Annotated in this window: 122 protein-coding genes, 1 pseudogene and 2 riboswitches (2 of these 125 running past the window's edge); of the genes and pseudogenes, 96 read left to right on the top strand and 27 right to left on the bottom strand. The window is 42.1% G+C overall.

The genetic code is table 11. The features are described from left to right. The 6 genes from lpdA to NSS87_RS17240 all read left to right on the top strand — a co-directional run. Nucleotides 1–1,294 carry the 3' portion of a dihydrolipoyl dehydrogenase gene (lpdA, locus tag NSS87_RS17265; RefSeq protein WP_042188806.1) on the top strand. The gene continues 119 nt to the left of window position 1, outside the view, so the window shows 1,294 of its 1,413 coding nt (coding positions 120–1,413); its start codon lies off the left edge, out of view; it ends in the stop codon at nt 1,292–1,294. A gap of 177 nt (nt 1,295–1,471) precedes the next feature. Further along, nucleotides 1,472–2,446, top strand: coding sequence for a S66 peptidase family protein (locus NSS87_RS17260; RefSeq protein ID WP_042188804.1), 975 nt, complete (start codon nt 1,472–1,474; stop codon nt 2,444–2,446). Nucleotides 2,447–2,553: 107 nt separating this feature from the next. After that, nucleotides 2,554–3,534, top strand: coding sequence for a thymidylate synthase (locus NSS87_RS17255; RefSeq protein WP_339241585.1), 981 nt, complete (start codon nt 2,554–2,556; stop codon nt 3,532–3,534). Between the two features lie 53 nt (nt 3,535–3,587). Continuing rightward, on the top strand, nt 3,588–4,079 hold the full coding sequence (locus tag NSS87_RS17250) for a dihydrofolate reductase (protein WP_339241583.1): 492 nt from the start codon (nt 3,588–3,590) through the stop codon (nt 4,077–4,079). A 230-nt stretch (nt 4,080–4,309) separates the two neighbouring features. Beyond that, nucleotides 4,310–5,797: a glutamate synthase subunit beta gene (locus NSS87_RS17245; protein ID WP_042188798.1), complete on the top strand. Its 1,488-nt coding sequence runs from the start codon at nt 4,310–4,312 to the stop codon at nt 5,795–5,797. Between the two features lie 423 nt (nt 5,798–6,220). Next, entirely contained in the window at nt 6,221–7,933 is a 1,713-nt protein-coding gene (locus NSS87_RS17240) for a proline--tRNA ligase (RefSeq protein WP_339241580.1), read from the top strand. An 11-nt stretch (nt 7,934–7,944) separates the two neighbouring features. Here the strand turns inward: NSS87_RS17240 and NSS87_RS17235 are convergent, their stop codons facing one another. Further along, nucleotides 7,945–8,808: a pentapeptide repeat-containing protein gene (locus NSS87_RS17235; RefSeq protein ID WP_339241578.1), complete on the bottom strand. Its 864-nt coding sequence runs from the start codon at nt 8,806–8,808 to the stop codon at nt 7,945–7,947. Nucleotides 8,809–8,994: 186 nt separating this feature from the next. Here NSS87_RS17235 and NSS87_RS17230 point away from each other — a divergent pair, with 186 nt between their 5' ends. Continuing rightward, nucleotides 8,995–11,250, top strand: coding sequence for a DNA topoisomerase 3 (locus NSS87_RS17230; RefSeq protein WP_339241577.1), 2,256 nt, complete (start codon nt 8,995–8,997; stop codon nt 11,248–11,250). Nucleotides 11,251–11,339: 89 nt separating this feature from the next. On the opposite strand, the gene NSS87_RS17225 is transcribed toward NSS87_RS17230, so the two are convergent. The 3 genes from NSS87_RS17225 to NSS87_RS17215 all read right to left on the bottom strand — a co-directional run bounded on the left by NSS87_RS17225 (nt 11,340) and on the right by NSS87_RS17215 (nt 13,869). Beyond that, nucleotides 11,340–12,065, bottom strand: a complete 726-nt coding sequence (locus NSS87_RS17225) for a DsbA family protein (RefSeq protein ID WP_339241575.1) — start codon at nt 12,063–12,065, stop codon at nt 11,340–11,342. A gap of 103 nt (nt 12,066–12,168) precedes the next feature. Beyond that, nucleotides 12,169–12,915: an HAD family hydrolase gene (locus tag NSS87_RS17220; protein WP_339241573.1), complete on the bottom strand. Its 747-nt coding sequence runs from the start codon at nt 12,913–12,915 to the stop codon at nt 12,169–12,171. 36 nt (nt 12,916–12,951) lie between these two features. After that, nucleotides 12,952–13,869 carry a helix-turn-helix domain-containing protein gene (locus tag NSS87_RS17215; RefSeq protein WP_076283561.1) on the bottom strand — a complete coding sequence of 306 codons (918 nt, stop codon included), beginning with the start codon at nt 13,867–13,869 and terminating at the stop codon, nt 12,952–12,954. Between the two features lie 162 nt (nt 13,870–14,031). Here NSS87_RS17215 and NSS87_RS17210 point away from each other — a divergent pair, with 162 nt between their 5' ends. The 6 genes from NSS87_RS17210 (at nt 14,032) to NSS87_RS17185 (ending at nt 20,535) form a co-directional block, all read left to right on the top strand. Further along, entirely contained in the window at nt 14,032–15,186 is a 1,155-nt protein-coding gene (locus tag NSS87_RS17210) for an MFS transporter (protein WP_339248605.1), read from the top strand. A gap of 90 nt (nt 15,187–15,276) precedes the next feature. Further along, nucleotides 15,277–16,002 (top strand): ATP-binding cassette domain-containing protein, encoded by a 726-nt coding sequence (locus NSS87_RS17205; RefSeq protein ID WP_076283562.1) that lies wholly within the window; start codon nt 15,277–15,279, stop codon nt 16,000–16,002. Nucleotides 16,003–16,030: 28 nt separating this feature from the next. Continuing rightward, nucleotides 16,031–17,320: a hypothetical protein gene (locus NSS87_RS17200; protein WP_231573283.1), complete on the top strand. Its 1,290-nt coding sequence runs from the start codon at nt 16,031–16,033 to the stop codon at nt 17,318–17,320. Next, the gene (locus NSS87_RS17195) at nt 17,313–18,011 is read left to right on the top strand and encodes a response regulator transcription factor (RefSeq protein ID WP_042128265.1); all 699 of its coding nucleotides are present in this window, start codon (nt 17,313–17,315) and stop codon (nt 18,009–18,011) included. The genes NSS87_RS17200 and NSS87_RS17195 overlap by 8 nt, the downstream gene beginning before the upstream one ends. Next, nucleotides 18,008–19,465: a HAMP domain-containing sensor histidine kinase gene (locus tag NSS87_RS17190; RefSeq protein ID WP_042188776.1), complete on the top strand. Its 1,458-nt coding sequence runs from the start codon at nt 18,008–18,010 to the stop codon at nt 19,463–19,465. The genes NSS87_RS17195 and NSS87_RS17190 overlap by 4 nt, the downstream gene beginning before the upstream one ends. 11 nt (nt 19,466–19,476) lie before the next feature. After that, nucleotides 19,477–20,535 carry a GNAT family N-acetyltransferase gene (locus NSS87_RS17185; RefSeq protein WP_339241568.1) on the top strand — a complete coding sequence of 353 codons (1,059 nt, stop codon included), beginning with the start codon at nt 19,477–19,479 and terminating at the stop codon, nt 20,533–20,535. Nucleotides 20,536–20,730: 195 nt separating this feature from the next. Here the strand turns inward: NSS87_RS17185 and NSS87_RS17180 are convergent, their stop codons facing one another. Further along, complete coding sequence (locus NSS87_RS17180; protein WP_339241566.1) at nt 20,731–21,954, bottom strand: glucose-1-phosphate adenylyltransferase; 1,224 nt, start codon at nt 21,952–21,954, stop codon at nt 20,731–20,733. Nucleotides 21,955–22,170: 216 nt separating this feature from the next. Between NSS87_RS17180 and glgB the strand changes: the two genes are divergently transcribed. From glgB to NSS87_RS17150, 6 genes and pseudogenes are all read left to right on the top strand, one after another. Then, nucleotides 22,171–24,108 carry a 1,4-alpha-glucan branching protein GlgB gene (gene glgB, locus NSS87_RS17175; RefSeq protein WP_081951140.1) on the top strand — a complete coding sequence of 646 codons (1,938 nt, stop codon included), beginning with the start codon at nt 22,171–22,173 and terminating at the stop codon, nt 24,106–24,108. A 48-nt stretch (nt 24,109–24,156) separates the two neighbouring features. Then, the gene (glgA, locus tag NSS87_RS17170) at nt 24,157–25,581 is read left to right on the top strand and encodes a glycogen synthase GlgA (RefSeq protein ID WP_339241563.1); all 1,425 of its coding nucleotides are present in this window, start codon (nt 24,157–24,159) and stop codon (nt 25,579–25,581) included. A gap of 328 nt (nt 25,582–25,909) precedes the next feature. Next, a complete protein-coding gene (locus NSS87_RS17165) occupies nt 25,910–26,728 on the top strand; it encodes a transporter substrate-binding domain-containing protein (RefSeq protein WP_042188769.1) in 819 nt (272 codons plus the stop codon). Between the two features lie 139 nt (nt 26,729–26,867). Next, nucleotides 26,868–27,500, top strand: a pseudogene (locus NSS87_RS17160) (amino acid ABC transporter permease); the annotation flags it as partial. Next, nucleotides 27,487–28,209 carry an amino acid ABC transporter ATP-binding protein gene (locus NSS87_RS17155; protein ID WP_042188767.1) on the top strand — a complete coding sequence of 241 codons (723 nt, stop codon included), beginning with the start codon at nt 27,487–27,489 and terminating at the stop codon, nt 28,207–28,209. The pseudogene NSS87_RS17160 and the gene NSS87_RS17155, both read left to right, overlap by 14 nt. Nucleotides 28,210–28,366: 157 nt before the next feature. Then, entirely contained in the window at nt 28,367–29,896 is a 1,530-nt protein-coding gene (locus tag NSS87_RS17150) for a Ppx/GppA phosphatase family protein (protein ID WP_339241559.1), read from the top strand. On the opposite strand, the gene ppk1 is transcribed toward NSS87_RS17150, so the two are convergent. Then, the gene (gene ppk1, locus NSS87_RS17145) at nt 29,844–31,958 is read right to left on the bottom strand and encodes a polyphosphate kinase 1 (protein WP_339241557.1); all 2,115 of its coding nucleotides are present in this window, start codon (nt 31,956–31,958) and stop codon (nt 29,844–29,846) included. The genes NSS87_RS17150 and ppk1 overlap by 53 nt on opposite strands. 400 nt (nt 31,959–32,358) lie before the next feature. Between ppk1 and NSS87_RS17140 the strand changes: the two genes are divergently transcribed. Further along, a complete protein-coding gene (locus tag NSS87_RS17140; protein WP_149647339.1) occupies nt 32,359–33,018 on the top strand; it encodes a 3D domain-containing protein in 660 nt (219 codons plus the stop codon). A 131-nt stretch (nt 33,019–33,149) separates the two neighbouring features. On the opposite strand, the gene NSS87_RS17135 is transcribed toward NSS87_RS17140, so the two are convergent. Continuing rightward, nucleotides 33,150–34,031, bottom strand: coding sequence for a polysaccharide deacetylase family protein (locus NSS87_RS17135; RefSeq protein ID WP_339241555.1), 882 nt, complete (start codon nt 34,029–34,031; stop codon nt 33,150–33,152). A 185-nt stretch (nt 34,032–34,216) separates the two neighbouring features. Between NSS87_RS17135 and NSS87_RS17130 the strand changes: the two genes are divergently transcribed. The 8 genes from NSS87_RS17130 (at nt 34,217) to glp (ending at nt 40,555) form a co-directional block, all read left to right on the top strand. Then, complete coding sequence (locus tag NSS87_RS17130; RefSeq protein WP_339241552.1) at nt 34,217–35,251, top strand: NADH:flavin oxidoreductase/NADH oxidase; 1,035 nt, start codon at nt 34,217–34,219, stop codon at nt 35,249–35,251. Nucleotides 35,252–35,338: 87 nt separating this feature from the next. Further along, nucleotides 35,339–36,043 carry a dihydroorotate dehydrogenase electron transfer subunit gene (locus NSS87_RS17125; protein ID WP_339241551.1) on the top strand — a complete coding sequence of 235 codons (705 nt, stop codon included), beginning with the start codon at nt 35,339–35,341 and terminating at the stop codon, nt 36,041–36,043. Further along, nucleotides 36,036–36,968, top strand: a complete 933-nt coding sequence (locus NSS87_RS17120) for a dihydroorotate dehydrogenase (protein WP_339241549.1) — start codon at nt 36,036–36,038, stop codon at nt 36,966–36,968. Before NSS87_RS17125 ends, NSS87_RS17120 begins: the two co-directional genes overlap by 8 nt. A 23-nt stretch (nt 36,969–36,991) precedes the next feature. Continuing rightward, nucleotides 36,992–37,330, top strand: coding sequence for a hypothetical protein (locus NSS87_RS17115; RefSeq protein WP_339241546.1), 339 nt, complete (start codon nt 36,992–36,994; stop codon nt 37,328–37,330). Nucleotides 37,331–37,400: 70 nt separating this feature from the next. Continuing rightward, complete coding sequence (locus tag NSS87_RS17110; protein WP_076283572.1) at nt 37,401–38,069, top strand: PspA/IM30 family protein; 669 nt, start codon at nt 37,401–37,403, stop codon at nt 38,067–38,069. A 123-nt stretch (nt 38,070–38,192) separates the two neighbouring features. Then, the gene (locus NSS87_RS17105; RefSeq protein ID WP_094869154.1) at nt 38,193–38,597 is read left to right on the top strand and encodes a DUF350 domain-containing protein; all 405 of its coding nucleotides are present in this window, start codon (nt 38,193–38,195) and stop codon (nt 38,595–38,597) included. A gap of 14 nt (nt 38,598–38,611) precedes the next feature. Next, nucleotides 38,612–39,118, top strand: a complete 507-nt coding sequence (locus NSS87_RS17100; RefSeq protein ID WP_042188751.1) for a DUF4178 domain-containing protein — start codon at nt 38,612–38,614, stop codon at nt 39,116–39,118. A gap of 174 nt (nt 39,119–39,292) precedes the next feature. After that, a complete protein-coding gene (gene glp, locus NSS87_RS17095) occupies nt 39,293–40,555 on the top strand; it encodes a gephyrin-like molybdotransferase Glp (RefSeq protein WP_339241542.1) in 1,263 nt (420 codons plus the stop codon). 230 nt (nt 40,556–40,785) lie between these two features. Here glp and xerS read toward each other — a convergent pair whose 3' ends face one another. Beyond that, entirely contained in the window at nt 40,786–41,868 is a 1,083-nt protein-coding gene (xerS, locus tag NSS87_RS17090; protein ID WP_149647344.1) for a tyrosine recombinase XerS, read from the bottom strand. 263 nt (nt 41,869–42,131) lie between these two features. Here xerS and NSS87_RS17085 point away from each other — a divergent pair, with 263 nt between their 5' ends. The 4 genes from NSS87_RS17085 to NSS87_RS17070 all read left to right on the top strand — a co-directional run bounded on the left by NSS87_RS17085 (nt 42,132) and on the right by NSS87_RS17070 (nt 44,308). After that, a complete protein-coding gene (locus NSS87_RS17085) occupies nt 42,132–42,677 on the top strand; it encodes a GNAT family N-acetyltransferase (RefSeq protein WP_052404316.1) in 546 nt (181 codons plus the stop codon). Nucleotides 42,678–42,861: 184 nt separating this feature from the next. After that, entirely contained in the window at nt 42,862–42,963 is a 102-nt protein-coding gene (locus NSS87_RS17080) for a sporulation protein YjcZ (protein WP_197069683.1), read from the top strand. A 184-nt stretch (nt 42,964–43,147) separates the two neighbouring features. Beyond that, the gene (locus NSS87_RS17075; protein WP_339241535.1) at nt 43,148–43,798 is read left to right on the top strand and encodes a helix-turn-helix domain-containing protein; all 651 of its coding nucleotides are present in this window, start codon (nt 43,148–43,150) and stop codon (nt 43,796–43,798) included. Nucleotides 43,799–43,828: 30 nt separating this feature from the next. Beyond that, entirely contained in the window at nt 43,829–44,308 is a 480-nt protein-coding gene (locus NSS87_RS17070; protein WP_339241532.1) for a flavodoxin domain-containing protein, read from the top strand. A 289-nt stretch (nt 44,309–44,597) separates the two neighbouring features. Here NSS87_RS17070 and NSS87_RS17065 read toward each other — a convergent pair whose 3' ends face one another. After that, a complete protein-coding gene (locus NSS87_RS17065; RefSeq protein ID WP_339241529.1) occupies nt 44,598–45,533 on the bottom strand; it encodes a Gfo/Idh/MocA family oxidoreductase in 936 nt (311 codons plus the stop codon). 114 nt (nt 45,534–45,647) lie between these two features. On the opposite strand from NSS87_RS17065, the gene NSS87_RS17060 reads away from it, so the two are divergent. After that, complete coding sequence (locus tag NSS87_RS17060; RefSeq protein WP_339241528.1) at nt 45,648–46,604, top strand: WYL domain-containing protein; 957 nt, start codon at nt 45,648–45,650, stop codon at nt 46,602–46,604. A 170-nt stretch (nt 46,605–46,774) separates the two neighbouring features. Here the strand turns inward: NSS87_RS17060 and NSS87_RS17055 are convergent, their stop codons facing one another. Further along, entirely contained in the window at nt 46,775–48,010 is a 1,236-nt protein-coding gene (locus NSS87_RS17055; protein ID WP_339241526.1) for an MFS transporter, read from the bottom strand. A gap of 143 nt (nt 48,011–48,153) precedes the next feature. Here NSS87_RS17055 and NSS87_RS17050 point away from each other — a divergent pair, with 143 nt between their 5' ends. The 4 genes from NSS87_RS17050 (at nt 48,154) to NSS87_RS17035 (ending at nt 52,170) form a co-directional block, all read left to right on the top strand. After that, on the top strand, nt 48,154–49,929 hold the full coding sequence (locus NSS87_RS17050) for an ABC transporter substrate-binding protein (RefSeq protein ID WP_339241524.1): 1,776 nt from the start codon (nt 48,154–48,156) through the stop codon (nt 49,927–49,929). A gap of 287 nt (nt 49,930–50,216) precedes the next feature. After that, the gene (locus NSS87_RS17045; RefSeq protein ID WP_339241523.1) at nt 50,217–51,140 is read left to right on the top strand and encodes a ketopantoate reductase family protein; all 924 of its coding nucleotides are present in this window, start codon (nt 50,217–50,219) and stop codon (nt 51,138–51,140) included. Nucleotides 51,141–51,174: 34 nt separating this feature from the next. Next, nucleotides 51,175–51,588, top strand: a complete 414-nt coding sequence (locus tag NSS87_RS17040) for a VOC family protein (RefSeq protein ID WP_042188733.1) — start codon at nt 51,175–51,177, stop codon at nt 51,586–51,588. Nucleotides 51,589–51,648: 60 nt separating this feature from the next. Next, nucleotides 51,649–52,170: a hypothetical protein gene (locus tag NSS87_RS17035; RefSeq protein WP_339241520.1), complete on the top strand. Its 522-nt coding sequence runs from the start codon at nt 51,649–51,651 to the stop codon at nt 52,168–52,170. Nucleotides 52,171–52,291: 121 nt separating this feature from the next. Here the strand turns inward: NSS87_RS17035 and NSS87_RS17030 are convergent, their stop codons facing one another. Next, nucleotides 52,292–52,687, bottom strand: a complete 396-nt coding sequence (locus tag NSS87_RS17030; protein WP_143759354.1) for a hypothetical protein — start codon at nt 52,685–52,687, stop codon at nt 52,292–52,294. 112 nt (nt 52,688–52,799) lie between these two features. Between NSS87_RS17030 and NSS87_RS17025 the strand changes: the two genes are divergently transcribed. Continuing rightward, on the top strand, nt 52,800–53,774 hold the full coding sequence (locus NSS87_RS17025) for a GNAT family N-acetyltransferase (RefSeq protein ID WP_339241516.1): 975 nt from the start codon (nt 52,800–52,802) through the stop codon (nt 53,772–53,774). Between the two features lie 131 nt (nt 53,775–53,905). On the opposite strand, the gene NSS87_RS17020 is transcribed toward NSS87_RS17025, so the two are convergent. Together NSS87_RS17020 and NSS87_RS17015 are read right to left on the bottom strand one after the other, a co-directional pair. Further along, entirely contained in the window at nt 53,906–54,082 is a 177-nt protein-coding gene (locus tag NSS87_RS17020) for a hypothetical protein (RefSeq protein ID WP_339241515.1), read from the bottom strand. Between the two features lie 237 nt (nt 54,083–54,319). Continuing rightward, nucleotides 54,320–54,778, bottom strand: a complete 459-nt coding sequence (locus NSS87_RS17015; protein WP_339241513.1) for an Hsp20/alpha crystallin family protein — start codon at nt 54,776–54,778, stop codon at nt 54,320–54,322. Nucleotides 54,779–54,894: 116 nt separating this feature from the next. Between NSS87_RS17015 and NSS87_RS17010 the strand changes: the two genes are divergently transcribed. From NSS87_RS17010 to NSS87_RS16990, 5 genes are read left to right on the top strand one after another with little or no spacing between them, the layout of a single operon-like run. Continuing rightward, nucleotides 54,895–55,119 carry a spore germination protein gene (locus tag NSS87_RS17010; RefSeq protein WP_036687577.1) on the top strand — a complete coding sequence of 75 codons (225 nt, stop codon included), beginning with the start codon at nt 54,895–54,897 and terminating at the stop codon, nt 55,117–55,119. A gap of 12 nt (nt 55,120–55,131) precedes the next feature. Continuing rightward, on the top strand, nt 55,132–55,353 hold the full coding sequence (locus NSS87_RS17005; protein WP_081951137.1) for a spore germination protein GerPB: 222 nt from the start codon (nt 55,132–55,134) through the stop codon (nt 55,351–55,353). Between the two features lie 48 nt (nt 55,354–55,401). After that, nucleotides 55,402–56,022 carry a spore germination protein GerPC gene (gerPC, locus tag NSS87_RS17000; RefSeq protein WP_339241509.1) on the top strand — a complete coding sequence of 207 codons (621 nt, stop codon included), beginning with the start codon at nt 55,402–55,404 and terminating at the stop codon, nt 56,020–56,022. Continuing rightward, nucleotides 56,003–56,179 carry a spore gernimation protein GerPD gene (locus NSS87_RS16995; protein WP_339241506.1) on the top strand — a complete coding sequence of 59 codons (177 nt, stop codon included), beginning with the start codon at nt 56,003–56,005 and terminating at the stop codon, nt 56,177–56,179. The genes gerPC and NSS87_RS16995 overlap by 20 nt, the downstream gene beginning before the upstream one ends. 3 nt (nt 56,180–56,182) lie before the next feature. After that, complete coding sequence (locus NSS87_RS16990) at nt 56,183–56,563, top strand: hypothetical protein (protein ID WP_339241504.1); 381 nt, start codon at nt 56,183–56,185, stop codon at nt 56,561–56,563. Nucleotides 56,564–56,802: 239 nt separating this feature from the next. Here the strand turns inward: NSS87_RS16990 and NSS87_RS16985 are convergent, their stop codons facing one another. Together NSS87_RS16985 and NSS87_RS16980 are read right to left on the bottom strand one after the other, a co-directional pair. Continuing rightward, nucleotides 56,803–57,759, bottom strand: coding sequence for an alpha/beta hydrolase (locus tag NSS87_RS16985; protein ID WP_042188722.1), 957 nt, complete (start codon nt 57,757–57,759; stop codon nt 56,803–56,805). A gap of 87 nt (nt 57,760–57,846) precedes the next feature. Beyond that, on the bottom strand, nt 57,847–59,169 hold the full coding sequence (locus tag NSS87_RS16980) for an amino acid permease (protein WP_339241500.1): 1,323 nt from the start codon (nt 59,167–59,169) through the stop codon (nt 57,847–57,849). Nucleotides 59,170–59,296: 127 nt separating this feature from the next. Between NSS87_RS16980 and NSS87_RS16975 the strand changes: the two genes are divergently transcribed. Both NSS87_RS16975 and NSS87_RS16970 read left to right on the top strand, forming a co-directional pair. Next, entirely contained in the window at nt 59,297–60,193 is an 897-nt protein-coding gene (locus NSS87_RS16975) for a LysR family transcriptional regulator (RefSeq protein WP_339241497.1), read from the top strand. A 63-nt stretch (nt 60,194–60,256) separates the two neighbouring features. Next, entirely contained in the window at nt 60,257–61,162 is a 906-nt protein-coding gene (locus tag NSS87_RS16970) for a tyrosine-type recombinase/integrase (RefSeq protein WP_076283590.1), read from the top strand. A gap of 89 nt (nt 61,163–61,251) precedes the next feature. On the opposite strand, the gene NSS87_RS16965 is transcribed toward NSS87_RS16970, so the two are convergent. Then, the gene (locus tag NSS87_RS16965; RefSeq protein ID WP_042188714.1) at nt 61,252–62,175 is read right to left on the bottom strand and encodes an L-lactate dehydrogenase; all 924 of its coding nucleotides are present in this window, start codon (nt 62,173–62,175) and stop codon (nt 61,252–61,254) included. Between the two features lie 172 nt (nt 62,176–62,347). On the opposite strand from NSS87_RS16965, the gene NSS87_RS16960 reads away from it, so the two are divergent. The 6 genes from NSS87_RS16960 (at nt 62,348) to gerQ (ending at nt 67,289) form a co-directional block, all read left to right on the top strand. Further along, nucleotides 62,348–63,730, top strand: coding sequence for an amino acid permease (locus NSS87_RS16960; protein WP_339241494.1), 1,383 nt, complete (start codon nt 62,348–62,350; stop codon nt 63,728–63,730). 26 nt (nt 63,731–63,756) lie between these two features. Beyond that, the gene (locus tag NSS87_RS16955; RefSeq protein WP_339241491.1) at nt 63,757–65,046 is read left to right on the top strand and encodes a YCF48-related protein; all 1,290 of its coding nucleotides are present in this window, start codon (nt 63,757–63,759) and stop codon (nt 65,044–65,046) included. Nucleotides 65,047–65,287: 241 nt separating this feature from the next. Continuing rightward, complete coding sequence (locus NSS87_RS16950; RefSeq protein WP_179085723.1) at nt 65,288–65,464, top strand: hypothetical protein; 177 nt, start codon at nt 65,288–65,290, stop codon at nt 65,462–65,464. A 191-nt stretch (nt 65,465–65,655) separates the two neighbouring features. Then, a complete protein-coding gene (locus tag NSS87_RS16945; RefSeq protein WP_042194012.1) occupies nt 65,656–66,048 on the top strand; it encodes a DUF2500 domain-containing protein in 393 nt (130 codons plus the stop codon). A gap of 213 nt (nt 66,049–66,261) precedes the next feature. After that, complete coding sequence (locus NSS87_RS16940; protein ID WP_042188711.1) at nt 66,262–66,693, top strand: cell wall hydrolase; 432 nt, start codon at nt 66,262–66,264, stop codon at nt 66,691–66,693. Nucleotides 66,694–66,818: 125 nt separating this feature from the next. Further along, a complete protein-coding gene (gerQ, locus tag NSS87_RS16935; RefSeq protein WP_042128182.1) occupies nt 66,819–67,289 on the top strand; it encodes a spore coat protein GerQ in 471 nt (156 codons plus the stop codon). Between the two features lie 241 nt (nt 67,290–67,530). Here gerQ and NSS87_RS16930 read toward each other — a convergent pair whose 3' ends face one another. Next, complete coding sequence (locus tag NSS87_RS16930) at nt 67,531–68,133, bottom strand: site-specific integrase (RefSeq protein ID WP_339241487.1); 603 nt, start codon at nt 68,131–68,133, stop codon at nt 67,531–67,533. Nucleotides 68,134–68,171: 38 nt separating this feature from the next. Here NSS87_RS16930 and NSS87_RS16925 point away from each other — a divergent pair, with 38 nt between their 5' ends. The 5 genes from NSS87_RS16925 (at nt 68,172) to NSS87_RS16905 (ending at nt 70,102) form a co-directional block, all read left to right on the top strand. After that, entirely contained in the window at nt 68,172–68,441 is a 270-nt protein-coding gene (locus NSS87_RS16925; protein WP_339241485.1) for an XkdW family protein, read from the top strand. Beyond that, a complete protein-coding gene (locus NSS87_RS16920) occupies nt 68,442–68,573 on the top strand; it encodes an XkdX family protein (RefSeq protein ID WP_339241483.1) in 132 nt (43 codons plus the stop codon). Between the two features lie 78 nt (nt 68,574–68,651). Further along, entirely contained in the window at nt 68,652–69,050 is a 399-nt protein-coding gene (locus NSS87_RS16915) for a hypothetical protein (RefSeq protein WP_339241481.1), read from the top strand. A gap of 2 nt (nt 69,051–69,052) precedes the next feature. Next, a complete protein-coding gene (locus NSS87_RS16910; RefSeq protein WP_339241479.1) occupies nt 69,053–69,820 on the top strand; it encodes a M15 family metallopeptidase in 768 nt (255 codons plus the stop codon). A 3-nt stretch (nt 69,821–69,823) separates the two neighbouring features. Continuing rightward, nucleotides 69,824–70,102, top strand: a complete 279-nt coding sequence (locus NSS87_RS16905) for a holin (protein WP_339241476.1) — start codon at nt 69,824–69,826, stop codon at nt 70,100–70,102. Between the two features lie 259 nt (nt 70,103–70,361). On the opposite strand, the gene NSS87_RS16900 is transcribed toward NSS87_RS16905, so the two are convergent. Beyond that, nucleotides 70,362–70,706, bottom strand: coding sequence for a hypothetical protein (locus NSS87_RS16900; RefSeq protein ID WP_339241474.1), 345 nt, complete (start codon nt 70,704–70,706; stop codon nt 70,362–70,364). 306 nt (nt 70,707–71,012) lie between these two features. Here NSS87_RS16900 and NSS87_RS16895 point away from each other — a divergent pair, with 306 nt between their 5' ends. Then, nucleotides 71,013–71,228 (top strand): hypothetical protein, encoded by a 216-nt coding sequence (locus tag NSS87_RS16895; RefSeq protein WP_339241472.1) that lies wholly within the window; start codon nt 71,013–71,015, stop codon nt 71,226–71,228. A gap of 173 nt (nt 71,229–71,401) precedes the next feature. On the opposite strand, the gene NSS87_RS16890 is transcribed toward NSS87_RS16895, so the two are convergent. Together NSS87_RS16890 and NSS87_RS16885 are read right to left on the bottom strand one after the other, a co-directional pair. Continuing rightward, on the bottom strand, nt 71,402–71,746 hold the full coding sequence (locus NSS87_RS16890) for a DUF3221 domain-containing protein (RefSeq protein WP_339241470.1): 345 nt from the start codon (nt 71,744–71,746) through the stop codon (nt 71,402–71,404). A gap of 27 nt (nt 71,747–71,773) precedes the next feature. Next, nucleotides 71,774–73,048, bottom strand: a complete 1,275-nt coding sequence (locus tag NSS87_RS16885) for a S1 family peptidase (RefSeq protein WP_339241468.1) — start codon at nt 73,046–73,048, stop codon at nt 71,774–71,776. Nucleotides 73,049–73,392: 344 nt separating this feature from the next. Between NSS87_RS16885 and NSS87_RS16880 the strand changes: the two genes are divergently transcribed. After that, complete coding sequence (locus tag NSS87_RS16880; RefSeq protein WP_339241466.1) at nt 73,393–73,611, top strand: hypothetical protein; 219 nt, start codon at nt 73,393–73,395, stop codon at nt 73,609–73,611. A gap of 134 nt (nt 73,612–73,745) precedes the next feature. Here NSS87_RS16880 and NSS87_RS16875 read toward each other — a convergent pair whose 3' ends face one another. After that, a complete protein-coding gene (locus tag NSS87_RS16875) occupies nt 73,746–73,940 on the bottom strand; it encodes a hypothetical protein (RefSeq protein WP_339241463.1) in 195 nt (64 codons plus the stop codon). Between the two features lie 206 nt (nt 73,941–74,146). Between NSS87_RS16875 and NSS87_RS16870 the strand changes: the two genes are divergently transcribed. Both NSS87_RS16870 and NSS87_RS16865 read left to right on the top strand, forming a co-directional pair. Continuing rightward, a complete protein-coding gene (locus NSS87_RS16870) occupies nt 74,147–74,302 on the top strand; it encodes a hypothetical protein (RefSeq protein ID WP_197071257.1) in 156 nt (51 codons plus the stop codon). A gap of 30 nt (nt 74,303–74,332) precedes the next feature. Next, nucleotides 74,333–74,425, top strand: a complete 93-nt coding sequence (locus tag NSS87_RS16865) for a sporulation protein YjcZ (protein WP_339248603.1) — start codon at nt 74,333–74,335, stop codon at nt 74,423–74,425. Nucleotides 74,426–75,066: 641 nt separating this feature from the next. Here NSS87_RS16865 and NSS87_RS16860 read toward each other — a convergent pair. Further along, nucleotides 75,067–75,273 carry a hypothetical protein gene (locus tag NSS87_RS16860; protein WP_339241457.1) on the bottom strand — a complete coding sequence of 69 codons (207 nt, stop codon included), beginning with the start codon at nt 75,271–75,273 and terminating at the stop codon, nt 75,067–75,069. 693 nt (nt 75,274–75,966) lie between these two features. Here NSS87_RS16860 and NSS87_RS16855 point away from each other — a divergent pair. The 9 genes from NSS87_RS16855 to murB all read left to right on the top strand — a co-directional run bounded on the left by NSS87_RS16855 (nt 75,967) and on the right by murB (nt 86,411). Continuing rightward, entirely contained in the window at nt 75,967–77,283 is a 1,317-nt protein-coding gene (locus NSS87_RS16855) for a hemolysin family protein (protein WP_042188644.1), read from the top strand. Between the two features lie 159 nt (nt 77,284–77,442). Beyond that, nucleotides 77,443–78,195 carry a thioredoxin domain-containing protein gene (locus tag NSS87_RS16850; protein WP_042188642.1) on the top strand — a complete coding sequence of 251 codons (753 nt, stop codon included), beginning with the start codon at nt 77,443–77,445 and terminating at the stop codon, nt 78,193–78,195. Continuing rightward, nucleotides 78,192–78,656: a disulfide oxidoreductase gene (locus NSS87_RS16845; protein ID WP_339241454.1), complete on the top strand. Its 465-nt coding sequence runs from the start codon at nt 78,192–78,194 to the stop codon at nt 78,654–78,656. Before NSS87_RS16850 ends, NSS87_RS16845 begins: the two co-directional genes overlap by 4 nt. A 197-nt stretch (nt 78,657–78,853) precedes the next feature. Beyond that, nucleotides 78,854–79,012: riboswitch (cyclic di-AMP (ydaO/yuaA leader) on the top strand. Between the two features lie 123 nt (nt 79,013–79,135). Beyond that, nucleotides 79,136–80,953 carry an APC family permease gene (locus tag NSS87_RS16840; RefSeq protein WP_339241452.1) on the top strand — a complete coding sequence of 606 codons (1,818 nt, stop codon included), beginning with the start codon at nt 79,136–79,138 and terminating at the stop codon, nt 80,951–80,953. A gap of 202 nt (nt 80,954–81,155) precedes the next feature. Then, nucleotides 81,156–82,163: an ABC transporter substrate-binding protein gene (locus tag NSS87_RS16835; RefSeq protein WP_339241449.1), complete on the top strand. Its 1,008-nt coding sequence runs from the start codon at nt 81,156–81,158 to the stop codon at nt 82,161–82,163. Nucleotides 82,164–82,384: 221 nt separating this feature from the next. Beyond that, nucleotides 82,385–83,440, top strand: coding sequence for an iron ABC transporter permease (locus tag NSS87_RS16830; RefSeq protein ID WP_042188636.1), 1,056 nt, complete (start codon nt 82,385–82,387; stop codon nt 83,438–83,440). Then, on the top strand, nt 83,440–84,474 hold the full coding sequence (locus NSS87_RS16825; protein ID WP_339241447.1) for an iron ABC transporter permease: 1,035 nt from the start codon (nt 83,440–83,442) through the stop codon (nt 84,472–84,474). Before NSS87_RS16830 ends, NSS87_RS16825 begins: the two co-directional genes overlap by 1 nt. A 75-nt stretch (nt 84,475–84,549) precedes the next feature. Then, the gene (locus tag NSS87_RS16820) at nt 84,550–85,350 is read left to right on the top strand and encodes an ABC transporter ATP-binding protein (RefSeq protein ID WP_042188632.1); all 801 of its coding nucleotides are present in this window, start codon (nt 84,550–84,552) and stop codon (nt 85,348–85,350) included. A gap of 149 nt (nt 85,351–85,499) precedes the next feature. Further along, nucleotides 85,500–86,411 carry a UDP-N-acetylmuramate dehydrogenase gene (gene murB, locus NSS87_RS16815; protein WP_339241445.1) on the top strand — a complete coding sequence of 304 codons (912 nt, stop codon included), beginning with the start codon at nt 85,500–85,502 and terminating at the stop codon, nt 86,409–86,411. A 60-nt stretch (nt 86,412–86,471) separates the two neighbouring features. On the opposite strand, the gene NSS87_RS16810 is transcribed toward murB, so the two are convergent. Further along, entirely contained in the window at nt 86,472–86,807 is a 336-nt protein-coding gene (locus NSS87_RS16810; RefSeq protein ID WP_042188628.1) for a hypothetical protein, read from the bottom strand. 213 nt (nt 86,808–87,020) lie between these two features. On the opposite strand from NSS87_RS16810, the gene NSS87_RS16805 reads away from it, so the two are divergent. From NSS87_RS16805 to NSS87_RS16725, 17 genes are all read left to right on the top strand, one after another. Next, the gene (locus NSS87_RS16805; RefSeq protein ID WP_339241442.1) at nt 87,021–87,869 is read left to right on the top strand and encodes an ABC transporter ATP-binding protein; all 849 of its coding nucleotides are present in this window, start codon (nt 87,021–87,023) and stop codon (nt 87,867–87,869) included. Then, nucleotides 87,866–88,552: an ABC transporter permease gene (locus tag NSS87_RS16800; RefSeq protein WP_339241440.1), complete on the top strand. Its 687-nt coding sequence runs from the start codon at nt 87,866–87,868 to the stop codon at nt 88,550–88,552. Before NSS87_RS16805 ends, NSS87_RS16800 begins: the two co-directional genes overlap by 4 nt. Nucleotides 88,553–88,626: 74 nt before the next feature. After that, a riboswitch (PreQ1 riboswitch) is annotated at nt 88,627–88,670 on the top strand. 163 nt (nt 88,671–88,833) lie between these two features. Further along, entirely contained in the window at nt 88,834–89,307 is a 474-nt protein-coding gene (gene queF / locus NSS87_RS16795) for a preQ(1) synthase (RefSeq protein ID WP_042193989.1), read from the top strand. Between the two features lie 29 nt (nt 89,308–89,336). Further along, nucleotides 89,337–89,999: a 7-cyano-7-deazaguanine synthase QueC gene (gene queC, locus NSS87_RS16790; RefSeq protein ID WP_042188622.1), complete on the top strand. Its 663-nt coding sequence runs from the start codon at nt 89,337–89,339 to the stop codon at nt 89,997–89,999. Further along, entirely contained in the window at nt 89,999–90,481 is a 483-nt protein-coding gene (locus NSS87_RS16785; protein ID WP_076298716.1) for a 6-carboxytetrahydropterin synthase, read from the top strand. Before queC ends, NSS87_RS16785 begins: the two co-directional genes overlap by 1 nt. Next, nucleotides 90,474–91,196: a 7-carboxy-7-deazaguanine synthase QueE gene (gene queE, locus NSS87_RS16780; protein ID WP_339241435.1), complete on the top strand. Its 723-nt coding sequence runs from the start codon at nt 90,474–90,476 to the stop codon at nt 91,194–91,196. The genes NSS87_RS16785 and queE overlap by 8 nt, the downstream gene beginning before the upstream one ends. Nucleotides 91,197–91,324: 128 nt before the next feature. Beyond that, nucleotides 91,325–91,849, top strand: a complete 525-nt coding sequence (locus NSS87_RS16775; protein WP_042188616.1) for a cysteine hydrolase family protein — start codon at nt 91,325–91,327, stop codon at nt 91,847–91,849. Continuing rightward, on the top strand, nt 91,850–92,668 hold the full coding sequence (locus NSS87_RS16770; protein ID WP_042188614.1) for a VanW family protein: 819 nt from the start codon (nt 91,850–91,852) through the stop codon (nt 92,666–92,668). Between the two features lie 80 nt (nt 92,669–92,748). Further along, nucleotides 92,749–93,885, top strand: coding sequence for a zinc-dependent alcohol dehydrogenase (locus tag NSS87_RS16765; RefSeq protein WP_042188612.1), 1,137 nt, complete (start codon nt 92,749–92,751; stop codon nt 93,883–93,885). Between the two features lie 141 nt (nt 93,886–94,026). Further along, on the top strand, nt 94,027–94,941 hold the full coding sequence (locus tag NSS87_RS16760) for a DMT family transporter (protein WP_339241431.1): 915 nt from the start codon (nt 94,027–94,029) through the stop codon (nt 94,939–94,941). Nucleotides 94,942–94,973: 32 nt separating this feature from the next. Continuing rightward, complete coding sequence (locus NSS87_RS16755) at nt 94,974–95,819, top strand: class I SAM-dependent methyltransferase (protein ID WP_042188610.1); 846 nt, start codon at nt 94,974–94,976, stop codon at nt 95,817–95,819. A 241-nt stretch (nt 95,820–96,060) separates the two neighbouring features. Further along, nucleotides 96,061–97,560 carry a sugar ABC transporter ATP-binding protein gene (locus NSS87_RS16750; RefSeq protein WP_339241428.1) on the top strand — a complete coding sequence of 500 codons (1,500 nt, stop codon included), beginning with the start codon at nt 96,061–96,063 and terminating at the stop codon, nt 97,558–97,560. Nucleotides 97,561–97,592: 32 nt separating this feature from the next. Continuing rightward, nucleotides 97,593–98,585, top strand: coding sequence for an ABC transporter permease (locus tag NSS87_RS16745; protein ID WP_339241426.1), 993 nt, complete (start codon nt 97,593–97,595; stop codon nt 98,583–98,585). Between the two features lie 60 nt (nt 98,586–98,645). Continuing rightward, the gene (locus tag NSS87_RS16740; RefSeq protein ID WP_042188607.1) at nt 98,646–99,626 is read left to right on the top strand and encodes an ABC transporter substrate-binding protein; all 981 of its coding nucleotides are present in this window, start codon (nt 98,646–98,648) and stop codon (nt 99,624–99,626) included. Between the two features lie 113 nt (nt 99,627–99,739). Next, on the top strand, nt 99,740–101,350 hold the full coding sequence (locus NSS87_RS16735; protein WP_339241423.1) for a response regulator: 1,611 nt from the start codon (nt 99,740–99,742) through the stop codon (nt 101,348–101,350). Further along, entirely contained in the window at nt 101,347–103,131 is a 1,785-nt protein-coding gene (locus tag NSS87_RS16730; protein ID WP_042188605.1) for a sensor histidine kinase, read from the top strand. The genes NSS87_RS16735 and NSS87_RS16730 overlap by 4 nt, the downstream gene beginning before the upstream one ends. Further along, complete coding sequence (locus NSS87_RS16725) at nt 103,128–104,117, top strand: substrate-binding domain-containing protein (protein WP_339241419.1); 990 nt, start codon at nt 103,128–103,130, stop codon at nt 104,115–104,117. Before NSS87_RS16730 ends, NSS87_RS16725 begins: the two co-directional genes overlap by 4 nt. A gap of 62 nt (nt 104,118–104,179) precedes the next feature. Here the strand turns inward: NSS87_RS16725 and NSS87_RS16720 are convergent, their stop codons facing one another. Next, on the bottom strand, nt 104,180–105,064 hold the full coding sequence (locus NSS87_RS16720; protein WP_339241416.1) for a LysR family transcriptional regulator: 885 nt from the start codon (nt 105,062–105,064) through the stop codon (nt 104,180–104,182). Nucleotides 105,065–105,396: 332 nt separating this feature from the next. On the opposite strand from NSS87_RS16720, the gene NSS87_RS16715 reads away from it, so the two are divergent. The 10 genes from NSS87_RS16715 (at nt 105,397) to NSS87_RS16670 (ending at nt 112,737) form a co-directional block, all read left to right on the top strand. After that, on the top strand, nt 105,397–106,329 hold the full coding sequence (locus NSS87_RS16715) for a phosphate ABC transporter substrate-binding protein (RefSeq protein WP_042193985.1): 933 nt from the start codon (nt 105,397–105,399) through the stop codon (nt 106,327–106,329). 91 nt (nt 106,330–106,420) lie between these two features. After that, nucleotides 106,421–107,323 carry a phosphate ABC transporter permease subunit PstC gene (pstC, locus tag NSS87_RS16710; RefSeq protein WP_042128137.1) on the top strand — a complete coding sequence of 301 codons (903 nt, stop codon included), beginning with the start codon at nt 106,421–106,423 and terminating at the stop codon, nt 107,321–107,323. After that, nucleotides 107,320–108,216, top strand: coding sequence for a phosphate ABC transporter permease PstA (gene pstA, locus NSS87_RS16705; RefSeq protein WP_042128135.1), 897 nt, complete (start codon nt 107,320–107,322; stop codon nt 108,214–108,216). Before pstC ends, pstA begins: the two co-directional genes overlap by 4 nt. Nucleotides 108,217–108,255: 39 nt before the next feature. Further along, nucleotides 108,256–109,032, top strand: coding sequence for a phosphate ABC transporter ATP-binding protein PstB (gene pstB / locus NSS87_RS16700; protein ID WP_042188599.1), 777 nt, complete (start codon nt 108,256–108,258; stop codon nt 109,030–109,032). A 119-nt stretch (nt 109,033–109,151) separates the two neighbouring features. Further along, nucleotides 109,152–109,754 (top strand): nitroreductase, encoded by a 603-nt coding sequence (locus tag NSS87_RS16695; protein WP_339241410.1) that lies wholly within the window; start codon nt 109,152–109,154, stop codon nt 109,752–109,754. Nucleotides 109,755–109,994: 240 nt separating this feature from the next. Continuing rightward, nucleotides 109,995–110,174: a helix-turn-helix transcriptional regulator gene (locus tag NSS87_RS16690; RefSeq protein WP_042132222.1), complete on the top strand. Its 180-nt coding sequence runs from the start codon at nt 109,995–109,997 to the stop codon at nt 110,172–110,174. A 2-nt stretch (nt 110,175–110,176) separates the two neighbouring features. Beyond that, nucleotides 110,177–110,644, top strand: a complete 468-nt coding sequence (locus tag NSS87_RS16685; RefSeq protein ID WP_339241408.1) for a DUF6773 family protein — start codon at nt 110,177–110,179, stop codon at nt 110,642–110,644. A gap of 83 nt (nt 110,645–110,727) precedes the next feature. Continuing rightward, complete coding sequence (locus NSS87_RS16680; protein ID WP_339248601.1) at nt 110,728–111,444, top strand: MBL fold metallo-hydrolase; 717 nt, start codon at nt 110,728–110,730, stop codon at nt 111,442–111,444. A gap of 1 nt (nt 111,445) precedes the next feature. After that, entirely contained in the window at nt 111,446–112,018 is a 573-nt protein-coding gene (locus NSS87_RS16675) for a WHG domain-containing protein (protein WP_339241407.1), read from the top strand. Nucleotides 112,019–112,044: 26 nt separating this feature from the next. Next, the gene (locus tag NSS87_RS16670; RefSeq protein WP_339248599.1) at nt 112,045–112,737 is read left to right on the top strand and encodes a hypothetical protein; all 693 of its coding nucleotides are present in this window, start codon (nt 112,045–112,047) and stop codon (nt 112,735–112,737) included. Between the two features lie 71 nt (nt 112,738–112,808). Here the strand turns inward: NSS87_RS16670 and NSS87_RS16665 are convergent, their stop codons facing one another. The 3 genes from NSS87_RS16665 to NSS87_RS16655 all read right to left on the bottom strand — a co-directional run. After that, complete coding sequence (locus NSS87_RS16665; RefSeq protein ID WP_042128123.1) at nt 112,809–112,991, bottom strand: hypothetical protein; 183 nt, start codon at nt 112,989–112,991, stop codon at nt 112,809–112,811. A gap of 221 nt (nt 112,992–113,212) precedes the next feature. Continuing rightward, nucleotides 113,213–114,442, bottom strand: coding sequence for an aminopeptidase (locus NSS87_RS16660; RefSeq protein ID WP_339241403.1), 1,230 nt, complete (start codon nt 114,440–114,442; stop codon nt 113,213–113,215). Between the two features lie 51 nt (nt 114,443–114,493). Then, on the bottom strand, nt 114,494–115,343 hold the 3' portion of the coding sequence (locus NSS87_RS16655) for an aminopeptidase (protein ID WP_339241401.1). Its footprint extends 383 nt past the window's final position; only the last 850 of its 1,233 coding nucleotides appear in the window; the start codon falls outside the window, past its right edge — the gene reads right to left on this strand; its stop codon occupies nt 114,494–114,496.

Raw genomic sequence — 115,343 nt, 5'->3', positions numbered from 1 at the left:
ATCGGAACTCGGCGGTGTATGTTTGAACCGTGGATGTATTCCTTCTAAAGCACTGATTGCTGCTGCACATCAGTTCGAATCTGCTAAGCATGGTGAAGTTTTCGGTGTTACTGCTGAGAACGTTAAAGTGGATTTTGCCAAAACTCAAGAGTTCAAAAACGGCGTAGTTAAGAAAATGACTAGCGGTGTGACTAGCTTGATGAAAGGCAACAAAATTGAAGTATTTAACGGCGAATGCATGTTTATCAGCGACACAGAAGCACGTGTGTTCAATGATCATGAATCCCCACGTTACCGCTTCAAACACTGTATCATTGCAACAGGTTCCCGTCCGATTGAACTGAAACCTTTCCCATTCGGTGGACGCATTCTGTCTTCGACTGAAGCTCTTGAGCTTCCAGAAATTCCGAAGAGCATGATCGTAATCGGTGGTGGTTACATCGGCGCTGAGCTTGGCCAAATGTACTCCAAATTCGGTACTAAAGTAACAATCATCGAAGGTTTGGATACTGTACTTCCAGGCTTTGATAAAGATATGACTCGTCTTGTTGCGAAAAACATGGCTAAAACTGGCATCGAAATCGTAACTAACGCTAAAGCTGAAAGTGCTGTACAGAACGACAAGGAAGTTACCGTGAAATATTCTGTTGGTGGCGAATCCAAAGAAGTTACTGCGGATTACTTGCTTGTAACTGTAGGCCGTCGTCCTAACACTGATGGTGAACTTGGTCTAGACCTGATCGGTCTTGAGCTCGACGAGCGTGGATTGATCAAAGTCGATCACCAAGGTCGCACAAGCATTCCTAACATCTTCGCTATCGGCGACGTTGTTCCAGGTCTGGCGTTGGCTCACAAAGCTTCTTACGAAGGTAAGATTGCCGCAGAAGCGATTGCAGGACTTACATCTGTTGTTGACTACAAAGTCATCCCAGCAGTTGTGTTTACAGATCCTGAATGCTCAAGCGTTGGTTTGACTGAGAAAGAAGCGAAAGACAAAGGCTACAAAGTGAAAGCTGGTAAGTTCCCATTTGCAGGGAATGGCCGCGCCGTATCTTTGAACAGCCCAGAAGGTTTCATCAAAATTGTTGCTAACTCCGAAAACAATCTTGTGCTTGGTGCACAAATCGTTGGTATCGAAGCTTCTAACTTGATCGCTGAACTTGGTTTGGCAATTGAAATGGGCGCAACACTTGAAGATATCGCTTTGACTATTCATGCGCATCCAACCCTTGGCGAAATCGTCATGGAAGCTGCTGAACTGGTTGAAGGTCACCCTATTCACGTAATGAAATAATTTCTCTACCCAATTGCTCTAGCAGGCACTGAAAGGCGGAACGCATTTGCGTTTCGCCTTTTTGAGTTTTCCACTTTTTTGAAAAAAGATATAATGGGAGGAGATGAAACAATTTGAGCGAATACACTATAAAATCATTCATCCGTATTTTAAAAACTTATATAGGGAGGACAAATGATGAAACCCAATAAGTTAAAGCCTGGTGATGAGTTGCGAATCATTTCACCTGCCAGAAGTCTGTCGTTAATCGCTGCTGAACAAAGGAAAATTGCCAAAGAACAGCTGCAAAAATTAGGCTTTCGGATATCATTTTCCGTAAATTCTTTTGAGAAGGATGATTTTGTTTCCTCATCGATCGATTCTAGAATAGAGGATTTGCACGAAGCTTTTTTAGATCCGAATGTTAAAGGGATTCTTACGACCATTGGAGGCTTTAATAGCAATCAACTGCTACGTTATATCGACTATTCCATCATTGCAGAGCATCCTAAACGATTATGCGGGTATTCGGATATTACTGCTTTAAGTAATGCAATCTATGCTAAAACAGGATTAGTTACATATTCCGGACCACATTTTTCTAGCTTCGCAATGCTTCACGACAATGAATATACCACCGAATATTTCCGTAAGCTGATGATGGACAACAAAGAAATAGTGGTGAGGCCTTCGAAGCATTGGAGTGATGATGAGTGGTATCTGGACCAGGAGAACCGTGTATTTATCAGAAATGAAGGTCCGTTCATTATCAATGATGGAGAAGCGAAAGGGACAATTATCGGTGGGAACCTGTGTACATTAAATCTTTTGCAGGGAACGGAGTATATGCCAAGTTTAAAAAATTCGATATTATTTCTTGAGGATGATTATGAGTCATCGCCTGCAACCTTTGATCGGGATTTACAATCGCTGATTCATCAACCAGATTTTCAGCATGTTAAAGGATTGGTTATTGGCAGATTCCAACAAGGATCACGTATGACTAAAGAACTGTTGATCAAAATCATAACTTCAAAAGAAGAGCTATCAGACATTCCTGTCATTGCAGACGTGGACTTTGGACATACCTCCCCAATGATTACTTTCCCTGTAGGTGGACAAGCCTCACTTCGTGCCTATGGGGTTAGAGTAGAGTTAAGGATATCGGAGTAGTGAATTCCTCAGATTATTAAATAAATTTTAAAAATATCTTACCTTCTACAAAATTCGGATTTTTCAGATATAATATATGAGGTGAAATATTACGGAGGTGCATTAAATTGAATAATGAGTTAGAACAAACCTATTTGAATTTTTTACAATATATTTTAGATAATGGTGTAAAAAAAGAAGATCGTACCGGAACGGGTACTATTAGTGTATTTGGTTATCAAATGCGATTTGATTTATCAAAAGGCTTCCCATTATTTACAACAAAACGGACGCCGTTCCGTTTAATCGCAAGTGAATTATTATGGTTTATTAAAGGCGACACAAACATCCGTTATTTATTGAAAAATAATAATCATATTTGGGATGAATGGGCTTTCAAAAGATGGGTTGAATCAGACGAATATACAGGTCCAGATATGACTGATTTCGGGAATCGTTGTTTAATTGATGAAGACTTCAATCAAGTTTATCAAGCAGAGATGAAAGCATTTTGTGATCGTGTCTTAGAAGATGATGCGTTCGCAGCGAAGCATGGTGACCTAGGGAATGTTTATGGTAAGCAATGGCGAAATTGGACATCTTCTACGGGAGAATCCATTGACCAATTACAAGATGTAATTCATCAGATCAAATCAAATCCTGATTCTCGTCGTTTAATTGTAAGCGCATGGAACCCGGAAGATGTTATAAATGCTGGGGCAAAAGGGAGTAAAGCAGCGTTACCACCTTGCCACGTTATGTTCCAGTTCTATGTTGCAAATGGTAAATTAAGCTGTCACTTGCTGCAGCGCAGCGCTGACTCTTTTCTTGGAGCTAACTTCAATATCCCGTCATACTCCTTACTTACACATTTAATAGCACATGAGTGTGGTCTAGAAGTAGGCGAGTTTGTATATAGCATTAGTGATGCACATATCTATTCAAACCATGTTGATCAAGTAAAAGAGCAATTATCAAGAGATTTAAGACCATTGCCTACATTGGTTATTAATTCAAATAAGAAATCACTTTTTGATATCGAGCTGGAAGACCTTATCATTGAAGGGTACAATCCGCATCCTTCGATAAAAGCTCCGATCGCAGTATAAATTAATGGTTATCAAGATTTTTTGATCTATATAGGTAGGAAGGAGCGTGTATCATGAGTATTAGCTTAATATGGGCAATGGGCACCAATCATGTTATTGGAAAAGATAATAATATGCCTTGGCATTTACCGCTTGATTTCGCTTATTTCAAAGCGGAAACACTGGGGAAGAGAATGCTTATGGGCCGCAAAACGTGGGATTCGCTCGGAGGGAAGCCTCTAAAGGGCAGAACAAGCTTAATTATGACTAGAGATACTGATTATGCTCCTGAAGGTGCAGAGGTTGTACACACGCTTGAGGAAGCTCTCAGCGAGGGTAGAAAAGACGATGAGCTGATGGTGATCGGCGGTGCGGAAATTTATAAGCTGATGTTGCCGTATGCTGACAAGTTGATGTTAACGCAAATTGAACAGGATTTTGAAGGGAATACCCGGTTTCCTGATATTGACTGGAGTGTTTGGAAAGAAGTTTCCAATAAGAAGGGAATTCGTGATGAAAAGAATCCGTATGATTACCGTTTTCTTGTTTATGAACGTACGGAATAGCAATAAAACGTTTTCTCTGACATAACATGTGAAATAGTACAAAAAATCAGTAGATTAATCCATTACTGTGCAAAAGTAATGAGTGCTACTATAATTAAAATTAGAAATGATAATCTACAGGTATAGAATGTGCAGGTACTTCATTGCGCTGCTCACGACCTTACGAAGCCGCAATATGCTACAATGTACTATACTTCAACACGAAGAGAACGGATGGGGGAAACGTAAACATGTCTACACCTACAGGTTTTATGGAGTATAAACGGCAGCTCCCAGGTGATCGGGATCCTGAGCAGCGGGTAAAAGACTGGGAGGAGTTCCACCATCATTTATCCGAGGACGAGCTTCAGACACAAGGAGCGCGCTGCATGGATTGCGGAACGCCGTATTGTCATACAGGAATTGATATGGCTGGAGGAACCTCGGGTTGTCCAGTTCATAATCTAATTCCAGAGTGGAATAATTTGGTGTACCGCGGACTCTGGAAAGAAGCCCTGGAACGTCTGCATAAGACGAATAATTTCCCTGAGTTTACTGGAAGCATTTGTCCTGCTCCTTGCGAAGGCTCTTGCACAGTGGGTCTAATTGGACAGCCGGTGACCATTAAGACCATTGAGTTAGCTATTATTGATAAGGGCTTTGAAGAAGGCTGGGTTGTACCTAATCCTCCAGAGAAACGTACAGGCAAAAAGATTGCAATCGTAGGCTCTGGACCTGCTGGACTCGCAGCAGCAGCTCAACTTAATAAGGCTGGACATACAGTAACTGTATTTGAACGCAGTGACCGCATCGGCGGGCTGCTGACATATGGCATTCCCACTATGAAACTCGATAAGAGAGTTGTTCAACGTCGTGTAGATTTATTAGCTGCAGAAGGTATTAATTTTGTAGTGAATACAGAGATTGGCAAGGATATTCCTGCTCAACAGCTAGTGGATGAGTATGATGCGGTTGTTCTGTGTGGTGGAGCTACAAAGGCACGTCGTTTTAACGTTGAAGGCAGTGAGCTTAAGGGTGTTATGTACGCCATGGACTATTTAAATGGTACGATTAAGAGCTATTTGAATTCCAATCTTGAAGATGGCAACTATGTATCTGCTGAAGGTAAAGACGTGATCGTCTTGGGTGGCGGTGATACTGGATCTGACTGTGTTGCTACAGCACTTCGTCATGGCTGCAGCAGTATCACTCAATTTGGTACACATGAAAAAGCACCTCTTCAGCGTGATCCGATTGCTAACCCTTGGCCACAATTCCCGAATGTATATAGCCTAGACTACGCGCAAGAAGAAGCTAAAGCCATATTTGGGGATGACCCACGTGAGTTCTCCATTATGACTACTAAATTCGTAGGTGATGATGAAGGTAACTTGAAAGAACTGCATACTGTACAGATCCGCCGGATCGTGGATGAGACAGGTCGTAAGATCTATCAACCTGTTCCAGGCACCGAAGCTGTATATCCTGCTCAATTAGCTTTGATAGCCATCGGTTTTGATGGGCCAGAACAAGATATTATTCAAGAGCTTGATCTTGAGACAGATCGTCGTTCCAATGTGAAAGCACGTTATGGTAAATTCAATACCAACGTGGATAAAGTGTTTGCTGCTGGCGATATGAGACGTGGTCAAAGCTTGGTTGTATGGGCCATCAACGAAGGACGCGAAGCTGCGCGTGAAGTGGATAAATACCTGATGGGTTCAACCGTTCTTGTTTAAAACGTTAAGATAATAATTGTCTAATAAGCCGTTTCAAAAGCAGTTTACCTGCTGGAGAAACGGTTTTTTAAATAAAGCGATGCTTGACGTAGATATCAGTATCATATAAATTAAATACATTATTCACATGATAAAAGCATTGACCAAGGATCTACGATTCAAGTAGCGTTAGAACAGAGAGGGAACCCACCGGGTGAAAGGTTCCTCAAACACGTGTGAGTGGTATCCTGCCTTGGTAGCTGTAGCGATAGTATCTACTAACCCGCTACCGGAATCGACCGTTATCCGATTTGAGGATTGCCAAATCAGAATAGATTGTATGTTGAGCTGGCAGTTAAATAAGGGTGGTATCACGACACATTCGTCCCTGACGAATGTGTCTTTTTGCATTTAGAGAGATAATTTCTGAGGAGGGTATTTAAGATGCGACAAAGCAAATTATTATTAACAACACTGCGTGAGGTGCCTTCGGAAGCGGAGACGAACAGTCATCAGCTACTGCTGCGTGCGGGGTATATCCGTCAATTAGCTGCTGGAGTGTATACCTATTTACCACTTGGACGGCGGGTTCTGCGAAAGATAGAAGCGATTGTGAGAGAAGAGATGGATATTTCCGGTACGCAGGAGATTTTAATGCCATCCATGCAGCCTGCGGAACTTTGGAAGGAATCAGAACGTTATGATGTTTATGGTAAGGAGTTGATGACTTTTAAGGATCGTCATGAGCGGGAATTCATTCTCGGTCCAACGCATGAAGAAGTAGTAACCTCTCTTGTGCGGAATGAGATCAACTCTTATCGTAAGCTTCCTGTTACCGTGTATCAAATTCAGACTAAGTTTCGAGATGAACGGCGACCACGTTCCGGATTGCTAAGAGGAAGAGAGTTCTTGATGAAGGATGCGTACTCTTTTGACATAAGCTCAGAAGGACTTGATAAATCATACCACCAAATGTTCGATGCTTATCACCGGATATTTAAGCGATGTGGATTGAAGTTCAGAGCTGTTCATGCAGATTCTGGTGCAATTGGCGGAGAAGCGGGCAGCCATGAATTTATGGCACTGGCTGATATCGGGGAAGATACGATTGCGGTATGTTCCTCTTGCGATTACGCAGCCAATCTGGAGCAGGCAGAAGCTGTGCGTCCTGTTAAGAAGGAAATGAATTTCGAAGTACCAGCGATAGAGAAATTCCATACTCCAAATTTACGTACAATTGATCAATTAGAGCAGGAGTTGGAGATCCAGCCAGAGCAGATTATGAAAACATTGATCTACGAAGGTAGCGGACAATTCTTTGCTGTAGTGGTTCGAGGAGATCATGAAGTTAATGAGATAAAAGTGAGTAAATATATCGGAGCAATGGAGATCAGGCTTGCTGACTATGAAGCTGTGAAATCCTTAACGGGTGTAGAGAGTGGGTTTGTGGGGCCTGTGGGACTTCAATTAACTGTACTAGTTGATGCCGCAGTTGCTGAGATGACGGATGGTACGACGGGAGCAGGAGAAAAAGATTATCACTTCCGTAATGTTGTACCTGGTAGAGATTTTGGGCTTGAGCATGTGGGGGATTTTCGCAATGTAGCGGAAGGAGAAGCTTGTCCACATTGCGAGGAAGGCGTTCTTCATTTTCATCAAGGCATTGAAATCGGACATGTCTTTAAATTAGGTACCAAATACAGTGAGAAGCTTGGAGCTTCCTTTTTAGATCGTTCAGGCAAAAGTCAGCCTATGATCATGGGTTGTTACGGAATTGGAATCTCGCGTCTATTGTCCGCAATTGTAGAACAGAATCATGATGACCAAGGAATAATGTGGCCAGTTGCATTAGCACCTTATCAGGTTCATATTTTGATGATGTCCATAAAGGACTCGGAGCAACTGGCAGTTGCAGAGGAGCTTTATAATCAACTTACTAAGCTCGGTATTGAGACGCTGCTAGATGATAGGGATGAACGTGCTGGCGTTAAATTTAAGGACTCAAGCTTGATTGGTATACCCGTAACGCTAGTAGTCGGTAAGGAAGCTGCACAAGGTAGGGTGGAGTATCTAGAAAGAGCCACTGCGGGTAAAGAAGTCTTAGAAAAGTTAGAAGTAGTTTCTCGTATCCAAGAATTCTTTTCGCAGCTGAATTAAACTTCTATAACTCAAACTGAATGCCATTGTTCAGGGCGGGAAAGTGTTGGAGGTAACTTTGTGAGATCATCACCTATTGCCGCATTAATCTGACCCTGAGTTAGAAAAATGCTCTCTGATAGATCAGCGCCCCTAAGATCAGTGTCACGGAAATCTGCACCAATAAGATCTGCACCTCTAAGATTAGCGCCTTTAAGGTCAGCGGCAATCAAATAGGCTCCCCTCAGGTTGGCACCCCTGAGATCTGCATTTTTAAGATTTGCTCCGACAAGGTCAGCACCACGGCTGAAAGTTCTCGATGCTTTTTTTAGTTTACGACGAGCCTCAGTACGCACAAGTTCACTGACTTGCAGCAGTAACAGATTAATATTTGCTCGATGAGCGTCAACATTCACCTTCTGTAGAGAATCAGGGTTAAGTAAAGTGAGTTGTTCCGTCTCATCGAGTGCTGTTTGCAGCTCAACATGTATTGAATGGGTTATATCTAAGTTCAATGATTCATTTAAGTACCATAGCAATTCGTGCAAATGCCACATGGCCGTAAATACCTCGAACATTTGCTTTGCAGTTTTTGGATTCTTCCGCCAGTCCTCACCGGTATAAGTAACCTGAGAAAGCTTTTGCCCAGCCCCAAAACAGTCATATACAGTACAACCACGAAATCCAAGCGTTCTTAAATCTGTATGTACACCACAGCGAAAGTCTGATTGTAGGTTATGGCACGGCTGGCCAGCTGCTTTATCCATAGCAAAATCCACTGAAGCTGAAAAAGGTAGTGCGGAACAGCACAAACCGAAGCAGCTCTCACATTCTGCTTTTAAATAGTGACCGTTTTTGTCCTTATAAGGTTCTGTAAATTTGTGATTTTCAGACACGTTTTGATTCCTCCGATATATAAAACTCGTTTACCAAACTATTCTAATTCATAGAAAAGACAAAGGGAAGTCTGAATTTTACCTAGGCCTACTAACCAATCCATTAAAAAAAACCGAGGTTAATGGTATAATAGAATACTGGACGCATTTTGGACTTAAGAACGAAAAGGTAAGGAGCGATTGTTTTTGAAGACACTCATTATTGCGGAGAAACCGGATATGGGGCGGAATATCGCCGCCGCAATAGAACCGAAGGCCAAAAATTACCGTTCCTATCTTGAAGGGGAGCAGTACATTATTACTTGGGCAATAGGGCATCTAATCGGTTTGGCCGAGCCGGATGCTTATGATGTTAAATACAAAAAGTGGAATATTAATGATCTGCCCATTATTCCAGACCAGTTCAAACTGGTTCCTAATGCGCGGACAATCGACCAGCTCAAGGTAATTGGAGATCTTGCGAAACGTAGCGATCTTCTAGTGAATTCATGCGATGCCGGGCGAGAAGGGCAGCATATCTTTTCACTCATTCAACGACATTTGAAGCTGGAGCATCCTGTGAAGCGGTTGTGGATCTCGGATCTGACGCCAGAGACCATTCGCAAAGGATTCCAGGAGTTGAAGGATGGATCGGAGTACGAGAATCTAACGAAAGCAGCAAAAGCTCGCAGTGAAGCGGATTGGCTCATCGGCATGAACGGATCACGTGCTTTTACTACAAAGCATAATGTGCTGCTGTCCGTGGGTAGGGTTCAAACTCCCGTACTCGCGCTGATTTACGACCGACAGAAGACGATTGAGGCGTTCTCTTCCCTAAAGTTTTTTGAGGTGGAGGGACATTTTACTCAGAATGAAATGACCTATAAAGGCATGTGGCAGGGGGATCGGCTGACTGACGGGGATAAGGCGGAGGCGCTAGCTGCCAAGGTCAAAGGAAAACTGGGCCGGATTGAGTCTTACGAGGTTAAGGAAACAAAAGAGTATCCAAATAAGCTGTACGATTTAACGCTGCTGCAGCGTGAGGCGAATGGAAAGTACGCTTTTTCCGCAAAAAAGACGCTTGATATTGCTCAAGCGTTATATGAAAAGCATAAGGTGATCTCTTATCCGCGGACGAACTCCAACTATGTTACAGAACAGAATATTCCTGAGATGCATAAGACGTTATCCGCGCTGCAAGGGACGGCTTATGATGAGTGGGTGAAGGGTGCGAATCGCAATCTCGTTCATAAAGGGAATAAATTCATCTGCAACCCCTCGAAGGTTGAGGATCACCACGCGATTTTGCCTACATATCGTAAAGCATCAGGACTTAGTGCAGATGAAGGAAAGCTGTATGATTTGATTGTGCGGCGTTTTTTGTCTCAGTTCTATCCGGCAGCGGAGTATAAAGTGCATACGGTGATGACCGAGGTAGAAGAGGAAAAGTTCAAAACCACAGTCAAGGAATTATTAAGCCTCGGCTGGAAGGTCATTTACGCGGACCAGAAGAAGGATAAAGCGAAGACTTCCAAGGGTAAGAACAAGGATGACGAAGAGGACGAAGAGATCGAAGTGAACGAACCATTTTCTATTGCTCCGGCAGAAGAAGTGGTTTGTAGTGAAGCTATTGTTAAAGAGAAAGATACTCAGCCACCCAAGCATTACACAGAAGGTACGCTGCTTCGAGCGATGGAAAGTGCCGGAAAGCAGATTGAGGATGAAGAGCTTCGCGATGCTATGAAGGATTCAGGGCTTGGAACTCCGGCTACCCGTGCAGCAACGATAGAACGGCTGAAGAATGTCGGATACATCGAAATGCAGGGCAAAAAAATTGCCATCACACAAAAAGGACGAACAGCCATTGAGCTGATTCGTGGAGCGGGTATTGAGCTGTTGACTTCACCGGAAATGACCGGACAATGGGAACGTCGTTTGAACGAAATATCGAGAGGAACGGCGTCGGACGGGCAGTTTATGGAGAATGTAAAAAGATTCGCCTGCATGATCGTAGACAAAGTACGAGTACAATCCCGGGCGTCCAAAACCTCTTTTGAAGGGGAGACGCCTTCTGTCAATACAAGTGCTAAAGGGCGAAGTGCTGGAAGTACATCTCGTAAAACCACCGACAAACCTGCGGCGCCGCGAAAGCGCAAGGAAAGTAGTGAAGAGGAATCTGCCAATTCAGGACCTAAGGTCATTGGAAACTGTCCGCGTCCCGGCTGCGGTGGAATGATTTTTATGGGTAAAAAAGGCTACGGCTGCTCTCATTACAAGGAAGGCTGTAAATTCGTGATTTGGAAGGAGAATCATGGTCGTACACTCACGGATGCACAAGTGAAGGCGTTGATTGAGAAAGGTCGGACGGGCAAGCTAAAGCTTACCAGCGAAGACGGTACACCTCTGGAAGGCAAGCTAGTGCTTCAAAATATGGATACGGGCGAATTAGCAATTGAATCATAGTCGATCAAAAAGAATGTGTGTACGGTAAAAAGGTGTCTCTAGCCATGATGGATACATGGCGGAGACACCTTTTTAATCATGCCTTATAATTATTCAGCGGATTTAGCCAGCTGCGCTTCAATCGCTGCAGTTAACCCTTCATAGGAGGAGTCAGGAAGCAGGGTGCCGTTTACCATAAATTTTGGTGTACCATTTACCCCGTACGATCCCGCGATCTTGAAGTCTTCTTTGACGTCGAACATGTAGGTATGATTCTTGAGATCTGTTTCGAATTGTGCGTAATCAATACCTTCAATGTTATCTTTGACGAAATTTAGAATGAACTTCTGTGTGGCCCATATTTTGCTTTCATCGCCTTGATTGGCGTACAGCTTATGGAGATATTCCCAGAATTTCTCGTTGCTTTGCTTATAAATGGCTTCACCTGCACTTGCAGCAAGATAGGAATCTCGATCAAGGAAGGCAAAGTTCATGAAGAAAAGCTCAACTTTTCCGGTATCCACGTAGTCCTTAACAAACGTATCCAGATATTTCTCCGTCCAGTTTTTGCAGGCAGGACATTTGAAATCTGCAAATTCGATGACTTTGATTTTGGCATCAGGACTACCAAGATGAGGTTGCTTTTCATATTTCAGCCCATCAACAACAATGCTCCCCTTCACATCAGTGTAGTTAGGTAAACCCTCTGAACTGTCCGTCTTGTCATTTAGAATGAAGACAATAACAGCGACAAGGATTACAACAACTATACCTAAGAGCATGGGAAGCATTTGTTTGTTAGTTCGAGAATGGTTGGACTTCACTTTCTTGTTCATATCTCATCTCCTACCTCATTTAGGAATTATACAAAAATAGTATAATCATCCCAGAGGTAGAGTAGATATGTCATTTGTAACAATGTCTGAGGTTACTTTGCACCTAGAGTTTCAGCAGGGTAGCAGTACGAATAACAGGAGGCACCTCATGGATGGAGGAAATGGTCTTCACTGCTTGTTGCATTTCTTGCTCCAGTTCAATAAGGTTATAGCTCCATTCATTCTGTTGCTTCAGATAGATACTGTTAATGCCTGCGGTTACTGCCGGAAGTACATCTGTACGTAAAGAGTTACCAATCATCCAGGTGCGTTTGCGGTCAAAGCCTTGCGTAGTCAAAATATTTTCAAGTGCCTCAACATTTTTATGTTGACGAATATAGATCCGGTCATCAAAGTAAGCATCTAGCTTCATTTGCTCAATTTTACGTTGTTGGATCGTATCGTCTCCACCTGTATACAGGAATAAATGGTGACCATCCTGCTTCAGAGTATCCAGCGTTTCAACCATGCCAGGGTAAGCTTCGATTTCTTGATCATAGACGCTTAATCCAAGCTTGTGTAACTGTTGTTCTTGAAAACGGTCCGTCGGACGATTATATTTGGCGCAGAAATAGCGGTAGGTAGCGATTAGGGATTTAGGGAAATTATCGCTGGCAAGACCACTTGTGTTCACCGTGTGCACGTCAATTTCTATTTGTTTATCACGTAATTCACTGGTGCTTGGGCCAAATTCATTAAACCAATCAGTCATTAGCTCAAAATATTGCCCTAAAATCAGATCGAAATATTTGTTGCAGTGGACCAGTGTATCATCTAGATCGAAAATCACCTGTTGTGTCATGTATTTCATATCTCTCACTCCTTGGATCTGTATCTGTATAGTGTTCTATAGATAAATATAAGACTCTAGGAACATTTGCAGCTCTGATGCGCCGTCAGGGCGAATACTGAAACGTTCATCTTGTTCACCTCTAAGATGGATGCGGAGTAGGCCGGCTACTCGTAGAATCATAAGGTGATGCATCAGCATTTCTCTGGATTGATTAAGATCAGATTGCATCTCCCACAACGACTTGGGTTCATGTGCGACATAGCGAAGCAATCGAAGTCTGGTGGGGTCGGATAGTGCCTTGGTCATGCGCAAAAGCACCATAGGTGGTTCATTTTCGTCTTCTAAAGGTACATCTACAGGATATTGTACGATCACCATGGTTTTGTAGAAGCAGTAGGTGTTAATCGGACGATTATGAACAGTTGGTAGTAATACAATCGTCTTTAGATCCGTGATCTCCTCGAAAACTACACCGCCAGATGCGTATTCAATTAGAGAAATGGGGTCCATTTTGCTTTCAAGCATTTTTTTCTCAGAAGCATCTTCAATTAATAGCGGTAATATTTTGTGCTCCACATGGCGGAAGTATTGCTCGTACCAGAGACGCAAAAGTGGACTATAGCTGCTCCGAATCCGAAAAGCATCTTCAATCGTAAACTCCTGAATGAGCGGAGCGATCTGCTGATAACATTCTTCTATGGAGGCTGAATCCAGATCATCTAGGAAATGCTGCACTGAAGTTGCGGGTCCTCGAATGTAAACCCAGGCATATAGCACATCATAATCCGTAAAAGGCCACTCGGCGGCTTGCATTAAAGCTGTTACCTTATGAGGAGAAATGCGATCTTCCACATCACTTATCCAGTGGGGACCAATGTCCAAATTGGAGATCCATTTTCTAGTTACATATAACATAAAACTGTCCAGCAGTTCATAAACCGGCGATACGTCGATCTTTAATTCGTACTCCATGTCTCATGCACCCCCAGGAAATCCGTAACATCTTCATATTATCTCTTGTTTTGAAGAGGGTTGTCCACTATAATGTTCGGTGTTTGCCAATTGGCGTTAGAACAAATTAGCGTTATTAATTATAGGGGGATATCATCTGTGTCAGACCGGCCAAAATTATCTATTCGAAGTAACAGCAAAATGAATTTCATGATTCTTATCACCGCTACTATAGCGGCTGGACTCAGCCAAGGAATGCTGCTTCCCGTATTATCCATTCTATTGGAGCAGAAAGGAGTTTCCTCTTCGCTTAATGGACTTAATGCAGCTGCTTTATACATAGGATCATTCGGAATGACCTTGATTGCTGAAAGAGTTCTCGGAGCGATTGGATTCAAAAAATTGATTGCTGGCGGGATAAGCTTAGTCTTAGTAAGCTTGCTCTTATTCCCCTTTTTTCCTGGAATCAAAATATGGTTTGTGTTACGTCTTCTTGTAGGTGTTGGTGATGCAGCTATCAATTATGCCGCCCAGCTATGGGTGCTGCTAATGACGCCTGCCGAGCATCGCGGACGAAATCTTTCCCTGTATGGGATGTCCTATGGTCTGGGCTTTAGCTTGGGGCCACTTGGAATTAGTCTGCTGCGCTTTGGTCAGGCAACACCCTTTATTGTTCTAGCTTTTCTTTTTTTGCTGGTCCTAATACTAGCCGTTACATTACTTCCGGATTCACGTCCAGATAAAGTTGAGAGTGGAGAAAGTCAGGTACGCCGGTTTGGACGTTGTTACAGTCTAGCGTGGTTCGCTTTAATTCCTGCACTCCTATACGGTTTCATGGAAGCAAGCTTAAACAGTAATTTTCCAGTGTATGGCCTCCGGATCGGATTCAGCACGGATCAAATTGCAGCCTTATTGCCTTTTGCGGGCATTGGAGGATTGTTGTTACAATTCCCGCTAGGACTGTGGAGCGACCGTTTTGGTCGAAAGAAGGTATTGATTCTTACTGGGATTGGAGGCGGGATTGCCTTCGCATTACTGCCATTAGCAGGTGACCATTTCAAAGTGACTATGGTGCTGTTGATGATTGCTGGTGGACTTGTAGGCTCCTTTTTCTCGTTAGGGCTTAGTCTGGCTGCGGACATTTTACCACGACATTTACTGCCTGCTGCAAATGTGGTTGCTTCTTTTCATTTTAGTATAGGCAGTATTATAGGTCCAGGGATCGGCGGTTTGCTCATGCAAGTCGGCTGGGGCGGGGGGATTTTCGGCTTGATGGGCGCTTTATATATCGCCTTCGGATTGCTTGGGTTATTTTTCTCGCCACGGCAAAAAATTTGAGGTAAGATAAGAACGAGTGCTCGCATGGAAATTCATCTGGCTTTCAGAGTACACTATAGATTATAGATAAAGACAGGGAGAGGCTGAACTATGATCACAGTTGAACACTTAGCCAAGGCAGTTGGGGAAGATAAGAATCCAGTTCTACAGGATATAGGGTTTCAATTAGAACCGGGTGAGTTCGTAGCAATACTTGGAGCTAGCGGTAGCGGTAAGACCACTTTACTGCGCTGTTTAGCGCTGCGTGAGAAGTGGGATAGAGGGAATTTTAGAGTGGACGGTACAGATATAATGGCGAGTGCCTTTACAGGTAAAAGAAAAATCCGCCGCGAGTGGGCATACCTGGAGCAGAATGCAGAGCTCAATCCTAACCGTACTGCATTGAAAAATGTACTGATCGGCCAGTCTTCACAAACGCCGTTATGGCGAATGGTCACTGGGATGGTACGTTCAGATGATTATATGGGTGCAATGGATGAACTGGACGCCCTTGGCCTCCTGGATAAGGCGAAGATGAAGACAAGTCAACTTAGTGGCGGAGAAAGGCAGCGTGTAGCGATTGCTAGAGCGTTGACTCACGGTGCTAAAGTGATTTTAGCGGATGAACCGGTTACGGGATTAGATCCTAAATCCGCGGAGAGTGTCTTGGAAACATTGCGGAAGCTGTGTAAAGAAACCGGTCTTACGGTTGTAACGGTGTTACCGATTGAATTAGCGGAACGTTTTGCTACGCGTCTATGGGTACTAGAAGATGGCAGAATTAAGCATGATATAAAGGGGCGTAGATTAACGTTCCAAGAACGTGCAAATCTTTAAATATAGGACACGGATAAGGAAAAGAGTGATGAAGTTGAATATGAGAAGTCTTAGGTGCTTTGTAGCCGCAACGCTGACGTTATCCGTACTGTCGGGTTGTACTTTCATCAGTGATCCTGTTTCTAAGATGAAATCCCCACAATTGTCTGCTGACAAAGCAACACTTATGGCTGCTATTAATTCACTTAAGCCAGCAGGTTCCACGTTGATTCGTCCGACCAATGACGATGATAGTACCATCTTTACTGAGGATCTCAATAAGGATGGAGTTATGGAGACGCTAGTGTTCTATAGGACTCCAGGTGAAGCCGTACAGATTCACGGGATGATACTGGAGAAACAGGGCGACACATGGGTCAAAAAACTTGTATTCGATGGCGACGGGTCTGTGCTGGAATCGGTTGATTTGAAGGATATGACGGGTGATGGGAAGCTTGAAATTGTTACCGGCTATTCACAAGGTGAAGAAAAGGGTCTTGTCGTCTATAGCTATTCCAGCGGAACATTAGAAGAAGTGCTTTCACATCCTTATACAAAATATATGATTGATGATCTTAATGGGGATGGAATTGAAGACATAACCGTTGTTTACTTTAAAAGAAATGAATTTGCAACCATTTCGGTCTATCAGTACAATGATGGCTTTAAGGTACTCGATAAGCTTGATAATATCGATCCTTATTTTAATAATTATTACAATATTGTTGCAGGAAAAATCTCAGAGAATAAAGAAGGAATCGTATTGGATGCTGCGGTGGATTCCCAATCTGCCTATACCTCTATTGTCGTTATGGAGAATAACAAGCTGCGTGTGGTATTACCAGGCGATGCGCGGACTTATAAAGATCGTCGGATTGCAAGTGAAGATATTGATCATGATGGCATTATTGAAATTGGATTGCTTGAGGCGCCTAAAGGATGGGAGTATTTCGATCCAGCTGAAATTCCATACTTTACCTCCTATTATAAATGGGATGGGAAAGAAGGTCTGACCTTCGCAACCCAGCTATATCATGATCCATCGGATCGATTCAATATTAATTTTTCTCCGGAATGGCATGGAAAGGTGACAGTTGATACGAAATCGGTTCTGGATAAGAACCTTAAGTTTATCATGTCAGATACCGGTGAGACGGTTGCTGAGGTTTCCTTCTTTTCTCCTTCAGAATGGGATCGCGTAAAAAATGACGGTTGGGATTTGCTTGCACGTGATGCAGACAAGGTCATCGCCTACCGCGGTAAGTTAGAACAAAGTACAACAAAGGAAGGAAGCAATAAAATTGCTTCCCCTATAGAAAGGAAGGGAATAGATGAGTAAAGTACTGATACTGGAAGATGAGGAGTCCATTCGTAGTTTTATTGTCATTAACTTGAAGCGTAATGGGTTCGAAGTGATAGAGGCTGCGGATGGGCATGAAGCTCTTCACAAGTTAACCACGATCCCTGATATTGATATCGCTCTGTTGGATGTAATGGTTCCGGGTATTGATGGATTTGAAGTATGTAGACGGGTCAGAGAAACCAATGAGCGTTTGGGTATTATTTTTCTGACAGCCAAGGTTCAAGAGCAAGATAAAGTGTATGCATTGTCTGTAGGAGCGGATGACCATGTTAGCAAGCCATTCAGCCCCACAGAACTGATTGCTCGAATTCAATCTTTGCTGCGCCGAGTGAACGTTCATCGTGAACAGTCAGCGAAAGTTTCATTCGTTTCAGGGCCATTTACCTTGGATCTTATTTCCAAACATTTTAAACGTGATAATGAAGCGATTGAACTGACACCAACGGAATTTTCGTTGATTCAATTCTTCCTCGAAAAAGAAAATACACCGCTCAGCCGCGATCTTCTGCTGGATCATGTGTGGGGCAAGGAGTATATGGGTGATCCCAAAATTGTGGATGTGAATATTCGTCGTCTGCGTCAAAAAATAGAGAATAATCCGTCAGAGCCAGAATTTTTGCAAACGGTATGGGGACACGGATATAGATGGAAAGGCCAAGTACAATGATTAAGAAGGGGATGCGCAGACAAATTGTTCTACACTACATTCTTGTAGTTTTTTTGGCGCTTCTCCTCGTAGAAGTTATCTTCCTGCTTGCCATCAGAACGTATTATTATGACAGTGTATATAGCAAGATGAAAAATCACATTACCACGGCAGAGTCGTTTTTTCATAAATACGAGCTAGATGGCGATAACAACTCGAATCAGCTGCAAGTACTGCTGGATAGATTTGAGCTGCCCAATACAGAGCTAGAAGTATTGACCATGAATGGTGACATGATTACCAGTTCAACCGGTTTTCAGCCTGATCGTACGATTACAACTAGTGACGTCCCTGAAGCGGTAGGGGGCAGTATTGGCCGCTGGGTAGGACGCCAGAGTGGTACTAACGAGAGTGTTATGGCTGTGTCCAAGATGCTGCAGGTTCACGGACGTGATACGTATATTCTAAGATATCTTACTTCACTTGAGGGTATCAACAACGATTTGCTTAATCTTACGTTACTGTCAATTGGAATAGGTGCAGCTGTTATGGCTGTTGTTATCGTGTTCAGCTTCGGACTTGCCAATTCAATCGTAAAGCCGCTCAATAACATTACGGCGGTATCAGCCCAAATGGCTAAGGGTAGATTTAATGTGCGGATTAAGGGGAATTACAAATTTGAGATTGGTGACTTGGCTTCAACGCTGAATTATATGGCTCAGGAAATTGTGCGCAGTAATCAGATTAAGGATGATTTCATCTCGTCCATTTCACATGAGCTTCGGACACCCCTTACTAGTATCAAGGGCTGGAGTGAAACCTTGGTCTCTGGTGGCTATGATCCGGAGGAGACGAAGCTTGGAGTCAGCATCATTTCCAAAGAAAGTGAACGCTTGATTGGTCTAGTAGAGGAGATTCTAGACTTTTCAAAGCTGCAGCAGAACCAAATGAAGCTGTCCATTGGGATTGTTGACGTGAAAGTGTTACTTCAGGAGACTATACTTAATATTTGGGCCAAGGCGGAGAAGAAACGGATTCACCTGCTTCTTGAATGTGAAGACGGGATCTATGTTAAAGGGGATGCCAATCGTCTAAAACAAGTGTTCTTGAATCTGGTAGACAATGCCGTGAAGTTTTCACATGAGGAGTCCAGTATAGAATTGTCTGCGAAGAGAATTTCGGCTACAGAGACTGCTATCATGGTTCGTGATAGTGGGATTGGGATTAGTGAAGCACATATCTCCAGAGTGAAAGACCGTTTCTTTCAAGTGGATGCGTTGAACGGGGGAACGGGCTTAGGTCTAGCCATCTCACAACAAATCGTGGAACTTCACCATGGGAAGCTTGAAATGGAAAGTGAGCTAGGTAGTGGAACTGAAGTTACCGTAATCTTGCCACTTACTGAGAAGCTGCCTGAAGTCAATTCAGATCATGTAGCACAAATAACAGCTACCTTACCTGAATCAGATGTCTAGGAGGTATGGAAATGGAAGTATGGGGGAATTCGATTAGGATCGTTCGTGGAGAACCTGATCGGACTGGTGATATCTTGAGGCTGCTGCAGGAAGCAGCAAATTGGATGGAACGAAATGGGATTAAGCAATGGACCCCCGGCCAATTTAACGAGAATGATATCACAGGCTATTTCACGGATAGGCATGTTTATCTTGCGATTGAAGATGAAGCAGTAGTTGGAATGTTCACATTACAATTCAGTGATCCTCAATACTGGGGAAGCAAAAACGATGAGTCTTATGCATATTTGCATAGATTAGCTGTAGCGGGTTCACACCGCAGTCAGGGACTTGGTCAGCATATGCTTAAATATGCTGCGGTGCGTGCCAAAGAACTTGGCTGCAGAGGACTCAGATTTGATACCGTCGCACATAACATTAAACTCAATCGTTATTATCAGAGCATGGGTTTTCATTACATGGGTACTAACGATATGGGAAATGGTCGTTTAGTGAACCTGTATGAGCATTTTGAGGAACAACCTGATTCCGATCGTCTGATTCTTAGATTTATTTCTGAATCGGACTTTGAGCACCTGAAACGATGGAGTATCTCACCTGAGTATCTGAAGCAATGGGCTGGACCTTCACTAACTTTTCCTCTTGACGATGACCAGCTTACTAAGTATTTAGATGGGGCTAATCATCCAGCGAATTCTGATCGCCTTATTTTCTGTGCGGTGCATGAAGCTACTCAGCAGGTCGTGGGACACATCAGTTTTTCAGCCATAGACCGGGCTAATCGATCTGCACGAATTGGCAGAGTAGTAGTAGATACTGATTATCAGGGCAGAGGCTTTGGAACAAGGATGATGAATGAAATGCTCCGGATCGGATTTGAGAGCTTGGATCTGCATCGTATTTCTCTGGGAGCTTTTGCTTTCAACACCGTTGCCCTGAAAACCTATGAAGCATTGGGCTTTAAGCGGGAGGGTGTAGAGCGCGAATCAGCGCTGTTTGGGGAGCAATATGTAGATTGTGTGGAAATGAGTATTTTAGATCGAGAATGGTTAGCGCTCCATGAATCATAAAGGTTAACTTCTAACAACCGAAGGGGCTGTTGCTCTGGTCATGTTCGACCAGGACAACAGCCCCTTTTTATAAATATAAGAATATATAGGTTTCACACTATACATTATCCTTATATTTCTCGCATAAACGCTTACCGTCCATTTGGGACGCCGAAGGCGTTTTTGCTTGAAATAGTATTTATATATATAATGGTTTTATGAAGGGAGAACTTCCCGTAGACGTCCTGTCTTCTCATAAACATCCTGAAACAGACGGGAGGGTTGATTTCGAACCGCTGGCTTAGGAGCTACGGTCTCATTGGGCCCAACAACTACGATATTATTAATACTTCCCTTGACGACAGCACCATCCTTAATAATGGCACCTTCGCCAATAATGGCATTTTCGATCTGTACTCCACGTCCGATTCGAACGCCAGGCATAATAACGCTTTGTTTAATTTGGCTCATTTTTCCAATTTCCACACCATTGAAGATTACAGAACGTTGCAAGCTGCCTTCTTGCGTGCAGAATTCATTCACTAGAGAGTCCGTCGATGGAATCTGAACACGTGGTTTGTGAACAGCAAGCTTAGTCCGGCGACTCCGGCTATACATCGGCCAATGAGCTTTGTCGAGCTTCATGCCATTGTTTTTTTGCAGAAGATCCATATGTGCTTCCCAGAGACTACCCACAGTACCTACATCTCTCCAGTATCCTTTGAAGCGGTAAGCGAATAAATCATCATTCTGATCAAGCATCGTTGGTATAACGTCTTTACCAAAGTCATGACTGGAATTAGGATTAGCTGCATCCCGCAACAAGTGCTCCTTCAGATAAGCCCACTCAAACAGATATATACCCATAGAAGCTAAATTACTTTTAGGTACTTTTGGTTTTTCCGCAAACTCAGAGATTTTTAGTTCATCATTTACGTTCATCACTCCAAAACGACTAGCTTCATCCCAAGGAACCTCCATTACGGAGATGGTGGCTTTTGCAGCCTTCTCTACATGGTAATCCAACATTTTCCGGTAATTCATATGGTAAATATGATCACCGGATAGAATGAGAACATGTTCTGGATTACGGCTATCGATATACTCAATATTCTTATAAATCGCATCAGCAGTTCCTGTATAGCTGTCTCTGCCTTCAACACCGGAAGGAAGCAGGGTTACACCTTTATCCTTTTGACTATGTAAACCCCAAGGTTCACCTTCACCGATGTGTTCATGTAAGGATTCAGCTTCATATTGCGTCAGGACACCTACTGTATCAATTTTAGAATTTACACAATTACTTAGTGGGAAATCAATAATTTTATACTGTCCACCGAAAGGGACTGCAGGCTTAGCCATACTGGAAGTCAAGGGAGCCAATCTGCGGCCTTCCCCTCCTGCCAAGAGCATGGCGATACAATCTTTTTTGTTATTCATTTGTTATCCCTCCCATTTATTTTGTCAATGCTTGATATATAAACTCACGACAAGCACTTGAAACGACATAGGTGAAGTATATTGCTGTGTAAAAAGAAAAATTACAATTAATATTTCTTTATCAGAAAATCTTTTGTTTTCACATCAAATCATTTTCAAAATGGTAATATTCGGGTAATGTAATAGGTACAAGCATTCAAAAAAGGTGGTGTAGAATTGGCTGAAAAAGCAACAATCGATACCCTTCCGTCAGCATCTGATATTTATTTGTTCCATGAGGGCACCAATTATCGCAGCTATTCTATGCTGGGTGCGCACACTGCCGCTGAAGAAGGCGTTACGGGCGTGCGCTTTACCGTGTGGGCTCCTCATGCGACATATGTAGGACTAGCTGGTGATCATAATGGCTGGGATGGAACGCAGGACATGGACTCGTTATATAAGATACCCGATTCAGGATTTTGGAGTCGTTTTTTTCCGGGAATACAGCCGGGAACTTTTTACAAATACAGGATTGTTGCCAGTGATGGCTCCAGCTTCCTAAAAGCGGATCCTTTTGCCTTCAAAGCTGAGGTTCGACCGGCGACTGCATCCGTTGTTACGGATCTCAGTGGTTATCGTTGGGGAGATGCTGCATGGCGGAGAAAGAGTAAAGCTCCATATCATCAACCGATGAACATTTATGAGATGCATTTTGGAACTTGGCGTCAAAAAGAAGATGGGGAATTTTACAGCTATCAGGAAATGAGTGAATTATTAATTCCTTATTTGGTGGAAATGGGTTATACCCATGTTGAGTTTATGCCGCTTGCTGAGCATCCATACGATTTGTCATGGGGCTATCAAGGTACGGGGTATTTTGCGGCTACGAGCCGATATGGTGAACCCCATGAGTTGATGTATTTAATCGATCATTTGCATCAAGCTGGAATTGGTGTCATTCTGGATTGGGTTCCGGCCCATTTTGCAAAGGATGCACACGGTTTAAGAATGTTTGATGGCTCGCCACTTTATGAATATGCAGATCCAATGTTAGCGGAAAAACCAGGCTGGGGAACCCTATCGTTCGACTTCAGCAAGCCTGAGATTTCTTCGTTCCTCATTTCTAATGCACTCTTTTGGTTTGAGTATTATCATATTGACGGGATGCGTGTAGATGCGGTTACCAGCATGCTTCGTCTCGATTTTGAAAAGCAAGCTCATCAATATCGACGCAATGTGAATGGTGGTCTGGAGAATCTAGAGGCCATCAAATTTATTCAGAACCTGAATAAGGCGATATTTCAGTATTTTCCTAAGGCATTAATGATGGCAGAAGAATCTAGTGCTTGGCCGGGAGTTACAGCACCAGCTCATGAAGGTGGCCTCGGTTTTAACTACAAATGGAATATGGGATGGATGAATGACACATTGGGCTACATAGAACATGATTTTTGGGGGCGCCCTCATCATCATAATTTATTAACATTTCCAATATGTTATGCTTATGCCGAAAATTATGCATTACCGTTATCACATGATGAGGTTGTACATGGCAAAAAGTCGTTACTGGACAAAATGCCCGGTTCTTATGAACAAAAGTTCGCAGGACTTAGACAGCTGCTTGGTTATCAAATATCTCATCCCGGAAAGAAACTCCTGTTCATGGGTGGAGAATTTGGTCAATTTATTGAGTGGAAGGATCAGGAGCAGCTGGATTGGCTACTGCTGGACTATGACAGCCATCGCGGCATGCTAGCTTACACAGCTGCACTTAATAAACTGTATCGCTCGGAGAAAGCCCTGTGGGAGCTTGATCATTCCCAAGAGGGTTATCAATGGATTGATGCAGATGACAATGAACAAAGCGTAATTTCATATCTGCGAAAAGGCAAGAAGCCTGGAGATACGTTGCTGTTTATCATTAATTTTCAACCTGTCCAGCGTCAACAGTATCGTATAGGGGTTCCACGCCCAGGGACCTATGAAGAACTTTTTAGCTCGGAAGATGTAGCGTTCGGAGGTTCGGGTATACACAACTTGCCTCAGAAGAGCAAAAAGTTAGAATGGCATAATCAGGTGAACAGTATAGAGCTAACATTACCGCCTCTTAGCTTCCTGGTGTTTAAGAAAACGTCACGAGTGGGTAAGAGTAAAGAGGCAAATGAGTCATAGATTAAAGAACGAATAGAGAATCCGTACACTTTAAAGGGGGAAATAATCATGAAAGTTTTATTTGCCGCAGCTGAAGCTCATCCATTTATCAAAACGGGTGGTCTGGCCGATGTCATTGGGGCATTACCTAAAGCACTGAAGGGTGCCGGGGTAGATGTAAGAGTGATTTTGCCTAAATATCGTGGGATTCCAGAAAAGTTCACTTCAAAAATGGAGCATTTAACAGAAGTGTATGTGCCAATCGGTTGGCGTAATCAATACTGCGGGATCGAACATATGGTTTATGACGGTATTCCCGTTTACTTTATCGACAATGAATATTATTTTGGACGGGACGGAATCTACGGATATATGGACGATGGGGAACGCTTCGCGTTCTATAATCGTGCGGTGCTGGAGTGTCTGCCAGCTATTGATTTTCAGACGGACGTCTTGCATTGCCATGATTGGCATGCGGCTGTAATCCCAATGCTGCTTCAGGGTCATTATCGACACAATCCATTTTACAGCGAAATGCGAAGTGTATTTACCATACATAACCTGTTGTATCAGGGTGTGTTTCCATATGAGGTGCTTGGGGAGCTATTGGGTCTTGACAGCAGTTATTTTGGAGGCGTGGAGTATTACGGGAATGTGAATTTCTTAAAAGGTGGCATTGTATACAGCGACCGTGTCACCACAGTAAGTCCAACCTACTCGGAAGAAATTCGAACACCTTATTATGGTTACGGACTGGATGGATTGTTGAATGCGCGAGCGGATGTTTTGAGCGGTATTGTGAATGGAATAGATACAAAAAGTTATAATCCTGCAACAGATACAAGTCTTGTTACCCGTTATCGTTCTAATCTGGCGAAGAAAACGGAGAACAAATTAGCCTTGCAGGAGGAATTAGGACTACCTGTGGATGCTAATATTCCGATGGTGGCTATGGTTACTCGTCTTGTGGATTCCAAGGGTTTAGATTTGCTTACGCGTGTATTGGATGAGCTATTGTATAAGGATGACATTCAATTTGTTCTGCTTGGAACGGGGGATGAGTCCTATGAGCGATGGTTTAAGGAAGCGGCTTGGCGTTATCCGACAAAGCTATCTTCACAAATCCTCTTTAATGATGCACTCTCACGCAAAATATATGCTGCTAGTGATATCTTTCTTATGCCTTCCAAGTTTGAACCTTGCGGGATCAGTCAACTTCTCGCTTTACGCTATGGTAGCATACCTGTTGTGCGGGAAACTGGTGGCCTGAATGACACTGTTCAAGCTTATAATGAAGAATCCGGTGAAGGAAACGGCTTTACGTTCAGTAACTACAACGCCCACGATATGATGTTTACGCTTCGCCGGGCGATCTCATTATACAAGCAGCCTGAACACTGGAAAAAGATTACGAAAAACGCATTCGCTGGCGATTATAGCTGGAATGTATCGGCGCAACAGTACATTGATATTTATAATGAAATTACGGAATAAGGATTCATTAGATTCCGTAATAGGTTAATAAGGGAGTGCACTGAAGTATAACTCATACTTTAGTGCACTCCTTTTTTTGAAGAAAATTAGGGGTGATTTGCCGCATGATTTGGTTAAGTTAGGGAATAGTAAAAATGTATAAAATTATATAAAATTTGAATAAATGTTGAATAATATGTTTCAGAAGAATGAATTCTTTGCTTTGAAACCCAATAAAAGGAAGTTATTGTCACAATTATGCCTTTGCATATTCATGCGTTCTGATTTATAATAAGTCGGTCAAAGAGACAACGTGGATTTTTTTCATATGAATAGGGGAGATATAGAAATGAACAAATGGGGTAAACTTAGTTTAGGTATGTTATTAGCAGTAGGCCTGTTGTCAGGCTGCGGTCAAAATAAAAATGATAGTGATACCGCTGCAAGTGGAAATGCAACTAACGGTGGGGCTACTAAGAAGCTTACTATGGGCACAAGTGCAGATTTTCCTCCGTACGAATTCCATAAAGTAGTAGACGGTAAAGATACTATCGTGGGCTTCGATATCGATATCGCTAAGGAAATTGCTGCTGATATGGGTGCTGAACTTGTAATTAAGGACTTGCCATTCGACTCACTATTGAACGAATTGTCCAGCGGAAGAGTAGATATTGTAATTTCTGGACTTAGCCCGACGGAAGAACGTAAAAAAGCTGTTGATCTTTCAGACATTTATTACAAGGCTGAGCAAGCGATTGTTGTGCGCGAAGCGGACAAAGATAAATACGCCACTATGGATGCTGTAAAAGGTACCAAAATTGGTGTGCAGACTGGTTCCATTCAAGAGGAAATTGCTAAAGGGATCGAGGGAGCGAAAATCACTTCGCTTGGTAAAATCTCCGAAATCGTTCTACAATTGCAATCCAATCGTGTAGATACTGCCATCATTGAAGGGCCCGTCGCAAAATCATTCGTTAAGAATGTTCCTGGTCTTGTAATTACTGATGCTAAGCCAGAAGTTGAAGATGACGGTTACGCTATTGGTATTAAAAAAGGAAATAAAGAGCTACTGGATCAAGTAAACAGCACACTGACACGTTTAAACTCAGAAGGTAAAATTGATGAGTACGTAACGGCAGCTAGTGAGCTTGCAGATAGCACGAAGTAAAGAAACAACCGATATTTTTAAAGTCTGCTAAAGTAAATTGTATGTGTATACAGAAAATAGCGACAATAAGCTATTTTCTATTTTTTTGGAGATGGGAGGATAGGTTATGGACATTACTTTATTTAAAATGGCTTATGATTATCGTGATTTTTTCCTAACCGGTTTGCAGTATACCTTGCTGCTTGCTGTTCTAGGCGTCTTCTTTGGTTTTATTCTAGGGATTATTATTTCCTTGCTACGTATGTCCAAATGGAGTGTGCTTCGCTTCTTAGCAACAGCCTGGGTAGAATTCCTTCGTGGTACACCTATGCTTGTACAACTGTTTCTGATCCATTATGGATTGGCTACATTCGGGATTGAATTTACACCGATTCAGTCGGGGGCAATCACTTTATCCATTAACAGTTCTGCTTACCTTGCAGAGATTTTCCGTGCTGGGATACAAGGGGTAGATCGTGGACAAATGGAGGCAGCCCGTTCGCTTGGAATGAAGCAAGGGATGACTATGCGCCATATCATACTCCCGCAGGCACTCAAGAGTGTTCTTCCGGCAATCGGAAATGAATTTATTACCATTATCAAGGAATCATCGATTATTTCTTTTATCGGCGTTACGGATTTGATGTTTCAAGCACGTACGGTTACAACGATTTCTTACGATGGTATGACACCACTTGTAATTATCGCATTTATGTACTTTGTGCTGACATTTACGCTATCGAAGATCCTAGGTAGACTGGAAAGGAGGCTGAATACCGATGATCGCCGTTAAGAACTTGCAAAAAAATTACGGGAAGCTGGAAATTCTCAAGGGAATTGACTTGGAGATTCATAAAGGTGAGGTCGTCGTCGTTATCGGACCGAGTGGATCGGGTAAAAGTACCTTTCTGCGCTGTTTGAATCTCCTGGAGCAGCCAACTGGTGGCGAAATTACTTTTGAAGGTGAATCTATTACCTCCAAAAAGCACGATATTAATGTCACACGTGAGAAGATGGGAATGGTATTTCAGCAGTTTAACCTCTTTCCTCACAAAACAGTTCTGCAGAACATTACACTAGCACCGATTAAGGTGAAAAAACAGCAGCAGTCCGAAGCTGATAAATTCGCAATGGAGCTGCTCAAGACTGTAGGCCTAGAAGATAAAAAGGATGCTTATCCTGCTCAACTGTCAGGAGGACAGAAGCAGCGAATCGCGATTGCCCGGGCGCTGGCGATGCAGCCTCATGTGATGCTCTTTGACGAGCCAACCTCAGCCCTTGACCCAGAGATGGTCGGTGAGGTGCTGGAGGTTATGAAGAAGCTTGCAGAAGATGGGATGACAATGGTCATAGTTACGCATGAGATGGGCTTTGCACGCGAAGTGGGCGACCGTATTCTATTTATGGATGGCGGCGTGATTGTAGAGCAAGGTACACCTGCACAAGTATTCGGAAATCCTCAGCATGTACGTACACAGGATTTTTTAAGTAAAGTGTTATAAGTAAGTCAAATTGTAGCGGCGCTCGGGCAAGTTATCCGGGTGCCGCTTTATTTTTTTAACAGTTGCGTAATTTGAGGATATAATGGACTGAGTTCATTTATTTATGTAAACCATGTATAATAGATGGTCAAACAACTTGAAAAGGAGTACATACATAATGAGAGATGATCTGCGCCGGATAGGCATTATCGATATTGGTTCTAACTCCATACGTCTTGTAATCTATGATACAACGCCGGAGGGAGGCTATAAGATCATCAAGGAGTGTAAGTACTCTGCGCGTCTTAGTGAGAAGATTACGAAGGAAGGTCGACTGGAGCAGAAGGATATGGAGACGATCATCCCAGTCTTGCGCCAGTTTAAGGAGATCTGCAATGCTTTTGATGTAGAAACCATTCGTGCGGGCGCTACAGCGGCAATCAGAAATGCTGCTAACTCCAGTGAAATTATTGCCTTTTTATCAGAAGCTTCAACCATACCCATTGAGGTTATCAGTGGTCATCAGGAAGCTTACTTTGGCTTCTTAGGTGTCATAAATGCATTTAATGTTGAAGATGGTTATGTCATCGATATTGGTGGCGGGAGTACTGAAATCACACTTTTTCGCGGGCGGCGTTATCAACATAGTATTTCCTTTCCGTTCGGAGCGGTGAATACCAATCTTATGTTTGGTCAAGGTGGGAACTGGAATGGAGAGCAGATTCAGAAGCTCGAGACCTATGTTCTGGGGAGATTGGTAGAGCATGATTGGCTTAACTCAACAGCAGGTCTTCCACTGTTTGGTCTGGGAGGTACGGTTCGTTCTCTAGGTAAGCTGGATCAAAAGACTAGAGCATACTCATTACCTAACTCTCACGGTTACACCATGGCCAGTGAGACGATTGAGCATTTTATGAACACATTACCTTCAATGCCTTATGATAAGCGTAAAGACTTAGATGGGTTGTCTAAGAGTCGAGCAGATATCATCGTATCCGGGTTGATTATTTTCCATACGGTATATCAGTATATTGGGGCTAGCCAGGCTGTAATCAGCGGGGAGGGGCTCAGGGAAGGTATGCTACATGATCTACTGAAGCCGGAGCAACCGGTGCGAGACAGTGCGCTTGAATACAGTTTAAATACGATTATTCGGTTTGATATTCGTACTTCTAAACGGTATTTAGATCATATTAACAAGCTTGCTCTAAGTCTGTTTGACGCGTTCAAGGATGAGGTGAATAAAGCTGAACATGAGATGTTAATTTATGTATCCATCATGCTACATCGAACAGGGTCTAACATTAACTATTATCAATCTAAACGACACACCCTGTATTGGCTGATGAATTCACCGATTCGTGGACTGACACACCGCCAGCTTATCCTGTGCGCTATGATTGCCTCGTATAGCACAAAAAGCCGGAAGCAGAAATTGTCCCAGATGTATAAGGACATTTTACTGCCTTCCGACGAAGAGTGGATTCATAAGCTCGGATCGCTTGTACAGCTAAGCATTGCACTAGACAGCACCGAGATCGGAATTGTAAGCGGCCTGAAGGCTAATCTCCACGGCAATACTCTTAATCTGGATCTTGAGGGCGCTTCAGCGCTTCTGATTGGTCTAGAGGACATTGAGAACGCCTTAAAAGCATTTAAGAATGCTTGGGCGGTGAAGGTAAAACTCGATTTTCCTTCCAACGTGTAACATCCATTGCTGCGAACTGGCTCCGGAAAGGGGCCTTTTTGTCGTCTGGCTGCTCGTAATACCCATTAGGCTGTAAGAAGCTGGCCTTCACATTATCTTTAAGGGATAGTTCAAGAATCTTAACGATTTGTTTACGAATATTGCTGTCTCTTACCGGACACATCAGCTCGATCCGTCGGGTTAGGTTTCTAGTCATCCAGTCTGCACTAGATAAATACACCTCAGGCTTCCCGCCATTTTCAAAATAGTAAATTCTTGAATGCTCCAGAAAGCGGTCGACAATACTGCGAACCGTAATGTTTTCGCTCAAACCTTCAATCCCCGGACGAAGACAACAAACCCCCCGAACGATTAAATCGATAGATACACCGGCCTGTGCGGCACCATATAAATCGTCGATGACTTGTTGATTAGAGAGTGAGTTCATTTTGGCAATGATACGTGCAGGTCTTCCAGCTGCAGCATGCTCCGCTTCACGCTTCATCAGCTTTTGTAAGGAAAGGCTCATGTCCGTTGGAGCTACAATGAAGGAATTCCAGTCAAAATCAGCGGAATAGCCAGTCATTTGATTAAACAGCTCGGAAGCATCAAGTCCGATATCGCTTTGAGCAGTAAATAGACTGAGATCCGTATAGACTTTGGCTGTACTGTCATTGTAGTTTCCTGTGCCTACATGCACGTAACGACGTAATTCACGACCTTCCTGACGGACAATCAAGGTGACTTTGGCATGCGTTTTTAGACCAACAAGACCATAAACGACATGACATCCGGATTTTTCAAGTTGGCGGGCCCAAGCAATGTTACGTTCCTCATCAAATCTGGCTTTTAACTCAACAACGACTGTTACCTGTTTTCCGGATTCAGCAGCATTAGCGAGTGCAGTGATCAGAGGAGAGTTTCCGCTCACGCGGTATAAAGTCATCTTAATGGCCATCACTTGTTCGTCCTCTGAGGCTTGAATGATAAAGTCCGTCATCGCATCAAAGGATTCGTAAGGGTGATAGACCAGGACATCTCGCTCACGTAATACCTCGAAGAAATCCTCGTTCTCTTCAAATTCAGCAGGGTAGACGGGTTCAATGCTTGGATAGTTTAAGTAACTAAAGCCCTTAATACTGCCGGCGAAATTACGAAGGAAACTTAGATCTAGCGGACCTTCAATTTCGAATACGAAATCTTCAATTTCAAACTCAGCTTGCAGCTGTTCCAAGGCATATGGATGAATTCCTTTTTGTACTTCAAGTCTTGCTGGAACACCGCGGCGACGCTTGCGCAGCTCCTTTTCAATCTCTTCTAGAAGATCCTCGGCCCCTTCTTCGTCGATCGTGAGATCAGAGTTGCGGGTCAAACGAAATTCACTAACGGCAACGGGCTCATAACCACTAAATAAAGTTTGAATGTGATGACGGATCACATCCTCTATAAATACGAACTGCCGTTTCTTACTGTTAGACCGGTGTGGTAGCGGGATACATCTTGGCAGATTAGATGGAATTTGCAGAATAGCAAAAAAAGGCTCTTCTTCAAGGCCATTCTTACGAGTAAGAACTACTGCTAAATAGATAAATTGGCTATGAACGAGTGGAAACGGTCGACTCTGATCTACAGCCATTGGCGTAAGTACAGGATAAATGATATCCCGGTAATATTGTTCTATGGACTGTTCTTGTGCATGAGTGAGATCCTCATAATCAACAAAAACGATACCTTCTTTATGCAAACTCCGTGAAATATCACGGAAAATCCGGTATTGGTCGGCAACAATTTTGGTAACTCGCTTGATGAGACGTTTGTATAGCCCGGAAGGGGTGTAGCCAGTGAAATCTTTTTTAGTATAGCCTGCCCGGATTTGATCTTGAATTCCTGCCACTCGAACACTTATGAATTCATCAAGATTGCTTGAGACGATAGCCAGAAATCTAGCCCGTTCCATAAGCGGATTATCAGGGTCTTGAGCTTCTTTCAGCACGCGTCGGTTAAATTCGATCCAGCTCAAATCTCTATTGAGGTAAGCAGTGGCTGGGCTGCTTTGGTTATTTTTATTCTCTTCTGTATTCATGGGACCTCCAAATATGATTCGTTGTCTATATCTATTCTATTTATCATATTCTATCATTCTACTATTGGATAAAGCATGAAATGTTAACGCTATGTAAAATCTTCGGGAATTTTATATGATAATTTTAAAAAATGGTGCATGTATCTTTTAATGTAGTTTACATAATGAAAAATATGTTAACCACAATCCGAAAAAATGACAATATTGAAACTTGATTTTTCACAATGGTAACAATTACATAAGCACAGGTTACAAAATTGTGATATATTAAGTCCTGTCAGTTTTACAAAAGACTGCAACACATCAAGAAATCACACACGGGTTGTACATAAGTACTTAAAATGTACACGAGCGTATACGGAAGTGATACCGTTCACGCCCATCTAATGAGGAGGCAATTATGAAGAACAGATTTAGAACAATTAAAACACTTGCTGCAATTATGGGAATCAGTGCATTACTGCATGCCGTTCCAGCTCATGCAGACAGCGTTCATATCGCTAAGGATGGCAACACTTTTTATACTTTATCCAAACAATATAATGTAGGTGTGAATGAATTAATGAAAGCAAACCCAAACGTTGCAGCACTTAACATTTACGAAGGTCTTGAAATTACTATCCCTAGTAAGATGCAGGCTGAGTCCGTAACTACAACTGACAAATCACCAGTGATTACACCAAGTCTGAATGTAAACTCAGAGTCCAAAACAGTTGAAGCATGGGGTAAGTCCTTTAATTATGACAAATCGATTCAAGTCAAAGCTTCAGCTTATTCTTCTGCAAGCAGTGAGAACGGCGGATGGGGTGCAGTAGATTATTTCGGAAATCCTCTCAAGCTTGGAACTATTGCTGTTGATCCAAATGTGATTCCTCTCGGTACCAAAGTATTGGTGACAGGCCATTCACATGATGGATTGCCTAAAGATGCATTCTTAGCAACGGCAACGGATGTGGGCGGTGCTATAAAAGGCAATCGTATCGATATCTTTATCCCTGGTAGCCAAAGCTTTGTATCATCATTCGGTTATCAATATGTACAATTATACATTGTTAAATAGAAAGATAAAAATAGAGAGAATACCTATGAGATATGAAAAGTTCTAAAATAAGGTTACACAGGAAACGGAGGGAGTCCTTAGCGGCTGCCTCCGTTTTTTTGCGTATTATTAAATATATATTTTTGGAAAATTTATTTACTTTTGGACACTTGAAGTAATTGAGGAACGGTAACGAATGTATAGCCCCGCTTGCGCATAATAGTGATTACTTCAGGTAGAGCCTGAATCGTTCCTTGTAGATGACTACCTGGACCGCCTCCACCGTGCTGAAGAATAATCGCTCCTCTTCCAATATGGGCTAGAATATTATTTCTGACTTGGTTTTTGGAAAGTCCTTTCCAGTCCAATGAGTCCACATTCCAATTCACGAGCGTGTAGCCATGGCTTTTTGCCCATTTTAGCTGCTGTTCACTGATATCCCCATAGGGTGGGCGAATTAGTCGTGGTTTATATCCGGCCAAGGTTTGTATAATATCCTCGGTCTTTATGATCTGTGATCGAAAATCATTCATCGCAAGCTTCACAAACTGAGGGTGGTTATACGAGTGATTTCCAATCGCATGTCCTTCTCTAATCATTCTTTTCACCAAAGCTGGATGTTTTTTTGCTCGGCTTCCCACCACAAAGAAGGTTGCTTTGACATTGTATTTTTTCAGGATGTTAAGCAATTGGGGGGTAAATCTTGGATCAGGAACATCATCAAAAGTAAGTGCTATGACTTTATTCCGAGGTCCACTAGTCTTAAAAGTCTCTGGGTATTTGTGTAACAGCTGACTTAATGTCAGACCTTTAGTGTTTTTATTGCTGTTAAGCGTCGAACTATTTGTAGCAGCGCTACCTGCTGAAATTGCCGTATCTTCGTCTGAAGCGGGTACACTTTGTGTTTGTTCTTGCGGAGTCTTCTGACTCTGCACAGGCGCTGACGCAACCTCTGAAGAATAGGTTGGGAATAGCATAGTTATGATTGTTCCTAATACTATAAGCAGTTTCTGACCTCTCCGTTGAAAATACATCCCCATCTGCCTCCTTTACTACCTGATCACCGTCATATTCTTAATTGTTATCTCCATAGATGGGTAGATTTATGCTGATAACAATACAGTATTGGTTAAGATTTCTTGAAGGAACCAATGCGTGTATACTAATAGAACGGGGAATTCCCGAGTCAATTATAGATTACGGAAGGATGGAGACATGAATGTCTGATTTGTTTGAACCGTATGAATTGAAGGGGTTATCGCTGAAGAATCGTATTGTCATGCCACCTATGTGCCAGTATTCGGTGGATAAAGAGGATGGCATCCCTAATGATTGGCATTATGTTCATTATGTAAGCCGTGCTATTGGCGGTACAGGATTTATTATCGTGGAAATGACTGGCGTACATCCAGATGGTAGAATCACTAATCGAGATACAGGAATCTGGAGTGATTTGCAAATTGAAGCTTATCGTAGAATCACGGATGGTGTACATGCGTATGGATCAAAAATCGCTGTTCAATTAGGACATGCTGGACGAAAAGCTGTGGATGCAGAGCCGCCAGTGGCTCCATCAGCAATTCCTTTTGATGCTAATTTCAAAACGCCACAGGCCCTTTCTAAAAAAGGAATTTCAGAATTAATTGAGGCCTTCCGTGAAGGGGCGCGCAGAGCTATAGAGGCAGGATTTGATACGGTCGAAATTCATGGTGCACATGGTTATTTAATTCATCAGTTTCATTCTCCATTGACGAATACCAGAGATGATGAATATGGACAAGATCCTGCGTTGTTCGGAGAACAGGTAGTTAAAGCAGTCCGAGAAGTGGTTCCTGTAGACATGCCATTGATTATGAGAATATCTGCGAAGGAATATGTAGAGGGTGGATATGATGCTGCATACGCTCTGGATATTTGCCGACGGTATAAGAATGCTGGAGTGGATCTGTTCCATGTTTCTTCTGGAGGAGAAGGTCCTATAGGTTCAAATGGAGGGCCGGGTGCAGGCCCTGCTTATCAAGTGGATCTGGCAGAGTTTATCCGTAGTGAATTACAGGTGCCTGTAATTGCAGTGGGGCGGCTTGAATCCTTTACTGAGGCACAGTCCATCGTCGCGGAAGAACGGGCAGAGCTGATAGCCGTTGGCCGTGGGATGTTGAGCGATCCCTATTGGGCTTTACATGCGGAAGAGGCGCTTGGAAGCGTACGTAATGTCCCCAAACCTTATGAACGCGGGATCTGGAAAAAGGGATAGCGCGCTTTGAATGTGAAGTTTGTCACAGATTTTATACTCCTTCTAAGGCAATCTTAATAAAGATAAAATTTGAAGGAGCTTGATAACGTGGGGATGGTTTTAAGTAACGATCGGCTAACTGACGGAGTGTACCACCTTAAAGTTGAAACGAATAGCGGCGGTGAAATGGGTCAATTCTACATGTTACGGGCATGGGATGCTTATCCGATCCTTTCCAGACCGTTAAGTATACATGAAGTAAAAGAGGATAGTGTCGAATTTTTATATCACGTAGTGGGGGAAGGCACTGAGATATTTTCACGGTTGACTCCTGGTGACTCAGTGGAGCTTGAAGGGCCTTTTGGCACGGGATTCCCGCAGGTCGAAGGCAAGGTTGCACTTATTGGTGGTGGAATCGGAATAGCGCCGCTATATTATTGTGCAAAGCAGCTGCCTAGTTGTGATATCTTTCTAGGTTTTAGTCGGGAAGCTTACCGGACAGAAGCTTTTCGTCCATTAGCAGCCGAGCTTACAGTAGATGTAGGCGGATTTATTTTGGATCGTGTGGATTTTAGTCAATATGATCATGTTTTCGTTTGCGGCCCACATCCTATGCTTAAAGCTGCACAGCTTAAAGGAATAGCGGCCGAAGAGGCGGGTAGCAATACAAAAGTTTATCTCTCTCTAGAGAATCGAATGGCTTGCGGCATTGGTGCCTGTCTTGTTTGTAGTGTTTCTTGTCGTGATGGTCAGCGAAAAGCCTGTGCAGACGGACCCGTGTTCCTTTCTGAGGAGGTGATTTTTCATGACTAAGATGAGTACAACTATTGCAGGCGTTCATTTTAAGAATCCGATTGTAATGGCTTCAGGAACATTCGGCTTTGGCCGTGAATATGGAAAGCTGTATGATGTATCTTTGCTAGGTGGAATCTCAGGGAAAGGGCTCACCCTCCATCCAAAAGCAGGTAACCCTGGCACTCGAGTTTATGAGACAGCCTCTGGCATGCTGAATAGTGTAGGATTGGAGAATCCCGGTGTAGCTGCGTTCTTGGAAAAAGAATGCCCTTGTTGGGAAACACTCGATACAGCCCGTTTGGTGAATCTTGGGGGCGGGACGCTTGAGGATTACGTACTTGGAGCAGAAATAATCCAGCGTGATGCAGATTTTCGATTAAGCGTAGGTAAACCAGCTGTTGATATGATTGAGTTGAATATTTCCTGTCCAAATGTAAAAGAGGGTGGAATTGCATTTGGAATCAAGACTTCAGAAGCGCAAAAAGTAGTACAAGCTGTTAGACGTGCCACTAGGCTACCACTTGCGGTAAAGCTGTCTCCAGGTGCTGAGAATATCGTTGAGATGGCGCAAATGTGTGAGGCAGAGGGAGCAGATGCTGTCTCGCTGATCAACACCATTTCCGGGATGAAAATTGATGTGCGACGGAGAAGTAGTGTATTTAATAACTTGTATGCCGGACTGTCCGGACCAGCGATTAAGCCAGTTGCTTTGCGCATGGTGCATCAAGTCGCACAGAACATATCTATTCCAGTAATCGGAATGGGGGGCATCACCACAGCTACTGATATTATTGAATTTATTATGGCAGGTGCTTCGGTAATCCAAGTAGGAACCTACAATTTCATGAATTTGAGAGCAGGTAGCCAGCTTGTTGAAGAGCTTGAGCAATTCATGGTTCAAGAGAATATTCAATCCTTGGATGAAATACGTGGCATTATATAAAGTGGAGTAGTGAGGAGATACTATTGACTTCTAACAAGATTAACCCCGAGGATATTGAGCTGACGGCGATGCCTGTCGGACGTGATCTTTTACTCGTAATTAGTGGGGGCGTTCGTCATATTGGAGCGGCAAGTACTGCGTATTTAAATGGAGAGCGGGTGGAAGTGCAGACCTCTGCCGTTCCTCATCATAAAGAGCATACGATAAGCGAAGATATTGCCATTAGGGTAGCTGAGGCTTTAAACAGGACGGTCACAGTGGTTATGGGCATTCATTACGACGATCTCACGAAAGAAGGTATTAAAGAGGTCGTTGAGATCGTAAATAATAAAGTAATTCAATATTTAGCGCAACAAATGTGAAACGGGATTGGCAATTCTGCGTAAAAGATATCAAGTGAGTATTTAAATTATCTTTTGGAGGAATGAAACCATGTCTATATTTAAAAGATTGCGCGATTTAACAATGTCTAACGTGAATGCGATTATCGACAAAGCAGAAGACCCGATTAAGATGACCGATCAGTACATTCGTGATATGACCGAAGATTTGGAAGATGCAGAAAAAGCGGTAGCGGCTCAAATCGCTATTGAGAAAAAGTTCAAGCAGCTTTATGAAGAGCAGGAAGCGCTTGTTAACAAACGTACGCAACAGGCACATGCTGCAGCTCAAGCTGGTAATGTTGACCTTGCTCGCCGAGCTCTGGAAGAGAAGAAGGCTGCTGAAGCTAAACTGGTAGAATACAAAGCTAGCTTCGATCAGAACAAAGCATCTGCGGATAATCTTCGTGGGAAGCTTGACGAAATGCGTAAGCAACTTACTCAAATGAAGAACAAACGTGAAACCTTGGTTGCTCGTTATAATGCTGCTAAAGCTCAAACCGAAATTAATAAAGCGATGAGTGGTTTCAGCTCTGATTCCGCATCTGCTGGCCTGAAACGTATGGAAGAAAAAATGATGCAAGCAGAAGCTCAAGCCGAAGCTAGCAACGAGATGAGCTCGGGCAACAAATCACTTGATGATGAGTTCGAGAAGTTGAACAAAGATCAAGCAGTAGAAGATGAATTGGCTGCTCTGATGAAACAATACGAGAAGCAATAACATTTGATCTTAGCCGTTTCACGGCTGATGTTCACAGGCGAAGGGGAGACAGTAATTTCGTTTCCTCTTCGCTTTATCTATGCTTATGACAGCATGCAAAATGAATAAGCGGGGGCTATTAGAATGGATTTCCATATCCTGGTGTCCATGGTCGTGTGGACAGTGAGCGGCGCGGTGTTGCTGTTTGTGCTGATGTTCGTAGATTCACTCTTCACTCGATACAATGATTTAGAAGAGTTAAAGGCTGGAAATATGGCAGTTACTACACGTTTTGTAATGAAGCTATTGGCACAGGCATTCATTTTATCATCATCGATAGCTGCTTCTAACAGCCTGCCAGATGCTTTGCTGATCTCGATTGTATCTTTTTTTCTTTTGCTTATTTTGGAAAGAACGGTCCGTCTCCTCTTAGCTAAATGGGGGAATCTGGATCTGGATCATGGTACACAGCTTGGCAAAATCGGGTACGGCTTATTATCAGGCTCACTGCAAATTACGGGAGCTTTAATTATTTCTGCATTTATGTAGGGGGAACGATCAAGTTGAGTATATGGAAACGTATAGGTAATCTTTTCTCCAAACCAGCGGCACAGGAAGTTCAGAAAAGTATGCTTAATTTGTCTCCCGGAGACATCTGCGAAGTATCGCTCGTTACCTACGAGGTTACCGGCAGGACTCATAATCGTGGACGAAATGCGGTAGTGCTGACATTAAGAGATGGTAGTCAAATTGCCTATTTGCATATTGAGGAGCGGGAACAGCTGCAATATGGTTTATATAAACCTATTGATGGGCGCTTAGATAATCCTGCTGAGGTTCCAACAACACTTGAACTGGACGATTATACATTTTTTCTGGAGGAAGAGTATGAAGGATATGTTGCTGCCCTAGGCCAAACCCCTTTTATGAATGGTGGAGAGCAGCATGTATGGCAATATCAGTCAGATGATTCTCGGCTTCTGCGTGTAGAATGGCAACATGGACGGTTCATGCTGTATGAAGGGGAGAAAGTAATTCCTGGTGATGTGAAGGTAATTAGAGCATCCTAGACATGAATCGTAAGAGATGTGATCTTGAGATCGCATCTTTTTTTTGTAATTACGTAGATGAAATCGGTAAAGATTTAATGTCGTTTCCACCATTCATTTTACTTCAGGATAGCACATGTTAAAATAGTACCTATTGTACTGCAAAAAACGGACGATTTAGAGCGGAGGTATGGTATGAAGGATCATAAATTTCAGCGCAGAGCGCTTCAAGTAAAAGAAGCACAGGCCAAAATAATCAAATTTGCGAATCCGCTAGAGTCACAGGAGGTCTCATTGAATGAGGTCTGTGGACGTTATTTGGCTGAGGAAGTGATTGCGCCACATCCTTTTCCCGCGTTTAACCGTTCTAGCATGGATGGATATGCAATTATTGCAGCAGATACCAATCACTGTGTAAATGGACAAGTCGTATGGTTAGAAATGGTGGACAATATTCCATGTGGCGCTGTGGCTTCGGTAGATATAACTTCGGGAACAGCAGCAAGGATAATGACTGGAGCACAAGTGCCGTTAGGGGCAGATACTGTAGTTATGCTAGAAGTAACGGAGACACGTGAGGAGGAAGGAAAGACTTACGTAGGTATTCGAAAGAAGCAGGAAGCGAAGTCTAATATCACACCGATGGGGCTGGAGTTAAGCTCTGGTGAGCTAGTGCTGCCAGCGGGACGATTAATCTCTGCGGGGGATATAGCTGTTCTGGCAGCGTTTGGCATACATACAGTGAAAGTCTATCGTCGGCCCAAGGTAGCTATCTTTGCGACAGGCACAGAGCTGCTAGAGGTACATGAACCACTACAGCCTGGAAAAATTCGAAACAGCAACTCACCCATGCTCGAAGCTTTAGTCAAAGAGGCAGGTGGGGAGCCCGTGATGCTGGGATCTATTGTGGATGATCTGGAGCTGGCTCGAAGTAAAGTACAGATGGCGCTGGAAACCTATGATTTTGTAATCACTACGGGTGGAGTATCGGTAGGAGATTATGATATTATGGGCGATTTGGTTCGTGAACAGAGTGGAGATATGTTATTTAATAAAGTGACGATGCGTCCGGGGAGTGTAACCACTGCTGCTGTTAGAGGTGGTAAGCTGCTGTTAGCCCTATCAGGTAATCCAGGTGCTTGTTTCGTTGGTTTTCAATTGTTCGCACGTCCGGTTATCAGATTAATGCAGTGTGCGTCACAGCCGTTCTTACCAGAATGGAGCGCCACACTCGGTGCAGATTATAACAGAGTAAATGACTTTACCCGATTTGTTAGAGCGCGATTAGAGATCCGTGAAGGCAGCCTTTATGCCATTCCAGCAGCGATAGACGAATCTTCCGTGATGGTCACGATCAAGGATAGTGATTGTCTGATTGTTGTTCCACCAGAGGAACGAGGCTTATCTGCGGGTGCTAAAGTGACTATTATCAAGCTTCCGGGAGAAATACGCGGATAGGATAAAGGTAAAATGCTTTTTGACATTAACAATATGACGGAAATAGCTAATTATCTAATATGCCAACGATATTATTTACAACATTTCAATATATGAAAAATTCACAATAGAGAAGCTAATAATTCAACATAATGCTAATCTGATCAGTCTTTATAAACCATGTAAAAAGAGAGCCGGCCACACCTTTTCCATAAAAATCGGATAGGGTATGGCCGGCTTTTCGCAAAAAATTAACTATCCAAACGCCGTTCAATCGCCTCAGACATCGTTTTGTCCGTGAGATGAGCATAGATCTCGGTTGTTTCTGTCGAAGCATGCCCGAGCTGTTCTTTCGTTTTATAAATATCGTTTTGCAGATAATAGTCTGTTGCAAAAGAGTGACGAAGCTTATGAACCGTTAGATAGGGCTTACCAAAGCGTTTTGCATATTTAATAATCATTTCTTGAATGGCTCTTTTGGTCATACGTTTGCCTTCTTGCCGTCCATTGGGCAAAGCGATAAATAAAGCTTTTTCCCTCTTCGGCGTTTTATAACGGGATTGACGGAGGCTTAAATAAAGAGCTAAATCCTCTTTAGCTTGTTCTCGAAAATAAACAGGAGTTTTGAAGGTTTCATCATTGTTCCCTTTTCGGGTGACATAGATCAGCTTGTTATTAACATCCAGATCATCTACGTTTAGATTGACTACTTCGGATACACGAAGACCAGAATTCAGAATTAAGCTGGCAATACAGGCATCGCGTTCACGATTTAATTGAAAGGAGTAATAGGCCTGCTTGTTTCCTTCAACATCTCGTCCATATCCTTCGAAAATGTACCCCACGAATTCCAGTAGTTCCTCATCCTCCAGAATCTTGCCCTTTAATTTAGCAGCAGTATCCTTAGGCTTATGCGTTCGTTTAACTTCAACCTTAGCCATAATGTTTCGCTTAAGCAATGGATAGAAGTTCTCGTCCTCAGCGATTTGACTTAAATAATGAAATAAAGAGCGTAATGCGGACAGCTTACGGGACACGGTTACTCGTGTATTGGTTCCCTCAGCTCGGGTAGTGAGGTGTAGGCGGTATCCAACAATACTATCCATATGCAGGGTTTCTAATTCCAGCAGAGTGATCTCTGTATTGGAGCTGGCCTGTGAGAGGCCTTCTGCACGCAGCCATCCAAAAAAGGACTCATAGTCCCGAATATACTCCAGCAGGGTGGAAGGGGATAGATCAGGACGCTTATAATCAATAAACTGCTGAACGAACCAAGGCATGAGAGGTAGCTTTAGATCCAGTTTTTTACGGTCATCGTTCTTTTGAACGCTCATGTGATTCACCTTTTCCATAGTTTGCATATCATTTCTTCTTTCTATCTTATCATGTTTTGTCCAAATATAAGAAAGTATAAGTTTCACACCATACTTTATGCCTTATATTTCTCGCAGAAACGGAAACCGTCCCAATAAGGACGGTAAAGCCGGTTCTTCTTGTCCCATGGCTTTGATCAAAGCTATTTACTAGTGATGAACTTGCTCCTGAAGTAACTAAGTTATATGATGTGTAGTAAACATAAATGGCAGAGGTGCACTAAATGGAACTTGGAATGGAGCTGGTTCCCAAAGAGCGGAAACAGACGATAAGCAAACTAATGCAGTACTATTTATATGATTTCACCCGTTATCTGGAGCTTGATGTAGATCAAGATGGAGTATATCCAGCTTATCCGGGATTAGAATCATTTTGGAGTAGTGGCAACAATAAATTTGCGTATTTGTTTAAAGTAGACGGGAATATTGCCGGATTTGCTTTGGTAGAACGGTTGTTGTATGATCCCGAAGGGCAATTTTACATGACTGAGTTTTTTGTGATGCAAAAATATCGCCGGAGCGGTGTGGGGACCTGGGCCGCGCATAAATTGTTTGATATGTATCCAGGCGACTGGAAGGTGTCACAGGTACGTGCGAATACGCCTGCCCGTAGTTTCTGGCATAGAGTGATTGGAGAGTACACAAATGGAGAATTTAAAGAGCGTTTTAATCCGCCTCAAGGAAATCCGAGTCAATACTTCAACACATTAACTAATAATAAGGTTAATGATTGTAAAGGTAACAGCGATGATGTAGTCATGAAAAATTAATGGTTATCTCACGATAATTAAGATAAACGCGGAAATAGTTTACATAATAATTATTATGTAAACTAACAATGAATAACCCAACAGCCTTAACAGGATTGTTGGGTTATTTTTGTTCATTTCACCCAAGCACAGAGTGGGATTTAGCATATCTTATGGTGTACTCAATTACAAAGGAGGAGTTAAAATGGGCGAATTCGCAGGAGGATATGGTGGATTTACTTCCACAGGAGCGATTCTGGTTCTGTTTATCCTGTTGGTTATCATTACTAAAACTCTTTGTCTGTAATCCTTTAACATCATGAAGTGTGGTTCCGCCAGTCTATAAGGACTGGCGGATTTTTCATGTTTGGATATGACAATAAGGGTTGGGTGGTTTGCCTGTGACTTACTATATAGAAAAGATCGTTATAAATTATATATATTTAACAGTGTTCAATGAATAAACGATGTTCAAATTATAAGGAGACGTCATGATAACTAAAGAACAACGGCAAATGCGTGAGCGTGAGGAAATGAAGAAAAGAATTTTAGAGGCTGCGGCCTTGTTGATTGCAGAGGAGGGGATTGAAAAGCTTTCTATTCGCAAAATTGCAGAGGAAATCGAGTATTCTCCGGGTATTATTTATCATTACTTTCAGGGTAAAGATGAAATTGTGGTGAGATATTTGCAACAGAAATATACAGATATGGTTGACGGGCTTCAGTCTGTACAACGAAAGGCAGAGCATGAACTGCCACCAGAGATGCTTTTGAGACAATCGCTTGAGCAATGGATCAGGATGACCCTTACCACAAGTGTTGAGTACCGTAATGTTATGCTAAATGATACACCGGCTGTTCTTAGTTACACAGCAGTTCTATTCAAGGGAGCTGGTCAGGAGCGTAAAGCGATAGGTATGCTCTGTCAATGTCTATCTAGGTTCGAATCGAAAGAACAACATATGGAATCTTCGATAGAGCTCACTGCTCAAGTGATGTGGAGTGCTGCGTTCGGATTAATTATGCGTTTGATTGTGGAAAAGGATTTGCCAGAAGATCAGGTTGAAGCACTGATATCTTGTTATTTGGATTCTATGGTTTCAATAGCAACCAGGGAGATACGTGAGCCTTTAACACAGTAGGATGATCAGAGGGTGGAGGGAAAAATCAGAATGAAGACGATTATTATTTATACTTCTAAATATGGATGTACGGAGAAAGCTGCCTATTTATTGAAAAATCAATTGGATGATGAGACTGAAGTAGTTAATTTAATGCATGCTAAAGAGCCTAGATTAGAACGGTACGATACTGTCATCTTAGGTGGGTCTATTTATTTTGGGAAAATACAAAAACAAATGACGGAGTTTGCTTCAAAATATCAAAATGAACTAGCTAATAAGCGCGTTGGATTGTTTATTTGTGCAGGAGCGAAGGGGGAGCAAGCCATACAAGAATTGAAATCTTCATTTCCAGAGAAGCTGTATAACCAATCAATTACAAAAGAAGTGTTCGGTGATGAGATTTATGAAGAGAAGATGACTGCATTAGATCGAGTGGTTCTGCGAGTGGTAAAAGGGAAGAATAAGAGTGTAAATGGATTATCCAAAGAGACGATAGAACGTTTCGCACTTGCGCTAAAGAAGCGGTGAACGAGTGTGGAAAATCGATTTCCTATAATTAGTTAACATAATATTTATTATGTTAACTAATTATAGTTTCAGATACCAATTATCATTAGTTAGGAGATGGGGGGCTTATAAAAAGTATTGATTTTTGATTTTATCGCTATTATTTTCCGCTAATTCATCATATGAAAAATTCACAATAGAAAAGTCAAAATCCACTACTGTCTCACCCTAGACACTACACATCAATAAACAATTCACCTCACCCTACAAACAAAACCCCTGAAAAAGGATATAACATCCCTTGATCCATTTATACAAGCTTTTTTTCAATGCAAATAGCTAGTTCTAAAGCTTGTATCGCATTGTCTAACTCAATTATTGATGAACTACCCTCCACTAGACATTGGAGTGCATACTCCAAACTTTTTTCATAGGGATTAGCTGGTTCTAACAAAAGATCTTGTTTACCTACAGCGGTATATTCAATTAATGAGCTTTCAACAGCTCCATTCATGTTGTCACTCTCTTGATAGACAAGCTTGCCTTGTTCAAAATAAGCCTCATACCCTACGGTAAAAGGATACGAAGCCGGCATTTGTGAAGAAACAACGATCTCTGCGGATACAGGAGGTTGTTGAAAAATTGCACGGACTAAGGCTTGATTACTTTTACCACCATCGGATCCCCAAACCGATTGCGGCTCCATAGACCCCAGCATCCAGGTCACAAAATCCAATTCGTGAATCATCAGATTTGTAGCGATAGCGTGCAGACCGAGGTCACCCCACAAAGGAGGCGTCTCTCTTTTTAAGGTAAGAGATAAGAGTTTTCCGTATTTCTCATTATGAGTCGCTTCGTAAAGATATTTGTACGCAGGATCGAATTTAATAAACTGGTTTACGAGAATTCGCGAATCATACAGTTGTTCAGCTTCCTTCATCGCAAGAGCATCTTCTAAGTTGTAGCAAACCGGTGTCTCACATAATACATGTTTTCCATGCTTAAGCGCATCGACTGTATACTGCCTATGTAAAAAAGAGGGCAAACAGATATCAATCACATCGATGGTGGAATCAAGCATAATATCGTCAATATTGGTAGTTATCTCAACGCCAAAAGATTGTTTTAGCTCCTGCAGCTTAGCTTCGTTCCGACCAAAGATAATTACTTTGTCTACTCGATCCATTGTCGTCCATAACTGCGCATGATAAGCTCCGAATCCAGTTCCCAATACGCCTATATTCATGTGTATCAGCTCCTTTAATGTAATGAACTAATCATAACCTTCTATTGTTGACAACAGCTTGGCAAGAATTATGATGTATACTATAAAAAAAAAAGAAAGATTTGGAGGCTCCCCATGCGCTTGCATCGTTTGATTGCAATTTTATTATTAGTGGAATCAAGAGGGAAGATGAAGGCCAATGACTTAGCTGAAGCCTTGGAAACCTCCGTACGTTCTATCTATAGAGACATTGATGTATTAGCTGAAGCAGGAATACCACTGTTATCCACGCCGGGACCGAATGGTGGCATCTCCTTGATGGAGGGGTATACTGTTAACCTAAATCAGCTTCATGGGGAAGATGTAATCAATCTATTTTTAACAGGAATGGGGATTCATACTGGCGGACATACAGATTCCGGATTAAAGCTAAAGACAACCCTCTTGAAATTAGAAAAATCATTACCCGCTTCCTATCAAAATGATATCCAGAAGGCACAAAGACGTTTTTATTTTGATGATACACCTTGGTGGACAGAACGCTTAGAGATTCCATGTCTGGAATCGATTCGAACTGCTGTTTGGAGATCTCTGAAACTACAGATTGAGTACCACAAGATTAACGGAATCATCTCGAGCAGGAAATTACAGCCCTATGGTCTAGTTGTGAAAAAAGAAGAGTGGTATCTTATAGCCTACTGTGAAGAAATCGAACAAACCCGCACGTTTAAATGTGAGCGAATCGCCTCTACACAGCTTATAGATGAAGAGTATGCTATCCCTCAGGACTTTTCATTAGAAAGGCACTGGAAGCAGCAGGAGAGGGGATTCAAGCAAGCTTGTAAAGAGGAAGAGATCTACCCAGTATTGATTAGAACGGATAAGAGGAGAGAGGCCTCGCTACACGGGGTGGAGATTATGAATAGAGTAGAGGAAGGAGATCAAATAACCCTTACTGTAAATATGTATAGCTATGATAGTGCATGTACGAATATTTGGGGAATACTTGGACAAGGCGAGATTGTGGAACCTTTGGAACTGAGACAATATGTGAAAGTACAGGCGAATTTGCTACAGGAGGTTTACAATTAGCATGATTTTTTTGTGAAAAAGGGACCGTTTCGATTGCATGTTCTGCAATGAAACGGTCCCGCTCATTTGTGAATAGGCTTTATTCATTCAATAAGTTTACATAATAATTAATATGTTAACTAATTTGGGATTGCCCCATAATAACCTTTAGATTTAAAAAATTTAGCCTTTTATGTGCTAGCGTCTACGCCAAGAGATAACTTCTCTCTGGCAGTAAGCCTCTTGTGCGCTACGATTAGAAAAGGAAGACCTATAGCCGTGGTTAAAGCGAGTGGCAGGAAGATCGTAAGGCCATTCTGAGCTCCATAATGATCCAACAACACTCCGCCGAAGATAGGCGCGATTACACTCCCCAAATTGTTAAAGCCAATCGTTCCAAAGTACGTACCCTTCATTTCTGGCTTCGCGATCCGATCAATTAACATATCCATCATCGTAAAGAGCAGTACTTCTCCTATCGTAAATAGTACGACACTAAACATTAGAAGGGCTACACCTTCAGCTAAACCTACTAAGAGAAGACTAATAGCAACACAGATATTTCCGAGAATCAATGGAACAATCGGTGAGAATTTACTTGCAGTACGTACGATAGGATACTGTACCACGAGTACTGTAATGGCATTGAGTGACAACATATAGGAGAATAATTGCCCACCATTTGTGAAATGGGTGTTCATTGCTAAATATTGCGCCATAGTTGAACCAAAATGTCCGTATCCAAGTACACAAAAGATTGTACCAAGTAGAACTGGCAAGAATACACGGTCTCTACCGGTTGTTGCCAAGGCTTCAAGTAAACGTGGTGGTTCAGCTTGTGTATGACTCTGCATGGTTGAACGATGCAATTTAAATTGGACGAATAATACAAGTCCATATGCAACATATACAACACCAGCGATCATAAAAGGAAACGTTGATTCGGCAGAACCGAGCTGTACTCCAATAATCGGACCAAAAACAACACCAAGGTTAATCGCAGCGTATCTAAGATTGAATACAAGTAGCTTACTTTCAGCAGGGGTAATGTCGGATAAAAGTGCCCGTGATGTGGGCTCAAACACGGATCTGCATAAACCGTTCAGGGTGTTGACCAAGAAGAACACCCACAGATGTTGTGCAACAGAGAATCCGAAGAATACTGCCGCCCAGCCAAATACGGAGATTAACATGACAATTTTGCGGCCTACAATATCCGAGATATATCCTCCGTAGAAGCTGGCCATTACCCCCGCCAGAGAGCTGACGGCTACCGTAATCCCCGTTTGTGTGGGGGTGGCTCCAAGGACTTGGGTTAAATAGATGGATAAGAACGGAATGCTCATTGAAGTTACCAAACGTCCGAACATCGTACCGACGATGATGGTCCAAGCTAGTGGGTGAATATGCCTAAGATGCTGGTTCATAATTGAAAAGGTCTCCTAATCTGATAGCTATAATTTAGTACTGCATATTCATTAACGATATATGTATAATTATAATGATAAAAGGGGGAAGTAAAAGTGTAAGAATTACTTACAGTGTTTCACCTTTAAAGGAGTGAACGATCGTGGACCATATTAGTAATCATTTTTTATGTTTAGCAATAGCCATCCCATCCTCAATAGATATAGGGGAAGCTAATCCTGTGACGATAGATAGACTAGCTTCGATTCTGTGCTGCACTCCGCGTAATGTAAAGTTTATTCTGCGAAAACTTGAAGAGCAGGGTTTTATACACTGGCAGCCTGGAAGAGGACGTGGAAATATCTCGCAGCTAACTTTTCTTCGAACGATTGAAGAGGTGCTGGAGGACAACTTTCAGGAACTGATTAATAAGGGGAAGATTAAGGAAGCTATAGAGTTATTAAGTCGTGGTCAGGTTAGCGACACATTAAAGGAACGGTTATTAATGGTGTTAAATAAGCAGATGGGCTTCCGTAGTGAAACGGAGTCGACATCAGGATTGGATGTCTTGCGAATTACACGAAACCGGCATATGGAAGTGCTGGATCCAGCTTATGTATATACCGCGTTTGAATCCTATTTACTCGGACAAATTTATAGCACATTAGTTACCTATGATGCGGCAAGTGATACCTTTCTTCCCGGATTGGCGCATATGTGGGAAGCCAATGAAGATTGTACTAGTTATATTTTTTATCTACGGAAAGGTGTGCGATTTCATCACGGCAGGACTATGACCTCTAGAGACGTAAAAGAGACATTTCAACGACTTATAGAATTGAACAGTCCGGCGTTGAGCTTGTACAAAGATATTGAACGAGTAGAGCTTGAAGGAGATCACAGGATCAGGTTTGAGCTGTCTCGTCCGAATCTCTTTTTTCTCCATATGTTCAGTTGTATTCATATGTCGATTCTTCCTCATGATGTAGATCTTGTAAATGAAGTAAGTGGAACAGGGCCCTATCGTTTACTAGATCTTAATGAAGATGTGCTAGTCCTCGCGGCATTTGACTATTATTACGGTATACGCCCGCTACTAGATCGTGTGGAAATCTGGTATTTGCCAGAACAAGCTTCAAATGAACGATTGTATGAACTTCCTGAATCTGCTCAGGAAGGTTTATTACCTAATATCATCTGTAACCACAGTATTGACTACCCTGCCTTGGGATGCCGATATCTCTTGTTCAATTTCCATAAAGACGGAATTCATCAACACCAACTATTCCGGCAGGCTATACGAATCCTTTACAGCCGAGAAGCCTTAATTAAGGAGTTAGGAGGGAACCGTAGTACCCCTGCTGATAGCTTTTTACCTTGGGAGAGCAGTAAGAGAAGTATTATTGAGCCTACTCTGGAACATGCGAGAGAGCTTCTAGTGGCAAGTGGCTACCAGGGGGAGACCTTAAGATTAGCCACAAAAGATAAAAAAGAAGAGCGAGAAGAAGCCCTGTGGCTTCAAGCACGAGCAGCTTCAGTAGGACTGCATATTAAGCTGTATTTATTCAACGAGTTTAACTCAGCAAATATAAAGAATACCTCCGAAATCCTCCTTGCTGAAGAGGTACTTGAAGATGATTGGCAGTGGGGAATGGTTAACTACTTTAATAATAAACTTAATTATCTATTTTCTCTGCTGAGAGATGAACAGATCTTGTTATTCTCAGATGTACTTACCGATTTCACGCAATCCCCAAAGGAAGAAAGAATTAAGTTGCTGGATCAGGCAGAAGGTGTGCTTAGGGACAACTATTGGGTGTTATATGGTTGTCATATGAATAAAAAAGCGCAGCTAAATCAAAGCTTGTTTGGACTTCAAACCAGTTCCTTCGGATTTCTGGATATCTCAAAACTGTGGATCAAAACTACTAGTCTGTAAGGAGAGTTACCTAAATATGCTTGTACAGGAATGTTTTCTTTTGCTATACTTTCCAGGGAGGCTGTATCGATAAATCATCGAATGGTGCTCTAATAGGTTTTAATAAATGAATAGTAATTAACTTGTAGCCATGGAGGTGAACTCGTTGGATTTTGCTCAGATCCGTAAGGACCGAGACAAAAGAACGGTCGATACTTGACTCTTTTTTTGCCTTTCGGACCTGTTTAGCAGATAGCTAAAAGGTCTTTTTGTTTGTTTAAATTAAGGGAAAAGAAGGGGAGACTATTATGCGTTTTCTTATCGTGGGTGCAGGAGCTATAGGTGGATATTTCGGGGGGCGTCTAGTTCAAAAAGGAGAAGATGTTACTTTTCTCGTCCGAAATGCCAAACAGATTCAGTTAGAAGCGGACGGTTTGATTGTAAAAAGTGTTCATGGGGATTTTCAGACTTCTGTACGAACGATTTCTAATAGGGAAGCAGTAGAGCCCTTCGACTGCATTATTATAGCGGTCAAGGCATACCATTTGCCTCAGGTGATGAATGACATTGAACCCTACGTCGGTAAACATACACTGATCCTCCCGCTCCTCAATGGTTATGATCAATTTAGCATTTTGCAGAAGCGTTTTGGCCCAGAACATGTGCTGGGTGGTCTTTGTTATATAGAAACAACTCTAGATTCAACAGGTACTATCGTTCAAAGCAGTTCGTTTCATAGTATTGTGTTTGGTGAATGGGCAGGTGGTGAGTCAGAACGAACACAGTTGCTTCTGAGTCATTTGGATCATGCTGGATTCACAGTGACATTAAGTTCTGACATTCAGCGCGAAGTGTGGCAGAAATATATATTTGTAGCTAGTCTAAGTGGGATTACCACTTTAATGGATAGCTCTGTTGGGCCTATTTTTGCTTCCCCAAAAGCACGTGCAATCTATGAGCAGCTTCTTCAAGAGATTGTTAGCTTGGCTCAAAATGCTGGAATGCCTGTGGGACCGGAAAATATAGCTTCCACGATGCAAAAGATGCTTTCTGTGTTACCTGAATTTACTTCATCCATGCATCGGGATATGCATAAGCAACTACCTGTAGAAGCGGACCATCTGCATGGGGCACTTCTGGCTATGGCTGTTCCGGGTCAAGGTGCGTATCCGGTTCTCGAAACCGTGTATGCCCGTTTGAAAGTATACGAAAGCGTTAATGATATGAAATGATCTACTTTAAATCACAATAAGGAGCTGGACAATTATGAAGGAAACGAATCAAAAGATCATGACTTTTCTAATGTTCGAAGGTAAGGCAGAAGAAGCTATGAATTTCTATACGTCTTTGTTTGATGATTCCGAAGTTATTAGCATTAAGCGATATGGAGCGAATGAAGCAGGACCTGAAGGGAGTGTAATGCAAGCTTCCTTTTCTATGCATGGACAAGTATTTATGTGTATAGATAGTTATGTTCAGCACGGGTTTACCTTTACTCCAGCAATATCCTTATATGTAAATTGTGAGAGTGAAGCTGAAATTGATCGGGTCTACGAATCATTAGCGCAAGGTGGACAGGTCCTAATGCCTCTTGGAAGCTATCCGTTTAGTCCGAAATTTGGCTGGGTAGCGGATAGATTTGGCGTGACCTGGCAATTAAATTTTTCGGGGAATGCGTAGCAAGAAAACTTTGAAGAAGGCCCATATCAGGAATGCCCGGTATTTGAAAGTGATCAATTGATGTATAGATTGGTTCAAGAGGAAGACGCTGAGGACCTACTGGAATGTTATTCAGACGCTGCTTCTATCCCGCTCTTCAATAGCGATAACTGTAATAACGATTTTAACTTTCAAACGATAGAAGAGATGAGTGGCTGTATACGATTCTGGCTGGATGAATATGCAGGGCATGGTTACGTTCGATTTAGTATTGTAGAGAAAGATAGTGATAAAGCTGTTGGTACTGTTGAATTTTTTGCGAGAAATGAGAGCGTTGAAGGGGTAGGACTGATTGGTGTTCTAAGGCTTGATCTGATCTCGAGATTGGAGAATGAAGGAGTTCTTACAGAGATCCTCTCTATGATTGAGAAGGAGTTCTATGATTGTTTTAGGGTTGATGCGATGATTACCAAGGCCATTCCGACCGCTGAGCAAAGAATCAGCGCACTATTAAATAGTGGTTATTCAAAAATTGTGGGCAACGCACTGGTGTCTTTCAACGACTATTATATGATCTCGAGGGCTGCAGTTCAGGAGGTATAATCGCAAGCTGCATAAATGAAAAGAGGAGGTGAACCTAATAGGGTTTACCTCCTCTATTTTTATGAGAAACGGTTATCATCTTAAAAAGACGACACTATCGTTTCTTCTTAGAAGAACGGATTTAATTACATTGCTGAACAACAGTTGTGCCCTCATTAGTAATCGTGACAGTTGAATAACCAGATAGATACTCTGTATAACCGCATACAGTTTCTTGGGTGGATTGTCCTTTTGCGTTAGTATACTTAAGGTATATAGAACCTTCACCACTTAAGCTCAGTGTAGGTTTGAACCTTTTCGTTTCACCTTTCTTGATGGGACTTGTAAATAATTCCTTGGAATCCGTATGGATTAAACCTATTTCAATAGAGCTAATATCATCATCCGACTGATTATCTACAGTGAGCAAGAAACTCTTAAATGGACTCAGAATATTGGATATCGTACTGATCCCGAAAGCTATCACAATACCCATTGAAAATATAGCAATACCTATAAAAAATCGTCTCTTCATCATGCAGTCCCCCTATGTAAGTAAGACAGGGTTCACTCGATAAATGTTACGGTATATAAGAATTAATTATAACTATTCATTAACAAGTGAAATTGGAAGAGTTGTGCTACCCTTAATGTATGCCAAAATTTATATGAAAAGGGGTTTTGTTTTGACAAAATCTACGATTCTTTCATCAGAAGAAATAACGATTCGTCATTTTGAACAAGGGGACATGCCATTACTGGGTGAGTTATATAACTCGGTTACTTCGCGGGGAAATGCTGTTTTTTGGTGGGTTGGCGATGAGGAAAACTGGGAGAATGTGTACTGCGCCTTTGAAAATGGAAAAATGGTTGCCAAAGGTCAAGTAGAGATCATAAATATTGTGCCGCCTGGGCGTTCAAAGGAAAGTAGACATTCGATCTATTTGAATTTGAAAACAATACCTGATCGAGAAGAAGACTACGATTTATTAGAGAGCATGTATCAAACGCTCCTCTTGAGAGCACTTGAATTGAAGGAAACTTTATCAACAGCGTACAAAACGACGCTATGTGTCGGGAATAATGCATCAGAGATCGCAAATACGCAATTTTTTGAAAAAGAAAAGGGCTTCTGTCAATTCAATAGCTTATTTAAAATGAATCATACTCTTGATCATTCCTACACCGTACCTGAACTGAAAAAGGAATTTGAATTTGCAACTTGGATGATGGAGACGCCACAAGAAGAAGATCTTTATTTAGAATTGGAAGCAGAGGTTTGGCCAGAAACCCCACTCGGGAAAGAACGGCTATCTCAGTTTAAGCAAAATCCGCTTTGGAACTCTATGGTTGTTCGAGAAGGGGAGAGGGTTGTAGGCAGCTTGATGGTATGGCAGGAAGAGAAAAGTGGGTATATTGAAAATGTTTTTGTTCTTGAGCCGTGGAGAAGATTTGGGATTGCTACGTACATGCTTTCTCAAGCGTTAAAATATTTCAGAACACATGGACTTGAAGAAGCTTATTTAATGGTGTTAACAGATAATGATTCTGCATTGCATCTTTATGAATCTGTCGGATTCAGTTTATCGAGTGAGGAAAGACGGTATCGTATAGAACTCCTATAGTTTTTGAAGTGGAGGATTACTAAGCAAAGTGTGATTCAGTTTCATCGAGGTTCGATGACAGGATTGCACTTTTTTAGTAATCCGTTCGCCTTGTAATAAATGATGACTGGAAATCCTCTGAACAATTTTGTTCAGTTACTGTTAGTTACTTGTTTACCCTCGCATTTCTTACACACGTTAACCTTTTCGCCAGAAAGTCCTTTTCCGATGTACAACAGCTTAATACGAGTGCTGCCGCAGATCAGACATGTTCCTCTGCTTCGGGATGGCATACGCCAGAGTGCTTTGCCGCGCTTGTTTTTGGACATAAATAGCCCACCTTTGCGATTGATACCCTATCTTATGAGCGAGGGAACCTTAAAGTTCGGAGAATGAAGCTTATAAATTCCTTTGGGATTGCAGACAAAATTAAGGATAAAAAGGGCAAAAAACGCCCTAAAAAAACAGCGCATAACTTAAATTATACGCTGTTTTAGTTTTAAGGCATTTTTTTGAGGAAAGATCGCCACTTGGACGAGCAAAAAGGAGGAATTTTAAGGATTTTTTTATAAATAACGGATGTCGATATTTCTAAATTTTCCTACTGACATTTTCGGCATTCTGAATTGCAATGATCCTTGTTTATAAGTGCCTCTGCTCTGATCCGGATTGACTGGAACGGGGAGTGGGATGATCTCGCTATGATCTTTTCCGAGACCGCTTAATTTGATTTGTGTTCGGTTGATTTGTGCCCAAATACTTTCGGGGTGAATTCCACTTGGAATACGAATTTTCGTGATCAAATAATTATGTGTGTCCAGATGCTCAAATTGCAGACTTGAGGTTTCGTCCGTCAATGAGGAAGAGGTGGCCGCGGTAGCTTCTCTGATTATTTTTTCAACATAGCCATCGATCTGGCTTGGATCCAGCTTCCATTGCTCTTCAAGCGACTTTAAGGATAACTTTTTCTTAAAAAAGGGATCTTCGTTCATCCAATCTAAAGGGTTCGATTTATTGGGGCTCATGAATGCTGAACCTCCTTCATTTTTTTATCCATTGTATGGGCGTATGACTTATTCAGTGACATCTGGGCGGATATCTACATAGAATAGGTTATCATTCCGAAGGGAGGAGTGGTTTGGTGGTTTCAATCATCGGCAACATTAAAATTAACAGCGTAGGCCCCAGTTCCACAGTCTTAGTAGGAAATACGGCATCCGTTATCTTGAGCAGTAACTCCAAAATCTATGCCGGTGCCAACTCCTTCTCCATAGGTGACTCCATAGGTACAAACATTACGAATAATGCAGCCAGCAGTACGAACACGATGGATTCAGATGTGGTGGATCAAGTATCGCCTCCTTAAGGATGGGTTTACATGAATATTACGGTGTATCAGTGCATCTCGGTCAATAATCTAAAAATTGGTATAATCTCAAATTCATCGGTTCTTCAGATCGGCACTTCCGGCCGAATTAATGCCTTGTCTCATAGTTATCAGTCTATTGACGTTCCAGACTCTCCTCCTGCTTTATCATCAGCGAAAAGTGATTCACCGCTTGTTTGCTTGCCTACACCAACTGAACTATATACACGCTAGAATTAGGCTCGTATCCCTCGCATACAATAAACCATAGGAGGGGGTTGTATGCATCCGTATTATGTTCAGCAAGTCTTTAACGCATTAAGAATACAAACTGAAAAGATTCGACTTCTAGAAAAACAGCTCCAAGATTTACAGTGTGAAGTAGTCAGCATAAAGAACAATAACATTGCAAGTATAGGTCCTATAAATTATCATTTTGAACAATTGAAAATCGAGAAGCTGGAAGGCACTCTAAATATAGGCATTACACCAAATGAGGGGAATAATCTGGATGAAGCAATGATCAATGGTAAGCCTATTGGGGAGCAAGAGGGAGTGACACCAACTGCAACTGCATTATCTGATAAAATTCGTCCAGAGATTCTGAAGTATGTGCAAGAGGAAGTTCCTTCTCAATTTTCACGCTTAGAAAAAGAGCAGAACTTAAGTATTGATGAGCAGTATATCCAAATGGTAATTCAGGATCTGCTGAATCAGATGGATGGCCGGATTAACGAGTATGTAAGCCAGCTCCCTACCGCAGAGGAAGGGCGTGGATACACAGAAGAGGAAAGTGCTTCTATAGTAGAGCAAATCAAACGAGATATTGTTACTGCGGTAGAACGGCATTTGGAAATAAACATAACTGGAAGGCGGGAGCCGCATGAAAGTAACCGTGATTAACAGAGAGATAAATGTAAACGCAGTAAAAGTGGTTTCGATATCAGGTTCTTCGTTATTTTTAGTAGGGGATACGCAGACGATTAACTGTTCTTCGGCGTTTGACAGCGTGATAGAGTATGCTCCGATTGCTCCAGATCAAGTCCAAAAAGGCAGTTAATAAATGCACACCTCACGCATACTAGATGTGTATATCAATAATCTGTCTGACAGTTCGATTTTCATATGTGGATCTGTAGAGCGGATTCAGTCTAAATTTGTGGGTAATAAAGAAAATTACCTATATAACATAAAAGAGATTAATAGCAATAATAGAGAGGCTTCACCCTTAGAGATCCCACTTACGGCATGGTCGAAGCAAGTGAATGAAGATGAAGTTGAGATTTTAAATGATTCCAAGGAATCAACGATTAATATGCAATATATTAGGATTTTATCGATTGGGTCTGGGACGACCTTCCAGATTGGAAATGGTGGCTCAGTTCATCTGGAGAGTCGAACCAGTGAGTTCAAGCGAGAAATAGCTTCAGAAGATGAGGGGTAATTTGGCATATTTGTTGATACTTATTTTATAAAAATAAATTAGTTTACATAATCATTATTATGTAAACTAATTTAAGGTACTGTCCTATAAGAAAGTACTTATCACAAATAAGGGAGCTTCGAGCTACGAAAAGGAGGGCCATCAAAGGTATTCTGCTATAGAAATAGCATTAAACTTATAATTAGAGAAAGCCTGCACATTTGCAGGCTTTCTCTAATTTGGTGAACGAACATATTTATTTAGAAACCTTCGCGAAGCCATGTAGTCGCCAGCTTGATGGCGGCTTTTTTGGCATTGGTTTCAGCTAAAGGATTAAGCATCACGAAATCATGTATGATCCCTTGAAAACGAACTGCCGTGACTGTGACTCCAGCTTCACGTAATTTGGCGGCATAAGCTTCACCTTCATCACGTAGAACATCTGCTTCACCCGTTATGACTAGTGCTTCAGGTAGATCGCGTAACTGATCTACACTAGCTCGAAGCGGGGAGGCTGTGATCTGCTTCCGCTCCTCAGGGTCAGTTGTATATTGATCCCAGAACCATTTCATTCCATCACGCTGCAAGAAGTATCCTTCGGCGAATTCATGATAAGATTCGGTATCAAAGGAGGCATCCGTTACCGGATAGAACAAAAGTTGTTTCCCTATCTTCGGGCCACTGCGTTCTTTAGCCATAAGCGTAATGGCGGCTGCCATATTTCCACCGACACTATCACCGCCTATGGATAGCTTGCTAGCATCAAGTGCATGTTCACTACCCTGTGCAGCGATCCATTTCAGAACAGCATAGATTTCTTCAATTGCTGTAGGATATTTAGCTTCTGGAGAGAGGCTGTAATTTGGAAAAACAATGGCAGCCTCCGCTCCAACAGCTAGCTCACGGATCAAGCGGTCATGGGTGTGTGCATTACCAAACACCCAGCCAGCACCATGAATGTAAAGGATCACTGGCAAAGACGCGGAAGAGGAGCTAGGAGGCCGGACAATTCTTATGGAAACATTACCATTAGGTCCTCCTGGCACCATAAGATCTTCAATTTCGACTTCAGGTTTATATATCTCACTGGATTGTACAGTATCTACCGTTTCACGGCCTTTTTCTGGTCCAAGATCAGGAAGGAACGGAGGTTTGGAATTATCATCAGCAAATTTCTGCGCTGCTGGCTCAAGAATAATCTTTGGTTGATTTGGCATGATGTATCGTCTCCTTTGTCTGGTCATAGTATAGTTTACCCTCTTCATTCCATAACCATCTAAACGAATGCTGAAACGATATGAGTCTTACAATGCTTTTTGTTGATCCTCACGAATTCCACTTTTTAAATCCCTTATTCCGGCAACCGCTTGTTTATGTTTGATACGGAAGATCAAAATAAACATCAAAGTAATAAGTAACGGATAGCCTATTGCCCATCCTGTAAAAGGAAACACAGCAGCGGTAGCTAGAAAAGAGATCCAGCTAATCGTTACGCCTAATCTACTTCCCTTAAGTAGGCGTATCCCCGCAGCACAACCTCCGATATAAGTCAGGATAAAAGTCGCATTTGGAAACTGGATCAAAGTAGTGATAGATATCAATCCGCTGCTGTACAGTGACATGACCGTTACAAAACAGAGGAGCAGGAAAGCTATCCCACCTATAGGGGTATGATATGGTTTGGATAGTCTTCCCATCCATTGCGGTGCATAGCCCTGACGTGATAACGCATAAGCCACACGCGAGGCAGCACCGGCATAAGCGATAATGGTGGCGGTACAGATGAAGAGACCTGTAAGTCCTGCGATAAATCCACCCCAGCGTCCAAGGGGCTGGCTGATGATCCAGACAAGTGAAGTGCTCGATCCACCTTTAAGGTAGCTTTGTGTGCCAACCGTTGCTAAAGCGGATAAGAAATATAGAACACCTACAATAATAGCAGCGATGGTCACACCTTTAACTGCAGCACGTTGTGGATCTTTGAACTCCTCAGAGAGATGTGAGACAGCTTCCCAACCAATAAAACACCAAAATAGGATTGCTGCAGCCTGTCCAATGCTCATCCATCCGTATGGGGCAAAGGGAGTGAAGTGTTCAACCTCCATTCGAGGAAGCGCAGTAGCAAACGAGAAGACGAGAACAGCTACAATCGCAATCACTACAGCAATTTGTACCTTTCCCGCCACTTGCATACCAATCCAGTTTGTAATTAGCCCAATGGCCAACATCACCGCAGCGATAGTAATTCTCGCAGGTTCATCCCAGCCCATTGCGGCTGTCATATAACCAGCTCCGGTCAGCGCAGCAACAGGCGCACCAATCGGAACGGACATTAGGAAGAACCAGCCCACTAAAGATCCGGCTTTAGGTCCGAAAGCAAGGGTGACGAAGTGGGACACGCCTCCTGCGTTAGGAAATTTGGCAGAGAGCAGGCCCATCGATAAGGCCATTGGCAAAATCAACAGCGTCATGAATCCCCATGCCAGCAATGAAGCGGGACCTGCCATTTCTGCAGCCAGTCCGGGAACGATTAAGACTCCCGAGCCCAATACAGCGCCGATATAAAGAGCTATGGCTTGCGGCATGCCGATGTTTCTTCGTAAAGTGGTTGAACTTGAATCTTTCATGATTTTTATTCCTGCTTTCATTGTCTTTTGTTATAGAGTAGCAGATAATAGATCCATTGGAAAAACAGATTTTTTGAATAGTATCCATTCGAAATTCCGATGGGTAACTATTATTCAGGGGGCACGTATGGAATCACGTCATCTTTTTACCTTTATAGTCGTAGTGGAGACGGGTAGCTTCACACGCGCTGCACAGAAGCTTGATTATGCACAATCCAGTATTACCGCACAGATCCAAGCGTTAGAGACTGAAATAGGTCAGCCTTTATTTGATCGGATCAGTAAAAAGATCATCCTAACCGATGCAGGCCGCCGTCTGCTCCCATTCGCTCAAGAGATCTCCAGAATGCACTCTCTAGCGCAAGATGCTCTTCGCTCCGAGAGTGAGCTAACAGGGTCTTTACGCATTGGTGCACCTGAATCTCTGGCTGCTTTTCGCTTACCAGGCATTATCAAGGAGTTTCGCGTGAAATATCCAAAGGTCCAAATTCTTCTGAAGCCTGGGGCCTGCTGGGAGCTAACGGATTTAGTTCGATCCGGTGAATTGGATTTGGCCTTCCTACTGCAACCAGAGACGGAAGATAAAGATCTGAATATAGAAACACTGGTGCATGAACAAATGACCCTGATCGCTCCGCCGGATCATCCCTTATTGAGTCTTCCAGTGGTAGAACCGGTTCATCTTAAGGGAGAAACGATATTGCATACGGAAACTGGTTGTAGCTACCGTACTTTATTTGAACATCATTTAAACAGACACGGGGTATTTCCGGACCCTACGTTAGAGTTTTGGAGTATTGAGGCGATCAAGCAATGTGTTATGGCGGGTCTAGGCATTGCTTTTATTCCAATGATTACAGTGAGCAACGAATTAGCGGAAGGGAAGTTAGCTAGGCTGAGTTGGAATGATGAATCGCAGCGTGTGGCTACTCAAATTGCCTATCATCATAAGAAATGGAAATCTCCTGTTCTAACAGAGTTTTTAAAAGCTGTACAAAAGCATGCTGAAAAATGGAGCAGCTAAGTTTAATTCTTGTAGCTATTCTATGGTACAATAGATTGTCGAAATCAAGGGAGGCTCGAAGCCATGAATGAGTGGAGTGAAGACTACGAAGAGGGGCTTGAGGCTTTTTTAATCTGGATGAAGGATGCCGGTTACACTCCCTATACGCAGAAATCCTATTTAGTGGATGTAAAACAGTTTTTAGAAAGTCTGAATGGTAAAAAGCTAGAGTCCGTAAAGAAGCTACATGTTATTTCTTTTCTTACGTCAGTGCGTGAACGTGGAGTAAGTGATGCTACCCGTAACCGGAAGCATGCCTCAATTAACTGTTTTTTTAAGGCATTAATTGAGCTGGAATTGCTTCTTACCAATCCTGCAGCTGGGATTAAGAAATCTAAAACTGAGATCAATCGCGAACCGGTCTACTTAGATGAAGGTGATCTGGGGCGATTTTTGTCTTCTATAGATGGGAAATACAAAGGTCGTAATTTAGCAGTCTTTTTACTCATGTCCTATATGGGGCTTCGGGTGGGGGAAGTCCACACGCTTAATTTAAGTGATTATAATGTAGAAAGACATTCCCTTCGAGTGTTCGGTAAGGGACGTAAATGGCGTAATGTACCGATTCCAGAGGATGTGGTACCTTTTCTCGATCTGGCGATTGAAGAACGATTAAATCCTTGGCGCAGTAAAGAGGAAGCTATGTTCATTTCACAGAAAGGACGCAGGCTGTCCATACGTGGCATACAGCAAATCGCTGCGGACACCTTCGATCGTTTCCAAAGGGATGTGCCTGCTGCACAACGTCGACCCTATTCCAGCCATAAGCTACGACATTCCTTCGCTACCATGCTGCTACGAAAAGGTGCGGATCTGAGGACGGTTCAGGAGCTGCTGGGGCACTCTTCCATTCAGACAACAACGGTTTACACGCATATCACGAGCCGTGAGAAGGAAGAAGCCATGTCGAAATTGCAAGTCCAGATTTGATAGAATTCTAAGTGCAAATCTTTCATGAAAAAGGGGCTATCCCCGGCCATGTATCATGACAACAGGGAGAGCCCCATGTATTCATTTGCTTATAGTTCTAGCTTAGCTATCTCAGCTTTAAGCTTCTCGGCAGATTTTTGGAATAGAGCTCGTTCTGTCTCATTTAAAGGAAGATCTAGTACTTCTCGTACACCGGACCGATCTACGACGCAAGGGGCGCCAAGGTAGACATCCGAAACTCCGTTATAATTATTCAATAAAGTAGATACGTTCAATACAGAGCCTTCATTATGAAGAATGGATACCACAATACGATCTAGTGCTAATGCTATTGCGTAAGAGGTTGAGCCTTTGGCATCAATAATTTCATAAGCGGCATTCTTAGTATCTTGGAATATTTCATCTTGTTCTGCTTCGTCAAAACCGAGATCAATCCCGGCAACATTCGCTAGACTCCAAACAGGAAGTTCCGAGTCTCCATGTTCCCCGATAATCTGACCATGAATACTGCGTGGATCAATTTCTTTGTGGCGTCCAATCAGGTAGCGAAAACGTGCACTATCCAGCACCGTTCCGGAACCGATGACTCTTCTGCGATCAAAACCGCTTATTTTCAAAGTGGCATATGACAAAATATCTACAGGATTAGTAGCAATAAGTAGTATCGCATGTTGATTATATTTGGTGATTTTTTGAACGATATCTTTGAAAATTGAAATATTTTTGCGGAGAAGATCTATCCGGGTTTCACCCGGTTTTTGTGATGCACCGGCAGTTACAATGATGATATCCGCTTCCCGGCAATCTTCATATGTACCAGCCCATAGCTTCACACCACCAACAAAGGGCATGCCGTGATTCATATCCAATGCTTCTCCAAGGGCTTTCTTTTGATTAACGTCAATAAGTACGAGCTCAGGCATACGTCTCCGTAGCAGTAATGTATAGGCTGTTGTTGTACCAACTGCTCCAGTACCAATGACTACGACACGATTGGGTTTCGGGGGGGCCATGATTCCATCTCCTCAGTAATTAAAATTTTTAGCTTTTAATCTTGTCCATCATAATCGCTAACGATATTGTTTTCAAGCAGGTCTTATTTAATGCATTACCCCATTTTGGGCATACTTAATAGAAATTCTCTAATCAATTTGACAACAAGACTAGACAGGAGAGAATGTAAGAATGGATTTATTTCGCAAGAAACCGCTAATCGCACCTTCAAACTCAGGTGCAACCAAGTTGAACAAAACACTTGGTGCGCTGGATCTAACCATGCTAGGTGTAGGAGCGATTATTGGTACTGGTATTTTTGTAATGACAGGAGTAGCGGCAGCAGAACACGCTGGTCCTGGCCTTGTCATTTCATTCCTGTTAGCCGCGTTTGCCTGCGTGCTGTCAGCCCTTTGTTATTCAGAGTTTGCATCGACCATCCCGGTCTCCGGAAGTGCCTATGCTTATAGTTATGTAGCTTTTGGAGAATTACTCGCTTGGATTTTGGGCTGGGACCTTGTGTTAGAGTATGGCGTTGCAGCAGCTGCAGTAAGCAGTGGGTGGTCAGGTTATTTGCAGGGACTTTTAGAGGGCTTTGGTATCCATATTCCTACAGCACTATCCGGGGCGTATAATGCGGAAGCAGGTTCCATTATTAATTTACCAGCAGTAATAATCATTTTACTAATTTCCTACTTACTAACACGGGGAACTAAAGAGACTGCTCGTTTTAATGCGATTATGGTCGTTATCAAAATAGCTGTAGTGCTTTTGTTTATCGTAACTGGATTTTTCTATGTTAAACCAGAGAACTGGACTCCATTTCTACCCTTTGGCTATCAAGGTGTTGTAAACGGTGCGGCAACTGTCTTCTTTGCCTACATAGGTTTTGATGCGTTATCGACTGCTGCAGAAGAAGTAAAACAGCCACAGCGCGATTTGCCTATAGGGATTATTTCATCTCTTGCTATATGTTCTGTATTGTATATCCTAGTTTCACTTGTATTAACAGGTATTATACCTTATACGGATCTCAATGTTAGTGATCCCGTTTCTTATGCCCTTCGTGTTGTAAATCAAGATATGATAGCGGGTCTAATCTCTGTTGGAGCTATTGCGGGAATGACCACTGTACTGCTCGTAATGCTGTTCGGTCAAACCCGACTGTTATTCGCAATCTCACGTGATGGTCTTTTACCACGAGGATTGTCTAAGATCAATGCTAAAACACAGACACCTATTCGTAGTACGTGGATGGTTGGGATCATTATAGCTGTATTAACGGGCTTTATTCCTTTGGATCGATTGGCTAACTTAACAAGCATTGGAACACTGTTTGCCTTCTTTGTCGTTTCTTTGGGGGTAATTGCCCTGCGTGTTATTCATCCCAATATGAAAAGAGGGTTCAGAGTACCCTGGGTACCCTTCATTCCATTGCTAAGTGCGGCAACATGCGGATATTTGATGTATAATCTAGGAAGTGAGACATGGATTGGGTTTCTGATTTGGACGAGTCTTGGACTTCTGATCTATTTTCTATACGGCTACCGTAATAGTAAGTTAAATCATAAATAAGATTCCAATTGAGAGGAGAGAGGGCATTGACATCTAGAACCGCTGGATTGAAAACTCTAAGAATGTTTATGATGCTATTTTTTTTAGCGTGGATAGTCTCAGCATGTTCTTCACCACCACCGGAGCCTTCTCCACAGCCACAGCCTACAGAAGCACCGGAAGAAGGACAGACGATTACTCTGATTACACCACCAAATAACAATACTAACAAAGAGAGTGGCCCGAAATATCAGGTTCAAACTCGAATTACGGGTTTTCATCTGCTTAGTGAGACAGAGGGCATGGTATGGGGTGTAACAAAAAATGAACTTCGTTTGTACGTTACCCATAATAACGGGGCGACCTGGGCTAATATTTCTCCTGCACCCAATGTGCAGTTCCTGTCCACACCTGTCTATGGAAAAGGCATCTTTTTTACTGACTCTAACCATGGTTGGATTATAAGAAGTGCTTTTGGTACGACAGAGAATATAGTGCTACGAACCACTGATGGAGGGAAAAGCTGGAAAATCTCTTCATTAGGTGATGATAATAATGTATCTTCCGTTTATTTCAATTCACCAACACAGGGATGGTTAATGACCTCTGCGAACGCTACTCCTAATAAGGAAAGCAAGGCGATTTATTCAACGTCAGACGGTGGGGCCACATGGGAAGAAGTGATGCAGAATGAACAGTATAATCCGAACCTTCCCAATCATTCGATCCCGTTCACAGGTGTAAGTACTGGAATGATCTTCAAGAGTCGTGTAGAAGGATTTGTGACTTTGCAGACCGGTGCCCTTCCTAAGATCTTTATAACTAAGGACGGTGGTCAGAGTTGGAATCCAGGACAGTCTTTTCTGGTAAATGAACAACTGGAAAGCTGTGACAGAGTCATTACTGGCAAACCAGAGTTCTTCGATGCTAGTAAGACTAATGGTTGGATGTCTGTGGGCTGCCAAAATGATAAAGATAAGACGATTACTTACCACGGTTACTTTACCGCTAATGGTGGAGATAACTGGAAATTCACACCGTTTGAATTAAAGAGTCCAACCGGAGGGAATCATCAGAGCGCTCCGACGTTTCTGAATTCGCAAGTTGGTTGGGCCATTATTGGTGATACTCTTTACCATACCGCTAACCAAGGGAAAACTTGGCTCCCTCTAAAGGAGAGCAGTGTTCTGCAGTCTAAGCTTGAGGAATATCCTGAGACGATTAAGATGGAGTTTATTTCCACAGAGGTGGGATGGCTTTTACTTGAGAAAAAAGAACAAAAACGCTCGCTCCTCTTACAAACTACAAATGGTGGGATTAGTTGGCGTGTGATGTAAAGTGAAGTGAAGCTGTTTCAAAAGTAGAGGATAATACTTTTGAAACAGCTTTTTTTGAATAAGAATGAACTTCTAAATCAATATGTTTTTGATTGATTGAATATAAGGAAAAAACTTAATTAAAATTTTCTTTATAGATGTGAAAAAAATCACATGACATTTAAATGATCGTGTGATATATTTAACACATAGAACAGGTTCAAATTTTCACAAACTTAACTTTCGAATAGGAGAGATTACAATGAAAACTTTTGAAACAGATTATATGACAAGAAACCTGCTGCAACTTTGCTACAACTGTGATGACGCTCACCTGTGTGAAACGGAAGAACAATGCAGAGCATGCTGGGCAGACAATGGTATGTTAGATGTTGAGACTGACGAAACGAAGCAATTGCTAGACCTCGTTCATGCTTAATCTGATCACTCAAAATTATGATTAAAGACCACTCGATTTCTTGATTTCTAAGAAAACGAAGTGGTCTTTTTGCATGAAGTCTCACTAATTTAATGCTTTCTGGACTAGAAGAGGCATATACATGTACAGAAGTGCCTGAAGTTAAGTTAAGGGTTGAATTAATGGGTATGAAGGGGGAAAATGTCATGGGAATGGGCCCGGATCTTTCATGGATGTTTGATTTCTCTGGAACAGTGATGCCAATATTTCTCATTGTAATGGTTGGTATTCTTGCAGTATCAGCAGGCAGGGGTTTGCTTCAATGGAGCCGGAACAATAGCTCACCCATGCTAACCATCCCTGCCCGTATCGTCAGCAAGCGGAGTGAAATAAGACAGCAGCAGGTTCAAGAAGATAATGGTTCAAGTCGTACGAGTACAACCTACTACTTAACGTACGAATTGAATGGGGGCAGTCGAATTGAATTTAAAGTAGATGGCCATGAATATGGAATGAGTGCAGAAGGCGATAAAGGCATGCTTACCTATCAAGGAACCAGATATCACGGATTTGAGCGACAACCACAATACTCCACAGCGGAGTAGTCATTAGCTATACATTCATTCTTAAACCATTCTTCTGTTCCATTCAACGGAGCAGAGAGAATGGTTTTTATTTGCGGACTATTAAGAACCTAACGGAAAGCAAATGGCTTTAAAATTAGGTTGGAACTGTCACCTCTTGGGCTAATGCACATACAATACACCATGCAGTTAAGAACGAGGTTGTTTACGAAGCAACCCCAAGGAGGAGACAGCGTGGCCGTCATCAAAACGAACTCGGAAGATGTGAAGGTGCTAGCGCGGTTGATGAGAGCGGAAGCTGAGGAAGATGGAGATCTCGGTATGCTTATGGTCGGCAATGTTGGTGTCAACCGGATTCTTGGCAATTGCCTTGATTTTTTGAACATTCGTAATGTGAATGACATGGTCTATCAAAGTCCAGGAGGATTCGAAGCCCCGCAGAAAAGCTACTTCTATCAACGAGCAAGAGAAGCAGATATCCGTCTTGCAAAACGTGCAATTGCAGGTGAAAGAACATGGCCAGCGACCAATGCTTTATGGTTCTTCCGTCCTGTAGGAGATTGCCCTCCAACCTGGTATAACCAACAAAACACAGGCCGCTTTAAAGCTCATTGCTTCTTTACTCCGACTGGAGAAGATTGTCCGTCTGTATTTATTGGTAATTAACAGGGTAACTGTGTAAAAGAGAATTACTCATTATTATGAGTAATTCTCTCAGTAAGCTAGTGCAAAGGTTCTTTTGTGTCCAAAGGGAGCAACTGCTCCGATAAACATTTAGGAGGTTTCATTAAATGATCGTTCAACCATACCGTCCCGTCACTTATACTATTGGTAGTGTTTCTTCTTCAGGTATGCAAATGCCAATGTCTACAGGAATGCAAGGGATGCAAGGAATGCAAGGCATGGGTAGCATGCCGCCACAAGTTAGCAGTGGAAGTCCAATGACACCAGGAGGGGTTGTAGTTCAAAACCCACCTCAACAGTTTGAACAATCGTATATCGAAAATATTTTCAGACTGAATTTAGGCAAAGTAGGTACATTTTATTTTACTTACGAAAATAACAAAGAGTGGAATGCCAAAGTTTACAAGGGTGTGCTGGAAGCTGCGGGCCGTGACCACATAATTATTAGTGACCCAGTAACTGGTCAACGTACTGTATTACTTATGATTTATTTTGATTATGCTACATTTGATGAGCCCCTTACTTACCAGTACCCTGGAGTGATCGGTAATCCTCCAACAACAAGAAACTGTCGCTAATCAAGTCCTTATATTTCTGGATGAACCCCAACACTTAACGGTGAGGGGGTTTTCTTTATACATACTGATATTTTGGAATAATAAGGGGAATAAAGACCCGTTTTTTTTCGAAAGAACACGCATGCTTGCGGTTTGCCCCAATATATTAATATAATAAAATGTATAAGACTCAAAAAACCTTGATATATCAGTGTTTACAAGGGATTTTGAGTCTTTTTTTTATCTTGAAATCACAGAAAAATCACATTCTCGGCAGATCCTTGGGATTTAATATGTTTTGGAAGTGGATTTTTAGTTTGTCACTACTGCTCTGCATCATTCGTTCCGTCACATGGGTATAAATCTTGAGTGTGGTTTTTGCATCATCGTGACCTACGCGCTTCATAATCGTTTTGAGATCAATCTGAGAGCCAGACGCTATACTTGCTTCGATAAGCATTGTGATGTGCGTGTGTCGAAATATATGAGGGGTCGCGTGCTTCTTGATGTTTGTTAATTTCATTAGACGAGCCATACGATTAACTAACTTCCAGTTTGTAAATGGTGTTCCGTTGTTATTGGTCAAAATAAACTGAGTCTCTACAAAATCATCGTGGAGCTCCTTGTATCTTTTATGTCGAGCGTACTGTTTTACCTTTAACCGCTTAAACATCTCAACGATGAAATCATCCACATCAAAGGTGCGGACGGATCCGGTAGTCTTTGGAGGTGTTAATTGGTACGCGCCACTTCCACCCTGTGGAAAGTGAAGTGTTTTATAAATATGAACGTCATGAGTTTCGAAGTTGAAATCAGGCCACTCTAAAGCGCAAAATTCTCCGGGTCGCACACCGCTAAACAGCAAAAAATAAAACGTCTCTAGATCATCACCTAAACCGTGGTGTGGATTATGACATTGTAGATCGTGGGCAGTTTATCGCGGTGTGGAATCTGGACGTACCACAGCCGACAGAAGAAGAGTTACAGGCCGCATGGGTGGCATATCTGGAAGCTGAGGCTAATAAACCACCAGAACTGATGGAGACTGAGCAACTCCGAGCCGATAACGCTGCTTTATTACTGGAGCTTGTGCAGACTCAGGCAAGGCAAGATCAAGCGGAACAGGACCAGGCAGCCTTACTCCTGAGCCTCGTGGAAGGAGGTGTGTTGTAAATGAACTGGTACGCACTGATTAAGCGATACTTTGACGCAGGGTTGTATACGGGGGAGCAAGTACAGGTATTTGTTACCGCCAAAAAGATAACGACTGAACAAGCTAAAGAGATTACAGATAGCGCCATATAGTAGGCGTTTTTATTTTGCCCTCGTAGCAATTACGGGGGCTATTTATATTGAACAATAGATAGAGAGGGGAGTTGTTTTATGTCCATTGGGGGAGCAAACCAAGAAGGAGGGGGTGGGGATGTAGTGCCATTGCACCGATTGGAAGATGTTGAAAAGGGCTTACTCGGTCTTTCCAGTGAATTTGCACGAATATCCGCAGACCTAGCCAATACTAACGCAAAAATGAACTTACTTGAAGCAGCTGGTCTGAGACACGAAGAGAGCATTTTACAAATGGAGAAATCCACAATAAAAATGGAAGTTAAGTTTGGTGAGATTATGGGGAAATTTGATTCTCTTGAAAATAAGATATTCATGCTATTGCAACAAGCCAATAAGGATAGTGGGTCAGAACGTAAAATGTGGCTTGATTTTGTTAAGTACATCATTGGTATTACCATTGGCGTGATTGTGGCTAACCAATTTTTAGGGAGGTAAATATGCTTACACTGGATCAAGTAAGGAGTAAATCATCTACAAGATTGTTAGGATTGCACCCGGTGATTATGGCTGCTGCTACAGTATTAATTGAACGCTGTTACGCTCGGGGAGTGCCTATTTTAATAACTCAAGGGTTACGGACTATTGCTGAGCAAGACGCTCTCTACGCTCAAGGGCGTACTAAGCCGGGATCTATCGTGACTAACGCTAAAGGCGGGTATAGTTATCACAATTATGGTTTGGCTGTAGATTTTGCACTTTTGTTGCCGAATGGGTCCAGTGTCTCTTGGGATATGAACCGAGACTACAACGGAAACAACATCAAAGACTGGATTGAAGTGGTGGAAGAGGCCAAGAGGCTCGGATTTGAGTGGGGAGGCGACTGGACAACATTTAAGGAGTATCCTCATTTCCAAATGGTCTTTGGTTTAACACTCACTCAGCTGCGAGCTGGTAGCAAGCCAACTGAAACAGCAATGGCAAAAGCAACGGCTATTATAAATCGACTAAAAGAGGAGGTAAAGGAAGACATGAGTAGAATTGAGGAGTTAGAAGCAATCGTAGTTAAGCAGGATGAGCGCCTAGCAACTATTGAGAAGCGTTTAAATATCTCCGGCAAGGAAACCTATGCCATCAATTATACAGAGGCTATTACGGCTGCTAAAGCGGTTGGAGCGATAACTACATCGGCAGAAAAGTCAAAGCTAGAACTTAATGTGATTCAAATGTTGTACAACATGGGATTATTTGCGAAGGGGGATAAATAATTAATGGACAATCAAAACCTAACTAATGTACTGGCGTTCTCCTCGGTGATCGCCGTTTTTGTGATGGCGGGAGTACAGTTTGTAAAGAAGTCGGTTAACGTGCCTAATAATATATTACCTTTGATTGGCTTAGTTATCGGCTTAGTGATTGGTGTTGTGGCTTATCCTTTTACAGAGTTGGATTTGACTCTACGGTTATGGGCTGGTGGTTTAGCGGGATTATCAGCAAACTGGCTATTTGAACTGGCTTTTAGTAAGAGGGCTGGGACTACAAATGAATAAAGAAATTAGCTCACTGGTTTTGACTAGTGGGCTTTTGTCATTTACAGATATTTCTGCTCTATTAGCATTTTATCAGATAAGCCAACTATAAATTGAGGAACGGGAAAGCAACTTTTTTATTTGCTCATAAGAAAAACTAGGTAATCCTGATTATTGGAATTTATACTGAAGGGTGGGATTGCCGGACGTTTGGAGAAATAAAAATCCCCGCCAGGTTTATATGACGGGGAAATTAATATGAACGTTTAATTTAGTAGTATTAAGATGCTCTTACCACTACTGAATAATACATCCAATTTCCATTACCAAAATCAGCTCTTATAACTGTGATACCTGGTTTGAGAGCATAAATTGCATCTTCATTATAGGGTTCTAAAATAGCAGCTCCATCAGTAGAAACAATCACAAATGAATATCCCGTGACCCAAGTGCGATCTCCAACAACTAAATTAATCACAGTAGAAAAATCTTGGAATGGGGTTATTTGTGATGATTGATTAGTGTCAGGTAGACTTGTGGCAGAGGTGGTCGAAGCGAATGAGGTCGACCCTAGAGAAAAACAGGTAGCAACAGTTAAAAGTCCAAGTAAAATTTTCTTTTTCATAATTCAACCTTCTTTCCTTTATTTGGGATGCAATCCAATTATGATATAAATATATACATTTGTAAACATATTTTGTAGATTAATAGAATATTTATCATATATTTGGGATATAAAATATTGATTTAACTACTTATTCGAGTGATTCTCTTATCGTATGACATAACGACATATACATAATGTTCCAATTCTAGTATCCTATATGCAGGAGTGTGTTTTGGGGTAACATGAATATAAATGATGTGGAATACATATGAGTTCTAAAACTTATCTTTATCAAACTTAATTAAAACATATGGAGTGATCGTGTTGAGTAATGTATACAAAGTCTTGAAGACGGATGTTGAATTTCTAACAGCTGCCTTGTCACAGTCTCAGGTAGATATACTTGAACGCCGTGGTGATCTAGCTGGCTGCGTAATTGATTGTGAGGGTCCAGCCCAGAAATGGAGCCCAGTGAGCGTTAAGGTTGCTGATGCTTATTACATGAGAAATGAATTTGAGTTTAGGATGGTTTTGGCATAAGGGCAAAAAAACTCTATTAACCTTAACTGTTCGGATGGGTATCCTGATTCAGAAATCACCCTTAAGAGCGATGTTGAATTTATTTAATGTCCCATATTTCTTTAATTCTACACAAAAAAGCGGCGTCCCTTTGGGGACATCGCTTCCTCATAGTAGATTCTATTTTTCATTGTTCAATTCTTGATTTTAGTGATTTTTTTTGCGGTCACTTGGGCTGGAAATGAATCATCACTTACGTCATAGGATATTTCTATTTGATCACCTTTTTTATATTTAGAAGTTGCAACCTTACTTACCCAAATGGCCTGGGAGTACTCACCAGAGTCAAGGACTTCTTTGTAATCCTTGTTCAAGTCTTCTTCTTTTAATTCAGAAATTACTAAAATTCTTTTATTTTCTAAATCTATTGTGTGTACAATTCCTTTCAAAACTTCATCATTCTTATTACAGGCGGTGACTAATAACAAAAAAACAAAAATAAGAGTCCATTTAATAGTAGTACGTGGTTTTTGAAACATGGACCTTCTCCTCTAGTGGTTACGACATTAGTTTAAAATCGGTTGTACAGGCATAGCATTTAGTACATTACCAATATAAGAATAAACAGCATTTCCATTATGACGACCTTTATTGATTCCCATTAATACAGTACCATAATATGTTGGTGCGCCACTATCCCCGGGTGCAGAGGTGTAGCTAGCTGATCTTAAGTTACTAAAAGTTACCCCATCAATACTATATGATACAGATTTGCTCAATATTGTTCCACACGATACTGGATTAGTGGCTGATGAAGCTCCAGACATGCAAACCATACTTCCTGCGAAGTCGTTTGCCTGAACAGTATCGAAATATCCTGCTCTACTGGAAGATGTATAGAGATCATTGGAATAGGATAAGCTTGATGTACCTATTGTTGCAGCATCAACACTTCCACCATAGACTCTTGTACCTATCGCACCAACATTATTAGTACCTTGATTGAAGGAGTTACCGGCAGTCCCGCAATGGGCGGCAGTAACAATGTATCCTGAAATGCTTCCTGATGGTTTAGCCAAAAAACCTATGCTACAGTAACCACCGGTGTTATTGTTAACTATTTTTGTCCCTGCTTGAAGAGGATTGTAAGTTGAATTTCTGTCAACATCATCCGAAACGACAGCAGATTCTCTTATAGATAACATATCGGCGTTAAAAGTTTCTTCTAATATCTTTCTCTTCGTTTCATTAAAGTCCTTCACACCCACCTGTATTTTTTGCTCTGCTAAATCTACTAACGTATCGGTAATCGTAACTCCGTTAAAATCAGTATTTATCAAAGAAATTAATTTTTCATTAAGCTCGTTTAAATCGTTTTCAGAATATTTTGTAACAAAGACATTTATTAAACTGGAGTCACCATATATTTTTTTGAAATCAGATTCATATTGATCTTTATTAGTATCAGCTTTAATACCAATGTTTATAATCCCTCCAGACTTTTGGTCAATAAAAACAAGCCCATCTTTTATATTTTTATCTAGGTACTCTTTAACTAAGGGTAAATTTTCTGTTTGATGATTGATACGCTTTATGAGCTGTTCTTCCTCTAGTTTTGTCAACCTAACTCCGAACTTAGAGTCTACCATTATATTGTCATCTTTGGAGTCCATTTGTTTTACCTTGCTGATATTAGTGTCTAATCCGAATTGCTGTCTAAAAGACAATTCTTCTTTTGTGTAATCATAAGACTCAAGTTCAGACGACGCACTTACACTCCCAGAACACAAAAATAAGATAGCAGCGGTCAACATTAGTACTGTTCTTTTTTTAAATTCCATAAGTCACCTCGTAAAAGTTATTTGTAGACAAAGTTCGACTACTTGTAAAAGTTTACTTTTTCATATAGTAATTACAATACAGAAATTGAAAATTTTTCATGTTAAAATTTGAAATAGTAATAGATTTTAAGATTATGCAGTACATACTTGAGGGAATTACTGATACATACTATACATCTGAGAGATATGGATAAGAAAAAATTTCAATACATACAAAACAATAAGTATCACTTCGTCAATTTTAATTGGTAAGTGGGGGGTTGTTTCCAGGCTTATTGGTGAAATGGTGTTTTTTCAGCTAGGCTAATAGATCCCTGCCTGCAATGGGGGGATTATTGAAAGAGGTGAGTGTTACAAATGAGGTGATGGTATCAGATTCAGAGTTTCTGACGGCGGCACTGGTTCAATCCAATGTATCTGTATGGTACCGTGAAGACCCGGACCCAATTGGCAACTTGATGGATTACGGTGGAATCGTAGAGGGATATACACTAGACTCTATTAAGCTCGCTGGAGCTCATTTTGTTCGGGGACGGTTTGAGTTTAGAACATACATAAAATAACCCGCCGGGCTTATGCCTGACGGGTTTTCCTGTTTTTCTAATCTTGAATACAAATTACATGTTGTATCATGGGCTGTACTCCGTATTACGCACAAGGAAACTTTGAGATATGCTTTCTGCATCTTAATAGTCTTTTAGCCGAATAACCTTGAGAGCAGAATAATCTCCGCCAATCGTATGATACGTCTTCTTCTACGCCCTCTAATAATGGAACTTAGAATAAGAAAATCTGTGCCAACTGATGAGAGAGTTCCGGTAAAAACACTTCCAGTGGTTATCACCTGTACGCTTTTGCCCTGTAGTAATTTGGCTTGTTTGCGAAAGTTCATGGTTTATTCCCCCTTTCTCTTACTGATAAGGAACGTATAGTAGGGTATTCCTGATCAGTAATGTTTGATAGATATAAACGTGGAGAAAGTAACCCGATTTCCACTGCTTGTGTTTGGGGTGAACGCTAATTTCCATTTACCCCACGCACCGATACAAATCCCGCATATCTTAGTTTTGTATCCAATTAAAAAGGAGGAATTGACAAATGGGCGAAGTACGTGGAGAACGTTGTTGCGGCGTTGGTGAACGTGAACGTGAACGTGAACCTGAACGTTTTGTTGGTGGAGCCTTTACATCCACAGGTGCAATCTTGGTGCTCTTTATCCTGCTGGTCATCATTACAAAAGCTTGTATATTCTAAATTGTATTCATTTACAAAGGAGGAATTATGATGGGTGATTTTGCTGGAGGATTTACTTCTACCGCTGCAATTCTGGTTCTATTTATCTTGTTGGTAATCATCTCTAAGACTTTCTTTATCTAAGTTTCAAACCTCCCAATATAGCTGCACCTAATTAAATCCGCCAGTACTCATGCTGGCGGATTTTTTAAACACATAATCAAAGACGTATCCCCGTCAACCTTAACTGGTCGGCGGGGATTTTTCTGTTTATGTAACTTGATATTCAACGAATGTTCATTTCTTAATTCGCAAAGACCAATACGAAAGCTAAGGTCGGGATTCCAATAATACCAATTAATGTCCATACTAACCGAACTGGAATTGTGACCGTCAATTTAACCACCTCCCATGTATTTCTTTATTCATTCAACATTGTCTCAGTAAATCGTTCGCACTCATTGTCCTATCATTTTATATAAGGCTAGTATCATACCGGAACAAACATCCAATCACTAAGCTCTATCAACACATAATCTACATGGTATTAACAACGATGGAGGTGAATTGAATAATGCACACTAGCTCTGCTACGATTCTGGTGCTATTCATTTTATTGGTAATTATCGCTTGTAGCTGCGGCGTCTTCCCACGCGAAGAGAGACGTGAAGAAAGATGTGAAAGACGAGGAGAAAGACGAAGCGATAGACGAGAAGAAAGACGAGAAGAAATACCCTTTTTATTTCCCTTTATTATTTAATTGCGTAACCTCAGTTCGTTAATTCCTAAAATAACATTAATGAGAAGGCCCATTCTATGGGCTTTCTTTTTCCAATATCATCAGGAATATAATAATATGCATCTTCTAGCTGACTCAAAATCCAAATTTTCACTGGTTCAGAAAGTGTCCATAATTCTAGAAGTGAGGCAGCCATTTTTTCAAGATATGCTTTATGATGTTGAAGTTGTTTTTCAATAAATTTATTTTCCATCCAATACACATTCCTTGTTCTTCGACTCCCGAAGGTGGGGGATTTTTGTTTTATAAGCTATCTTCCATAATAGGTCGATGATACATATCCTCACCAGCTTTTCTTGCAGATACAGCATCCTCGAACAAATGGAATATGACAATGATTGGATTAAGATCGACGATGTTATTCAGGTGACTACATAAATAAATGCCCCGCGATTGCTGTTGCGACTGACTGATGTTCGAAAATCAGTCTAGACTGGCAAGCGTTACGAATGATCATGAGTAGCAATTGGAACTTCAACGTAAGCTGGAGATGCTCCGGTTGACGGGATGGGTTCTAAAGACTTAACATATATAATAGAAGGAACACATTTATAAGAAATTAGAACAAAAGAAAATCATCTGATAAAATCACGGAAAAATCACATAATCTCTTTTTATTAGTTTGTACCTGTTTCTACTATTAAGGGGTATGTGTCCATCAGCGGCAAAAATAGATCATATTTTTACACTGGTTTTGACCTGTTTTGATGGGCTATGTAATAATATAATAAAGTATATATTCAAAAACGTGATTCCAGACTGGAGATGAAACCATTGGGAAATTGATACTGAAAGGAACAACTGGCAAGCTTCTTGCTGATACTCTGAAAAAACGAAGGAGGTGGGCCTATCCATCCGTACGGAGAATGATGGATAGGATTATAAATTGAGCGACCCTTTACCCGGTATATTACACGTAGGTCTTATTATTCTGTTGGTATTATTAAATGGATTTTTTGTTTCAGTTGAATACGCAATGGTGAAAGTACGAAGCGGTAGAATTGATACCCTTATTGAAGAAGGTAGTAAAAAAGCTTTAAAAGCGAGAAGCATCGTACGCAACTTGGAAGGTTATCTATCCGCCTGTCAGCTTGGTATTACATTGGCTTCACTTGCGCTAGGATGGTTGGGGCAACCCGCTATAGCTAACCTTGTTGGGCCCTTATTAGGAAGTATAGGTTTTGGAGTAACCGCTGTTAATGTTGTATCTTTGATTATTGCTCTAATGTTTATCACTATCTTGCATATCGTACTAGGAGAACTTGCACCTAAGACTATTGCAGTTAACAAGGCTGAATCTGTCCTTTTGCTAACATCTGGGCCGATGAATGTGTTTTACAAGATCATGTATCCAGTGATTTGGATCGTAAATGGGCTGGCACGTGGTTTATTACGGATCTTCCGTTTATCCCCTGCTTCAGAGCTGGGAACGGCGCATACGGAAGAAGAAATCCGTATTATCATGCAAGAAAGTAATAAAAGCGGCTTTATTGATAATACCGAAATGGCGCTGGTTGACAATATTTTTGAATTTGTGGACACAATGGCCCGTGAGATCATGATTCCTCGAACAGAAATGATCTGCCTGAATAATCATCTTTCAACGGAAGAGAACCTTGAGATTGCTTTTGATGGAATGAGGACGCGTTATCCAGTCTGTGATGGTGATAAGGATCATATCCTAGGCTTCATTCATATCAAGGACTTAATTAGGGATCGTGAACAAAGCTATAATAAATTGATTCGTCCTATACTAACCGTACCAGAATCTATACAGATTAGTGCTCTGCTGAAAGTCATGCAGCGCGCAAAGACACAAATCGCCATTCTGATTGATGAGTACGGTGGAACATCAGGAATGGTTACGCTGGAAGATATCATGGAGGAAATTGTAGGAGAAATTCAGGATGAGTTCGATGAGGAACGTCCTGGTGTTGAGAAGCTGGGGGAGGATGAACACTCCATCGACGGCTTGATGCTTATTGAAGAGATCAATGATCTTTTGGGGCTCCATATGGATACTGAGGATTATGATACGATAGGCGGTTGGCTGTATTCTAAATTGGAGGTTAATCCACCTCAAAAAGGACAGTCTGTAGAATTTGATGATCATCTGTTTATTGTGGAAGAAACGGATAATAAGCGGATTTCTCGAATTAAGCTGCTGAAGTTACAGCTATTGACTGAAGAAGCTGGTGCATAACGAACTTATTAGTAATATTAGGACACAGTGCTATAGCGCTGTGTCTTTTTTACAGTGTTTTTACAGTATTGTTTGCCAAAAAGAGATTAAAAATTATATAATTTTAAATGTATATGATAAAAACTACATTAGTCCACAGAGGACAGAAAGGAACTCTCCTTGAGTAAACCTAATAAAAGTACAAGCGTTCCCCAGCTTAGCAAACAAGAGAAACGGCGGGTAGAACAGGAGCAGCAAAAGCAGAAGACGAGAATTTTAATTATTAGTTCAATAGCTTTAGTAGTCATCATTTTTGTTGGATTGTTTATGTTAGCTTCGAAAGATGCCGCAAAAAATGCCACTTCGGGAGAACCAGTAGCATTCAATTACAGTGAGCTACCTAGAGTCGGTAAAGAGGATGCACCTGTTAAAATTGTTGAATTTGGAGACTTAAAATGTCCAGCGTGTTCCCAATTTGCAACTTCAGTTAAACCGAAAATTGTTCAAGATTTTGTCAACGAGGGAAAAGCAGCGCTCTACTTTGTAAATATGGCTTTCGTTGGTCCAGACTCTGAAACTGCCTCGCTTGCAGCATTATCTGTTTACCATCAGAATCATGATGAATTCTGGAAGTTCTATGATGCTGTATATGCTCAGCAAGGTGATGAGAGCGAAGAATGGGCGACTGAAGATTTCTTAGTAAGCCTTGCGGAGAAAGAGAAGTTAGCTATCGATTACGAACTGCTGCGTAAAGATATCAAGGATCGCACGTATGCAGATGAGCTGAATAAGGGTATGCAGTTAGCTAGTGAAGCTGGGGTGACGACTACACCATCCCTTTATATTAATGGAGTAATGACTGCGGATCCATTTAACATTGAAGCGATTTCAACTGAGATTAATGACGCCGCAAAAGCTGTGGAGGCAAAGTGACAAAGTTCCTATCTTTTTGCAAGCGTAACTGCCTGTATCTGGCCTGGTTCGTCTCTTTAGTTGCTGTTGCTGGTAGCTTGTATCTGAGCGAAGTATTGAAATATGAACCTTGTAAGCTTTGCTGGTTCCAGCGAATTTTTATGTATCCTCAGTTATTCCTCTTGGGAATTGCGACGTTTCGAGGGGATAAAAGGATTATCCCATATGTTCTTCCACTAAGCTTGATTGGTGGTAGTATCTCGATCTATCATTATGCGGAGCAGAAGATTCCTGCGTTAAGTAAAGTGCTTCCTTGTACAATTGGAGTTCCTTGTAATAAGGATTACTTGAACTTTTTTGGATTCATTACGATTCCTTTCCTTGCATTAATCGCTTTTGTTTTAATTAGCATTTTACTTTGGTACGGACGTAAGGAAGACGAAGTGATGGAGTTAGATACAGAGGAAAGTTTAGGATTTTGATTTTTTAACTTTAAGTGATCCGAAAAAATGTGAAAAGTGATTAAAAACACGATCCAGAGGGATAATTGAAGAGAATGAAAGAGAGCATCCAATAAGACGCTGTATTTGCGCTTACTGGATGTTTTTTCATTCTTTTTTCATTTTTTTCAACGCTTTACTGTATACACTTTGTAGACTAATATTAGACCTTGTGAGAAGTTGAATATGCGCTGAATTTTCTTAGGAAAAACGGGGGAACCAAACTTGGCATATGTGCCAATGGGGTGAATCGGAATGGGTCGATTAGACTTTTACCGTAGGGCTAAACCACAGCCCGAATCCGCCAGCTAACCTCGTAAGCAAAGGTGGGATAATGACCATGCATAGCATGCGGATCATTTCCGTATGCTATTTTTAGTGTCTGCATTTATGAAATCCACCAATGAAAACAGCGCGCGGAAATTCCGTTTCAGCTCCCAAAGAAAGGAACTGTATCCACCATGGTAAGCAAGGTAAAACGACTATTGATCGGGCGTCCGATGAAGTCGAACGAACTCGATCATGAAAAGTTATCCAAGGTTAAAGCACTGGCTGTCCTGTCTTCTGATGCGCTCTCGTCTGTAGCCTACGGAACGGAACAAATTTTGATTGTACTGGTGGCTGCGGGGTTTACTGCCATCTGGTATTCCCTGCCAATTGCATTAGCCGTATTGGGCCTGCTGGCCATCCTGATTTTATCCTATCGGCAGACGATTTACGCTTATCCTCAGGGAGGCGGAGCTTACATCGTTGCCAAGAGTAATCTTGGTGTTCCGACAGGGCTCTTAGCAGGAGGGTCTTTGTTAGTGGATTACATTCTGACCGTAGCTGTTAGTGCGTCGGCAGGGACGGATGCGATCACATCGGCTTTTCCAAGTCTTCATAATCACACCGTTCTTATTGCAGTATCAGTTATTATTTTACTTACTTTGATTAATCTTCGCGGAGTTACAGAATCAGCTTCATTCATCGCAATCCCAGTGTATTTGTTTGTGGTGTCGATTGTAGTCTTGATAATCTCCGGTGTTATTAAATATGCAGCAGGTGGCGTACATGCGAATGTCCCTGAAATTGGCTCTGCTGTTTCTAATGTTAGTTTGTTTCTACTATTAAAAGCCTTCAGTTCTGGCTGTTCGGCACTTACGGGTGTAGAGGCTGTATCTAATGCCATTCCAAACTTTAAAGCACCAGCTGAAAAGAACGCAGCCAAGACCTTAATGGTCATGGGGGTTATACTTGGATTTATGTTTACAGGTATCACACTACTGGCGTATTGGTACGGCATAGTGCCTGATGAAAAGGCAACGGTTGTTTCTCAGATCGCTGAATCGACCTTTGGCCGCGGAACCTTATATTTTTTCATTCAAGGTATTACAGCAGTAATTTTGTTCTTGGCAGCTAATACAGCTTACTCAGCGTTCCCGCTGCTCGCATTTATGTTTGCAAAAGATAAATATATGCCACATGCTTTTATGGTTCGTGGTGACCGTCTAGGTTTCTCTAATGGTATTATTTTTCTAGGTGTTCTGTCTGCTGTGCTTGTAGCTGCATTCCACGGAAATACAGAAAGCTTGATTCCACTTTATGCGGTTGGTGTATTCATTCCTTTCACATTGTCACAGCTAGGAATGATGGTTCATTGGTTTAAAACAAAACCAGCGGGATGGAAAAAAAGATTTGTTGTAAATACCATCGGTATGCTGACTACATTGACGATTACGCTTATTTTTATCATCACTAAATTCTCAAGCGTATGGATGGCTTTCATTTTCTTACCTGCTGTAATGTTCGTGTTCCACCGGATTCACAGGCACTATTTGAACACTGCAGATCAGCTTCGTATATGCCCGAGTACAGATAAACCTTTGATTAAAGGCAGTACAGTTGTTGTTCCTGTTGCGGGTGTAACACGTGCTGTACTACATTCCATCAGCTATGCCAAGTCTCTAACGGATAATGTTGTAGCCGTGTATGTTGGCTTTGATGAAGAGGACATTCAAAAAATGGAGCAACGGTGGGAGGAATGGAATCCGGGTGTACGCCTGATTGTACTTCGTTCTAGATATCGCAGTATTATTCGTCCGTTAGTGAAATTTATTGATACAGTGGAGTGGAAGACCGCAGCGACGGATCATATCACGATTCTGATTCCACAGTTTATAACTAAGCATTGGTGGCAAGCTGTACTTCATAATCAGACCAGCTTTTTAATCCGTTCGTATCTAATGAATTCAAAAGATGTTGTAGTTGCGACTGTCCCATATCATTTGAATAAATAATGGATCATTAAGGAGAGGCTATATCCGGAACGTTCGGAATATAGCCTTTTTTTGTATTTTTAAGAAGGAAATTATTGCAAATCCACAAAATATAAAATTTATATGTTGACATAGAGAATGAGAATCAATATCATTTAAAAGTGAGACTGAGGTAGTCAATACCTTTGAATAACATAGGATGCACACACTAGGAGGGTATTTAATGTTTTTGTTTAACAGAAAAAGATTTGGAAGCATGAAATTAACGATGGTCGGATTAATGGTGATGGTGCTATTCTTATCCGCTTGCGGTAATAATAATCCCGGTAACGCTTCAAACGCAGGAACAGACAAAGCGACGGCATCTACTGCTGAAGCTACAGAAGCTCCTGCAGCCCCTAAGACGTTAACGGATGCAATGGGACATGAAGTAACGATTCCAGCTAATCCTGGGCGTGTACTGGGTTCTTATTTGGAGGATGCTTTGGTAACTCTAGGTGTGACTCCAGTAGCGCAATGGTCAGTGACTAATGGTATTCAAGATTATCTGTCCACTGAATTGAAGGATGTTCCTACGATCAGCTACGATCTTCCGCTCGAGGCAGTAACCAGCTTCGCTCCGGATCTTATCCTCATCCCATCGGAGTCATCTGTACAGAATGGTATCTATGACCAACTGAATAAGATTGCACCGACTTATGTGATTGGGGATAAGCTAAATCAAGATTGGCGTAAATCGCTACTCAAGATTGGTGAAATTCTGAACAAGACTCCTGAAGCAGAGAAAGCCATTAAAGATTATGAAGACAAGGCGGCTGCAGCGAAAGAAAAGCTTAAAGGAGCTATTGGAGAAGAGTCCGTGGCGATTTTATGGTTGGTACAAAAGAACTTCTATATTGTAGACGAAACTCGCAGCAGTGGTGCTGTATTATATACAGACCTTGGTGTAAAGCTGCCTAACTTAGTAACAGAAATTCCTGTTGGTACAAGAGCTACATGGAATCCAATTTCGCTAGAGAAGCTTTCTGAGCTGACAGCAGATCATATTATCCTTGTAAATAGTGATAAGACTGAGGGTTCGGAGATTCTGGACAGTGCAATTTGGAAAGGCATCCCGGCTGTAAAAGCTGGCAATGTGCATGAAATGAGCTCAACAAGCAGTTGGCTATACAGTGGTGCGAACGCTGGTGGCAAAATTATTGATGATGTGTTAAAAAGTTTTGTGAAATAAAAAGTCGTAATTCACCATGAATGTGACTGATCATTTGGGTGGGGAAGGGCGTGCAGATCAAGTATCTTAAGATGCTTAGATCTGCACCATTTTTTTATAAACCATTCCTGTATTACTGAAAAATAACTCCTACAATTGTACAACCTAATTTTTTTTGCGATAATGAGAATGATTGTTGTTATCATATAGAACATTGTAACTATCGATTAAGGAGACGACTCATGGTTTCACCCTCAGATTTCGCACATCGTAATAAAAATGATACACAAAAAGCTATACATACCCGACCGGCAGCTGCAATGGGTATTCTAGTGATTGGACTCGCTGCCATTGCCTTTGGACTGGCACTTTCGGTCTCAGTAGGTGCGGCAGATATCAAGCTAGCTACGGTATGGGAAGCAATATTTCATTTCAATCCAGATGTACAAAAACATCAGGTGATAAGAGAACTGCGATTTCCACGCGCGATAGCAGGTGCTTTGGTCGGTGCTTGCTTCGCAGTAGCAGGGGCAATCATGCAGGGGATGACAAGGAACCCTCTTGCGGATTCAGGTCTGTTAGGCTTGAATGCGGGAGCAGGTGTAGCGCTGGCCATAGTTTTTGCTTTTGCACCTTCGATCTCATTCACTTCACTTATGTTGTTTTGTTTTATAGGTGCTGCTATAGCTTCTTTTATCGTATTTGGAATTGGGTCGCTATCTTTTAATGGCCTTACACCTTTACGTTTGACGCTGGCAGGTTCCGCGGTAAGTGCACTACTAGTTGCTGTTAGTCAGGGCATAGCTATTCTTTTTAACTTATCCCAGGATATAGCCTTCTGGTTGGCTGGCGGAATGGGCGGGGCAAGCTGGACTCAGATCAAGATTATTTTCCCTTGGGTGTTCGTGGCATTAATCGCAGCGATGATGTTATCGCGGTCTGTCACCTTGCTCAGCTTAGGAAGAGAAGTTGCAGTTGGTCTGGGGCAGCGGACAAGATTAGTACAGTTGGCATGTATGATTGTTGTAGTAGTTCTTGCCGGAAGTGCAGTCTCAATGGTTGGCCCGATTGCTTTTATAGGACTAATTATTCCACATGTAGCACGTTATTTCGTTGGAGTAGATTATCGCTGGATCATTCCTTGCTCGGCAGTTCTTGGGAGCTTATTGATCATCTTTGCGGATATCGCCGCTAGAATGATAAATGCCCCTTATGAGACGCCGCTAGGCGCATTAATTGCCATCATCGGTGTACCTTTCTTTATTTACTTAGCGAGTAAGCGGAAGGGGGAGCTGTAATGCACAGAACAACCCTTTCTATCAATGAAAATGAACGCCGTACACGTGCTATTACAGTGTTAGCGGTCCTTGCCATATTGATCGTTGTTGTTTTTATTGTCAGTATGAATACAGGATTTATGCGTCTATCCCCACGGGAGGTATTACATACACTGCTGGGTGATGGAACTCATCAGCAAAAGCTTATTTTATTTGATTTCAGATTGCCTCGCATCGTAATTTCATTGTTGGTTGGAGCGGGCTTTGCGGTGTCAGGCTGTATTTTACAAAGTCTCGCAAGAAATGCACTTGCTGAACCGGCTACGCTGGGCATAAGTGCGGGTGCTGGTTTTGCGGTAATCATTTTTATCTCGTTTTTTCCGGCTACAACAGCAGCTCCGGTATTTGTCTTGCCGCTCTTAGCGCTTGGAGGGGCTAGCTTAACCGCCGCTTTAATCTATATTCTTGCTTATAGAAAAGCAGATGGTCTATCTCCAACAAGGTTGATCCTTATCGGGATTGCAGTCGCTGCCGGAATTAACGCTTGCCAGCTGGTGTTGGCACTTCGGCTTGATCCCAATAATTATCAGTTTGTAGCGACTTGGATCGCCGGGAAAATATGGGGTGGCGATTGGAGATTCGTCCTTGCTCTGCTACCTTGGATAGCGATTCTGTTACCGTTCGCCTTCTATAAAGCCCGTATTCTTAATGTATTGAATCTAGGGGACCATACTTCAGTAGGACTTGGAATGCGAGTGGAGAAGGAGCGTATTCTCCTTCTAGTGACTGCAGTTGCGCTTGCCGGCTCCTGCGTTGCTGTAAGTGGAGGAATTGGCTTTGTCGGCCTAATTGCACCACATCTTGCCCGCAAGCTTGTGGGACCCCGTCATCAGGTATTATTGCCCGCTAGTGCGTTGACAGGGGCGCTTCTTATGATTACTGCTGATACTATCGGCAGATGGGTGTTACAGCCTGCAGAAGTTCCAACAGGCATCGTGGTTGCGATCATTGGTGCACCTTACTTTTTATATTTACTCGCCAAATCGAAAGCATAATGCGTACGAAGCGAGTTTTACTATGTAGTTCATTCTAGGAGCATAGCTCCATAAAACTTTTAAGGAGTTGTTAACATGTCAGAACGTTTGAACACAGAAGAGTTAAGTATTGGGTATGCAGAGGCTACAATTGTTAAAGGGTTGAACTTAACTATCCCTACGGGAAAAATAACCGCACTAGTGGGGGCTAACGGTTCTGGTAAATCTACAATTCTTAAAACAATGGCCCGGATCATGAAGCCTAAGAGCGGCAGTGTAATGCTGGACGGTAAATCGATCCATAACTTTTCAACGAAAGAGGTAGCTCGTCAGCTTGCGATCTTACCGCAAAACCCAACAGCTCCAGACGGTCTAACGGTCTCTGAACTTGTCAGCTATGGTCGCTTCCCGCATCAAAAAGGATTTGGCACAATGACAGCAGAGGATCGCAGCATTATCTCCAACGCAATCACTGTTACAGGTATGGAGCCTTTCCATGACCGTCCGATTGACCGCTTATCTGGAGGACAACGTCAGCGTGCTTGGATCGCTATGGCATTGGCGCAAGAAACTGACATTCTATTCCTGGACGAACCAACAACATTTCTAGATATGGCTCACCAGCTTGAAGTTCTACAGCTTCTGCAAAAGCTGAATGAGGAAGAAGGCCGTACCATTATCATGGTCGTGCATGATTTGAATCATGCTACTCGCTATGCACAGCATATGGTAGCTATTAAATCCGGTACTGTGGTTAGTGAAGGCTCACCTACTGAAGTTATGACACCAGATGTACTGCGTGAGGTGTTTGGAATTGAGGCAGATATTGTTCCAGATCCACGTACAGGTGTGCCTCTGTGTCTTCCTTACGAGCTTGCGGCCTACAAAGCCGTATAATTATATTGAAATCATACAACGAACAGGCTCCCGTCATTGACAAGGGAGCCTGTTCGTTGTTACAGTTGTGGTTGCCTACAATTCCATGATACTACTACTAAAAATAGATCAAGGACCATCATTTATACATGGTTAAAGGAGCATGAAACATGAATATTGACAAAATTCAAAATGACCTAGAGCAGTTAATGACTGCAGGAATAGTGAAGAGTCATGAGAACTTAAAAGATCACGTATATACTAAAATGGGCGGTAAAGCTGATATTTTGGCAGCCCCAGCTACTTATGATGAAATTCAAAAGATCGTTACATATGCGGAACAGAATGGGATCACCCTTACGGTACTTGGGAACGGCTCCAACGTGATTATCCGTGATGGAGGTGTGCGTGGAATAGTTCTGCAAACGGCAGGACTAACGGATGTGGGGATTCGAGACAATCTCTTATATGCGGAGTGCGGCGCTAAGATTATTGATGTTTCCAGATATGCGCTGGATATGGAGCTTACGGGTCTTGAGTTCGCCTGTGGCATTCCAGGAACGGTTGGTGGAGCGCTTTACATGAACGCAGGTGCTTATGGCGGAGAAGTTAAAGATGTATTGCACAGTGCGCTGGCTATAACTAAGAGCGGGCAATTGGTGACTCTGCAAGGGGATGAACTGCAATGGGGTTACAGAAAAAGCGTGTTCGCAAGCGGTGAATACATCGTGCTTGAGGCGAAATTTGCTATGACTTCCGGAGATGCATTATCCATCAAGGCGAAAATGGATGAACTTACTTACTTGCGTGAATCCAAGCAGCCGCTTGAGTATCCCTCCTGTGGGAGTGTCTTTAAACGTCCTCCAGGTCGGTTTGCAGGTCAGTTAATTCAAGAGAGTGGCTTACAGGGAACAAGAATCGGTGGTGCTGAGGTATCCAAGAAGCATGCAGGGTTTATTGTAAATGCAGATAATGCAACAGCCAGCGATTACATTGGGCTAATTCACCATGTAAGAGCGACTGTGAAGGATAAATTCGGAGTGGAGCTTGAAACTGAAGTGGAGATCATTGGAGAAGAGTAACTATTAATTAGAAAGAGCCCACAGATTACTGTGGGCTCTTTTACTGTCATTACATATGGCTTAATCCACTGAAAGGGTATATTTAGCTCTTTCAGTAGTTATTTCCGCCTTGCGATCACTTATGTCCTCAATCCGAAGCCCGTCAATAGCTAAGTCATAGGTGGAGTGTGGTAGCGATACTAGCTCACCATCGGCGTTTAAAGTGCTGCCAAATCCTTTTAATATTAATGCACTCCCAAGATAATCATCGATAACATCCTCCGCACTCCGAAACTCAACAGCCTCTAGATTAAAATGAATTTTATCCAGATCACGAAGCTCCTTCTTTTCAATTACAATAGTTTCATTCACATGACTGTTAATCCAGTCCATAAGTTTCTGTATACTTTGTTCCATTAGATGATCCCACCCTTACCTCGAAGATTATTATGTTTAAGTTACCCTTTTCTTAGGATTTGAATCCTTATTTTTGCCACATCTGAGCGGATTTGAACAAAGGAAGGTACTAAGGAATAGCGAATGTTACAGAATAGCAACAACAGAGATAATCCTCTACAACCAGAATAAGAATAGAAGAAAGTTAACTATTCTAAAAAGGGGGGAGTGTTATTGATTCAGCTAACTGAGGTCTCAAAATATTATCAGGAGAGGTGTGCAGTTGATCGAATTACTTTCACGGTGGAGAAAGGTGAGGTCTTTGGATTTCTAGGTCCCAATGGTGCAGGGAAGACTACAACGATGCGAATGATGACAGGGCTTCTTCAGTCTACAAGCGGAGAAATTTTAATTAATGGCATGAATATTTCATGTCATAAAAAAGAAATCCATGCTCAAATTGGTGTTGTTTTCGAGCTTCCGAACCTATACATGCGTAGTTCTATTCGAAATAATCTGGAGCTGTTTGCTGATCTGTATAGGGTAGCAGGAAATCGAGTGAATGAAGTCATGGAAACCCTCCAGCTGTTAGATAAGGAAAAAGCTAAAGTAAGCAGCTTATCCAAAGGCTGGAAGCAGCGTGTTCTAATCGCCAGAGCATTATTACATAAGCCTCAAGTGTTGTTTTTAGATGAGCCTACAAGTGGGTTAGATCCAAATTCAGCTTCACTCATACGTAATCACGTCAAGAGAATTCAAGAAGAAGGTACAACCATTGTCTTAACAACGCATGATATGCACGAGGCAGAAGAATTAAGCGATAGAGTGGGCATCATGCACGCTGGTGCCTTGGTGGCACTCGATGAACCGCATAGACTTAAGACCATTTATGGTAAACCAGAAATTGAAGTTATATATCAGCAGGATGGGAAAGTAGTTATGAAATCCTGGCCGATTGCAGAAGAAGCTACTAAAGATCATATCTATCAGTTAATGTCTACGAATCAAATTCTAAGTATGCGCAGTAAAGAAGCTTCGCTGGCAGATGTATTCGCTGCCCTGACGGGAAGTGAGCTAAGTTGAGTTATCAGATATGGAAGCTGTATAAACATGAAAGTAAGGATATACTGCGTAATCCTGCGACTGTAATTCTAATAATTTTGCCTATATTTATGGCTAAAATCATCATCACTGTAGTGGACAAGAGCGGTTTGGACTTCATGCTTCTTTCTACATGGATATTATTTGCGCAAGTGATGGTTGGGATCATGATTACCGGCCCAGGATTAATTGAGGAGAGGGAGAGTAAGACTTATGATGCGCTGTTGATTACTCCGTTAAGCAGAGGCCAGATTATTACTGCAAAAGCTGGATCTGTTCTTGTTTTTTCTTTGTTATCACAGCTGATTGTTTATGTACTAAATCAAGGTTTGACAATGGATTTACTCCCTTCCTTATTGTATATGTTATTGGGTGGAATTATCTTTGTGCAAGTTGGAATTATCATTGGTTTAAAGGTAAGTTCCTCCAAAAATGGTTCAGCCATCAGCTCCGCATTTATGGTCGTTTTTTTCTTAGTAGCTTCCGTGTACGTCGCTCTTCCAGAGTGGACCTATCCGATCTTTGTTATTCTGCCAAGTATTGAAATCGTCCAGAATTTGAACAGTATTCTAAATGGAGAAGGAGTATTGCTCCTAGAAAGCCTGCTTTTGCTCTTGTGGATTGTGGTGCTTTCGCTCTGGATTTGGAAGACGGGCAAAGCGTAGAACTTGTCAGAAGCAAATTACCATGGTATAGTTCAAGACGCAATATGCATGAAGAAGAAGTCTGCACGGATTGTGCAGGAGAGGTTCGCGAACTCCCTCTATAAAAAACTAAGAGTATATTAAATCTTATAAGCGGATGCAGTCCTTAACCCGGACATTGCTTCCGTTTCTTCTTAGTGGAGCAAAGTTTTCGAAATCTCGTTCTTCTTTCCATTACCGGCCAAGGCCGAAGGAAAAGAGAGGGGTTTTTTGTCGTGTCAGAAGGAAGATTGAAAGAGGAAATGCAAGAAGTCACTTTACTTGGTAATCAGGGAACGCAGTACAAGTTTGGTTATGATCCAGCTATTCTTGAGGTGTTTGATAACAAGCATCCAGGGCGTGATTATTTTGTTAAATTCAACTGCCCTGAGTTTACTAGCTTATGTCCTGTTACAGGTCAGCCGGATTTTGCCACACTGTATATTTCGTATATTCCTGAACAGAAAATGGTGGAATCTAAATCATTAAAGCTGTATCTGTTTAGTTTCCGTAACCACGGTGACTTTCATGAGGACTGCGTCAACATTATTATGAATGATCTGATCTCACTGATGGACCCACGATACATTGAGGTATGGGGCAAGTTCACTCCGCGTGGAGGAATATCTATTGATCCTTATTGCAACTATGGAAGACCGGGTACGAAGTATGAGGCGATGGCGGAGCACCGCTTAATGAATCATGACCTCTATCCAGAAAAAGTGGATAACCGCTAATCCCAACAAGTTGATAAGGAGAGATTAAGATGAACAAAAAAGCACTCGTCGTATTTAGCGGCGGACAAGATAGCACCACTTGCCTGGTTTGGGCATTGAAGCAGTTTGAGGAAGTGCAGGTAGTTACCTTTAATTATAATCAGCGTCATGCGGCTGAAATCGAAGTTGCTACAGAAATAGCAGCTAAGTTTAATGTAAAACAGCATATCCTTGATCTTGGGCTGCTTAATCAGCTGGCTCCAAATGCACTAACCCGCCAGGATATTGATATCGTTGCTGGCGAAGGTGATGAGCTTCCTAGTACATTTGTTGATGGACGGAATCTGTTATTTTTATCCTTTTCTGCAATATTAGCTAAACAATTGGGTTACTCCCATATCGTCACTGGTGTCTGCCAAACGGACTTTAGCGGGTATCCGGACTGCCGTGATGTATTTGTGAAATCATTGAATGTTACGCTGAATTTATCTATGGACTATGAGTTTGCGATACACACTCCATTGATGTGGCTGGATAAAAAAGAAACGTGGAAAATGGCCGATGAACTGGGTTATTTTGATTATGTTCGCGAACACACATTGACCTGTTACAACGGTATTATTGGCAGTGGCTGCGGTACTTGTCCAGCCTGTCTGTTGCGTCAGCGTGGTCTTGAGCAATATGAGGCGGAGAGAATGGAGGCCGGATCTTAATGCTTAACGAGGTTTCAGTCTGCAAAATATTTACGTTTGATGCGGCGCATCAATTAATTGGTCACAAAGGGAAATGTAGCAATCTGCATGGACATACTTATAAGCTCGAAGTAGTGCTTAAGGGCAAACCAGAGGCTACGGAAGGCCATTCAGACGAAGGGTTTGTTATTGACTTCAGTGATATCAAGACGACTGTGCAACAAAGCCTTGTAGACCGTCTAGATCACGCTTTTCTCGCTATGGGAAACGAACCTGTGTTAGAGACGTTAACGAATACGGGTTCCAAAGTAGCTTTGTTGTCTTTCCGCACCACAGTTGAAAATATGTCTTCATATATTGCCTACAAGCTTAAGCAAGCAGGGTTGCCTTTGTACTCGGTAAAGCTATGGGAGACTCCAACCTCCTGGGCAGAGGTGCTGGCTGAAGATGTTCCGGATGAAGGGCCATCCTACCGTTTATATGGAGGCTGTGACTGTGAGTAAGATTCCTGTAATTGAAATGTTCGGTCCAACTATTCAAGGCGAAGGTGCGGTAATTGGAGTGAAGACGATGTTTGTCCGCACCTATGGCTGCGATTATCGCTGTGGCTGGTGTGATTCTGCTTTTACTTGGGATGGTACTGCTAAGGATAAGGTTCGAATGATGACCTCGGATGAAATTATGAATGAACTTTTAGCTATAGCTGGAGATAATTTCGACTGTGTTACGATTTCAGGCGGAAATCCTGCTTTGATTGGTGATGGGCTGGGCTCTTTTATTAACCTGCTACATGAGCGAGGGATACAAGCTGCAATAGAAACTCAGGGGAGTAAATGGCAGGATTGGTTCAATGACGTGGATGTGCTGACAATTAGCCCTAAACCCCCAAGCTCAGGAATGACGACGAATTGGGAAATTCTAGATAACATCATGAGTAAAATGGAGAAACTGGGTCGTTCTATGCATAGCTTGAAGGTCGTAGTGTTTGACGATAAGGATTTTGATTATGCAAAAGACATTCACCAGCGATATCCCAATGTGCAGCTCTTTCTGCAGCCTGGGAATGATGATGTCACTGAAGAAGGCGACATTTCTGCTCGACTTTTGGGAAGGCTGGAATGGTTGTTTAATAAAGTAATCGTAGACGCTGATATGAATAGAGTACGTGTCCTTCCACAGCTGCATGCATTGATCTGGCACAATAAGCGTGGCAAGTAAAAAGTATTTAAATGTAACGGGTGTCTGCTCAGCAGATGCCCTTTTTTTATTGATTTAAGCCTTTAAATAGGTAGATAGAATGTCCCATAATCTGGTATGATTTTCATAAAAATTGTAGGAGGTACTAAATGGGAAATTCAACTGCACTATTAATTATCGATGTTCAAGAAGCTATGTTCTCCTATCCTGATCAAAAGCTGTACGATGAAGAGGGTGTAATGGAGAGAATTATTTCCCTTCAGAACAAAGCTAGGGTTGCAGGTACTCCAATAGTTTATATTCAACACACCGAAGATGAGGAATATACAAAAGGTACGCCCACATGGCAGATCAGTCACCGCATCACACCGCAGGAAGGCGAAGTTATTGTGGAGAAGCCTACTTGGGATGCTTTTCACCGAACCGAACTGCAAGAGGAGCTACAGAAGCTGGGGATCACGAATCTGGTGATTTGTGGGATGCAAAGTGAGTTCTGCCTAGATACGACAATAAGACGCGCATACAGTATGGGGTATAAGAGTGTTCTCGTCCAAGATGCTCATAGCACCTTTGATAATGGGGTTCTGAATAGTAGTGAGATCGTTAAGCATCATAATGCGGTAATCGGAGGGAGATTCGCCCAGTTACGAGCTGAAAGCGAGGTTCAGTTCTAGATGAATACACCTCAGGCTGCCATGAAACCTATTCAGCGTTCTCGACTTAGACTATTTGCCGGAAAGCGATATTTTATTTGGAAAAGATATTTGAAATGGTGCACTAGCCGCAGCAAGGTGGCGAAGCAGCGCACTAGTGAAATTTTATCTAATGAAGTGATGACTCATGCTACACCGTTATTAAGAAGTCTACGGAATGTAGATATGGTGCTTCAATACAATAAAATAACCAATTTACGTCTGGCGATAGCGAAGCTGGATGGGCTCTTGGTGCGTCCGGGTGAGACTTTTTCCTATTGGAGAAGCATCGGTAAGCCCAGTAAGCGAAAAGGGTATCTAGAGGGGATGGTGCTGCATTATGGTGGCTTCCATTCTGGAGTTGGCGGGGGACTGTGCCAGTTGTCCAATCTGATCTACTGGATGACACTGCATACACCTCTTACGGTTACAGAACGGCATCGGCACAGCTATGATGTATTTCCAGATGAACAGCGTACACAGCCATTTGGAAGCGGGGCCACCTGTTCTTATAATTATTTGGATCTTCAAATGAAGAATAACACGAATCAAACGTATCAATTAAAGCTCTGGCTGGATGACAGCCATTTGCATGGGGAATGGAGATGCGATGAGCAGTCCCTTTATAAATATGAAGTGTACGAAAGTGATCATCGGATAAGCCTAGAACCATGGGGTGGATATATTCGTAGCAATAAGATCAGTCGAAAAATATTCACACGTACCGGCGACCTAGTTGGAGATGAAGCTGTAACCGATAACTATGCGCTTATGATGTATTCTCCGCTTCTTCATGGATAAGAGGATAGGCATAGGGATATAACATAGAAAGGTGTGATCCTTATATCTCTATACCATTTCCAAAGGAGCGGATTAACAGCATGAAAGCATTAACCTACCAAGGGAAGAAGAAAGTGAAAGTTAAAGAGGTAGCTGATCCGAAGATTGAGAAAAAGGATGACATTATCGTTCGAATTACCACTACAGCGATTTGTGGCTCAGATCTGCACATTTTTAACGGTGAAATTCCAGGTATGCATGATGACTATATTATTGGTCATGAGCCCATGGGGATTGTTGAGGAGACCGGTCCAGACGTAACTAAAGTCAAGAAAGGCGACCGGATCATTATTCCCTTTAATGTAGCCTGTGGTCAGTGCTACTTCTGCCAGCATGAGATGGAGAGTCAATGCGACAATGCTAATGACGCCAAGGATACAGGCGGATATCTGGGTTATTCCGATACTTATGGGGGCTTTGCAGGAGGGCAAGCCGAATTACTGCGGGTTCCTTATGGTAATTTCGGCCCTTTTGTCGTTCCTGAGGATGCAGAAATGGAAGATGAAAAAATTCTTTTCTTATCTGATATTGTACCTACTGCTTGGTGGGGAGTCGAAAGCGGCGGAGTGAAGCCAGGGGATACAGTCATTGTTCTCGGCTGCGGGCCTGTTGGACTGCTTACTCAGAAATTTGCCTGGATCAAAGGCGCCTCAAGAGTCATTGCGGTTGATCATATCGGCTACCGTCTGCAGCATGCGAAGCTGACCAATAATGTCGAAATTTACAACTTTGAAGAGATTAAAGATATTGAAGCTCATTTGAAGGAGATAACACATGGGGGCGCAGATGTAGTTATTGACTGTGTAGGTTTGGATGCCAAAATATCTGCATTGGAGAAAGTGGAAACCACTCTGAAGCTACAGGGAGGCTCACTCAGTGCATTTAGAATGGCCTCGGATATCGTACGTAAATTCGGAACTATTCAGCTTGTAGGAGTTTATGGGCTTAATTACAATATGTTCCCTTTGGGTCATCTATTTGAACGCAACATTACTTTAAAAATGGGACAGGCTCCAGTGATTCACTATATGCCTTTGCTCTATAAGATGATTAAAGAGAATAAATTTGATCCCACAGATATCATTACACATCGCTTGCCTATCAGCAAAGCGGAGCATGGCTATGACATTTTTAGTGAGAAAAAAGAGGATTGTATCAAGGTGGTTCTGAAACCTTAGCCTTTAAGAAGCATGAGCTCTCGTCAGAAATGACATTGCTTATGCTTTTTTTAGTGAAATCTAATGAAAATAGATGCATTTTTTCACGGTCTGCGTTAAATTAACATAAGTGACTTAAGATATTGAAAGGACGCGTACCATGTGAAGCTTAAAAAACCGCCACTTCCTATTCCGATTTTAATGTTGATTGGGATTGTGGCCATCTCTTTTTCTGCCATTTTTATTAAATGGTCTGATGCACCAGCATCTGTACAAGGAATGTATCGGCTATTGTTCACCTCGCTGCTGATGTTGCCTTTTGCAAGACCATACAGCGGAGCAGCGTTCGCTCTTCGTAAAAAAGACTGGATCATGCTAGTGCTCTCAGGCACTATGCTAGCTCTACATTTTTTGCTTTGGATGGGCTCTTTGAAGTATACTTCGGTAGCTAGTTCAACGATGATCATGGCGCTGGAGCCAGTGTTTATTATGCTGGGCGTTTATTTTTTGTATAAGGAAAAAACGGCTGTGTCTGCTATTCTGGGGCTGAGTATTGCTATTGGCGGAGTAGTGTTTATCGGTTGGGGCGATATTGGTATCTCTGCAGATAATCTTAAAGGTGATTTGTTATCGGTTGGAGGAACAGTAGCGGTAGCTGTGCATATGCTTATCGGTCAAAAGCTTGTAGTGCGCATGCCCTCATACCTGTACAGCTTGATAGTTTTCTTATCAGCGGCTGGTGTGTTTGCCATATACAATCTGTTCATGGGGATTTCCTTTTTTAATTATCCTGCGAATGAGTGGGGGATTTTCCTATTGCTAGCAGTTGTTCCTACGGTGTTTGGTCATATTTTATTTAATTGGCTGCTTCAGTATGTATCCGCAACTACGGTATCTATGAACATCTTAGGAGAACCAGTGGGGGCTAGTATCCTTGCTTATCTGCTATTAGGTGAACAATTAACTGCGCTACAATGGGCAGGTGGACTTTTGGTTATGTTTGGACTGGGCGTATATTTGTACGCTGGAAGAAAGAAAACGATTCAGGTGGAAGATGCCATTCAGAATGCTTCATAACAGATATTTTAATCATAAAGGGGTCGCAAGGTATGGAAGAACAAGATCAAAATTTAGAACTGCATCCTGGAAAAGGCACTGCGCCAACGAGTGAGGAACTATGGAACGAAGACACGTACACAGCTTGGGTTGCTCGATTTGGTACACCGTCTGAGGCTGCAGCCAAGTTAATTAAGGAACCAAGTGCAAAGCTGTACCCGCTCTCTTCTTATTTTGGAGATGTACAGGGTAAAAAGATGATGAATCTCATGGGATCAAACGGAATGAAAGCAGTCGCGCTGTCATTACTTGGAGCAGACCTTACTGTTGCTGACTTCTCAGAAGCTAATGCGCGTTATGCAGCTGATCTCGCACAAGAAGCAGGTGTTCAGCTTAACTATATCGTATCGGATGTTCTTAAGCTGCCAGATCACGTGCTCGATGGTTCATATGATATCGTATTTGCTGAATTAGGAATTGTACACTACTTTACCGACCTAGCACCGTTTATGGAAACCGTCCGCCATTTACTTTCTCCTGGTGGGATTTTTGTTCTACGTGATTTCCATCCTGTGACAACTAAGCTGATATCCTCTAAGGGTTCTACAGCGAAGGTTCGTAAGCACAAAGTTAGCGGGGACTATTTCGATACGACATTGGAAGAAAAAAAGGTCTCATACTCTAAGTATTTGCCTTCCACAGGCAAACCAATAGACGAACAGGAACATAGCGTTGTATATTGGCGCCGCTGGACGCTTGGAGAAATTGTAACAGCTGCTGCCAGTTCCGGGCTTGTGATCCGCCAATTGATCGAAGAACCCAATCTATCCTCGGATGTTTATGATAAAGGAATACCAAAGACATTCACCTTGGTGGCTGGAAAGGGTCAGAACCTGTAGGCTATTCGAATGTAAGGATTACAACTGTTATACACATATGAGCTAATCTAAAGGCTACTTTGTCCGTAAAAGGACGGTGTAGTCTTTTTTGCTTGCTTCAAAACATAAAATTTTAAACTTTTTTACGGAGAATATTCCATTACATTGGAAACTTATAGGTAATACAATAATTTTACATTCAACATTTGAAAGCGATTACTTTACAAAAAGGCATTCATAAAGGATTTGAGGTGGATATGAAATGGACGAAGTATTACTACGAATGGCGCGGATTGATAAATTTTTTCCTGGTGTTCATGCATTGAATCAATGTCAATTTGAGCTGAAGCGTGGGGAAGTGCATGCCTTAGTCGGTGAAAATGGCGCAGGAAAGTCTACCTTAATGAAGATTGCAACAGGAGTCTATTCCAAGGATGCGGGTCAGATGTGGTACAAAGGATCTGAGGTGGAGATTGCCAATACTCGCGCTGCGCAGGAACTCGGGATTAGTATCATTCATCAGGAACTGAATCTAATGCCGCATCTTACAGTGGCCCAAAATATATTTATTGGTCGTGAGCCGCGCAAGGCACTGAAATGGTTCGTTGATGATCTGGAGCTAAATCGTAAGGTGCAGGAACTGTTTGATCAGATGAATCTAAAACTAGATCCGAAGACTTTGGTCTCAGATCTGACAGTTGCTAATCAGCAAATGGTTGAAATCGCCAAAGCTTTGTCCTTCAATGCGGAGGTACTGATCATGGATGAACCAACTGCAGCGTTGACAGATACGGAAATTAACGAGTTATTCCGTATGATCGAGCAATTACGAGAAAAAGGTGTAGGTATTATATACATCTCTCACCGCATGGATGAGTTGAAACGGATCACAGACCGCATTACAGTCATGCGGGATGGTTGTTACGTGGATACTGTTCGGACGGATTCAATAACCATTGATCAGATTATTAGCATGATGGTTGGTCGTGAACTGTATCAAACGTCGAAGCCAACGCTTTCGTTACAGACAGAGCAAGTCGTACTAGAGGTTCGAAACTTATCCAGTGGGCAGTTGTTGAAGGATATCAGCTTTCATCTGAATAAAGGTGAGATTCTGGGCTTCGCTGGATTAATGGGCGCTGGACGTACTGAGGTTGTTCGTGCCGTATTTGGGGCTGATCCTATCGATAAGGGCGAGATTAAGCTGCATGGAAATACGGTTCGTATAAAACAGCCTCACCAAGCCGTGCAGCATGGAATTGGCTATTTGTCCGAAGATCGCAAACGCTACGGGCTGCTTGTAGATATGGACATTAGCACGAATAATGCGATTGCTTCCTTCTATAAATTCCGTAATGCATTCGGATGGATGAGGGATCGGGAGATGCGAAAGTCCGCGGAGCAGCATGCGGAAGCACTAGCAACCAAGACTCCAAGTGTAAGTCAAAAAGTCAAATTCTTATCCGGTGGGAATCAGCAAAAAGTAGTTATCGGGAAATGGTTAACGAGAGATTGCGATGTGTTAATCTTCGACGAGCCCACACGTGGTATTGATGTAGGAGCGAAAAGTGAGATCTATAAGTTGCTTGATCAGCTAGCAGGTGAGGGAAAAGCGATCATTATAGTCTCTTCAGATCTCCCAGAGATTCTAAGAATGAGCCATCGCATTATTGTCATGTGTGAAGGACGTATAACTGGTGAACTACTCGCAGAAGAAGCATCGCAAGAAGCGATAATGAAATATGCGACGATGCGTTCATAATCGTTCAAGAGTTTATCGGAGGTGTCAAGGTCATGAAGATCGCAGATAAAGGGATTAGCCAGCCTATCAGCTCGAAGCAAACCGGGGCGCAATCAGGGTTTAAACAAAAATTACTAGCATTCGCAAGTTTGATCATTCTGGTCATCGTATTTTCCGTAGCATCAAGTAACTTTTTTCAGTTTTCTAACCTAGTTGGAATTCTCGTCTCGACAGCTGTAATTGGAGTTTTAGCGCTGGGCGCAACCTTTGTAATTATTACGGGTGGGATCGACCTTGCTTTGGGTACTGTGATGACCTTCTCCTCGGTGATGGTTGGCGTCATCATTACATTCTGGGGTCTACCTGTTCCACTCGGAATTGTAGGCGGGATTCTAGCTGGTGCACTTTGCGGCTTTATAAGTGGTTTAATGGTGGCGAAAATGAATATTCCTCCTTTCATTGCTACTCTGGCGATCATGATGGTCACTAAAGGATTATCACTTGTCATAACGGGTGCCAAGCCGATTTATTTCAATGATGATCCGATTTTTTCCAAGATTGCAATGGGCAAGATGATCCCAGGCATTCCTAACACCATCGTAATCTTCCTATTGCTCGGTGTTATCGCAAGCATCATCTTATCGAAGACCATTATTGGTCGCTATAACTTTGCACTTGGCAGCAATGAAGAAGCAACTCGCTTATCAGGTGTGAATACGGTCAAATGGAAGATTGTGATCTATACCATCACAGGGATTTTCAGCGGAATCGCTGGTATCCTGATGGCATCACGTCTAAATTCAGCCCAGCCATCACTTGGCACTGGTTATGAACTTGAAGCTATAGCGGCTGTCGTCATTGGAGGCACATCTTTAAGTGGGGGCGTAGGTTCTATTCTAGGTACAATTATTGGTGCACTGATTATGAGTGTACTGACGAATGGCTTACAGATTATGTCCGTTGCTCAGGAATGGCGGACAGTCATTGTTGGTGTTGTCATCATCATAGCAGTGTATGCTGATATTCTTCGCAGACGGAAGCAATGAACGAGGTATTATCTCCATACGGAGTGATATACAAAGCAAATGACGAGGGGGAAGATTTAAATGAAACAACGTCGAAGAGGGATTATCATGCTTGCCAGTTTATTACTGGCTACTACCTTACTTGGTGCTTGTAACAACAGTGATAGTAAGAAGAGTGCATCCGGTTCAGACAAACCATATATCCCTGTCATTTCAAAAGGCTTCCAGCATCAATTCTGGCAAGCGGTGAAGCAAGGAGCCGAGAAGGCTGCCAAGGAGTTTAATGTCGAGATTACGTTTGAAGGACCTGAAAACGAGAGTCAGGTAGATAAACAAATTGAAATGCTGCAGACGGCGCTAGATAAGAAACCAGCAGCAATCGCGTTAGCAGCTCTCGATAGCAAAGCAGCGATTCCATATCTGGAAAAGGCAAAGGAAAACAATATTCCAATCATTGGCTTTGACTCTGGTGTAGATAGCGATATTCCTGTAGCAACCGCAGCGACTGACAATAAAGCGGCAGCAGCTTTGGCAGCTGATAAAATGGCTGAGTTGATCGGCAAAAAGGGTAAAGTAGGTTTAGTTGTACATGACCAAACAAGCAGTACAGGTCAACAGCGTCGTGATGGCTTCTTAGAACAAATGAAAGCGAAATATCCAGATATTGAAGTGTTAGAGCCGCAATATGGCGGTGGAGATCAGTTGAAGTCCACGGATCTTGCAAAAGCGATGATGCAAGCCAATCCGGACCTTAATGGAATCTATGGCTCAAACGAAGGATCTGCAGTAGGAGTAGCTAATGCAGTAAATGAATTACAGATGGGTGGTAAGATTGTGGTTATCGGCTTTGACTCCGGTAAACAGTTAATGGATGCTATTCGTAGTGGTGTTGTAGCTGGCGCTGTTACACAGGACCCCATTGGTATTGGGTATCAAGCGGTGAAGGCAGCTGTGCAGGCGATTAAAGGGGAAACCGTAGAAAAGAATATTGATACCGGGTTTCACTGGTACGATAAGAACAATATAGATTCCGATGAGATCAAACCTCTGCTGTACGAATAGAAGAGATTAATAATAGAGGTTGCCTCAAGAAGGCAACCTCTATTATGCTTATCCCAAAAGGTAAACATTTACATTACATGTACTCGATGAGTCAATAGCTGAGGAGGTGTTGGATGTATAAGATTATTCTAGTTGATGATGAAGACGAGGTTCGTGAGGGGATTAAACAGAAGATAGCATGGAATAATCATGGTTTTGAACTTGTTGGAGATTTCGATAACGGCAGAGATGCCCTTGATGCAGTCGAGCAGTATCGACCTGATGTGATTATTACAGATATTTGCATGCCCTTTATGGATGGACTAGGATTGGCTAAAGCTGTAATGGAACGATACCGGGACATGAAGGTCATTATCGTAACTGGTTATGAAGACTTCGAATACGCTAAACAGGCTATAACCTTGAAGGTGACGGAATATTTGTTAAAACCAATTAATGCTCGTGAGTTTGCCGAATATCTAAGCAAGATGAAGCAGGATTTGGATGAAGAGCATTTACAAAAGGCCAATATCGCTAAGCTTCGTATGCAATTAAATCAGAGCTTTCCTTTGCTTCGCGAACGTTTTCTGGAGAAGCTTGTTACTACTCGTATGAAAAACGACGAGATCGAGAATAAAATGAATTATTTTCATATACAGCTGCAGGGTGAGGCTAATCTTGCAATCGTAATCGATATAGAAATGGACAATCGTAGCCTGGATATTGCTTCTGATGCTGAGCTACTGCGCTTTGCTGCTTTTAACATTGTGCAGGAGCAACTTGAGAAGGAGCAGGGCGGTGTCGTATTTCAGACGAGAGATGGGAAACTCGCTGCGATATTATCAGGGGATTCCGAAGAGATCGAAGTCACAACACAACTTCTTGCAGATCAAGTACAAACCAGCCTGAACAAGTACTTGAAGCTGACTGCAACCATCGGCATCGGTAGAAAATACGCTGATTTACAGCAAATTCCACAATCATTCCAGGAAGCGATTTCATCCATAGAATATCGATATCTTTTAGGTATAGATAAGGTTATCTCCATACAGGATCTTGAGTTCGGCAAAGGAATGGATCAAGCACATTTCTCTTCATGGGAAAAGCAATTCATATCCGCGTTGAAGACAGGTAAAGCATCAGCGATCTCGGAAGTCCTCTCAAAATGGTTTCAGGAGCTAAAAAGCAATAGCTCTTCTATAGAAGACTGCCGCAGTAGCCTCTACCAAATGCTCGTCTCTCTAATGAACTATGTGGTCGATATCGGATTCCCAAATACAGAGCTTGTTTCGCATAATATGTTTGCTGAGGTTGCAGCCCTTAAGACTTTAGATGAAGCTAGGAATTATTTGGAGAGAACTTGCCATGAGTTGATACTCAAGCTATCGGAACAAAGAACAACCGTCAGAACCTCTCAGATGAAGGCAGCAGAAGCTTATATTCGGGAGAATTATTGTAATGACAGCTTTTCACTTAATCAGCTGTGCAGCCATATTTTTATGAGCATCAGTTATTTCAGTGTGACTTTTAAACAGCATACTGGAGAGACTTTTATTGAGTATTTGACTCGTCTCCGTTTGGAAAAAGCTAAAGAGCTCCTTACCGTCACACAGTTGAAGACTTATGACATCGCTGCTAGAGTTGGCTATGCTGATCCACAGTACTTTAGTGTGATTTTCAAACGTAATGTTGGGATCACACCGAAGGAATATCGACAGCGACAGAAGGAGAATCTCCTTCTATGAAACCTCATCGCTTCTTCCGAAGTCGAAGTATTCATAATAATATCGCTATTTCTTTTTCCCTTCTTATTCTCTGCACAACTATAGTTCTGAGCTATACTTCATACCGACTCTCCTCAGCTGCCGTCATGGGGAACTCCGTAGCCTATACTTCACAATTAATAGAACAAGTAAAACTGAACATCGAGAATTATATTAGTAACATGGAGAGTATTGCTGCTTTGGTATTAACTAGTAGTGATCTTGAGAGATATGTAAAAGGTTCGAGTTCGGGACAAGATGGAAAAGTCAAAGATAAGCAGTTAGCCAGCCAATATCTTCGATCTGTCGTCCAATCCCGCACCGACATTTCTTCTATAGTGTATGCAAGCTCAGAGGGGATAACGGTTTCGGATCGACTGGACGCAGTTTTGAAACCGCTTCCTGAGTTGATTGCTCAAGAGTGGTATCTGCAAGCTTTGAACCAGACGGGAGTGGCTGTCTCCTCTTCACATGTGCAGCACTTATTTCAGGATGAATATCGTTGGGTAGTGTCGATCAGTAGAAAGCTATCAGATACCTTTTCAGAAATGGAAGCAGATCGACAAGGTGTGCTACTTGTAGATCTTAATTACAGCGTTATTAACAATTTGTGCAAACAAATCGAATTGGGAAAACGCGGCTATGTATTCATCGTAGATCCGTCAGGGAGCCTAGTCTATCATCCTCAACAGCAGCTGATCTACTCGCAGCTCAAGTTCGAGCAATTGGAAACCGTTCTTGGGATTAAAAGCGGGTCGGTTACAGTGAACACAGGGAACGAGCAGAAGCTGTACACGGTGGATACAACCAGCTTTGGTTGGAAGATTGTGGGGGTGACCTATCCAGATGATCTGGTTGCTAACAAACAGCAGATGCAAGGTACAGCTGCCTTGTGGGGAGCAGTAAGTCTCATCTTTGCCATGGCTATATCTGTGCTTCTTTCATACGCACTAACTAAGCCACTCAAGAATCTTGAAATAAACATGAAAAAGGCTGAACGCGGAGAGTTCGACATTCGTGTGGAAATTGAGAGCACGAACGAAATTGGCAAGCTTGCCCGAACATTTAACCTGATGATTATGAAGATTAAAGAGTTGATGAGTCAGATTGTGATGGAGCAAGAGATGAAACGCGTGAGTGAGTTGAAGGCCTTACAAGCACAGATTAAGCCCCACTTTTTGTACAATACGCTAGACTCGATCATCTGGATGGCAGAGACCGGTAAGATGGAGGAGGTGGTCGAAATGACCTCATCATTATCGAAGCTGATGCGTTCTACGATTGGTGAGGGCGAGGAATTGATTCCGATCGCAAGAGAATTAGAACATATTCGACACTATCTAACGATTCAGAATATGCGCTATCGCCATAAATTCACATATTCGATAGAAGTGGATGAAGACATTCTTGAATGCAGTATATTGAAATTGGTCCTTCAACCCTTAGTTGAAAATGCGATTTATCATGGGATAAAGCATAATCCTGAGCAAGGGCACATCCTGATTAGAGGTAAAAAAGAGCAAAACGATATTACCATTCAGGTTATTGATAATGGTGTTGGTATGAATCCAGAGCAGATGAACAAGTTATTGCTTCAAAAGGCAGATTACAGGATTGGCAGTGGGGTTGGCGTCGCAAATGTGAACCATCGCATTCAGCTATATTTCGGGGACCATTACGGGTTGTCTTTTACGAGTGAAATGGAAGAAGGGACGACGGTCACTTTAAGAATTCCTGCGCTCTATGAGGAGGAGAATCCATGAGCTCACTATGGTCGAAAATAGGCTTGTCTGCTCTACTGGTAATCTTCATTGTAGCGCTCGGGTGGGTAGGATATCGTATGTTTACGAATGAGCTTGATCCAAAAGTCAGAACCATTATCTATGTTCCTAAGACTATCGATACCAGTATTGAATTCTGGGAAGTAATGAAACAAGGTGTGGCGACTGCTGCCAAGGAATTCGGTGCAGATGTCCATACGGTAGGAACAGATACCGAGCTAGATGTGGATAAGCAGATTCAATTACTGGAACAGGCGATTGAGGAGAAGCCCGATGCCATTATATTGGCTGCTACCGACTATTATCGTCTCGTTCCGGTTGCAGAGCAGATTAAGGCTGCTGGTATCACTCTTATTACGGTGGATTCGGGACTGAACGGCGGTGTATCGGATAGTTTTATCGCCACAGATAATTATGAAGCAGGCCGTAAAGCAGCGCAGAAGTTGATTGAAAATATTCAAAGCGACGATCAAGTCGCCATTATGAATTTTGTACCAGGCTCCGCTACAGCTATCGAAAGGGAGAAAGGGGTTCGGGATGCTTTATCTCAGAATGGAGTTAATCTTGTGCAGGATACTCTTTACAGTAACGGATCTTCGAAGAAGGCATATCAATTAACTGTTGATCTTCTAAAGAATCAGCCACAACTAAAGGGAATCATTGGCTTAAATGAGCCCTCTACATTAGGTGCGGGACTGGCGATTATGGATATGGGCTTAAAATCAAAAGTGAAGCTGGTTGGGTTCGACAATTCCAGTAGTGAGGTTCAGTTGCTGGAGAACGAAACGATGCTGGGAACGGTGATTCAAAAACCTTTTACTATGGGGTACTTGGCTGTGAAAACTGCACTTGAAGTCGTTTCAGGTCACAAAGTAGCTCCTGTTATGGATACAGGCTCCGAATTCATCACGAAGGAAAATATGTACACAAGTGAGAATGAAAAGCTAATGTTTCCCTTTATAGAATAAGCAAATAAGAGCGCTCAAAACCATTTTGGCTTTGGGCGCTCCCTTTTATAAAATAGAAGGACCTATACGTTGTTTAATATATCGGCAAAAGATTGCTGCAATGGCGTTAATATATGATCTTTTCGCCAAGCCAGTACAAAACCACCGCTCTCAGGCAAAACTCCCGGTAGAGGAGCATAACAAAGACGACCTAACGCAAGTTCTGCTTCAATGCTAACTCTAGAACAAATACCTACGCCATCTCCCTCGCTAACTAACATCTTTAGAGTTTCAGGTGAATTCAATTCGGATCGGTTCCACAAGCGAATATGATTTATTTCTGCCCATTGATCCGCAAATCCCCGTAAACAAGAACCACCCTCATACTGAATCCAAGGCTCAAGCGCGATCTGTTCTGGTGTTAACTTCTCTATAGTTGCAAAAGGGTGACCAGGGGCAAAAATGAGCACAGGCTCGTCGCGGACAACCAGCTGAAAGTTAAAGGATTCATCATGCCAATCAGAAGTGTGTAAAATAGCCATTTGAATTTCCCGGCTTCGGAGTCGTTCCTTTAACAAAGTATCACTTTGGATCGTCATTGAATTATTAATCCCAGGATATTGTTTCATGAATTGGATTAGCGCTTTAGGTAAAATATAAGTTGCAGGTATATAACTTGCTTCCAGCTTTAAAGTACCTTGTGTTGGTGAAGAAAACTGTTTAACAGTACGTTCAGCTTCGGCTGTAAGTGAGACAATCTTGAGCGCATATTGATAAAGGGCACGACCCGCATCTGTGAGCAGTACTCTTCCACTTCGATATTGGAATAAAGGCGTTCCAAATTCATTCTCTAGATTCTTCATATGAAAAGATACTGTGGGTTGTTTAAGGCCTAATTCAGCAGCTACATCGGTTACTTTCTTATATTTTTCAAGTAGGATAACGATCTTTAACTTCATAATATTCATGATTTTCCTCCGTACAATGATAAGTTGGATAACAAATTATATCTCCATTATAGATTAAATCTATACATATATATAGTTTCTATTGGTATTTTTATCGTTGGCTTTACAAAGTTAAGAAGTTTCTCTAACGAACGAGCTCTAGAATAAGAAGAGTCAGAGGGGCCAAGAAGCTCCGGACAACAACAATAACATATGCGTACAATGCACTTTTACAGTAAACAAGCATATGGGGGCCAAAGCTCCACAACACCATGTTAAAGCTTTCCAAGCCAGTTCCGTATGAACTGTATGAGGAAGCCGTGCTAACAAAACATTTAGGAGGAGACAAAACAATGCAATTCAAAAAATCTTGGGTTATGACTTTGGCTTTAACAAGCGTACTAGCACTTTCAGCTTGCGGTAATGGTGGGGCAAACAACACGGGAGGAAACGCTGCAGCTACAAATGAAGGTAGCGGCGCTAAAATAAGTGGTTCGATTCTAGCTTCAGGTTCAACAGCACTACAACCATTGGTTGAGCTGGTAGCCGAGAATTTCATGGATAAAAATGCTGGTGTGGACATTCAGGTTCAAGGCGGCGGTAGTGGTACTGGTCTTACTCAAGTAGCTGAGAAACAAGTAGATATCGGTAACTCTGACGTATTCGCAGAAGAAAAACTAAAAGATGCAGATGCAGAAAAAGCAGCAGCTCTTGTAGATCATCAAGTAGCAGTAGTAGCGATCGCAGCAGTAACTCATCCGGATGCTGGTGTGGACAGCTTGACTAAGCAACAGCTTATCGATATTTTCACAGGAAAAATTACAAATTTTAAAGAAGTTGGCGGAGCGGATCAAAAAATCCAAATCATCAACCGTCCAGGCAGCTCCGGTACTCGCGCAACCTTTGAAAGCTTTGCACTTGGAACTAAAACTGAAGATATCCCAGGATCGATTCAAGAAGATTCCTCCGGTACTGTTAAGAAAATGATCGGAGAAACTCCAGGGGCTATCGGTTATCTGGCTCTTTCATACCTTGACGATTCAATCAAAACACTTAGCCTTGATGGTGTAGAAGCATCTGTAGACAATGTTATTTCTGGTAAATATCCAGTATGGGCTTACGAGCACATGTACACAAACGGCGAACCAAATGAAACAGTAAAAGCATTCCTTGACTTTTTCTTGACAGACGAAGTACAAACAGGTGAAGTCGTTGAGCTTGGATACATTCCAGCAGTAAAAATGCAAGTTACTCGTGACGTTGCAGGAAATGTTACAGCTAAGTAATTCACTTCTAAGTAATTTGTAAGGATTAGAATCTCAAGTGATTAGAGGCGGATACATCTGCCTCTCTTTTCACTTTAGAAAGAGGGAGCAATTGAGGGTGAAACTAAAGAACTCACGCATCGAGAAACATCATATTGAAGATTTTGTGGGACGTACATATATGTCCTTCTGTGTACTGCTATTGATAACAATCATTGTATCGATGGTATATTTTGTGGCGTCTAAAGGTATTTCAACTTTCACAAGCGGTGATGTTAGCGTTACTGATTTTCTATTCGGAACAAAGTGGTCACCTGAAGCAGATACGCCATCCTTTGGTGCTTTTCCGTTTATTACGGGATCCTTCTTAGTTACTCTACTTGCAGCATTGATTGCTAGTCCACTTAGCCTTTGCGCTGCGCTGTTCATGACTGAGATTGTCCCAGGATGGGGCAAAAAATTGCTTCAGCCCGTAATCGAGCTGTTGGCAGGTATCCCTTCAGTTGTTTATGGTTTTATCGGATTAAGTGTTATTGTACCGTTTTTACGCAACAACCTGCCTGGTCAAGGCATCGGGGTAGCTGCAGGCGCGCTTGTGCTCTCGGTCATGATTCTTCCGACGATTACAAGCGTGGCTGCAGACGCGCTGGCTTCATTGCCGCAAAATTTAAAGGAATCCTCCTATGCGCTTGGTGCCACCCGGTGGCAGACGATCTCTCGAGTGATTATTCCGACAACGTTTCCTGCAATTATGACTGGTATTGTACTGGGGATGGCACGTGCATTCGGTGAAGCCCTTGCTGTACAGATGGTTATCGGGAATGCGCCATTCGTACCAAAATCACTCTTTGAATCAGCTTCTACCCTGACGAGTGTAATCACGCTTGGAATGGGGAACACAACCATGGGCTCTGCACACAATAATGCTCTGTGGAGTATGGCACTGGTTCTTATGCTGATGACCTTTGTATTTGTCTTCTTTGTGAGACTGCTTGAAAGGAGAAATAAAATTTGAAGCCAAGAACCGTAAATAAAATTGCCACAAGCCTTATTGTGTTTTTCGCATTGCTCATCGTAGCTATTCTGGTTGGTCTATTAGGATATATCCTCTTTCGAGGTCTTAGTCACATTAGTTGGGATTTTCTATTCTCTGCACCGCAAAAAATTCGAGCAGGTGGAGGGATTGGCCCTCAGCTATTCAACTCCTTATTCCTTTTGGTACTCACGCTAATAATTACAGTACCTCTAGGACTGGGTGCCGGTATTTACATGGCTGAATATGCTCGTCCAGGAAAAATCACCGGCTTTATTCGCTTAATTGTTGAGGTATTATCTTCGTTCCCTTCAATCGTAGTCGGCTTGTTTGGTCTATTGCTGATTGTTAACTATTTTAATCTTGGCTTTTCCTTAATCTCTGGAGCACTGGCATTGACGGTCTTTAATCTACCGCTGATGGTTCGGATTACTGAGCAAGCTTTCCGTAGTGTTCCGAAGCAACAAAAAGAGGCTGGTTTTGCACTAGGATTGTCCAAGTGGAAAATCGTAACCTCCGTGTTGTTCCCAGTAGCATTACCAACGATTATTACGGGTACTATTTTGTCTGCTGGCCGTGTCTTTGGGGAAGCAGCCGCGTTGATGTTCACTGCAGGAATGAGTAGCCCAAGACTAGATTTCACTAACTGGAATCCACTTAGTCCGAACTCACCACTGAATCCTTTCCGTCCAGCTGAAACACTGGCTGTTCATATCTGGAAGGTAAATAGTGAAGGCCTTGCTCCTGATGCCGCGCAAATTGCTGCGGGAGCTTCAGCAGTACTTGTAATTATGGTGTTGATCTTCAACTTGGCAGCACGTTATTTCGGTAGATTTATTTATCGTAAGCTTACAGCTTCAAAAAGAATGAACTAATTCCTAAAAACTAAAGTAGAGATGTAGGAGGAGTAATCGATGGGAACGTCGGCAACAGCAGTGCGTGAATCTTTTCAAACCGAGGACCTGAGTATTTTTTATGGAACATATGAGGCAGTTAAGGGGATTAGTCTTCCTTTTGCTGAAAATACGGTTACTGCACTGATCGGCCCATCCGGCTGCGGTAAATCAACCTTTCTTCGTTCACTGAACCGTATGAATGACGAAATCTCCGGATCAACAACCAAAGGAAGCATCTGGATTGATGGCGTTGATATTAATGCTCCTGGCACAGACGTTATCAAACTGCGTCAGAAGATCGGTATGGTTTGGCAAAAACCCAATCCGTTCTATAAATCCATTTATGATAACATCGCCTTTGGACCGAAGTACCATGGGGTAAAAGGAAAAAAAGCACTCGATGAGATTGTAGAGAGCAGCCTTCGTAAAGCAGCATTGTGGGATGAAGTGAAGGACCGTTTAAAAGATTCAGCATTAGCTTTGTCCGGTGGACAACAGCAGCGCCTTTGTATTGCAAGAGCGTTGTCAGTTAACCCACAAATTCTACTCTTGGACGAACCAGCATCCGCATTAGATCCGGTTTCCACTGGTAAAGTAGAGGAGCTCATCAAGGAGTTAAAAGAAGAGCTACGCATAGTAATCGTGACACACAACATGCAGCAAGCTGCACGGATTTCTGATTATACGGCTTACTTCTATCTGGGATCCCTTATAGAATACGATAAGACGGATAAGGTCTTTACTAATCCAGAGAATCAAATGACACAAGAATATATCATGGGTCGTTTCGGCTGAAGCCTTCAACATCGTTCCTTAGGGAACGGTGTTTTTTGTTTCTATTATTTGCAAATCGCAGATAGATAATGTATCATTAATGATAATGATTATCATTATTACTATAGGGAGTGGATCTCATGACTCAAACTCAACCGACTCAAAAGAATAGCGTAGCTGAAGTAATAAGAGAAAGACGCTCTATTAAGCTTTTTAAAAAAGATCCACTGCCACAAGGTCTATTAGAGGAACTGTTAAATGTAGCTGTATGGGCGCCCAATCATGGGGTGCGTGAGCCGTGGAGATTTATTGCTTTTCAAGGTGATGGTACAAAGTTCTTGGCTGAAGCGGCATTTGCTTTCGTGAAACGTGCTTTTTCTGATCCTGAAGTGGCTGCTAAGCGAAAAGAATATATCTCAAATATTCCTTTAACGTTAATTGTGGTGATGCCTGAGGATCCTCGGCAGAGAGAGTGGGATGAGGATTTTGCAGCAGCGTCAGCACTTGTGCAGAACTTCCAGCTAGCAGCTTGGGAGCAAGGTGTGGGAACGATTTGGAAGACCGATCCTTATATCAATAATCCTGAATTCCGTAACAAAATTGGTGTGAAGCCAGGAGAGAAGATCATAGCTATGATCCATGCCGGATACCCGGAGACTGTGCCAGACAGCCGTCCACGCACGGATGCTTCTGAACTGCTGAAGATCATTGATAGCTATCCAGAGAACGCTGTAGTGGAATAAGCAGAAGGTTTTACGGTATTTGAATAATGAATATTAAAAGAATATATATCCGAAGCATCCGAAGGGGTGCTTTTTTGTTGTAAGTTCAAGCTCCTAATGTCGTATGGTCGGATAGCAAAATCGCGTTAAATGTTTATAGCAATATATAATGTACATAATGAATGATATTGATTACAATTTGGTTAAGTGGATGAATTTAAATAAGGAGGGAAAAGCGTGGGGGAGAACAAGAACATCAAGATGAAACTGGCACGTATACAAAAAGATCTTTCCCAAGAACAGTTAGCGGAAGTTGTAGGGGTTACAAGACAGACGATTGGTCTGATTGAAGCCGGGAACTATAACCCAACGCTTAAGTTGTGCATAGCTATCTGCAAGGCATTGGATCGATCTTTAAACGATATTTTTTGGGAGGAATAAGGGTGAGCAGGACAAGGATTAAGGATGAGCGGATTATCAGTGAAATTCAGAAGTTTAGTACGCATGGTTTTATGATTGTGTTCGTGGGCTTTATGGTTAGTCTTTTGGTAAAAGTGTTTATTCTGCAATGGGACATTAAGTATTGGTTGGATACGTTTGTGATTGTGATGGCAGGGTGTTTGTATATTACTGTTCGTTCCGTTAAAGATGGAATATATCTGCTACCGAGTAAAGAAGGCGATGTAAGACGGTATAAGAAAATCAATTTAATTGGGGGAGCTGTCAGTACGTTAATATGGGCCGCTTTAATGTTCCTATCTGATTTTAGAGTAGCCGGGGAGTTGGATATTGCTAAAAGTATCATGAGCACCCTTGTGGGTTCCGTTATATTTTTCGTTGGGATAACATGGATGCAGTGGTTCATTATTAAAAGATCTAATAAAAATGCGGACAAAAGTCTAGATGGATAAGAAAACTAATAATTCACTCTTGTAAAACTAATATGATTAGTTTATATTTAAGCTAATACCATTAGTTTTATGGAGGGGTAATGATGAGAGTAACGCGTGAAGGTCATTTATTACAGCTAACTTGGATGCCAAGAGTGTTTCCTGTGAATTGTTACATCATTGAGGAAGAGAATGAGTTGACTTTGATAGATGCGGCAATGCCGTTCAGTGTAAAAGGAATTATAGATACCGCAGCGAAGCTTGATAAAAAGATCACTCGTATTATATTGACGCATGCTCATGACGATCATATAGGTGCACTGGATGAGCTAAAGAGACAGCTTCCAGCGGCTCAGGTGTACATTTCAGAAAGGGATGCAGCATTGCTTAGTGGAGATCGTTCCCTTCGTGAGGGAGAACCTCAGACCCCTATAAAGGGAGGCGTGCCCAAGAAGGTAACAACGAGACCAGATGTATTGCTCTATGATGGAGATACCATTGGTTCATTAACAGCAATTCTAACTCCTGGTCATACCCCTGGATCTATGTCTTTCATTGATTCACGAAGCGGCGCTGTTATCGTTGGAGATGCTTTTCAAACTTTCCGGGGAACTGCAGTTTCAGGAACCATAATTCCTTGGTTTCCGTTTCCGGCTATAGCAACCTGGAGTAAAGATCAAGCATTAAAAAGTGCAATTAAGCTTCTAGAGGCTTCCCCGACTATACTGGCTACTGGACATGGAGACTTACTTAGAAACCCAGTACAAACCATGGAGAAAGCTATTCACAAAGCACAAATGATTCAAGATAGGAGTAATTAAAATGTCACCTAGAGCAGGATTAGATCGTCGTACGCTAGTTATTGCAGCAGCAGAAATTGCCGATCATGAAGGAATAGAGGCCGTAACCTTAGCCGCATTGGCTAACAAACTAGGTGTTCGGTCTCCGTCTTTATATAATCACATTAACGGGCTACAGGAATTGCGCACACAACTTGCGATTTATGGACTAGGTGAGCTTTCCAATGCAATGAGCAACGCAGCTAAAGGCTTTAGTGGAGACGCTGCTGTACAGGCGATGGGGCGAGCGTATGTGGACTTTGCTAGAAGCAGACCTGGATTATACGAGACAACGTTGCGAGCCCCTGAACAGGCAAATACGGAGCTGGAAACGGCAAGTGATCATATTTTGAAGCTTATCATTCATGTGATGAAGGATTATCAATTGGGTGAGGAAGGAGAAATTCATGCAGTACGCGGGTTACGAAGCATTTTGCATGGCTTTGCCTCTTTGGAACAAAAGGGCGGTTTTGGAATGGCGCTTGATACGAATGTAAGCCTATCTCGGCTCATCAGTACTTATATTGCTGGGATCGGAAATATGAAGTCTAAATAATGGAGTACATAGGAGATGATGTTGTGATGTATAAGGGATATGAAGAGGAAAGTGTTATCACCTTTGAGGAAACTGCAGAAATCGTTACCAAGATTGGGATTTTGCCGCTTGCCACTCTGATTCCTGAGCACCCATCTTTAAATGGATTAACGAAAGCGGAGAATTGGCATACGGGTTCAGAGCTAGATCCATGGTCATGGCGTGTAAGGTTTCCTGGTGAAGGCTTGGCTGGATACGGTAAATTTGTTAAGAAGAAAGCTATCTTGGTCTCTAGGGAGTGGTTTCCAGCATTTGTGGCAGCTGTAGGTAGTACTAAATCTATAGAAGAACGTTATAATGACGGATTGGCCAGCAGAGAAGCAGTGACTTTACTGCAAATTATCCGTGAACATCAAGGGATTGATACGCGTATACTTCGTATTGAAGCTGATATGAAGGCTAAAGAAAAGAAGACGGCTTTTGATAATGCGGTTACGGAGCTTCAGGCATCGCTGGACATCGTTATTTCAGGTGTAAAAGAACGCCAAAATGCAGAAGGTGAGAAAAATGGCTGGAGCAGTACCTCGTTTGAGACTGTAAGCCACTGGATGGAAGATAACGGTCTTTCCTCATTTGAAGGCGATAGAGAAGAGGCAATAGCTTGGCTACATTCCAAAATGAATGGCATATGGTCGCCTACAGCAATAGCCTGGACGAACAAAGCATTCTCATGGAAATAAAAACGGTTAATCACTACTCCCATGAGAGTGATTAACCGTAAGCGTTTTCTAATAAAATCATATCCATCACATTATTGTTCCAACATAGGTGCCAAGTAAGCAATCAGGAAATACAAGAATCCGAAAAACAGCATAACATAGGCGGTATATTTGATTGCATTAGATGCAACAATTCTTGAATCCACCGGTGCTTGAATTTCGAGCTGTTCTTCTTCAACGCTGTCAATTTCATTGGATATTGGGTCTCTCAACATGATAATCCCCTCCTTGGAAATTAGATCCTTAACTGTATTGTGACATATTTGTGAACGGAAATCAACAATAGTGTGAACAAATATTGAACTTTTATTCAAATTTGGACTATTTATTTTCTGGATATCTAGTTTGCAATAAAAAACAACCTGCTTTTGTCCTCGGAAGAGGAACCAAGCAGGTTGTTTGGCATTTTATTTATTCAATAATTTAAGCGAAGAAATTAAGCCCAATCTCCATCACGGAAGATCGGTACGGTTGTTCCATCATCCTTAATACCATCAATGCTCATTTCAGGTGAACCCATCATAAAATCAACATGTGTATGGCTTTGGTTCATTCCTTTTTCCTGCAATTGTTCTTTGGTCATTGTTGTACCCTCTTGAAGGGTAAAGGCATATGCTGCACCTAACGCCAAATGGCAGGAGGCATTCTCATCAAACAATGTGGTGTAATATAGAATTCCGCTCTCGGAGATCGGGGAGTGGAAAGGCACCAAAGCGACTTCTCCAAGATAAGCAGAGCCTTCATCTAACGCGATAAGGGAAGCAAGCGTTTCTGAACCTTTTTCAGCGGTGAAATCCGTTACTTTGCCGTTCTCAAAGGTGAGGGTGAAATTATCAATAAGATTACCCCCATAGCTAAGCGGCTTAGTGCTGCTTACCTTACCATTCACACCAGACTTCAGTGGGGCAGTAAATACTTCTTCAGTAGGGATATTGGCTAGGAAAGGAACTCCTTTGCCATTGACAGCTCCTGCTTGACACCAAATATGCCCTTCTGGTAGCTCAATCGTCAAATCGGTTCCATGTCCTGTATAGTGCAGCTTACGGAACTTATTATCATTCAAAGCAGTACAACGTGCTTTCAGGCCATCTAAATGTTGACTCCATGCTTGAATAGGGTCAGCTTGATCCGCACGTGTAGCTTTAAAGATAGCATCCCATAGCAAATCAATCTGCTGATCAGGTGATGCTTCAGAGAATACCTTTGCCGCCCACGATGCTGATGGGAAGGCTACAATACTCCAGCTTACGTGATTCCCCATTAACAACTCACGATATGGAGCTAATGTCTGTCCAGAGATCCGCTGATTATCTGCAATTCTTCCTGATTCAACACCGTTCAACAGATCTGGATTCGTTGAAGTTATCGATAGAAATGCTGCACCTTTTTTAGCCAGATCTTCTAATTCATCTGCTTGCCATTGTGGCGGTTCCAAGAAGGAATCGGATGGAGCGAGGTCATAACGTGTACGTGTAACAACCTCGTCGCTATAATTAACCTTGACGAGCTTCGCACCCGCTTCATAGGCTTTGCGTACGACAAGACGCACTAGTTCTGCCGAAACGATGTCGGCATTTACAACAAGGGTCTGCCCAGGTTGGATATTAACCCCAATCTTCACTGCCAGCAACGCATAGTTCTCCAGTTTTTGCTTGAAATCTAACATAGTTTCAACTCCTCCCAATATCTCTAGTCTTTTATTTCATATTTGCAATAATTAGAACGCCCAGTTTCCATTCAGGAATACAGGTTCTTCGGTTCCATCAGCAGATATACCATAAATGTTCATTTCCGCTGAACCGATCATGAAATCCACATGGGTAACGCTATTATTCAATCCATGTGCAATCAGTTCATCAGGAGTCATATCCTTACCACCTTCTAAGCAGAAAGCATAAGCCATACCTATAGCCAGGTGGTTGGATGCATTCTCATCAAACAAGGTATTGTAATAAAGAATATTGGACTCAGAGATAGGGGACTTATGAGGAACTAACGCAACTTCACCGAGGTATTTAGCGCCTTCATCCATACTAATGAGGTGTTCTAGTGCTTCTTGTCCTTGCTCTGCACTAACACTAACAATTCGTCCATTCTCAAAAGTAATAGAGAATCCATCGATAATGTTGCCGCCATGGCTAAGAGGTTTTGTGCTTCGTACGGTGCCATTCACGCCAGTCTTTAGAGGGGCGGTAAATACTTCTTCAGTAGGCATATTGGCTACAAAAGAATGACCCTTAGCATTAATACTGTCTCCTTGTGCCCAAATATGGCCTTCTGGAAGTTCAATGCTTAGGTCCGTACCAGGTGCTATGTAATGCAGCTTCTTATATTTTTTTGCGTTGAGTACATTTGCTTTTTGATCTAAGGTGTTTAGATGTTCTTGCCAAGCAGCTACCGGATCTTCACGATCAAGACGTACGGTGTGGAAAATAGCTTCCCAAAGTTTATTTACACGTTCTTCAGCTGGAACATTCGGGAATACTTTATCCGCCCAAGCCTGACAAGGTACGGCAACAATACTCCAGCTAACTTTGTCGGACATTTGCATTTCACGATATTTGGTG

Source organism: Paenibacillus sp. FSL F4-0243 (assembly GCF_037963295.1).
In the GTDB taxonomy this organism is placed as follows: domain Bacteria; phylum Bacillota; class Bacilli; order Paenibacillales; family Paenibacillaceae; genus Paenibacillus_AQ.
Note: the sequence above shows the minus strand (reverse complement) of the source record. Positions and strands in the feature narration are given on the sequence as shown.

What these genes read in the sequence shown, in the direction of transcription:
- NSS87_RS16670 (WP_339248599.1), top strand. Translation starts at nt 112,045, where the DNA reads ATGTATAAGGGATATGAAGAGGAAAGTGTTATCACCTTTGAGGAAACT.
- ppk1 (WP_339241557.1), bottom strand. Translation starts at nt 31,958, where the DNA reads ATGAATACAGAAGAGAATAAAAATAACCAAAGCAGCCCAGCCACTGCT.
- NSS87_RS17070 (WP_339241532.1), top strand. Translation starts at nt 43,829, where the DNA reads ATGAAGACGATTATTATTTATACTTCTAAATATGGATGTACGGAGAAA.
- NSS87_RS17120 (WP_339241549.1), top strand. Translation starts at nt 36,036, where the DNA reads ATGACTAAGATGAGTACAACTATTGCAGGCGTTCATTTTAAGAATCCG.
- murB (WP_339241445.1), top strand. Translation starts at nt 85,500, where the DNA reads ATGAATATTGACAAAATTCAAAATGACCTAGAGCAGTTAATGACTGCA.
- NSS87_RS16875 (WP_339241463.1), bottom strand. Translation starts at nt 73,940, where the DNA reads ATGAACTTTCGCAAACAAGCCAAATTACTACAGGGCAAAAGCGTACAG.
- NSS87_RS16970 (WP_076283590.1), top strand. Translation starts at nt 60,257, where the DNA reads ATGAATGAGTGGAGTGAAGACTACGAAGAGGGGCTTGAGGCTTTTTTA.
- NSS87_RS16745 (WP_339241426.1), top strand. Translation starts at nt 97,593, where the DNA reads ATGAAGATCGCAGATAAAGGGATTAGCCAGCCTATCAGCTCGAAGCAA.
- NSS87_RS17130 (WP_339241552.1), top strand. Translation starts at nt 34,217, where the DNA reads ATGTCTGATTTGTTTGAACCGTATGAATTGAAGGGGTTATCGCTGAAG.
- NSS87_RS16680 (WP_339248601.1), top strand. Translation starts at nt 110,728, where the DNA reads ATGAGAGTAACGCGTGAAGGTCATTTATTACAGCTAACTTGGATGCCA.
- glgA (WP_339241563.1), top strand. Translation starts at nt 24,157, where the DNA reads ATGAAAGTTTTATTTGCCGCAGCTGAAGCTCATCCATTTATCAAAACG.
- NSS87_RS16665 (WP_042128123.1), bottom strand. Translation starts at nt 112,991, where the DNA reads ATGTTGAGAGACCCAATATCCAATGAAATTGACAGCGTTGAAGAAGAA.
- glp (WP_339241542.1), top strand. Translation starts at nt 39,293, where the DNA reads ATGAAGGATCATAAATTTCAGCGCAGAGCGCTTCAAGTAAAAGAAGCA.
- NSS87_RS16820 (WP_042188632.1), top strand. Translation starts at nt 84,550, where the DNA reads ATGTCAGAACGTTTGAACACAGAAGAGTTAAGTATTGGGTATGCAGAG.
- NSS87_RS16695 (WP_339241410.1), top strand. Translation starts at nt 109,152, where the DNA reads ATGACTCAAACTCAACCGACTCAAAAGAATAGCGTAGCTGAAGTAATA.
- NSS87_RS17075 (WP_339241535.1), top strand. Translation starts at nt 43,148, where the DNA reads ATGATAACTAAAGAACAACGGCAAATGCGTGAGCGTGAGGAAATGAAG.
- NSS87_RS16675 (WP_339241407.1), top strand. Translation starts at nt 111,446, where the DNA reads ATGTCACCTAGAGCAGGATTAGATCGTCGTACGCTAGTTATTGCAGCA.
- NSS87_RS17155 (WP_042188767.1), top strand. Translation starts at nt 27,487, where the DNA reads ATGATCGCCGTTAAGAACTTGCAAAAAAATTACGGGAAGCTGGAAATT.
- NSS87_RS16765 (WP_042188612.1), top strand. Translation starts at nt 92,749, where the DNA reads ATGAAAGCATTAACCTACCAAGGGAAGAAGAAAGTGAAAGTTAAAGAG.
- NSS87_RS16915 (WP_339241481.1), top strand. Translation starts at nt 68,652, where the DNA reads ATGTCCATTGGGGGAGCAAACCAAGAAGGAGGGGGTGGGGATGTAGTG.
- NSS87_RS16835 (WP_339241449.1), top strand. Translation starts at nt 81,156, where the DNA reads ATGTTTTTGTTTAACAGAAAAAGATTTGGAAGCATGAAATTAACGATG.
- NSS87_RS17245 (WP_042188798.1), top strand. Translation starts at nt 4,310, where the DNA reads ATGTCTACACCTACAGGTTTTATGGAGTATAAACGGCAGCTCCCAGGT.
- NSS87_RS17080 (WP_197069683.1), top strand. Translation starts at nt 42,862, where the DNA reads ATGGGCGAATTCGCAGGAGGATATGGTGGATTTACTTCCACAGGAGCG.
- NSS87_RS17005 (WP_081951137.1), top strand. Translation starts at nt 55,132, where the DNA reads ATGAATATTACGGTGTATCAGTGCATCTCGGTCAATAATCTAAAAATT.
- NSS87_RS16775 (WP_042188616.1), top strand. Translation starts at nt 91,325, where the DNA reads ATGGGAAATTCAACTGCACTATTAATTATCGATGTTCAAGAAGCTATG.
- NSS87_RS17200 (WP_231573283.1), top strand. Translation starts at nt 16,031, where the DNA reads ATGAAGTTGAATATGAGAAGTCTTAGGTGCTTTGTAGCCGCAACGCTG.
- NSS87_RS17190 (WP_042188776.1), top strand. Translation starts at nt 18,008, where the DNA reads ATGATTAAGAAGGGGATGCGCAGACAAATTGTTCTACACTACATTCTT.
- NSS87_RS16730 (WP_042188605.1), top strand. Translation starts at nt 101,347, where the DNA reads ATGAAACCTCATCGCTTCTTCCGAAGTCGAAGTATTCATAATAATATC.
- queF (WP_042193989.1), top strand. Translation starts at nt 88,834, where the DNA reads ATGCAAGAAGTCACTTTACTTGGTAATCAGGGAACGCAGTACAAGTTT.
- NSS87_RS16690 (WP_042132222.1), top strand. Translation starts at nt 109,995, where the DNA reads ATGAAACTGGCACGTATACAAAAAGATCTTTCCCAAGAACAGTTAGCG.
- NSS87_RS16905 (WP_339241476.1), top strand. Translation starts at nt 69,824, where the DNA reads ATGGACAATCAAAACCTAACTAATGTACTGGCGTTCTCCTCGGTGATC.
- NSS87_RS17150 (WP_339241559.1), top strand. Translation starts at nt 28,367, where the DNA reads ATGAGAGATGATCTGCGCCGGATAGGCATTATCGATATTGGTTCTAAC.
- NSS87_RS17220 (WP_339241573.1), bottom strand. Translation starts at nt 12,915, where the DNA reads ATGAAATACATGACACAACAGGTGATTTTCGATCTAGATGATACACTG.
- NSS87_RS16945 (WP_042194012.1), top strand. Translation starts at nt 65,656, where the DNA reads ATGGGCCCGGATCTTTCATGGATGTTTGATTTCTCTGGAACAGTGATG.
- NSS87_RS16865 (WP_339248603.1), top strand. Translation starts at nt 74,333, where the DNA reads ATGGGTGATTTTGCTGGAGGATTTACTTCTACCGCTGCAATTCTGGTT.
- xerS (WP_149647344.1), bottom strand. Translation starts at nt 41,868, where the DNA reads ATGAGCGTTCAAAAGAACGATGACCGTAAAAAACTGGATCTAAAGCTA.
- NSS87_RS17215 (WP_076283561.1), bottom strand. Translation starts at nt 13,869, where the DNA reads ATGGAGTACGAATTAAAGATCGACGTATCGCCGGTTTATGAACTGCTG.
- NSS87_RS17110 (WP_076283572.1), top strand. Translation starts at nt 37,401, where the DNA reads ATGTCTATATTTAAAAGATTGCGCGATTTAACAATGTCTAACGTGAAT.
- NSS87_RS17140 (WP_149647339.1), top strand. Translation starts at nt 32,359, where the DNA reads ATGAAGAACAGATTTAGAACAATTAAAACACTTGCTGCAATTATGGGA.
- NSS87_RS17025 (WP_339241516.1), top strand. Translation starts at nt 52,800, where the DNA reads ATGTATGCCAAAATTTATATGAAAAGGGGTTTTGTTTTGACAAAATCT.
- NSS87_RS17205 (WP_076283562.1), top strand. Translation starts at nt 15,277, where the DNA reads ATGATCACAGTTGAACACTTAGCCAAGGCAGTTGGGGAAGATAAGAAT.
- NSS87_RS16900 (WP_339241474.1), bottom strand. Translation starts at nt 70,706, where the DNA reads ATGAAAAAGAAAATTTTACTTGGACTTTTAACTGTTGCTACCTGTTTT.
- NSS87_RS16860 (WP_339241457.1), bottom strand. Translation starts at nt 75,273, where the DNA reads ATGGAAAATAAATTTATTGAAAAACAACTTCAACATCATAAAGCATAT.
- queC (WP_042188622.1), top strand. Translation starts at nt 89,337, where the DNA reads ATGAACAAAAAAGCACTCGTCGTATTTAGCGGCGGACAAGATAGCACC.
- NSS87_RS17240 (WP_339241580.1), top strand. Translation starts at nt 6,221, where the DNA reads ATGCGACAAAGCAAATTATTATTAACAACACTGCGTGAGGTGCCTTCG.
- gerPC (WP_339241509.1), top strand. Translation starts at nt 55,402, where the DNA reads ATGCATCCGTATTATGTTCAGCAAGTCTTTAACGCATTAAGAATACAA.
- NSS87_RS16980 (WP_339241500.1), bottom strand. Translation starts at nt 59,169, where the DNA reads ATGAAAGATTCAAGTTCAACCACTTTACGAAGAAACATCGGCATGCCG.
- NSS87_RS16830 (WP_042188636.1), top strand. Translation starts at nt 82,385, where the DNA reads ATGGTTTCACCCTCAGATTTCGCACATCGTAATAAAAATGATACACAA.
- NSS87_RS16890 (WP_339241470.1), bottom strand. Translation starts at nt 71,746, where the DNA reads ATGTTTCAAAAACCACGTACTACTATTAAATGGACTCTTATTTTTGTT.
- NSS87_RS16735 (WP_339241423.1), top strand. Translation starts at nt 99,740, where the DNA reads ATGTATAAGATTATTCTAGTTGATGATGAAGACGAGGTTCGTGAGGGG.
- NSS87_RS17030 (WP_143759354.1), bottom strand. Translation starts at nt 52,687, where the DNA reads ATGATGAAGAGACGATTTTTTATAGGTATTGCTATATTTTCAATGGGT.
- NSS87_RS17180 (WP_339241566.1), bottom strand. Translation starts at nt 21,954, where the DNA reads ATGAATAACAAAAAAGATTGTATCGCCATGCTCTTGGCAGGAGGGGAA.
- NSS87_RS17055 (WP_339241526.1), bottom strand. Translation starts at nt 48,010, where the DNA reads ATGAACCAGCATCTTAGGCATATTCACCCACTAGCTTGGACCATCATC.
- NSS87_RS16990 (WP_339241504.1), top strand. Translation starts at nt 56,183, where the DNA reads ATGCACACCTCACGCATACTAGATGTGTATATCAATAATCTGTCTGAC.
- NSS87_RS17105 (WP_094869154.1), top strand. Translation starts at nt 38,193, where the DNA reads ATGGATTTCCATATCCTGGTGTCCATGGTCGTGTGGACAGTGAGCGGC.
- NSS87_RS17015 (WP_339241513.1), bottom strand. Translation starts at nt 54,778, where the DNA reads ATGAGCCCCAATAAATCGAACCCTTTAGATTGGATGAACGAAGATCCC.
- NSS87_RS16960 (WP_339241494.1), top strand. Translation starts at nt 62,348, where the DNA reads ATGGATTTATTTCGCAAGAAACCGCTAATCGCACCTTCAAACTCAGGT.
- gerQ (WP_042128182.1), top strand. Translation starts at nt 66,819, where the DNA reads ATGATCGTTCAACCATACCGTCCCGTCACTTATACTATTGGTAGTGTT.
- NSS87_RS16755 (WP_042188610.1), top strand. Translation starts at nt 94,974, where the DNA reads ATGGAAGAACAAGATCAAAATTTAGAACTGCATCCTGGAAAAGGCACT.
- NSS87_RS17020 (WP_339241515.1), bottom strand. Translation starts at nt 54,082, where the DNA reads ATGTCCAAAAACAAGCGCGGCAAAGCACTCTGGCGTATGCCATCCCGA.
- NSS87_RS16810 (WP_042188628.1), bottom strand. Translation starts at nt 86,807, where the DNA reads ATGGAACAAAGTATACAGAAACTTATGGACTGGATTAACAGTCATGTG.
- NSS87_RS16985 (WP_042188722.1), bottom strand. Translation starts at nt 57,759, where the DNA reads ATGCCAAATCAACCAAAGATTATTCTTGAGCCAGCAGCGCAGAAATTT.
- NSS87_RS16750 (WP_339241428.1), top strand. Translation starts at nt 96,061, where the DNA reads ATGGACGAAGTATTACTACGAATGGCGCGGATTGATAAATTTTTTCCT.
- NSS87_RS17195 (WP_042128265.1), top strand. Translation starts at nt 17,313, where the DNA reads ATGAGTAAAGTACTGATACTGGAAGATGAGGAGTCCATTCGTAGTTTT.
- NSS87_RS16995 (WP_339241506.1), top strand. Translation starts at nt 56,003, where the DNA reads ATGAAAGTAACCGTGATTAACAGAGAGATAAATGTAAACGCAGTAAAA.
- NSS87_RS17045 (WP_339241523.1), top strand. Translation starts at nt 50,217, where the DNA reads ATGCGTTTTCTTATCGTGGGTGCAGGAGCTATAGGTGGATATTTCGGG.
- NSS87_RS16965 (WP_042188714.1), bottom strand. Translation starts at nt 62,175, where the DNA reads ATGGCCCCCCCGAAACCCAATCGTGTCGTAGTCATTGGTACTGGAGCA.
- NSS87_RS16785 (WP_076298716.1), top strand. Translation starts at nt 89,999, where the DNA reads ATGCTTAACGAGGTTTCAGTCTGCAAAATATTTACGTTTGATGCGGCG.
- NSS87_RS16720 (WP_339241416.1), bottom strand. Translation starts at nt 105,064, where the DNA reads ATGAATATTATGAAGTTAAAGATCGTTATCCTACTTGAAAAATATAAG.
- NSS87_RS16740 (WP_042188607.1), top strand. Translation starts at nt 98,646, where the DNA reads ATGAAACAACGTCGAAGAGGGATTATCATGCTTGCCAGTTTATTACTG.
- pstB (WP_042188599.1), top strand. Translation starts at nt 108,256, where the DNA reads ATGGGAACGTCGGCAACAGCAGTGCGTGAATCTTTTCAAACCGAGGAC.
- NSS87_RS16770 (WP_042188614.1), top strand. Translation starts at nt 91,850, where the DNA reads ATGAATACACCTCAGGCTGCCATGAAACCTATTCAGCGTTCTCGACTT.
- NSS87_RS17185 (WP_339241568.1), top strand. Translation starts at nt 19,477, where the DNA reads ATGGAAGTATGGGGGAATTCGATTAGGATCGTTCGTGGAGAACCTGAT.
- NSS87_RS17260 (WP_042188804.1), top strand. Translation starts at nt 1,472, where the DNA reads ATGAAACCCAATAAGTTAAAGCCTGGTGATGAGTTGCGAATCATTTCA.
- NSS87_RS17135 (WP_339241555.1), bottom strand. Translation starts at nt 34,031, where the DNA reads ATGTATTTTCAACGGAGAGGTCAGAAACTGCTTATAGTATTAGGAACA.
- NSS87_RS17060 (WP_339241528.1), top strand. Translation starts at nt 45,648, where the DNA reads ATGCGCTTGCATCGTTTGATTGCAATTTTATTATTAGTGGAATCAAGA.
- NSS87_RS17165 (WP_042188769.1), top strand. Translation starts at nt 25,910, where the DNA reads ATGAACAAATGGGGTAAACTTAGTTTAGGTATGTTATTAGCAGTAGGC.
- NSS87_RS17250 (WP_339241583.1), top strand. Translation starts at nt 3,588, where the DNA reads ATGAGTATTAGCTTAATATGGGCAATGGGCACCAATCATGTTATTGGA.
- NSS87_RS16910 (WP_339241479.1), top strand. Translation starts at nt 69,053, where the DNA reads ATGCTTACACTGGATCAAGTAAGGAGTAAATCATCTACAAGATTGTTA.
- NSS87_RS16885 (WP_339241468.1), bottom strand. Translation starts at nt 73,048, where the DNA reads ATGGAATTTAAAAAAAGAACAGTACTAATGTTGACCGCTGCTATCTTA.
- NSS87_RS16920 (WP_339241483.1), top strand. Translation starts at nt 68,442, where the DNA reads ATGAACTGGTACGCACTGATTAAGCGATACTTTGACGCAGGGTTGTAT.
- NSS87_RS17085 (WP_052404316.1), top strand. Translation starts at nt 42,132, where the DNA reads ATGGAACTTGGAATGGAGCTGGTTCCCAAAGAGCGGAAACAGACGATA.
- NSS87_RS16825 (WP_339241447.1), top strand. Translation starts at nt 83,440, where the DNA reads ATGCACAGAACAACCCTTTCTATCAATGAAAATGAACGCCGTACACGT.
- NSS87_RS16715 (WP_042193985.1), top strand. Translation starts at nt 105,397, where the DNA reads ATGCAATTCAAAAAATCTTGGGTTATGACTTTGGCTTTAACAAGCGTA.
- NSS87_RS17225 (WP_339241575.1), bottom strand. Translation starts at nt 12,065, where the DNA reads ATGAACAAGAAAGTGAAGTCCAACCATTCTCGAACTAACAAACAAATG.
- NSS87_RS17035 (WP_339241520.1), top strand. Translation starts at nt 51,649, where the DNA reads ATGTATAGATTGGTTCAAGAGGAAGACGCTGAGGACCTACTGGAATGT.
- NSS87_RS17065 (WP_339241529.1), bottom strand. Translation starts at nt 45,533, where the DNA reads ATGAATATAGGCGTATTGGGAACTGGATTCGGAGCTTATCATGCGCAG.
- NSS87_RS16950 (WP_179085723.1), top strand. Translation starts at nt 65,288, where the DNA reads ATGAAAACTTTTGAAACAGATTATATGACAAGAAACCTGCTGCAACTT.
- NSS87_RS16840 (WP_339241452.1), top strand. Translation starts at nt 79,136, where the DNA reads ATGGTAAGCAAGGTAAAACGACTATTGATCGGGCGTCCGATGAAGTCG.
- NSS87_RS16870 (WP_197071257.1), top strand. Translation starts at nt 74,147, where the DNA reads ATGGGCGAAGTACGTGGAGAACGTTGTTGCGGCGTTGGTGAACGTGAA.
- NSS87_RS17040 (WP_042188733.1), top strand. Translation starts at nt 51,175, where the DNA reads ATGAAGGAAACGAATCAAAAGATCATGACTTTTCTAATGTTCGAAGGT.
- NSS87_RS16975 (WP_339241497.1), top strand. Translation starts at nt 59,297, where the DNA reads ATGGAATCACGTCATCTTTTTACCTTTATAGTCGTAGTGGAGACGGGT.
- NSS87_RS16725 (WP_339241419.1), top strand. Translation starts at nt 103,128, where the DNA reads ATGAGCTCACTATGGTCGAAAATAGGCTTGTCTGCTCTACTGGTAATC.
- NSS87_RS16660 (WP_339241403.1), bottom strand. Translation starts at nt 114,442, where the DNA reads ATGTTAGATTTCAAGCAAAAACTGGAGAACTATGCGTTGCTGGCAGTG.